The following is a 110,929-nucleotide window of genomic DNA, read 5'->3' on the forward strand; positions in this document are numbered from 1 at the left end:
CCCGAGGTGCCGTGGTACTGGCGCGGTTGTATGCCCAGGGTGACCCAGGCACTGACCTGCGCTTCGGCGTCAGCCAGCATGCCCTCAATGGCGACCCGGCCTGCGGCGATACCTGGCACCTGGCCTTCGATGGGCAGCACGTGAGCGCCCTGGTGATCGACGGGCTGGGGCATGGCAGCGAAGCCGAAGCGGCAGCCCAGGCGGGTGCGGCCGTGTTTGCACAGGCACCGTTCGCCAAGGCGCAGCAGCAACTTTTGGCCATGCACCAGGCGATGACGGGTACGCGCGGTGGCGCGGTGGCCCTGGCGCACTACGATGGCTGCAATGCACGGCTGAGCTTCACCGGCATTGGCAACATCGGCGCGAGCCTGGTCAATGGCAGCCAATCGCGAGGCCTGGCGTCGATGCCCGGCATCGTCGGCGGGCAATTCAGAAAAACCCAAGTGTTCGACTACGCTGATCTGAACGGAAATGTGTTGATCATGTACAGCGATGGCCTGCAGTCCCGGTGGAACCTCAAGGATTACCCTGGCCTGGTGCACCGCCATCCGGCCGTGATCGCTGCCGTGCTGCATCGCGACTTTTGCCGAGGCCGGGACGATGTCACCGTACTTGTCATCGACCTGGAGCTGCCCAATGTCTGATGCCGCCATGATTGCCCGTCTGCAAGCCGAGAACGACGCCTTGCGCGCCGAGCTGGATGAAACCAACCAGGGCGTGCTGGCGCTGTATGCCGAGCTCGATACCCAGGCCGAACACCTGCGCCAGGCCTCGGACCTCAAGAGCCGCTTCCTGTCGTACATGAGCCATGAATTTCGCACGCCGCTGGGCTCGATCTTGAGCATCACCGGCCTGCTGACCGACGAGCTCGACGGGCCGTTGTCGGCCGAACAGCACCGTCAGGTCACGTTCATCAGCACCGCTACCCGCGAGCTGTCCGACATGGTCGACGACCTGCTGGACCTTGCCAAGATCGAAGCCGGCCGCATCACCATTTCGCCGGCCTGGTTCGACATGTTCGACCTGTTCGCCGCCCTGCGGGGCATGTTCAGGCCCATCGTCGATGCCTCGGCCGTGGACCTCATCTTCGAAGAGCATGCGAACCTGCCGCGGCTGTACACCGATGACAAGAAGCTGGCGCAGATCCTGCGCAACTTCATTTCCAATGCCCTGAAGTTCACCTCCCAGGGCGAAGTGCGTATTTCCGCCTGCCTGGAAGGCGATGACAGTATCCGTTTTGCCGTGAGCGATACGGGTATCGGCATCGCACCGGAGCTGCTTGGCACCCTGTTCGAAGACTTTGCCCAGGTGGACTCGCCGCTGCAAAAGCGCCTGCGCGGTACGGGCCTGGGCCTGTCGCTGTGCAAACGCTTTGCCGAGCTGCTGGGTGGTCATGTGGGCGTTGAGAGCGAACCGGGCGTCGGCTCCTGCTTCTTCGTGGTGATCCCGCTTGCCCTCGCTCCGGAGAGCGCTGAATGAATGCCGATGTGCGCTTGCTGATCGTCGATGACAACGTTGCCACCCGCTATGCCATGCGCAGGCGGTTGGCGGTGCACGGGTACCAGGTACTGGAGGCCGGCACGGGCGGCGAGGGCCTGGCGCTGATCCGCGACAACCAGATCGACGCCTTGATCCTGGACGTGAACCTGCCGGACATGAGCGGCTTCGACATTGTCCGGCTGCTGCGTCAGGACCCACGCACGGCCCTGCTGCCGGTGATTCATGTGTCGGCCGCGTCGATCCAGAGTGGCGACATCATCACCGGGCTGAACGCCGGTGCCGACGCCTACCTGATTCACCCCGTCGACCCGGACGTGCTGCTGGCTACCCTGCGCACCTTGCTGCGCGTGCGCGACACCGAGCGCGCATTGCGCCAGAGCGAGGCGCGCTTTCGCGAAATCTTCACCAGCGTGTCGGCGCCGATTGCCGTGATGGACGCCCAGCTGAAGGTGCATGAATGCAACCAGGCCTTCAGCTATCTGATTCAGGACAACCGCCACCCTGAGCAGCTGCACGAATGCTTTGCCGACGGGCAGGAAGCGGCGCTGGCCAGCCTGCGCGAGCACCTGATGGCCGGGGAGCGCTGGCAGGGCACCTTGAGCATGCAGGTGCATGGCCATGTACGCGAGACCGACTGGCAGCTTTCGCCGTATCAGGCGCCGGGTTTGTGCCTGGTGTTCGTCGAGGACATCACCGAGCACCGTCACCGCGAACGCTCGCACCTAGCCCGGCTGGACGACGCCACCAGCCAGCTGGCCCACGAAGTGGCTGTGCGCGAACGCACCGAGGCGCAGCTGGTGCAACTGCAAAAAATGGAGGCACTGGGCAGCTTGACCGGCGGCATCGCCCACGACTTCAACAACCTGCTGACTGGCATCATCACCAGCCTCGAACTGATCTGCAAACGGGTGGCCGAGCACCGCATCGACAAAGTGCCGCGCTATGCCGAAGCTGCGCTCAGCTCGGCCAATAGCGCGGCATCGCTGACCCATCGGTTGCTGGCCTTCGCTCGCCAGCAACCCCTGGATACCCGGCCGGTGGATGTCAACCGCCACGTGCGCTCGCTCGAAGAACTGCTGACCCGCACCATTGGCGAGCGCATCACGCTGACCCTGAACCTCTCCACGCAACCGGTCATTGCCCTGGTCGACCCGGTGCAACTGGAAAGCGCGGTGCTCAACCTGGTGATCAACGCCCGCGACGCACTGCCCAAGGGCGGGCGGATCTGGCTGGACACGGCCGCCATCTGGTCCCAGGAAAACCCCAACCTGGCCGACGGCCCCTATGTGATGGTCAGCGTGCGCGACAACGGCACCGGCATCGAACCTGAGTTGCTGGACAAGGTGTTCGACCCGTTCTTCACCACCAAACCCGTCGGCCAGGGCACCGGCCTTGGGCTGTCGACCATCTACGGCTTCGCCCGCCAGTCCAGCGGCCACGTGATGCTCAGCAGCGTAATGGGGCAGGGCACTGAAGTGGCGCTGATGCTGCCGGCCAGCGCACAGGCAGCCGTGCCCGTGGTGCGCGAGCGTGGGCTCGACCTGCAAGGAAACGGCGAGCATGTGCTGATCGTCGAGGACATGGCGTCGGTGCGGCTGTCGGTGGCCGAAGCGCTGGCCGATGCCGGCTACCACTGCACACTGGCCTCGACCACCGACCAGGCGCTGGAATACCTGCGCGACGACCCGAGCCTGGACCTGATGCTGACCGACGTTGGCCTACCCACGCTCAGCGGCCGGGAGCTGGCTGACCTTGCCCGTGGTTACAGGCCCGACCTGCCCGTGCTGTTCATGACCGGGTATGCCGATGCCGCGCTGGACCGGCAGGCGTTTCTCGGCGATGGCATGGACATGCTGATCAAGCCCTTCCGCATGGGTGAGCTGCTGCGCAAAGTGAAGCAGGCTATCCGTAAGGCGTAGGAAGCAACCTACAATCGAAGTTAATTAATCTGAAAATAAATGAGGTGTTTTCTCATTCTCGTTCGGCAGGTAGGGAAGGCCGGAATACAGGCCGCCCGCCGACACGCTACGGAGCGAGAGAATGAGTTCTACCCCGGTTTCACCGCGCCACCCCCTGAACCGAGCCCTGCGTGGCGCCCTGCTCGGGCTGGTGGTAGGCAGTCATGTTCTGCCAGCCCTGGCCCAGCCTGCGGCCACTGACAGCAGCAGCCCGCTCAAGCAGTGGAACATTCCGGCAGGCCCGCTGGCGCCAGCGCTCGATCGTTTTGCCCGGGAAGCCGGCATCAGCCTGTCGTACGACGCGCAAAGCGTGGCCAACCAGACGACGCCGGGCGTGCAGGGCTCGCTGGGTACCGCGGCGGCCTTGTCTTCGCTGTTGCAGGGCAGTGACCTGCAATCGGAACAGCAAGGCCCCAACGCCTACCTGCTGCTGCCCCAGCCCAAGCCCACCGGCCCCCTGGAGCTGGGTGCCACCGAGGACTATCGCCTGGCCCCGGTGATCGTCAATGCCAAGGTCAAGGCCAGCGCCGACGACGACATCAACTCGGTCGTGGCCAAGGAGCTGTGGGTAGGGGGCAAGGTCGCCACCAGCATCCTCAATACCCCAGCTTCGGTGTCGGTGGTGACCCGCAAGGAGATGGAACAGCGCAGCGTCAGCACCACCGAAGAGGCGCTGCAGTACACCCCTGGGGTGATCAGCGACTTCTATGGGTCGGACGACCGTAACGACTACTTCCAGATCCGCGGCTTCCAGGCCACCACCTACCGCGACGGCCTGACGCTCAGCTCCATGCGTGGCGTGCGCGAAGACCCTTACGCCTACGAGCGTATCGAGATCATTCGCGGCGCCAACTCCACCCTGTTCGGCCCTGCCGACCCGGGCGGCTCGGTCAACTTCGTGACCAAGCAGCCGCGGTTCGAACGCTTCGGCCAGGGCTATGTGACCTACGGTTCGTACGACCATGCCGAGACCGGCATTGACGTGGGCGATGTGCTCAACGAAGGCGGTACAGTGGCAGGGCGCTTCACGGCCAAGCTGCAGGACAGCGACCGTGAGTACGACCACTCCCGCGACGACAGCCGCCTGGTGATGGGCGGGCTGACCTGGGCACCAAGCGACTTCACCTCGGCCACCGTGGTGCTGGACTACCTGAAGACCAACAGCTCGCCCAACAGTGGTGGCTACCCGCTGGACAAGGAGTACGACCGCAGCAAGTTCTTCGGCGAGCCTGGCTACAACTTCCACGATGTGGAGCGCACCAGCTTGTCCGGCAACATCACCCACGACTTCGACAACGGCTTCGTATTGCGCGGCAACCTGCGCTACAGCGAACTGACCGACGATTTCGGCTACGCCTACTTGAGCGACAGCCCTTCGCGCGTTGGCACGACCATCCCGCGCTATGTGTTCGGCACCGACAGCGACGCCGACCAGCTCAACGGCAACCTGATGCTGCAATACGATGCGCAGTTCGAGCACATCGACAGCAGCACCCTGGTGGGGGTGGAGTACCTCGACTCCTCGACCAAGCAGCGCTCGGTCTACAGCCTGGCCACCCCGATCGACATCGCCAACCCGGTGTTCACCGGCGTGCCGCGTGGCATCGAGCCCTACAGCCGCAAGAAGCAGGACGTGACCACCAAGGCCGTGTTCATGCAGCAGAACCTGTCGTTCTACGACCGCGTCATCGCCACCGCTGGCGTGCGCAATGACTCCATGGACTTGTCCAGCACCGAGTACGTGGGCGGGGCGGCCAAGCAGAGCGACGACTTGTCGGAGACTTCATATCGCGCTGCGCTCACCTACATCGTCAATGACGAAGTGTCGACGTACGTGAGCATGGTGGAGTCGGTGTCCCCACCCCAGGTGGGCGTGACCCCGCAAACCGGCAAGCAGTACGAAGTGGGGGTGAAGTACTCGCCCATCGGCATGGACGCGATGTTCTCCGCTGCGGTGTATGACCTGACCCAGGAAAACGTCACCATTGCTGTGGTGCTGCCCAGCGGGATCATCGAACAGCAAACCGTCGGTGAGTCTCACGCACGCGGCCTGGACCTGGAAGCCAAAGCCCAGGTGACGGCTGATATCAGCGTGATTGGCGCGTATTCGTACATGGACACCGACGTGAAGCGCGGGTCGCTGTATGACGGCTCTTCGCTCAAGGGCAACGCCTTCGCCACCGCGCCCAGGCATTCGGCTTCGCTGTGGACGTACTACGATATTCCGGCGACCGACGTGAGTGTCGGGCTGGGTGCCCGGTACGTGGGGGCTTACTACATGGATGCGGCCAACACCAAGAAGACCGATGGCACCACGTTGTTCGACGCGGCCTTCAAGTACCAGATCGCCAAGGGCACTGACCTTGCGGTGAACGTGAGCAACCTGTTCGATGAACAGCACGTGGTGGGCTCGGGGACGGCCGATTATTACAACCCTGGGCGTGAGGTGACGGCGCGGGTGAGTTATAGCTGGTAAGCGATTATTGGGGGAATTGCGGTGGCTTTGGGGGCTGCAATGGATAGCCTGTGCGCGTTAGCCGTTATGGGCAGCGCGGTAGGCCTTGGGATCTGATACTGGGCTGCAATCATGGGGCCGCTGCGCGGCCCATCGCGGCACGAGGCCGCTCCCACACTGCGCTATTTTTAGCTGCGCGCCGAACCTGCAGAGCAACCAGCTTGTGCTGGCTCTGGGGGCTTGCCTCAATCCCCTGTGGGAGCGGCCTTGTGCCGCGATGGGCCGCGCAGCGGCCCCATGATTGCAAATGGGCGAGCCTATTTTGTTGCCCATCGCGTCCGGTCCGGCGCCCCGGCAAGGCCGCTCCCCTTAAAGGCTCGCTTGAACCTGAGCCACTGCTTCCTGCAAGCGTTCGGTGAACCCGGAGTGGGTCTGATGGGTCATCACCAGCCTGTCCACGGCGCGGGTCATGGCTACATACAGCAAGCGCATCTCATCGGCCTCGTCCTCGCCTTGCACCGGCATCTCGTGCAAGCGCGGAATCACCACGAAGCCGAATTCCAGCCCCTTGCTCGAATGCATGCTCACGATCTTCACCGTGTTCTCGCCATACAGCGCGCTGCGTTTGGAAACGGTCTTGGCGCTGGTGTACGGAATGTCCGCGGCCTTGAGTGTGTCCTCGATCCAGGTGGCCTGGGAACCTTCTCGGTAGATCACGGCCATGTCTTGCCAGGCCCGGCCGTTTGCCTGCTCATGCTCAAGCCGGGCGACAAGGCATTGGGCTTCCTGCGCAAGCCCGGGGTGGCTGAGCAGTTGCGGCAAGTCGCCACGGCGGCCTGCGCTTTGCGGGGCCAGTACAGGGATGTGGTCGTCCTCGGCATCGCGTGCGCTGAGCAAGTCCTTGGAAAACGCATGCGCGACCGACAACACTTCCAGCGTATTGCGGTAGTTGACGCGCAAGATGGTGGTCCGGCCTGACGCCTTGATCCCTACACTGGCGAAGCTGAAGGTCATCTTCGAGGCAAGGGTGGCCTTGCCGCGGTAGATGGCCTGGGCATCGTCGTAGAGCACCAGCAGGTTTTCCTGATCCTGGTCGAGTTGGTGAACGACAAGGCGGAACCACTCCGGTTTGAAGTCGTGGCCCTCATCGATCAGGATCGCGGCATAACGATCAGCGGCCAGCTTGCCGTCAGCCATGTGCTTGAGCACGTCGTCTTCGAGCGCCTGAAAGAACTTCTGCCCCTTGAGTTGGGGGATGGGCAGTTGCGCATCCGTCAGCAGCTTGTGACACCAGGCATGAAAGCTCATGGCTACTACCTGGACGTCTTGCTGGTGCGCCTTGAGCACCTGATTCAAGCGCGCTGCGAGGGTTTTGTTGTAGCACAACACCAGCACTGGCTTGCTGGAGGTGCGCGCCAGGTAGAGGCTGCGGTACACCAGGACCATGGTCTTGCCGCTGCCCGCCACGCCGTGAATCACCCGGTGCCCACTGCCCATGGAACGCGCCAGTTGCTCCTGCTGAAGGTCCATGACCTTGATCAGGCTGGGCATGGGTGCCTCCTGCTCACCGAACAGCCCGAACTGGGCACGTGCCGGGTTCAGGCGGATTTCCGGGAACAGGTGGTAACGCACGCGGTCAAGTTGCTCGTCTGACAGCGCCACTGGAAAGTGCTGCACGAACATGGCCTTGAAGCGCTGTTCGAACAGGCTTGCATCCACTGTCTCGAACATCTCGTCCTTGCAGATGACACGTACGCTCTCCAAGGCCGACCCGGCTTGCAGCGAGGTGAATTCTTTACGCGTCATCTCGGGCAGCACGATGCCCCAGGTGTAGGGCATCAACAGGTTGCCCGCTCGGACAGAGCCTGGTTTCTGGGTCAGCGCCGGGTCCTTTTCCAGCGCGTTCTTGGTTTCGAAAGCGTACTTGCGGGCCTGTGCCATGGGGTTGATAACGGTGACTTCGCGGCCGTCCTCGAGCTTGGTGACCTCGTTGACCTTCACCGCCTTCAGCGAGCCCAGCCTCCAGTCCTTGACCTCGAGAATGAGCAAGCCCACATCAGGGGGCAGAAGAACGAAGTCCGGCTGTAGCCCCTTTGGGCCAACCGGCACGTTGAACCAGCACAACCAGTCATCGGGGAGTTTCTTTTCGAGCCGCTCAGCCAGGCGTTTTTCCCCGGGCGTGTCGAAACGGCAAGCGCCGAGCGTTGGGATGATTTGGGCCATATCCTTATTGTCCATATCCAAAACGACGCGCCACAGTAGGATTTATCCGTCTGCAGTGCAAATCCGAGGAACTGTCCTGCACCCGATCTGACGGCCAAGTCACCCGTGCGGGATGGCTTGCCTACTTCCCAGGCATCAACGTCTTGATCAATGCGCGCACCGTTCCCGGCAGGGCCTCCAGTTCCCGGACCAGGATGCTGCGTTCGCGCTCGGCCCAGGGTTCGTCCAGGGCGATGGTCACCAGGTTCATGGTGTGGCTGTGACGCGATGCGGATGACTCGGGAATGATGCCGATGCCCACGCCGGCCTCGACCATGCGGCAAATGGCCTCGAAGCCCGATAGCTGGATACGCAGGGCCAGGGTTTCCCCCATGCGCTCGACCTGGTCGCGCAGAAAGGTCAGCAGGGTGCTGCCGTCGTGCAGCCCGATGTGCTGGTAGGCCAGGGTCTGTTTCAACGTCACCTGGCGGCGGCTGGCCAGCTCGTGGCCGGTGGGCACGATCAGCACCAGCCGGTCGGTGCTGAAGTGCATCACCTGCAGGCCGCTGGCCTCCACAGGGCCGGCGATGATGCCCATGTCGGTGCTGCCATCGAGCACGCCTCGCACGATGTCGCGGGACAGGCGTTCCTGCAGGTCGACCGTGACCCCCGGCCGTTGCGCCAGAAAGCCTGCCAGTACCTCGGGCAGGAACTCGGTCACCGCCGTGGTGTTGGCAAAGATGCGGATATGCCCCGCCGAATCGCCGCCGAACTGGGTGAACTCCGCCTTCAGGTAATCGACCTGGCGCATCACCAAGCGTGCGTGGGTCAACAGCGTGTGCCCGGCCGGGGTCAGTTCGACGCCGCGGCTGTCGCGGTACAGCAGGCGGGTGTCGAGCTGCGCTTCGAGTGCCTTGATGCGCGCACTGGCGGCGGCCGGGGACAGGTGCGCGCGGCGGGCGCCCTGGGTCAGGCTGGGGGATTCGCCGATGTGGATGAACAGGCGCAAATCAGCCAGATCGAAGTGCATGGGCAAGTCCTGGGGTAGGGAGGCGTTCGGTATTTATGAACGCCGGGTTATGGAAATGCAAATTCACAGAATGCATGACAGGGTCGCATGATCGTCCCTGTCGCCTGCGCAGCGTCGATGACGCGCCCGCAAGTGGCCTGCCATAACAACAATTCCAGAGGCCCACCCATGCCCACTCCGCCCTTTGATTACAGCCCGTGGCTTGGCCGCACCGAGCAAGCCTGGGATGTGCTCAGCCGCAACCTGGTGCAGCGCATCGCGGCGACGTTCGGCGAGACCGCCCCGGCCCACGGCGAGGCATTGCCGCCGCTGTGGACCTGGTGCTTCTTTCAAGACCCTGTGCCCGAAGCGCAACTGGGCACCGACGGGCACCCGGCACGCGGGGGCTTTTTGCCGCCGGCCGATGGGCGCAACCGCATGTGGGCCGGTGGCCGGGTCGAGTTCATCGCCCCGCTGGTGGTCGGCGGCGAGGCGCAGCGTACCTCGACCATCCTGCACATCGAGGAGAAACAAGGCCGCAGCGGCGCCTTGCTGTTCGTGACCGTGCGCCATGACTACACCCAGTACGACCAGCTGTGCATCCGTGAAGAGCAGGACATCGTCTACCGCGAGCCGACCCCGCCCAAGGCGAGCACGGGCGAGCCTTGTGAAACCGGCAGCTGGGGCGAAACCGTCACGCCCACCGCGACCTTGCTGTTTCGCTACTCGGCGGTCACCTTCAACGGCCACCGCATCCATTACGACTACCCCTATGTCACCGCCACCGAAGGCTACCCGGACCTGGTGGTGCACGGCCCGCTGATCGCCACGCTCAACCTGCGGGCTTTTCTGCGCGCCAACCCCGGTGCCCGCCTGCGCCGCTACAGCTACCGCAGCCTGCGCCCGCTGACCCTGCCCACGCCCTTCGAACTCAGCGGCTGCCTCGACGGCCCAGGCCAGGCGCGCCTGTGGGCTGGCAATGCCGCCGGCGTGGCGCAAAGCGCCGACGTCACCTTCGACTGACCTCTTTTCAGCACCGTAGAGAAGCCTGCCATGCACAGCTACGACAGCGATGACCTCAACGCCATCCGCGAAGGCGTGCGCGCCTTGTGCGCCGAATTTCCGGCCGAATACTGGCGCACCCTGGACGAGCAGAAGGCCTTCCCGGAAGCCTTCGTCAAAGCCATGACCGACGCCGGCTGGCTGTCGGCCATGATTCCCGAGGCCTACGGCGGTTCAGGGCTGGGCCTGGCCGAGGCGTCGGTGATACTCGAGGAAGTGAACCACTGCGGTGGCAACTCCGGCACCATCCACGGGCAGATGTACAACATGTTCACCTTGCTGCGCCACGGCAGTGAGGAACAGAAAAGTCATTACCTGCCCAAGCTGGCCAGCGGCGAGCTGCGCCTGCAATCGATGGGCGTGACCGAGCCGACCACCGGCACCGACACTACGCAGCTCAAGACCACGGCCGTGCGCGAGGGCGACGATTACGTGATCAACGGTCAGAAAGTGTGGATCTCGCGCATCCAGCATTCGGACCTGATGATCCTGCTGGCACGTACCACGCCGCTGGCGCAGGTCACGCGCAAGTCCGAAGGCATGTCCATCTTCCTGGTGGACCTGCGCACGGCCATTGGCAACGGCCTGACCGTGCAGCCGATCGCCAACATGGTCAACCACGAAACCAACGAGCTGTTCTTCGACAACCTGCGCATTCCGGCCAGCAGCCTGATCGGCGAGGAGGGCAAGGGGTTTCGCTACATCCTCGACGGCTTGAACGCCGAGCGTACGCTGATCGCTGCCGAGTGCATCGGTGACGGGCGCTGGTTCGTCGAAAAGGCCAGCCAGTACGCCCGTGACCGCGTGGTGTTCGGCCGCCCGATCGGCCAGAACCAGGGTGTGCAATTTCCCATCGCCGAAGCCCACATCGAGCTGGAGGCGGCCGACCTGATGCGCTGGCGGGCCTGCGCCGAGTACGACAGCGGCGCCAACGCCGGTGCGGCCGCGAACATGGCCAAGTACCTGGCGGCCAAGGCCTCGTGGGAGGCGGCCAACGCCTGCCTGCAAACCCACGGCGGCTTCGGCTTCGCCAACGAGTACGACGTGGAGCGCAAATTCCGCGAGACCCGCCTGTACCAGGTGGCGCCGATTTCCACCAACCTGATCCTGTCGTACGTGGCCGAGCACCTGCTCGAGCTGCCGCGCAGCTTCTGAAGGAGGCCATGCCCATGCGTGATACCCAAGCACTGGCCACCTTCCTGGCCGACCTGCGCTACCAGGACATCCCGCCCGCCGTGCTGGCGCGTACCGAAGACCTGTTCCTCGACTGGCTCGGCTCGGCCTTGGCCAGCCAGGGCGCGCACCCGGTGCCGCTGTTCGAGCGCTACGCCGAGCGCATGGGGCCCCCTGCTGGTAAAGCCCGGTTGATGAGCACCGGCCGTGGCACCTCGCCGTATTTCGCCGCGTTGGTCAATGGCGCAGCGTCCCACCTGGTGGAGCAGGACGATTTGCACAACAGCTCGGTGCTGCACCCGGCCACGGTGGTGTTCTCCGCTGCCCTGGCCGCCGCGCAGGACCTGGACAAGTCAGGGCCGGACCTGCTGCTGGCCGCCGTGGCCGGCTACGAGGCCGGCATTCGCATCGGCGAATTCATGGGCCGCTCGCACTACCGCATCTTCCACACCACCGCCACCGTCGGCACCCTGGCGGCCGCCGTCGCGGTGGGCAAACTGATGGACTTCGACCAGGCCCAGTTCATCCATGTGCTGGGCAGTGCCGGCACGCAGGCGGCCGGTTTGTGGGAGTTCTTGCGCGATGCGGCCGATTCGAAACAGCTGCACACCGCCAAGGCCGCTGCCGACGGGCTGCTGGCGGCCTACCTGACCGCCGATGGCCTGAGCGGGGCGCGCAATATTCTGGAAGGCGACCAGGGCCTGGCGGCCGGCATGTCCAGCGACGCCGACCCGGCGCGCCTGTCGGACCGCCTGGGCAGCCGCTGGGCGCTGGCTGAAACCTCGTTCAAGTTCCACGCCTCGTGCCGCCACACCCACCCGGCGGCTGATGCCTTGCTCGAACTGATGCAGCGCGAAGGGCTGCGCCACGGCGACATCGCCGACGTGATCGCCCACGTGCACCAGGGCGCCATCGATGTGCTGGGCCGGGTGAAAGTGCCCACCAGCGTGCACCAGGCCAAATTCTCCATGGGCACCGTGCTCGGCCTGATTGCCGTGCACGGCAGCGCGCAGTTGCTGACGTTCCGGGACTTGGCCCTGAGCGACCCGGACGTGGCCGCGTTCCGCGACAAGGTGCGCATGCAGCTGGACCCGGAAGTGGATGCGGCCTACCCGGCGCGCTGGCTGGGCCGGGTGGAGGTGCGCTGCACGGACGGGCGCCACTTTACCGCCGCCATCGACGAACCCAAGGGCGACCCCGGCAACACCTTGTCCCGTGCGGAACTGGAGGACAAGTTCCAGCGCCTGCTGGCCTACGCCGGGCAGCGCAGTGCGGCCGACGGCCGTGCCTTGATTCAACGTGTCTGGCAGCTGCGCGATACCCGCTCGCTGGCCGACCTGCCATAACTTGCGCACAGGACCTTGCCATGAGTGCATCTGCCCCCCGCCCCCTGGACGGCATCACTGTCGTCAGCCTGGAACACGCCATTGCCGCGCCGTTCTGCACCCGCCAACTGGCCGACCTGGGCGCCCGCGTGATCAAGGTCGAACGCCCCGGCAGCGGTGATTTCGCCCGTGGCTACGACCAGCGCGTCGATGGCCTGGCGTCCCATTTCGTGTGGACCAACCGCTCGAAGGAAAGCCTGACCCTGGACCTGAAACAACCCCAGGCCGACGCCATTCTCGAAGCACTGTTGGCCAAGGCCGACGTGCTGGTACAGAACCTCGCACCCGGCGCCGCCGCGCGCATGGGCCTGGGGTTCGACGCACTGCACGCGCGCTTTCCACGGCTGATCGTGTGCGACATTTCCGGCTACGGCGAAGGTGGCCCGTACGAGAAGAAGAAAGCCTACGACCTGCTGATTCAGAGCGAGGGCGGCTTCTTGTCGGTCACTGGCAGCCCAGGGGAGGAGGGGATGGCCAAGGCCGGGTGTTCGGTGGCCGACATCGCCGCTGGCATGTACGCCTACACCGGCGTGCTCTCGGCCCTGTTGCTGCGCGACCGCACGGGGGTGGGCAGTCGCATCGACGTGTCCATGCTCGAAAGCCTGGTGGAATGGATGGGCTACCCCATGTACTACGCCTACAACGGCGCACCGCCGCCACCGCGGGCCGGTGCCTCCCACTCGACCATCTACCCCTACGGCCCCTTCCCCACGGGCGACGGCGGCACGGTCATGCTGGGCCTGCAGAACGAGCGTGAATGGCAGGTGTTCTGCGAGAAGGTTTTGCTCGACCCGGCGTTGGCTGCAGACGAGCGCTTCTGCGCCAACTACCGGCGCTCGGAAAACCGCGATGCGCTGCGCCAGATCATCGTCGAGGGCTTTGCCGCGCTGAGCCTGGAAGACGTGGTGTCACGCCTGGAAAGCGCGCAGATCGCCAACGCCCGGGTCAACGACATGCAAGGGGTGTGGCAGCACCCTCAGTTGCAGGCCCGTGACCGTTGGCGCGAGGTGGACAGCCCGGCGGGCAAGCTGCCGTCGCTGCTGCCGCCGGGGCGCAACGCGGCCTTCAGCCCGCGCATGGACCCGGTGCCTGCACTGGGCCAACACACTGCCGCGATCCTGGCCGAGCTGGGGTATGGCGACGATCAGCAGGCGCAATTGAACAGCGCAGGCGTGGTTTAGCAGAGGAGCAAAAGCATGCCGTACCCCATCGTTCGCTCCGCCCTGTTCGTACCCGGTAGCCGCCCGGAGCGTTTCGCCAAGGCCTTGGCTGCTGGCGCCGATGCCGTGATCGTGGACTTCGAAGACGCGGTCGAAGAGCCGCTCAAGGCTCAAGCCCGCGAGCACCTGGCGCGCTTTCTGGCCGAACACTTGGATGCCCGGGTGTGGGTGAGGGTCAATGCCCCCAGCCACGCAAACCACGCCAAGGACCTGCAGTTTTGCGCGCAGCACCTGGGCGTGACCACGGTGCTGCTGCCCAAGGTCGAGAGCGCCGCTCAAGTGGCGGTCGCCGCCCGCACGGGCAAGGCCGTGGTGCCGATCATCGAGTCTGCCAAGGGGCTGTTGGCCCTTGAGCGCATCGCGGGCGCCGAGGGCGTCGAACGCCTGTCGTTTGGCAGCCTGGACCTGGCGCTGGACCTTTGCCTGAACACCGACAGCCCGGCAGGCCAACGCTTCATCGACCAGGCCCGCATGGCCGTGCAGCTGCATTCCCGAGGGGCGGACCTGGCGCCACCGTTGGACGGCGTGTTTCCAGCGATCCGCGACCCGCAGGGGCAGCGCGAGGCCATGCGCCATGCCTACGACATGGGCTACGGCGGGGCGTTGTGCATTCACCCAAGCCAGGTGCCGGTGATTCATGAGGCCTTGCAACCCAGTGAGCACGAACTGGCCTGGGCGCACCGCGTGATCGAGGGCAGCGCAGCGGCGGGCGGGGCAGGGGCCTTCCAGCTGGATGGGCAAATGGTCGATGCGCCGGTGGTGTTGCGTGCGCAGCGTCTGTTGGCACTGGCCCATACGGGCTAGGTTATGGCTGGAGTCATGAAGTGATGGGTTGCGTTCACTTTTGCCGAACGCAGCCTTACACAAAAGCAGATTCCCCAAACACCTATACTGGGCCACCGTACCCTTGGCTACGCTTCCCTGCTGACCTTACCAACAACAATAACAGGTGAAACCCATGTTGAAGCTGACCCAGGCGCTGTTCTGCGCCGCCGCCGTCTCCCTGACCTCGTTCGCCTACGCCGCGGACCCGGTCATCATCAAGTTCGCCCACGTGGTGGCCGACAGCACGCCCAAAGGCCAGGGCGCGCTCATGTTCCAGAAGCTCGTGGAGGCCGATGACAAGCTCAAGGGCAAGGTCAAGGTCGAGGTCTACCCCAACTCGTCGCTGTTCGGCGACGGCAAGGAAATGGAAGCGCTGCTGCTGGGCGACGTGCAGATGCTGGCGCCTTCGCTGGCCAAGTTCGAGCATTACAACAAGCAGGTGCAAATCTTCGACCTGCCGTTTCTGTTCGACAACCTGGCGGCGGTCGACCGCTTCCAGCAAGGCCCCAAGGGCAAGGCGCTGCTCACCTCCATGGAGGACAAGGGCATTCGCGGCCTGGCCTACTGGCACAACGGCCTGAAGCAACTGTCGGCCAACAAGAAGATCTTGCTGCCCAAGGACGCCCGCGGCCTGAAGTTCCGGGTGCAAGCCTCCAGCGTGCTGGAAGAGCAGTTCAAGGCCGTGCGCGCCAACCCGCGCAAGATGAGCTTTGCCGAGGTGTACCAAGGCTTGCAGACCGGTACCGTCAACGGCACCGAGAACACCTGGTCGAACTACGAAAGCCAGAAGGTCAACGAAGTACAGCCGTTCTTCACCGAGACCGACCACGGCCTGATCGACTACATGGTGATCACCAACGCCAAGTTCTGGAACGGCCTGCCTGAAGACGTGCGCACCGAACTGCAGGGCATCATGGACAAGGTCACCGTCGAGGTGAACAAGCAGGCCGAGGCGCTGAACCAGGCCTCGCGGCAGAAGATCATCGACGCCAAGACCAGCGAGGTCGATGCGCTCACCCCCGAGCAGCGTGACGAATGGCGCAAAGCCATGCGCCCGGTCTGGGACAAGTTCGAAGGCCAGATTGGCGCTGACCTGATCAAGGCCGCCCAGGACGCCAACACCGCTTCCTGATCCGTTCTGCTTGCAGCCGCCCCTGCGTGGGCGGCTCAGCCTCATTTTGCGCGGAGAATGCCCATGCAAACGTTACGGCGCGTCTGGGAGCGCTTCGAGGAAGGCATGATCGCCTTTCTCCTGGCGGCCATGACCCTCATCACCTTCATCTACGTGGCGCTGAACAACCTCTACACGATGTTCTACAGCTTGAGCGACCGCTGGACCTTTGCCAGCGAGCCGCTGCTGAACATCGGCGATCACCTGATGGGCTACGCCCAGGAAATGACCTGGAGCATCGCCCTGACCAAGGCCCTGTTCGGCTGGCTGATCTTCTTCGGCATCGCCTATGGCGTGCGCACCGCCGGGCACCTTGGGGTCGATGTGCTGGTCAGGCGCACCCGCAAGCCGGTGCAGCGCGTGCTGGCCATGCTCGCCTGCGCCTGCTGCCTGGCCTATGCCGGGCTGTTCCTGGTCGCCAGCATCAAGTGGGTCAGCGCCGTGCTGGCCGCCGGCATCGGCGCCGAAGACCTGGACCGCTACGGCATCAAGATCGGCCACATCGCGATGATCGTGCCCTTTGGCTTTGCACTGATCATCGTGCGCTACCTGGAAATCCTCTACCGCATCTACACCCACCGCCAGACCAACCTGGGCCTGGCCGACGAAGCGGCCGAGGCGAGCAAGCTGGCCAACCCCGGTGAGGAGTCGCCGCGATGACCGTTATCTGCCTGTTCCTGCTGCTGTTCATCTTCATGTTCCTGGGCGTGCCCATCGCCATTTCCCTGGGCCTGTCGGGGGCGGTGTCGATCCTGCTGTTCAGCCAGGATTCGCTCAGTTCGCTGGCGATCAAGCTGTTCGAGACCTCCGACAGCTACACCTTTTTGGCCATTCCGTTCTTCCTGCTGTCCGGCGCCTTCATGACCACCGGCGGCGTGGCGCAGCGGCTGATCGACTTCGCCAACGCCTGCGTGGGGCACATTCGCGGTGGCCTGGCCATTGCCGCCGTGCTGGCGTGCATGCTGTTCGCTGCGCTGTCCGGGTCCTCGCCGGCCACGGTGGCGGCGGTGGGCTCGATTGCCGTGGCGGGTATGGTGCGCTCGGGCTACCCGAAGGAGTTCGGCGCCGGGATCATCTGCAACGCCGGTACCCTGGGCATCCTGATCCCGCCGTCGATCGTGATGGTGGTGTATTCGGCCGCAACCGAGACCTCCGTGGGCAAGCTGTTCATGGCCGGTGTGATCCCGGGGATTTTGCTGGGCGTGTTCCTGATGATCGCCATCTACATCGTGGCGCGAGTCAAGAAACTGCCTGCCCAGCCACGTGCCAGCTTTCGCGAGTGGCTGACGGCAGCGCGGCGGGCCTTCTGGGGCCTGTTGCTGCTGGTGATCATTCTGGGCGGCATCTACAGCGGCATGTTCACCCCCACCGAAGCGGCAGCCGTGGCGGCGGTGTACTCGGCGTTCATCGCCCTGTTCGTGTACAAGGACATGACCTGGCGCGAGTGCCCCAAGGTGCTGCTGGAGTCTGGGCGGCTGACCATCATGCTGCTGTTCATCATCGCCAACGCCATGCTGTTCGCCCATGTGCTGACCACCGAGCAGATCCCGCAGCAGATCACCCAGTGGGTGCTCTCCGAAGGCCTGACGCCCCTCGGCTTCCTGATCATGGTCAACGTGGTGCTGCTGATTGCTGGCAGCTTCATGGAGCCGTCGGCGATCATCCTGATTCTGGCGCCGATCTTCTTCCCCATCGCCATGGAGCTGGGCATCGACCCGATCCACCTGGGCATCGTGATGGTGGTGAACATGGAGATCGGACTGGTTCACCCGCCGGTGGGGCTGAACCTGTTCGTGACCAGTGCCGTGACAGGCCTGACATTGGGCCAGACCATTCGCGCAGCGCTGCCGTGGCTGTCGATTCTGTTGCTGTTCCTGATTCTGGTCACCTATGTGCCGTACATCTCCCTGGCGCTGCCGGAGTTTCTCGGCATGCCCTGACCGGCGGCTCGATCAACCCGCCAGTGCACCGACGCCACCGCCTACCCGGCGGTGGTTTCACTTTCGGCCAGCGGGGCAGGGGTGTAGGTTGACCCTCCAAGGGTGCCACCAGCCCGCCAGCCCTCCACAAGCCCCGAGCGGACCCACCATGACAACAACAAGATCTCTGCTTTGCCTTGCCATCGCTTGCGCCTGGCTCACGAGCCCCGCAGCCCACGCCGCCAACACCGCCGACAACCCATGCAAGACCACCGCCGAGTGCGCCGAGCAGGCCCGCAAGATCGGCGCCTTCGTGGAAAAGACCCCCGATGGCCAGCGCCACGGCGAAACCCAGTTCGACTACCTCAACCGCATCAACAAAGCCTCCCTGGTGATGCTCAAGGAAGCCGGCATCGTCACCGCTGAACAGGCCGCGACCATTGCAGGCGGCGTACGCCACGCCATCGACCAGGCCACCCAGCCAGACGGCAAGCGCCCCAGCGATGTGCTGCAACTGGAGCAGATCATCACCGACAAGGTTGGCCCCGAGGCCTCGCTGATTCACTCGGGCCGCAGCCGCCAGGACATGTACGCCACCTACCGCCTGGCCTCGCTGCGCAACCACGTGCTGGCCTATGGCGACGCCCTGGACGCCACCCGCCAGCGCTTGCTCACGCTGGCCGCCCAGCACGTCGACACCCTGGTGCCGGCCTACACCAACGGCGTGCAAGCCATGCCCATCAGCTACGCCCATTACTTGCTGGCCTACGAGGCCTCGTTCGAGCGCGACGCCCAGCGCCTGCACGAGCTGTACGCCCGCCTGAACCTCAGTCCCATGGGCACCGCCGTGCTGGCCAACTCCGGCTACCCCATCAACCGCGAGCGCCTGGCCCAGCTGCTGGGCTTTGACGGCGTGCGCGAGAACTCGCTGGACGCCAGCCAGGTCTCGACCTACGACATCCCGCTGGAGGCCGCCGGCCTGGTCTCGTCCTCGGCCATCCGCATTGGCGCCTTCATCGGCGACATCCACACCCAGTACCACCAGACCCGCCCCTGGCTGCTGCTCGACGAAGGCGCCACCTACACCAGCAGCGCCATGCCGCAAAAGCGCAACCCCGGCCTCTTGATGCGCACCCGCGAAGCCGCCTCCGACGTGGTCGGCCTGGCCAACGCCACCACCTTGCGCGCCCACAACGTCACCACCGGCATGACCGACTACAAGGCCGCCTTCGACGACCTGGGCCTGTTCCGCTCCACCGGCGACATGTTCAAGCGCCTGGACCAGGTGCTCGACGCCCTGAAGATCAACGCCGCCCGCGCCGAAGAAGAACTGGACGCCGACTGGACCACCTCCATGGAACTGGCCGACACCCTGGAGCGCAAGCATCACGTACCTTTCCGCATCGGCCACAGCTTCGCCTCGCTGATCGTCGAAAAAGCCCGCGCCGACGGCACCTTGCCCAAGGACTTCGCCTACGCCGATGCGCAGGCGTTGTTCGCCCAGGCAGCGGACAAATACAAATGGAAGGGCAACACCCTGCCCCTGAGCGAAGCAGATTTCCGCGCCAGCCTATCCCCCCGCGCCATGGTGCAAAGCCGCAAGGGCACTGGCGGGCCACAGCCTGAAGAAGTGCGGCGCATGTTGGCTGAGGCGCAGGCGCGGTTGAAGGAGGATCAGGCGTGGATGCAGCAGCGGCGGCAGAAGCTGGGGGATGCGGATGTGGGGTTGGATAAGGCGTTTGATGGGTTGATGGGGCGGTGATCTGGCGGGAGCACGCGATTGAGCTGCGCCCCAAATGTTGGACAGTTGGTTAGCCTATCTCAGCCTGAGTCCTGTAAGCCACAGGGCTCAGGCCGTTGAGCTTCATTTTGATTCGATCATGGTTGTAATAATGGATGTATTCAGCCAACCCCGCCTTAAGCTCAGCCACGCTTGCGAAGCGCTCACGGTGGAAGTACTCCGATTTGAGCGTCCCAAAAAAGCTTTCCATCGCCGCGTTGTCCAGGCAGTTGCCCTTGCGTGACATGCTCTGTTCAAGCCCTGCTTCTTTCAACCGCTTGCAGTAGTCAGGGTATCGATAATGCCAGCCTTGATCTGAGTGCAAGAGCGGCCGGCTGTTAGCTGGTAGCCTATTGATTGCTGTCTCCAACATTTCGCCTACCAAGGTAAATCGGGGTCGGGAGTCGGTACGATAGGCAACGATCTCGCCGTTATAAAGATCCATGATCGGAGAAAGGTATAGCTTCTCACCTGCCACTTTGAACTCGGTAACATCCGTTACCCACTTTTGATTTGGCTGGTCTGCGCGGAAGTCGCGCTTAAGGATGTTGGGGGCGGCTTCGCCCATTAGCCCCCGATAAGATTTGTACTTCTTGGGGCGCACTGTACATTTCAGGTCCAGTTCGGCCATCAGACGGCGTACCTTCTTACTGTTAACCGATTGCCCTTCGCTACGCAGCGTAGAGGTGACTCGCCGATACCCGTAGCGGCCGCGGTGCCGGTGGCTGATGTCTTGTATCAACGTTTTGAGCGAGGCACACCGATCCCCAGCCTCGAGCACGCCGAGCTGGTGATAATAAGTGCTGCGCGACAAATGAGCTGCTTTGAGCAGCCAGGCAAGCGGGTAAAGCTTACGTAGCGCCGCGACTAGCCGGGTTTTTTCCTGGCTATCTTCTTCTTCGCCTTCTCCTCGTCTAGCTCCTCGAGCTTTTTTAGATAGGCGTTCTCCGCTTCGAGCTGGGCTAGCCTTGTCAGCAACTGCTCGCGAGTGAGTTGCTCAGTAGGCGTGGATGAAACGTCTTCAGACTTGCGGGGTGCTTTAGGCATCGCGGTAATCACTGGCTTCTTACGGGGCGGTCGGGGTTGATGTCCGCCACTGTAATACTGTTCCTCCCAACTGCGAACCAGTGTGGAATTGCCGAGGTTGTAAAGCGCTGACGTGGCACGCAACGAAAGGTCTTCGCGCCATTTATGATGAAGAACGGCGAGCTTGAACTCGGCGCTGTAATGGCGGCCTGTTTTCTCCAGACTGGCCTGACCGTGCGTACGGTAGGCCACGACCCAGCGACGAAGGAGCGTCGGATCCATTTGGAACTGTGCGGCAACATGGCGAAAGCCATACCCGCGATCAAGAAAGGCCTGAATGGCTGACAGCTTGAACTGCTTTGAATACCTGCGCATAAAAACCCCAAAAGTGGACGGATGTCCAACATTTGGGGCGCAGCTCACCTCCGTGTGGGAGCGGCCTTGCGCCGCGATGGGCCGCATGGCGGCCCCCGGCGATTTGAGGTGCGGGCTGAAATCCTGGGGCCGCTTCGCAGCCCATCGCGGCCGGTCCGGCGCCCCGGCGAGGCCGCTCCTACAGTGGATCGCGTGACCTGGGAAGAATCGCACCAAGCCCCGAAACATTTTGAACCAAAAATCTCACCCCGCTCTCCATCCGTAAACGAAGCGGCAAAAAAACCGCGGCGAACCCCGGCACCCCCTTGTATGCACCCCGGGCCTTTTACTGCTGGTAGCGGAGCCTCAAATGATCCAAACCCCCTTACTGATCGGTTTCATCGTCATGGCCCTGGCATCCCTGGCCATCTACATCAAAGGCGCACACTACGGCCCGCTGCTCGGCCACACCCTCATTCACGCCGCCGTCCCTTTCATCGCCGCCACCGCCTACCTGTGCATGTACCTGGGCGTCGGCAACCTGATCAAAGTCGACGGCAGCGTCACCTACCTGGCCCGCTACGTAGACTGGGCCTTCACCACCCCACTGCTATTGGCAGGCGTCGTCAGCTCCGCCTACTACGGCACCCGCGACCTGTACGGCAAAAGCGGTTACATCACCGCCATCGTCACCCTCGATGTGATCATGATCGTCACCGGCCTGATCGCTTCCCTGGCCCCTTATGGCGTGATCAAGTGGGTGTTCTTCGCCTGGTCCTGCGCCGCGTTTGCTGGCGTGCTGTACCTGCTGTGGAAACCCGTCGCCAGCATCGCCAGCCAACAACCCGGCGTCAGCCCCGCCTACCGCCGCAACGTAGGCTTTCTCACCGTGCTGTGGCTGATCTACCCCGTGGTCTTCGCCGTCGGCCCCGAAGGCTTCTGGGCCGTGAGCGATGCCACCACCGTGTGGGTATTCCTGGTGCTCGACGTGCTGGCCAAGGTCGTCTACGCCTTTACCTCGGAACGTAACCTGCGCGCCGTGCCGGTAGGCCGAGGCTACTGAGCATGACCTGTACAGGGCGCAGCTGGCGCGCCCTTGTGGGGCTGGCAATAGCGGCCAGCCTTGCAGGCGGGCTGGCCCCGCTGGCCTACGTGCTGCTGGTCGGGCTCGGACTTGGCCTGCTGCATGGGGCCAGCGACCTGTACCTGGTCGAGCACGGTCAGCGCAGGCGCTTTGTGCTCAGCTACCTGGGCGTGGCCATGGTGTGCGCCCTGATCTGGCAAGTGGCGGGGGCGTTGGCGCTTACCGCCTTTTTATTGCTGTCGGTTTGGCACTTCGCCCATGAGGATGAGGTGTTTCAGCGGCGGCATGAGCAGATTGCGCTGGGGCTGTTCATCCTGGGCGGGCCTGCAGTGTTGCACCCTGATGCGGTAGCCCAGTTGCTCAACCTGGCGATGGCGGCAGGTGCCTCTTCTGCCTTGGGCGGATGGCTGGCGGTGACGCTTGCGTGTGCCGGGCTGATTGCGTTCGGTGTGCTGCTGATGAGTGCCTGGCAACGGCGTGACCTGCGGCTGGCGGTGACCTTGGTGCTGGTGGTGGTGACACCGCCGCTGATTGGGTTTGCGCTCGGGTTCTACCTGCTGCATGCCGAACCCCAGACCCGTGTGCGCGAGCGAATGGTGGGTGCCTTGTCGATGGGCGACTACGTGCATCGCACCTGGCCAGTGCTCGCTGGGGCAGCGGTGTTTGCCCTGGTGGGTGGGGCTGTGTTCTGGCAGCAGGAACAGACCGGCATTCGCGCCCTGTTCGTAGTGCTGGCGGCGTTCGCATTGCCGCATATGTTGGTGTTGCCGCGTTTTCTTTCGGGGCGAACATTGCCTCAGGTACCGGGCCCGGTTTGACCTGATCGACAGCCCCGGCGCGCAGGTGCGCCGGGGGACCGGGGTCAGCGCATCATGCCCAGTTCAGCGTCGTCCAGCAGGGCTTTGCCAAGTGCGCAGAGGTAGTGGGCGGCCCAGATCAGTTTGGGTTTGTCTTCCATCAAGCCTTCTAGGGTGAGGTCACGGGCGTAACCCATCAATTCCGAAGCTTGTTCGCGCGCGAGTTGGCAGGGAATGCCGGGCTCGATACGGAACAGTGCGTGGGTGTGGTTTTCGCCTTGGTAGAAGACGGTTTGGCCGAGGGTGCAGGGGGTGTCTGGGTTGGACATGGGTGTGGCTCCCTGAAGTTTTTTGGGCTGGCTGTTTGGCGGGGCGGCTGGGTTGCTGCCGAGTTGCTTGAGCCAGGGGCTTGAGGGTTAGTGCGTGGGGTGTCGCGAGGGAGGGTGGTGGATTTGCAGGAGGGCGGATTCCAGCAGGCGGCGCAGGGATTCCAGCTCGTGCATGGAGGCCATGATCAGGGGAGCTGCCGGGGAGCGGGGCTGCATGAGGAGGGCTTGTTGGGCCACGGCTTCGGCGCAGAGGGCGTAGTCGGCGGCTAGGGTTAGGGTGTCTTCCAGGGTGGCGGGTGTGGGTGGTGGGTCGGGGACGATCTTCAGCATGTTCTGGTCCTCAGTGGAGCGACCAACGCTTGCTGTCAAACAAGTGGTGGCAGCTGTGCATGGGTTGACAGACCGGTGAAGACCAAACCGGCGCACACGAGGTGCCCCACACACAGCCGCCATAGGCAATCCGCGTGTTTGGTCGTCATCAGCCTGTCAAAGCTAGTCGTTGATGTGCAACGACGTGCTGAGACTAAGGCGGTGGAAAAACGACCGCAATGGGAAAGGTGGGTTGGGAGTATCTTTGGGAAATGGACTACAGGGAAGGGGAGGATTCTGAGATTTTGGGTCGGAAGAGCTACTCGTGAACGTGTTTTCAGAGACGTCCGGCCGTTGGCGGTGCTTCACGGAACACGACATCGGGGCTCGTTTCAAGCGATATTGACCTAGCGGTTTCCAGATCCCAGGCACCAACATGCGCATAAAAGTGATCTGAAACTTCGGTGTGCCGGGGTGATCTGAATTAAGTCAGTAACATATTGATTAGTAGAGCGAATTTCGGTTTGTAATTTAGGCTGGAATACCGATTGGAATACTGCGAAAAGTATTTCTGGCCTGCCGATAACCGGCTCGGGCGCCCAGCGTAGGGCGACCCAGGTCCAAGCGTGGCCACTGAGCTAAACGACCACGGGATAACATGCATCTCCCCACAATGTATCCGGGTTATCTAACATCAGCAGAATGATGACCGGAACCAGCTTGCCGAGCAGGTTGGCACAGTCGCGCAGTTGATCTCGATTGACGCTGCTGTTCCAAGTGGCACCCCCATGCATGATCTGGTTGCGCAGGGTGTAGATCCGGTTGAACAGCACCCCTAGCACGGCCGCGGTGTTGCGATTGGCCAGTGCTTGCTGCGCGGTTTTACGACCGTTGGCAAAATCAGTCTGCTCGGCTCGGTTCAGCCAGCTCAGTGCTCGATGAACACGCAAGGTGAGTTGGGGTGATGGCCCTCACGTTCTTGGCGGTGTCGGGTCTTGAGTGCTTGATAGTCCATGAGGTGATGATCCTTGAGGGGGCGCGCGGTCCGTAAAGAGCTGATGTGTGTCTGAAAACTTTACAGTTAAATGAGCGACTCGCCGCTGCCGCTGGAAACTATATGGCCAGGGCACTCGAACCTACTCCAATTGTTTACCTGTATGAACAGACAACGTGGACGCAGCCTGTCATTTTGCTTAGGGTATGGCCATTCGACACTACCTGCAAGGCGGCTGGCATGAAGCGTGATGACTTCCTGGCACAACCCGAAGTTGAGGCTTTCATTGAATGGCTGGCAGCCAACTTGCCGGTACTCACCTTCAAGCTGCGATTCAAGTCCAGCAAGTTTGTGCCCGGCGGTTTGACGGTCGATGTACAGGGGATAGAGCAGGTCCTTGAGCATTACCGCTGGAAGGCAAGCTGGCGCGACAGCCACCAGAGCGCGGTCGACTCTGAAACCTGGATGCAGACCCAGGGCTCGCTTAGGCAATTGCGTGAGTGGCTGTCGGCTGGTGTCCGCGCCGGTGATGAGCAACAAGCGCTTCAGGCCTGTTTGCAGATTCTGCGCTGGGGCGGGGTGCGGGGCGCCATTCCATTCTTGCATCGGCTGGCGGCCAGCGGCGAGTTGTCGAGCTACCTGAAGAAGATGGCTGGGCTCATGGCGCTCGATGCCGACAATGACCTGGATGACCTCAGCAGTGTCGAGCGTTTCGATTCGGGCCTGACCAAGATTCACGCCTTGCTCGACTTGTCCGGTTCGCCGATCTATGACAGCCGTGTGGGCGCCGCGATTGCCATGTTGTATGCGCTGTTCCGCCAGCAGTGGGCAGGGCGTGGCAAACCTCTGCTGAGGTTTCCGTCCGGCGGCGCGCGTGGCGACCAAATCCGCAACCCCGGGGCGTTTGCCAATTGTTTGGCAGCGCCGCAGTTCTCGGCGATCGAATACGCTGAGTGGGCGCGCTGGCAGGTCCGCTTGGGCTGGATTGTCCGCGCGTTGCTCGGGCGCACAGGCTGGTTTGCCGACCAAGGGGCAATGCCCGCGCGATGCCATGCATTCGAGGCGAGCCTTTTCATGCTCGGCTATGACCTTCGCTGCTTTGGCCTGACACCAGTACCTGAGGCCCAAGCTGTTGGCAAGCAGGGCGAAGTATCGCTGCGCGAGTCTGGCAATAGCGGCTGGGTGCCCACGGGTCATCCTTTTGGCCAGGTGCTTAGTGACTACTTGGCCTTCCGTCATAGCGGTGCGCCAGACAATAAAGACGCGTTCGTTGACTGGCTGGTGGCTGAGCCGCGCAATGGAAAAACGCTCTCACGCGCTACTGCACAGGGCTATTGCTTCCCGTTTTCCATTGACGAGTTTGACTTGTTCGGCCGCTCGCTTGCTGCCCTTGAACGCATAGTTGAAGGTGGTGAGGACGGACTGCGGGCAGCCTTGTCTGGTGTCACGCTCGAGCCGTTCACGGTGGGGGACGAGCGCGTCAGTGTCTGCCTGGTTGATGTATTTATCACTGGCAATGCCTATGCCCGCGTAGAGAGCGACAAGGAACGTGTCGACTATGTCGTAAACGCTGGCTATGCCGGTACCGAGAACTCCGCGAGAACACTCATGGCCGTAGGGCGCAGCGTAGGCAAGCACTTCGGCCTGCTCGATGTGCAGCACTTGCCAACGCCCTTGTTCGAGCAGTTCTACCAAGGTTGCTCGCTCGACGCCTGAGCCACGCCGGAGGCAATACAACCATGCAAACTCGAAATGGGACTCGGCTGTATTCCGCCTCGGACATCTGCGGCTTCCTGGAATGCCAGCATCTGACAGCGCTGGACCTGCAACACCTGGTCGCGCCGATGGAGAAAGCCCCGGCAAGCGAGCAGAACCGCTTAATCCAGGACAAAGGGCTGGCCCACGAAGCAGCATTTCTTGAACGGCTCAAGAGCAACCATGCCCACGTAGTCGACATCGCTGAGGGTAATCCGAGCTTCCCTCGGCGGGTGGAGCTGACCATCGAAGCCATGCAGGCTGGTGCGGACATCATCTTTCAGGCCTCGCTTCAGGAGGGCGCCTTTATCGGGCATGCCGACTTCCTGCGCAAAGTGCCTCGGCCGTCGGCGTTGGGTGGCCATAGCTATGAAGTGATCGACACCAAGTTGGCCAAGAGTGCAAAGGCCAAGTTTCTGGTGCAGGTTGCGCTTTATTCGCGGATGCTGATTGCGATTCAGGGCGTACAGCCGCAGTTCATGTACATCGTGCTGGGTGATGTTGCGCGTACCGAGCAGGCCTATCGGGTTGCTGACTACGCGGATTACCTAGAGCAGGTGCTGCAGCGTTTCACTGCGTTCGTGAACATTGACGGACCTCGGGTCACCTACCCGGACCCGTGTGGGCATTGTGGTTTTTGTGGGTGGCGTGATCGTTGCACTGAACAACGTCTGCAGGATGATCATCTGTCGGCAGTCGCTGGTATCAGCCGCTCGCAAATCAAGAAATTACAGGTTGGCGGTGTGACCACCTTGCAACAGTTGGCGGCCAGTGGCGATGACTTGCGTATCCCCAAGCTGCAAGTGGAGTCACTGAACAAGTTACGCCATCAGGCGCGCCTGCAGTTTCAGGGGCGCTCCAGCGATACCCCGTTGTACGAGCTGTTGCCGGTCATGGGGCCGCGGCGTGGCTTTGGCCGTATGCCTTCTGCAGTCGAGGGTGATCTGTTCTTCGATATGGAAGGTAATCCTCTGGAGGAGGGTGGCCTGGAGTACCTCTTCGGCCTGTATATAGACGAAGGCGGTGAACAAACCTTCAAAGCTTTTTGGGCGCACAGCCGGGACGAAGAAAAGATCGCGTTCGAGCAGTTCATCGACTGGGTCATCGCGCACCTTGAGCGTTACCCGAATGCGCATGTGCACCACTATGCCAGCTATGAAGAAACGGCCATCAAGCGCCTGATGAGCCAGCACGGTACGCGAGAGGCGCAAGTGGACTGGCTGCTGCGCAATGGCAAATTGATTGATCTTTACAAGGTGGTGCGTGAAGCGATCCGGGTGTCGGAACCCAGCTACTCGATCAAGAACATCGAACACTTCTACATGGCAAAGCGCGACGGTGATGTTACCAATGCCGGTGCGAGCATCGTGTTCTATGAGCGCTGGAAAGAGACTGGTGAGCCAGCATTGCTCGAGCAGATCGAGCGGTACAACGAAGACGATGTGCTTTCTACGTATTTGTTACGCAACTGGCTTGCAACCATAAGTCCGTTGGGCGTCGAGGCTCTTGCCGTACCGCATGCTGAGGGCGAGAAAGCCGTAGCAGAGCAGAAGGAGATCGAGGTTCTGCTGGCAAATTATCGTGATCGACTGCTTGCTGGCTTGCCGTCCGAAGAATGCGCACTGAGCGAAGAGGATCAGGTCAGGGTACTGACCTTCCAACTGCTCGACTTCTACCGTAGGGCAGAAAAGCCGGTGTGGTGGCAGCTGTTCAGCCGCCAGGACATGACGACCGAAGAGTTGCTGGAGGATATTGAGAGCCTCGCCGGTTTGCAGCGTACAAAAACACCGCCGGAACCGATCAATAAATCGTTCCTGTTCGAATACAGTTTCGAGCCGCAGGAAAGCAAAATGCGTTCGGGGTCCCAAGGTGTCATCCCAGAATCGTTGGCCAGTGTGCAACTGGTCAGTCTGGACCATGACGCGTGCATGGCCAGATTCAAGACCACCGCAAAAAAGGCGCCACCGGAAGCCTTTGACATGATTCCCGGCAGGCCAATACCGTCCACGCCGCTGCGCAAGGCACTGTTTCGTTATGCCGATAGCGTCTTAGCTGATGAGCAACGCTTCCAGGCGGTGGCGGATTTCCTCCATCGACGCGCACCACGGGTTAAAGGCATCGAGCCAGGTACGCCTCTGCTTAATCCGGACCTGGTAACGACCGATGCCATCAAGCAGGTGGTACGCAACCTCGAGGACAGTGTGCTGTTCATTCAGGGGCCGCCAGGTGCCGGCAAGACCTACACCGGCTCGCATGTGATCGTTGACCTGCTCAAAGCCGGCAAGCGCATCGGGGTAACCTCCAATTCGCACTATGCCATCAACAATCTCTTAGCGGCTGTTGAAGCGCGTGCACAAGTAGAGGGCGTCACATTCAAGGGACTGAAAAAGTCATCGGAAGGCGAGGGCACGGATTTCACTGGCCGTTGCATCCGCTCCATCGAGGACAAAACGGAGTTCCTCGACAACTGGGGCCCGGCTATCGACCTGAGCGCCGGGACTGCTTGGTTGTTTGCCGATGCGAGCTTTACCGAACAGTTGGATTACCTATTCATTGATGAAGCAGGGCAGGTGAGCGTGGCGAATTTAGTCACCATGGGCATGGCGGCACGTAACATCGTGCTGATGGGTGACCAGATGCAGCTATCGCAACCTGTGCAAGGCGTGCATCCGGGCCGTTCCGGTGACTCTACACTCGACTACCTGCTGGACGGCACGCCTGCCATCGCGCCCGACCGAGGGGTGTTCCTGGCGCAGACTTGGCGGATGCATCCTCAGGTTTGCTCCTTCATTTCCTTGGCAGTATACGAAGGCCAGCTCACATCGGCGCCGGGTACCGAGCGGCAGTTGTTGCTGCTCGACGGAGAGCGACCAGTAATACCGGACAGCGGGCTGATGTTCTGCGCTGTGGAACATGATGGCAATGGCCAGAGTTCCGAGGAAGAGGCTGCCTATGTCAAAGCGCTGTACGAGTACTTCTTGCGTCAGCGATATGTGGACAAAAACGGTGATGAATACGTGGTTAGCAGTGAAAACATTCTGGTCGTGGCGCCTTACAACCTGCAGGTTCAGCTGTTGAGGCAGGTTCTGCCTGCCGGCGCGCGTGTTGGAACCGTGGACAAATTTCAGGGGCAAGAGGCGGAAATTGTAATCGTATCTATGGCGACGTCGAATGAAGACTACCTGCCAAGGGACATTGGCTTCCTGTACTCGAAAAACCGTTTGAATGTAGCGGTCAGTCGCGCCAAAACGCTGGCTTGCATCGTTGCCAGCCCGGACCTGACGGCCATTCGCTGTCAGACGCCGCAAGACATGAATCTGGTCAACGGCTTGTGTATGGCGATCCGCTATGGACGGGAGGAAAAGCAGTCGTCCCGGTGTGAATAGCGGCCTTGGTGTTTCTATCTATTCGGGAAAACGTGTCATGACTTATCCGCCCGCATTGCTTGCCGTGATGGAAAAGACTCTCAAGACGACGCGCTTCGGCATCTACGACCTGTTGGCGCTAGAAATAGGAGTCTGGCATGCCGCCGTGCTTTTCGACGACACCGAGCATTTGCGGCTATTTGCTCCTGCAGCGATGAACGAGCGCGACCGCGCCGAAAACACGCCACTGGACATCGCCTACCGGCTTAACCGCTCGATATGGATCGACAGGTTGGAGGCGTTCGGGGCCGAGGGAGACAAGGCGCTTCTGGACTGGAAAGGCCTCGGCAGCTTTCTGGCCCCTGTCAACCATGTTCGTTTGCCCAGCAAACGCGGCATCATCAAGGTGCTCGCCAATCGATACCGGCAGGGCCGCAGTCTGAATGACCGTGATGCGGCAGGTAATACTCCACTCCATTGGCTGGCCGTGCACGGCCACAGCAAGGCTGCGAACTACTTCGCCAACCACTACCGGACGTTCTGCCTGGACCTGAGCGCGAGGAACAACGTGGGCCACACCGCCCGAGACGTTGCCAAGCTGGCGGGCCATCACGACATAGCGGCGCAGCTGTTAATCCGGGAAATCGACAACTACCTGGGCGCGGCATATATCTGGCAGCAGATGTGTGCCGACCGCAGCAGTTACAGCCGTAGCTGAACCTCTGTGAGCGGGACATCGAAGGGCATTGAGCCCCTCGTCTGAGAGACTCGCGATTTCAATCATGCAACAACCACGGCTTCAGCTCTTTGAGGTTGCTCACGACAATCTGCTGGGCCTCGGGGCTCATGGCCAGGCTGCGCCGGTCAATCTGATAGCGCTGCAGCACATACTTCACCAGCGCCCTGCGGCTGGGCACAATCAACTGCCCCTGGGTCATACCGAAGTCTGTCTCGATGATTGCCTTCTGCGCCTCGTTCAAGCGTCCATCGGGCTCGATGATCACCGGAATCTCGGTATTCCAGTCTTCATCCAGCTCGCGCGTGTTCGGTGAGGCGTCGAGCAAATCCGGCTGCCCGCGCAAGCGGCTCAGCACGAAGTCGCGGTATTGACCATTCTTTTCACAGTAAGCCCGAACATGCCAGCGCATGCCGGTGTAGACCAGCGTGTGAGGGGCGATCAGGCGAACCTCGACGTTTGGGGTGTTGAACGACACGTACTCGGTTTCCAGGCGCAGGCCCTCACGGCAAGCCTTGAGCAAAGGGCGCAGGACCTCCGGGCGGATGGGCCGATCCGGCACCTCCAGCACCTTGGTGTGCGCATAGGCCAGTGCGAGGCCGTCGATGTGCGGGGCCCGCTCATTGTTCTGGTAGAGCAGGTGAAGATAGGCGCTGGCGCTGTCGTCGATGAACAGCGGCTTGAACTGCTTGCTCGGTACATAACCCTTGAGCTGCTTGTCATATGTCAAGTTTTTGGGCGCATGCTCGGTGATGTAGGTGTTGATGTCCTTGGACGCCTGTTGGCGACTGATTCCAAAGCTCTGCATCAGGTGCCCCGTGGTCAGCCGGCCTTCCCACCAGGCAACGGTCTCAATCAAACGATAGCGAAGTGCCAGGTCCCAGCGTACCTGCTCGACGGATTGCTTGCGTTTCATACCCTCTCCTAGTGCGCGATTACTTTACCTGTATAAGTCTACATTCTAGACGTGTAGCTTTGCATTACATATCTTCGATTTGTCTTCGGAATACATCGGGGGCAGCAAAGGATATGAGCATGACTATGCCGGAAGTGGTTGCGACAGGGGCCTTGGTGGCGATGGGGATCATCCTGCTGGTGCTGATTCAGCAGGCTTTGAAGCTCGGTGAGCTTGGGAAAAAGGTCGAGCACTGCCAGAGGGACCTGCGCTGGCTACAGATTTGGGAAATGGAAAACCGCGAGCTGCGGTCGGCGTTGCGCGCAGAGCAGGAGCATGTTGCACAGTTGCAGTGCAAGCTGGTGATTTTGCAGGACCTAGCTTAGTTGCCCATCCTGCATGCCGAAGTCGGCTTCGATGATGGCTTTTTGCGCCTCGTTCAGCCGCCCGTCTGGCTCGAAGATGACTGGCACGTCGGCACTCCATTCCTCGTCAAGCTCGCGCGTGGTGGGCGGCTCGTAAAGCAGGTCCGGCTGTCCGCACAGGCGGCAGAGGACAAAGTCGCGGTACTGGCCGTTCTTTTCGCAGTAGGCGCGCACATGGCAGCGCATACCTATATAGATCAGTGTATGCGGGGCGATTCGGCGAATTTCCACGTTCGGCGTGTTCAGCGAGACGTACTCGGTTTCCAGGCGCAGGCTTGCGCGGCAGGCCTTAAGCAAGGGGCGCAGCACCTCCGGGCGAATCGGTCGGTCAGCTACCTCTAGCACCTTGGTGTGCGCATAGGCCAGTGCTAGCCCGTCGATGTGCAGGGCGCGCTCATTGTTCTGATACAGCAAGTGTAAGTAGGCGCTGGCGCTGTCGTCGATGAACAGTGGCTTGAACTGCTCGCTCGGCACGTAGCCCTTGAGTTGCTTGTCATATGTCAATTTTTTGGGCGCATGTTCGGTGATGTAGGTATTGATTTCCTTCGATGCCTGCTGGCGGCTGATACCAAAGCTCTGCATCAGGTGCCCTGTGGTTAGCCTGCCCTCCCACTAGGCAACGGTTTCGATCAGGCGGTAATGAAGTGCTGAGCTCCAGCGAGCCTGCTCGATGGATTACTTGCGTTTCATACCTTCTCCATGTGCGCGATTACTTTACCTGTATAAGTCTACATTCTAGACGTGTAATTTCGAATTACATACCTTGTGCTGGTCTTCGGAATACATCGGGGGCAGCTAAGGACATGAGCATGACGATGCCGGAAATGGTTGCGACGGGTGCTTTGGTGGCGATGGGGATCATCCTGCTGGTGCTGATGCCGCAGGGTTGAGGTTGGGAGTGCTGGGCAAAGGGGTTGAGCAATGCCAGAGGGTTATGCGCGGGTTACAGATCTGGGAGATGGAGAATCGCGAGTTGAGGTCGGCGTTGCGGGCGGAGCGGGAGCACGTGGCGCAGTTGCGGCGCTAGTTGGACTTGCTGCAGGCGTTGGTGCCGGTTACGGACTGATGCTGGCCAGTGTTCTACAGGAGTAGGCATTCATGCCGATAAAATCAAAGCCCTTTGTGCTGCAGTGCAAGGATTGCATCAGGAAAACGACCATCGCGCTGCGCAGCGATGCATTGAGGCCGGGTGAATGGTTTGTTTTGTGCCCAAGGTGCGGGAGTACGGAGTTGAAACTGCGAGCGGCCGGGGGGGCTTAAGTTTGCAGCCGCGAGACTCATGGCGAGGAGGAGTGGGACGGCTTCGGCTGGTCATGGCAATATGGCACCATCTCTCTGCTCGTTGGCCATCTCAGTTACACGCCATGATGTCGTTGGGCAAGGTGTATGACATGACCTGTAAACCGGTACTACGAATTAACTTTTCAACGGACGATGACTTGGAATGCGTTCGTGGAGGTAAGCGCAGGGGCATACAAGCAGCTGCAGGCAATGTGACGTATTGACCTAATAAGTTGTAAGGAGGCTGTAATGGTACAAGTAGTTAATTGGCAGCAGGACGCGATCGATGACGTCATTCGTGACGCTGTACGTGGTTCCGGAAAAGTCAATATCATTGTCGCGGGTAAGACGGGAGTCGGTAAAAGCACCTTGATCAACACCGTATTCCGCGGGAGGTTGGCGAAAACGGGTTCAGGCACTCCAGTGACACAGCAGATTGAAGAGATCTCGAAGGAAGGTCACCCGATCACCATCATCGACAGCAAAGGTCTTGAGCTGAAAGACTACGAGGTCATTCTCAGTCAACTCACGGATTTCGTAGTAGAGCGCGATGAGCATCATGACGAAAACAAGCATATCCATGCAGCCTGGATTTGTATTCAGGAAAGCGGCGATCGCATAGAACAAGCGGAAATCGACCTCTGTCGCATGTTGAACGATCACAAAATACCCGTGGTTGCGGTAGTCACAAAGAGCATGTTCTCGAAAGATAGTGATTTCCACCACAAGGTCAAAGAAATGCTACCGGGTTCTTGCGCGGTAGTGCGGGTGCGCGCTGAGGCTCAGAACATCGAAATTGAGGAGGGAAGCTTCTACACCCTCCCGATCAAAGGCATCGACGAGCTGATCTCTGAATCCGCGAGGTTGATCCCCGAAGCAAAAAAGCGTGCATTCGCCAATGCATTGAGCTCGCGGCATCAATCTTCCATGAAAATCAAAATCGAACAAGCTGAAAAGGAAGTATTGATAGCAAGTGGCCTGGCGGCGGCAGCAGGCGCTACACCAATTCCTTTTTCTGACTCATTCGTACTGGTGCCTATTCAAGTCGGTATGCTGGCGAAGATTGGCGTGACCTTTGGCATGGAGGTTAGTACCAGTGCATTGACCACCCTTGTCGCGTCGGCATTAGGTTCGAGCGCTGCGAGCCTGTTGGGTCGTGCGGTAGTTACGGGGATGCTCAAGATGATTCCGGGTGTAGGGAGCGCAGTAGGTGGCACCATTGCCGCAACAACAGCGGCTACGCTGACTAAAGGGTTGGGTGCGGCTTACATCTCGATATTGACGGATTTCTGCAATAACAATCCCGGTAAGGATCTCGATATCAGCCTGATCGGCGAGGAGTTGAAGCGCAGGCTCTCGTTCAAATAGTGAATGACTACTCATTTGGCCTATCGAAGCCCGGTAGGTCGATGAGTGGTTGGGTAGCTTGAGGAGAGTGGGTGGCGCTTGGACTACTCCCTCACTGGGCTTGGCGCTGCTCATGCTTCCCTCTTGGGCCGGCTTTGGAATGAATGGACACACACCGAATCTGGGCGTTTGCTTTACACGTTCCTGGCGCCTGTGGGAACGCATCCCTCGTGGTCAGGGCTGCTACCACAACTGCAACCGCGAGAAAGAAAAGCACCAGGACAGACGGGGGATTGGGATGATCCAGCGGCGTGATCCAATCGCACGGGGGAATGTGCATTTCCCCATGCGCTGGCGTCACAATGCCGCGCGAGTAGCTTGAGTGGACTACTGGTGTTACCTCTGTGCAAAAAAGCCGCGTTTTGATTGGGCGCGATCTTTACCCATTCTTGCTGGATAGATATTGTGACGTGGTTCGCACACAGTTAGGTCAAAGAGCCATCAGGGACGTAATCAAGGGTTCTAGCGTACACTTTTACGCCGTCCCAATAATCGCCTCGCCAACCAGATATGCGAGTTCAAGGCAGTTCAACGGGACGGATACATGGACAAGAATTCACTGACTGAGCGTGACATCTGCAGCAAATACATCACACCGGCCATCACCGCGGCGGGCTGGGATTTGCACAAGCAGGTTCGTGAGGAAGTCAGCTTTACCAAGGGGCGCATCATCGTCCGTGGCAAGCTGCACAGCCGAGGCGAGTCGCGCCGCGCCGACTACATCCTGTATCACCAGGCCAACCTGCCGCTGGCGGTTATCGAGGCCAAGGACAACAAGCACGCGCTCGGCGCCGGTATGCAGCAGGCGCTCGGTTATGCCGAGGCGCTGGACGTGCCGTTCGTATTCTCCAGCAACGGCGACGGCTTCCTCTTCCATGATCGCAGTGGCACTGGCGCGCAAAAGGAAACCGAGCTGAGCCTGGAGCAGTTTCCCAGCCCCGATGAGCTCTGGCAGCGCTACTGCCAGTGGAAGGGCCTGAGTGGCGAAAGCCAGCAGAAAGCCGAAGCCCCGTATTACGACGACGGTTCCGGGCGCATGCCGCGCTACTACCAGATGAACGCCATCAACCGCACCGTCGAGGCCGTGGCGCGCGGGCAGGATCGTATCCTGCTGGTCATGGCCACCGGCACCGGCAAGACCTACACCGCCTTCCAAATCATCTGGCGCTTGTGGAAGTCCGGGCAGAAGAAACGTATCCTCTTCCTCGCCGACCGCAACATCCTCGTCGACCAGACCAAGAACAACGACTTCAAGCCCTTCGGCCAGGCGATGACCAAGATTGCCAAACGGCAGATCGAGAAGTCCTACGAAATCTACCTGTCGCTTTATCAGGCGGTGACCGGCAACGAAGAAGAGAAGAATGTCTACAAGCAGTTTTCCCGCGACTTCTTCGACCTCGTGGTGATCGACGAATGCCACCGAGGCAGCGCCTCCGAAGACTCGGCCTGGCGCGAGATTCTCGACTACTTCTCCGGTGCCACCCACATCGGCCTGACCGCTACGCCGAAGGAGACCAAAGAGGTTTCCAGCATCACCTACTTCGGTGAGCCGGTGTACAGCTACACCCTCAAGCAAGGCATCGAAGATGGCTTCCTCGCCCCGTACAAAGTGGTGCGCATCGACTTCGACAAAGACCTGCAAGGCTGGCGCCCGCCCAAGGGCACGCGTGACAAGAACGGTGAGCTGATCGAAGACCGCGTCTATGACCTCAAGGACATGGACCGCGACCTGGTAATCGAAGCGCGCACCCAGCTGGTCGCCCGAAAGGTCACCGAATACCTGACCGCCACCGACCCCTTCCAGAAAACCATCATCTTCTGCGACGACATTGACCACGCCGAGCGCATGCGCCAGGCCCTGGTCAACTTCAACCCCAAGCGCGTTGAGGAAAACCGCAAATACGTGATGCGCATTACCGGCGACGACAAGGAAGGCAAGGCCGAGCTGGACAACTTCATCAACCCAGAGTCGCGCTACCCGGTGATCGCCACCACCAGCAAACTCATGACCACCGGCGTTGATGCCCAGACCTGCAAACTGGTGGTGCTCGACCAGCACATCAAATCCATGACAGAGTTCAAGCAGATCATCGGTCGTGGCACCCGTATCAACGAGGATTACGGCAAGTACTGGTTCACCATCATGGACTTCAAGAAAGCCACCGAACTGTTTGCCGACCCGGCCTTCGACGGGGAGCCGGTGGTAATCTACAACCCCGAGGGCGACTCCTCACCGGTGCCGCCGGAAGAAACCGAGGGCGAAGAGGGTGACGTGATCGACGGTGGCGCTGGGCCAACCGAAGGTGACGAAGCCACCGGCGGCGCCGACGACGATGGCGGCAAGAAGCGCGTCAAGTACGTGATCAACAACGTCGCCGTGCACGTCATTGCCGAGCGCGTGCAGTACTACGGCCCGGACGGCAAGCTGATCACCGAATCGCTACGCGACTACACCCGCAGCTGCGTTAAGAAACAGTTTGCCTCGCTGGATGACTTCCTGCGCCGCTGGAGCGATGCCGAACAGAAGAAAGTCATCATCGATGAACTGGCCGCTCAAGGCGTGATGTGGGAAGCCCTGGACGACGAAGTCTCAGCCAAGCGGGGCCAGCCGCTCGATCCGTTCGACCTGATCTGCCATATCGCCTTCGACCAGCCGCCGCTCACCCGCAAAGAGCGCGCCGAGCAGGTGAAAAAACGCAACTACTTCGCCAAATACTCCGGCGCCGCCCGCCAGGTACTGGAAGCCCTGCTCGACAAATACGCCGACACCGGCGTCGAGCACATCGAAGACATCAAGATTCTTCAGCTGGCGCCGTTCAGCCAGATCGGTGCGCCGATTGAGCTGGTCAAGGCCTTTGGCGGCAAACCGGGTTATCAGCAGGCCATTCAGGAGCTTGAGCGACAGCTCTACGGATAACCGATGCCCAACCTTAATTCATTTGAAATCGCAGCTGCGCTCATCCGTAAGGGATTTGTTCTGATCGTCAAAAATCAACATGCTAACGGGTATGAGCAACCTGATTTTAACGGTCGTGTATTCGTCAAAATGAGCAAAACGGGTGCTCCTGTTGCCAAGCAGCCCTTCCTTATTCATCCAGAACATGCCACCGCAGGTAAATGGGACTCCATCAAGGTACTTTCCCCTTCGTTGCCAAATACCGGGTATCGAAACACCAACATGACGGGTTATCCCACCGTAGCTGGCTCTGACAGTAAATTAGCAATTGCATTGGATATCGCTACAGAGGCCGACCTTCATCAACTGCTTGATCTACTCGGTTATAAATCCTCTGTTTCTGTCCTCCAGTCCGCGACTCTTAAATCTTCGGTCTCAACAGAGGAATTTCTAAACGATCCCAACCTCACCCACACCGAACGCGATGCCCTGATCAAAGCGCGCATCGGCCAGAGCAGCTACCGCGACGACCTGCTGGCCTACTGGGGCGGCTGTGCGATTACCGACTGCTGCGTACCGGAGTTGTTGAGGGCCTCGCATATCAAACCCTGGCGTGCTGCCAGCCCGGCCGAGCGACTTGATCCGTTCAACGGGCTGTTGCTCACCCCCAATCTTGATCTGGCCTTCGACCGTGGCCTAATCAGCTTTGACGATCAGGGGCAGGTTCTACTCGGTGAAGATCTCGACCCCGACAGCGCCCGTGCGCTCAATATCACCCCCTCTCTGCGCTTGCGCCAGATCGAACCGCAGCATCGCGGCTATCTGGCCTGGCACCGTGAACACCTTTTCAGGAAGTAAGCATGTCCATCAGCTCCACCATCAAATCCATCCAGGACATCATGCGCAAAGACGTCGGCGTCGACGGTGATGCGCAGCGTATTGGCCAGCTTGTGTGGATGCTGTTCCTGAAAATCTTCGACGACCGCGAGCAGGAGTGGGAGCTGCTCGATGACAACTACCGTTCGCCGATTCCGGAGAGCTGCCGCTGGCGCACTTGGGCGGCCAACCCGGAGGGCATCACCGGCGATGCCCTGAAGGATTTCATCGACAACAACCTGTTCCCACAGTTGCAGAACCTCCACGAATACAGCACTACGCCGGCTACCTACGTGGTGCGCGGCGTGTTCGAGGATGCCTACAACTACATGAAGTCCGGCCAGTTGATCCGCCAGGTGATCAACAAGATTCAGGAAGGGGTGGACTTCAACAAGGCGCAGGAGCGCCACGCCTTTGGCGACATGTACGAGCAACTGCTGCGCGACCTGCAGAACGCCGGCAATGCCGGTGAGTTCTACACGCCGCGCCCGGTCACCGAATTCATGGTGCGCATGGTCGACCCCAAGCTGGACGAAAAGGTCATGGACCCGGCCTGCGGCACTGGCGGCTTCCTCACCTGCAGCATTGAGCACAAGCGCAAGCGCTATGTGCAAACCGCCGAGGACGAGCGTACCCTGCAGTCGAGCATCTTCGGCGTGGAGAAAAAGCCGCTGCCGCACCTGCTGGCCACCACCAACATGATCCTGCACGGCATCGAGGTGCCCAACCAGATCAAGCACGACAACACCCTGGGACGTCCGCTGATCAGCTGGGGGCCGGCTGAGCGGGTCGATTGCATTGTCGCCAACCCGCCGTTCGGCGGCATGGAAGAAGACGGCATCGAAACCAACTTCCCCACTGCCTACCGTACCCGCGAAACCGCCGACCTGTTCCTGGTGCTGATCATGCACCTGCTCAAGGACGGCGGCCGCGCCGCCGTGGTACTACCCGACGGCTTCCTCTTTGGTGAAGGCATCAAGAGCCGGATCAAGGAAAAGCTGCTGACCGAATGCAACCTGCACACCATCGTTCGCCTGCCCAACGGCGTGTTCAACCCCTACACCGGCATCAAGACTAACCTGCTGTTCTTCACCAAGGGCACGCCCACCAAGGATGTATGGTTCTACGAGCACCAGTACCCGGCCGGTTACAAAAGCTACTCCAAGACCAGACCCATGCGCGTCGAGGAGTTCGCCGTTGAAGAAGCCTGGTGGGGCAGCGAGGCCGATGGCTTTGCCGCACGGCAGGAGAACGAATTCGCCTGGAAGGTCAGCTTTGACGAGCTGCAAAACCGTAACTGGAACCTCGACTGCAAGAACCCTCACGTCGGCGAGCAGATCAGCCACGACGCGGACGAGCTGCTGCGCGACTACGCCGTGCTGCAAGACGAGATTGGCGAACTGCGCGACCAGCTCAAGGCCGTACTGGCCGACGCCTTTGCCGATCAGGTTGCGGAGCGTCAAGCATGAGCGCAGTGTTGACCGACAATCTGCCGCTGCTGGCCGGCGCGCCCATTGGCATTAAGAAGCTGCGCGAACTGATTCTGGAGTTGGCGGTGCGCGGCAAGCTGGTGCCGCAGGATGCGAATGATGAGCCGGCCAGTGACTTGCTTAAGCGGATTGCCGAGGAAAAGGCGCGGTTGGTGGCGGAGGGCAAGATCAAGAAGCAGAAGCCGCTGGCTGAAATTAGTGAAAAAGAGAAGCCGTTTGACGTACCTACCAACTGGGAGTGGGTTCGCGTAGCCGCAGTTGGTCACGATTGGGGGCAGAAAACCCCGGACAAAAAATTCACGTATATCGACGTTGGGGCTGTTGATAATTCTGCAGGAAAGATTAGTTCCCCCCAGGTTCTTAGGGCTGAGGACGCGCCATCGCGAGCCCGGAAAGTGGTTAGGCCGGGAACGGTGATTTACTCAACTATTCGACCGTACCTTCTTAATGTTGCTGTTATTGAAGAGGTATATGAGCAGGAACCAATTGCTAGTACTGCTTTCGCGATCATTCACCCCTACTTAGAAATGCCTGCGAGGTATTTTCTCTGTTTTTTGAGAAGTCCCGTTTTTGTCAGATACGTTGAGTCTGTACAGATGGGAATTGCTTATCCAGCCATCAATGACGGTCAATTTTTCAGTGGGTTAATTCCGCTACCCCCTCTCCCCGAACAACACCGCATCGTCGCCAAAGTCGATGAGCTGATGGCCCTGTGCGACCGGCTGGAAGCCCGGCAGGCCGATGCCGATAGCGCCCATGTCCAGCTGTTGCAGGTGCTGCTGGGCAGCCTGACGCAGGGCAGCGATGCCGAAGACTTTGCACAAAGCTGGCAGTGCCTGGCCGAACACTTCCACACCGTGTTCACCACCGAATCCAGCATCGACGCCCTCAAGCAAACCCTGCTGCAACTGGCCGTGATGGGCAAACTGGTGTCGCAAGACCCTACTGATGAGCCGGCTAGCAAGCTCTTGAGAACGATAGCGGCCGAGAAGGATCGGTTGGTAAAAGCAAAGCGATTTAAGGCGATCAAAAAAATTGATGATATTGAGCAGGGGAGCACGAACTTCCAGTTACCTGCGGGGTGGGAGTGGTCTCGCCTTGCTGATGTAGCACTCCAGATAACTGATGGAGCTCATCACACCCCTGTATATGTCGAGGCAGGGGTTCCATTTCTTTCTGTTAAAGACATGAGTAGCGGGCGTTTAGATTTTGGAACTACTCGATTTATTTCTGAGGAAACCCATGAGCAGCTTGTTAAGCGTTGCCGCCCTGAACTCGGGGATCTACTTCTTACAAAAATTGGAACAACAGGTGTTCCGGTAGTTGTTGATACTGACCAATCATTTAGCATTTTCGTAAGTGTCGCGTTAATTAAAGCACCTTGGTCGCTTTTGAATGTTAATTACATTCGACTACTCATGGACTCTCCGCTTGTGAAAAGACAGTCACTGGAGGGTACAGAGGGAGTCGGAAACAAAAATCTTGTACTTGGGAAAATCGCTAATTTTCTGATAGCGATTCCTCCGCTCGCCGAGCAACACCGCATCGTCGCCAAAGTCGATCAACTGATGGCCCTCTGCGACGAACTTAAAGCCCGCCTTAACCAGGCCCGGCAGGTGCACGAGCATCTGGCCAGTGCGCTGGTCGAGCAGGCCGTGGCCTAGGTAACAGGAGCGCACGGATGCCCATTCGCACTCAGATCTGGACCGTCGGCGCACAGCCCGCGCTGCTGAAAAATGCCGTGCTGGCCAGCGAGCAGTTCCTCGAAGACATGATCGTCAGCTCCCCGGCGCTGCTCTCCGAGGACTGGCTGCTGATTGGCCGCCAGGAAAGCACAGGCCAGGGCGGGCGTATCGACCTGCTGGCGCTGGCGCCAGATGCTTCGCTGGTGCTGATCGAGCTCAAGCGCGAGCGTACCCCGCGTGAGGTGGTGACGCAGGCGCTGGACTATGCGGTGTGGGTGGAGCGCTTGCAGGCCAACGAGATCGAGGCCATTTACCAACGCTTCAAACCTGGCGCCGACCTGGCGGTGGACTTTCAGGCGCGCTTCGGCGCGCCGTTGGAGGCTGAGGCACTGAACCAGAGCCATCAGATTGTCATTGTCGCCGCCGAGCTGGATGCCAGCAGCGAGCGCATCATCGGCTACCTGAGCGAGCGCGATATCGCTATAAACGTGCTGTGCTTCCAGGTGTTCCAACTGGGTGAGCAGCAACTGATCAGCCGCGCCTGGCTGCTCGACCCCAGCGAAGCGCCGCAGGCCAGCAGCGTCAGCAAGCCCTGCATGCCGGCCGAACCCTGGAATGGCGAGTTCTACGCCTCGTTCGGCCATAGCAGCACGCGCGACTGGGCCGAGGCTCGGCGTTACGGTTTTGTCTGCGGTGGCGGCGGCAGTTGGTACAGCAACAGCCTGAAACTGGTCGGCCCGGGCGACCGCCTGTGGGTCAACGTGCCCGGCGCGGGCTATGTCGGCGTCGCCCGCGTAACCGGCCACGCCACGGCGGCCAAGGACTTCTGCCTCAGCGAGGGTGGCGTCGAGCGCCCGGCGCTGGAGCTGCTGCAAGCCGACTACCACCGCGCCTATGTCGATGACCCGCAGCGCTGCGAATACTTCGTGCCCGTCGAGTGGCTGTACAGCCTGCCGCTCAATGAGGCCGTGCGGGAAGTCGGCCTGTTCGGCAACCAGAACACCATCTGCCGGCCGACCACGCCGAAATGGCGCTGGACGGTGGAGCGGCTCAAGGAGCGCTTCGCCCAGTAGCGCGGGACCCTGCCAGGCATTTTTCTTAACCTTTGGTCTCTCTGGATACACCACCATGCTGGATCTGCTGCAACACCTGATCCCCGAAAGCGGTCGCCATATGTGCGGAAGACATGACGCGCAAGCGGATGTTTGCCGAATTTGAAGCCCACAGCGTTTTCAATGTGCTGATCATGCCGCCAGTCGCTGCGGGGGGGCGCTCTGACCGTGATCGGGGCCAATCATGTTGTGCATCTGGAGCGCCACTGGAACCCGGCCAAGGAGGTGCAGACATACCGAATCGGCAGACCAAACCGGTGTTCATTCACCTGCCTGCTGTCACTCATCCCAGTTTGATTCATTCGATGTGCACCTTAACCGCTTGATGCGCGGAAAACTGATGCTCAAGATTGCCGTCTTGACGCCGGAGTCGGTCAGTGAAGGTGAGATGATTCAGTCGATGGGTCTTTAAAGAATCTGTTCGGGCAAGGTGAAAGGGGGACAGATTTTTTGATCAGCAGCCCCAACCAGAAAAGTAAATCAATCTCCAGATAAGTTAAAGTTCCAAAGTTTAGGGCCATTGCTTCTGACTCGCATTTGAAGGGCGTCACCGTCACTTAGGAAATAGTCCTTCTCTTGAGGCTTGGCTGCTTTGACTTTGAGGTCCGAGGGGGGTGGCTTAAGCGCACAAGCGGTATTCCAAGAGCGGTTTTGGTATTCAAAAGATTACCAGTAGATGACTGGAATACCGGATTTCGTAGACCTTGCTGGACGCTATCGGATCGTGATGACGCTGAAAGCCCCTTATTTAATGGAAGTCAGGTACAAGAATAAGACGTCCGAGAACGTCTTTAGATGGTTATTTGAGGCCGGGGGTGTTTGAATGTTAGGGCAATGCCGATGAAAAATACAAGAATTATCAAGTTGAGTAGATTTTGGGGATGCCAATGGGAGTGCCATTGATTTATCATGTGGCAAGATTGCGGTGAGTCGCCCACCCTATTGGTATTCAATAGTTTCCGCAGAATAGGCCCAACAGGTTCCATTGCGAGCTAAAGATGCACGGTTTATTCGCAGTCTATATAAAGTTCTCAAAGCTCATTCAGACTGACTGAGCGGTTCGGTTAGCTGACCTCTGGCGTGGTCACCGCTGAACCAGTCGCCGATCCGGTACGTCCTTTCAGCCTAGAGGGAAGGCTCACGCGGACACGCTTTGATCAGGCGGGCAATGTGTGCCCTGGCGGTGGATTGCTCAGGCCATCATCTGATGGAAAGCCGCTTTATACACAGCGCGTTGGATGGAGCGAGCATCTGTTTGCATGGGGCCCGGCGGACATTGCAGAGCCCGATTCTGAGCTACTGATCGATGGTTTTTGCTACATTTGTTGAGAAATTTCGTTTTTTTCGACATCCTACCATTTCTGTAGCGAAATTCCATTCTTGACGGTATCCCCTCATGGCGTGAGATCGTAAAGGACTAACCATAGTATCCGATTCTGGAAATTGAATTTTATCGGACGAGATTGAGGAGCTTGTATGAGCAATCCAGCTCAAGCGGCCAGTACGAGAATCAGTGGGACCAGTCAAAATGAACTTAGGCGCACCTTCATTGCAATGCTGTTTGCCCTGGTGGCAGCCACGGTTGCGCAACAAATAGCGGAAATGCTTTTTGTGGTAACTGGTGGGTGGGACCTTGCCTCTAGCCCAACAAAAATTTGGGAAAATCTAACATTCGGCAATGGACTGCTGTTCGCTTCGTTGTCACATGCTTTTTTGGCATTGCTTATGGTCGCAATGAGTTGGGTGATGTGGTCCAAGTCACAAGCAGCCGGGCATAATACTGAAATTTCCCAGATATTTTCTAAAGAGTTTGTATTGCTCTTGATTGAAGTTTTTTTGGTTGTTTTGTACTTTGCTATTGCAAAGACTATGGAACAAAATTTTTCAGAATACTCGAAGAGCAAATCTATATCGGCATATGTTGGTGTGGCATCAGCACGCCCAGAAGCGATTCAGATGATGTGGGTATTCATGGTGTTCTTTGTTTGGGATGTTATCGTGGACGTGTTTTATAGTCCGCGCGATCCGCATCCTACTCAGATCCATTCTAGGGTAGGCTCATTTGTACAGGGGGTTCTTACATACTGCTCTGTTTCTCTTGTGTGCGTCATGGCTGCTTGGACAGTAAGTAGGGTGGCTCCTTCAAGTGGCACACCATATGAGGCTTTGTGGGGTGATATTGCTCTAATTGCCCTACTTTTGTTTTTTGCACTCGGTAAGCAGTTAGAGTTTTACGCTATCAAGATTTTCCCAGGAGAGGAAACCAGGAAAAATACAAAGCGCGATATTCCTCCGTCGACAAAAGCATCGGTAATGATGGCGATCCTTACTGCCGTATATTTTTACTCTATTATGGTGCTCATATGGCCGCCAAGCTTCCTGAAATAATCGGAATGGTTGGGCCCATCAGGGCTGGAAAAACAACAGTTACAAAATATCTAGTCGAAAAGTATGGCTACGTCTCGGCATCAAACTCTGATGTGCTAAGACGAATACTAGATGGCATGGGAATTCTGCCGACTAGAGATAATTTGTCTGCATTGGGTGATTCTATATTTAAGGTTTTGGGTAACGATATAATTGCTCAGTATCGAATCGATAATCTTCATAAAGGGAGGATTATTGTTGACGGAGTTCGTTACCCTGAGGAGCTGATGCGCTACTCTCAAGTTAAAAGCTTTAAACTGTTGGCAGTGATGGCTGACCCTGACTTAAGGTTTGAGAGGACCCGTAGAAGTTCGGAGGAGTTTAAGGATGTGGATATATCGCGTAGCAGATTCGATAATCTGGCATCCGCCAGAAGCGAGCTCGATGTTCCTATCTTGATGTCTAAAGCAGACGTCATGATTAATAACTCTGGAGATATTGACTCGTTAAAAGCGAGGGTGGACGAAATTGTTCGGCAGTGGACCCTTTAGAGTTACTAGGAGATAAGCTCCAAGAGGCGAGATGCGCAAAATTCTATCTGTGCATCTTGCTTTCCTAAGATCCAATACTCGTGTTCAGCGCACAGTTTCTTGGGGTCTGAAACTCTCTTTATCTTAAAGCCGGCGCACCTCATCTCATTGATTAGTAATTCTCTGGAAGTGGAGCTGCGCCGGTAGACATTGGCAATTACAATGCCTGTGTTTTTTAGTCGTTTATATATCTCGACTAATTGAGATTTGTGGAAGGGGAAATGTAAGACGAATACTGCAATTACCATTTCGAAGTTATTATCTTCAAGAGGCACTTGGCAGTGTTTTTCAGAAAAAAGATAGCAATCGGTTTTCAAGTTTACATGATGTTTAACTACTTCGCTGTCAGCGTCCGACAGCACGTAGCGCATTGCCTCCGGGGCGGCTTTTGAAAATACGGGGTGTATCCCAGCACCTATTTCCAGCAAGCTAGTAGGGCAAATTTTATGAGCTAAGCGCTCAAAAATTTCCCGGACCTCTTTGTTTACTGGACTAATTAGGGAGGGGTATTTAGCTCGAGCTCTGCACAGGTTACTTACCTCGACTGGCAGTAATTCATCAAGGTTCTCTTTTTGAATGTAAAAATAGTCCATGAATCGGAAATACTTGGTGCCATCGAACTCAATTTCGAAAGGCCCTTTCACTTCTGGAACGATTTTAAGTACGCCAGGTGTCACTATCTCAAAAGCTACTTCGTTCATGATCCAATCCTTCGGTATTATTTCTTCGCAAAAATCAAAATATCTTCACACTTGACTTTTGCCATCAGGCGTCTGCGGCTGATTTTAATATTTCTTTCTTTTCGAAGCTCTAGCGTGAAACCCTTATCTAAAGCTACGAGTATCAGTTCATCAGTAGTCGAAGCGCGCGCCTGCGATTCTCCCACAACCAGAGCCATGAATGAACCAGTTTTAAGCACACGGAAACTCTGTTCAAAGAAGTCGGAAATAAATGTCATATAAAGGTCATGGCTGTTTTTGCGTGACCTGTTAGAGCGTGCCCCAGATTCAATTGCGCGGAGTTTTTCGAAGTCTCTGAAACCAAGGCGCTCATGCGCTAATTCATCTCGGTCAAACCACAAATAGCTCAGTCTCTGAGACTTTACATAGTCAGCAACGCCATAATATGGCGGAGATGTCATGATAAAGTCCACGTGCTCACTCGGGATGCTTTTCATGTTATTGACACAGTCGCCGGCAAGCAGTTTGTATCTAGATCTGGTTTGCTTTCTTGTTTCTTTTTCTATATGGATTTGAACTGCTTTGTGCGAAAGTGTAGTGAGTTTTGAATATTCGTTTGCTGCATTGATGAAGCTAGACAGTGCATCTTTATAAACTATTTCGGATGCCTTTGGTCTGACGTTATCGCAAACCCATCCCCAGTGTCGGCCTTGAGATGATGTATTCTTTAATATGCCAGAGAAAATTGCAAGAAAACACTTTCTCAGTTGGGTATTCTGAATCTCAAGAATAGAGGCTAGCAGGCGGTTTAGGGTGTAGAGGGTATCTGGGTGATACCAAGCTCTAAGCTCATCTTGGTGTGGATGAGCAGAGACTTCTTTTGTGCCAAACAAGTTTTGACACTCATTGAAAATTTTATCGATCTGCTTTCGAAGCCTTTTAGGTTCTGGGAAGTGAAGCTTCGCTTCACTCATCAGAAGTGCAATGGGATTAGTATCAATTCCTATGAATCTACGGCCTAGGCGAATGGCCTCTACCCCAGTAGTTCCGGAGCCATTGAAGGGATCTAAAACTAAGTCATTTTTCTTTGTAAAAACAGGTATGAGAGTTCCTGGTATTGCTGCGATATATGTCGCTGGATACCAGTGTAAAGAGTGAATTCCCGAGTTGCTTAGAGTTGGGAATGACCAGTCTATATTGTGCAGGTGTTCAGTTGAGTTCAAGTTTCAGTTCTTCCGTAACTGGGTAGAAGCTTCCTTTGTATGTTTCGGGGAAGTCAGCCTCGAAAGTGTCGACACCTAGAAATCCACAGAATAGTGAAGTAACCTCTTTTCTCCATGCGGAAATTTCGGTTTTAGTTGGCTTGACTTTTCCGGTTGTTTTCTTAACCAAGGCAATCATGCAGCTAGTGGAATCTTGGCCTAATTTCACTTTTTGGCTGCTATTGATCGTGACCTCAATCTCCCGGCTTACGAGGCCTTTTTCGTTCCAGACGAAATATCCCGCATCGTTAAAAGGTGCCTTTATTTTCTCGTTCATCAACTCGGAGATTTCCGAGTTTTTTCTCTTGTGTGAAGCTTTAAAGTTTTTGAACCATATGTAATCTACGAACTGATAGTCACAGCCAGCTATGAGTTGCTTTGCCAGCTTTTCAGTGTTAGGGTGTTTTCGTAAATCTTCTTCGAACTCTGGTTCTGTTTTGAACCAAAGCTGAGGTGTAATGATTTCGTTCGCGACGGCTAAGCGCACAAGGTCGGTCTGGAGTGCGTTATAAGGTATACATTCAGGGTGAGCAATAATCATTGTATAAATTCGCTGCCTGAAATCTAGCCATTGATTTAGAGGTTCAATAGCTTCAATGCTGAATGTTAGTCCGTTCTTTTCATCGAGTTTCATGTGGCTTCGAATTTTAAGAATGTTCTCTTTAGCGTGTTCCCATCCTAACATGGCTGCCATTCGATGAACGTTGTCGATGTTATCAATATCAATATCTGCAGATACTGCGCTGCGTTGACCTTTATTAGGACAAACCAGATTTATTACTGAATCTTGATCGACATTATGCTTCTGTAATATTTTTGAAAGCTGCAATTGCTTTCCGAAAACTATTTCTTGATAGTCATTGTCGTCGCTTATCACCCCTTTTATCATGCGGGAAAGGGTTTCCTCATGATTAAAGCTTTGATCTATGCGTTTTAACTCTGACTCTACCAGATGGCCGTAAGGTGGTATTGCAGCATCATGTAGAATTGCCGCAGCCAGAAGTTCTTTTGTTTTGGTCGTATTTAAATTGCTCTTGTGAGCTAGCTCAACAGCTAAATAAGTTACGCCTATGGAGTGGGGAAGTCTTCTGGATCTACCCAATTCCTGGATCAACGGCACATCAAAATTCATCTGACGCATGTTACGCAGCCTATGGATCTCTGGACTATCTAGGAGATCGGCGAGCAGCGAAGTAAGGTTCTCATCAGAGAACTTTATGAGCCCATGCAAAATGTCGTGGAATTCCATATGGCCCTTCAATTCTAGTATTACGAGTAGTTCATACTGAGCTTTCTATGCGAGATTGTACACGCTTAGGGTGTCCAGATCATGCCCTATCCTTAAGGCTCAGAGCGGCTAAGATCGGAAAACGTCGGCCTTTTGCACGTCCGATCGACGCTTTTGCTTCTATTCACACACACTGATGCGGCAGCATGGCTAGTCAAGGGGGAAGGCCCAGAGCGCGCGCCCAATTTTTTCCATTCGTTTCAGAATCAGTTTTGTGGTCAGTACGTAGCGATAGTGAGTGATGGGAGCGCGATTGATCAAGAAAACGTTCAGGAACCATTGAACGTGCTTCAGCTTCCACTCCCACGGGGTGGCATTTTGCCATCTTTTTGCGATGGCAGTCTGCATGACTTTCGCCTGACTGATGTGCCGCCGTCTTGACGCTGGCGAACCACTCAATACACCACTCAGAAAAAGTGACATATCGGACTGACGAATCATCGGCAGCCTCCGATATACGCTGATGCTACGTCAATCCTGGAGTGTCCTAGCTCGTAGCTGACCTGCAGCCGGGCATTCGATCAAGCTTACGGTCGGTGTGATAGCAGTGCCCACCATTGACTGGGGGGGAGTGCCCGGTAAAGCTGCTATATCTCTCACATGCATAAGAAGCTCGGAGCTCATGAAATCCTTTCAGCCCCTGTTCCTGCATCATGCGTCTCGCATGGCGAATGGGATTATTTAGAAAGCTCACATAGCTTTCTCGCCTAGTCAGAAGGTTATGGCTTCCTGCTGGTGAGACGAGCGAAGCAAAGTCCAGTGCTGCTTTCGCTCTGGGGGGCATCTCTACCCACCTGGGTGCTAAAGCACCAGATCGCCCCCCCTTTGTCCCCTCTTGTATATTGACGCAGCCAAAGCGCTCAGCCTCGCGCAACAGACGAGGTAGGTCAGCGAGAACAGCTTCCCTTAAGCGCATACCCAATGACCTTGCCAGTAAAACGATCGCTCCTACCCGTTCATAGCGCTGTTCAACAAGTACTGTCACGATGCGGCTGATAGAAGCGTAATCTTGGCCGTCCGGTATACGAACGCGCACATTCGAGCGTTCTTGGCCGATTGCCATGCTGGGGTTAGCGAGTCTCATAACCTTGTCGCCGCGCAGTGCAGCGAGGGTGCGGTTAACGCTGCTCAGGCGGTTTTGCGCAGTGGCGATGCAGATTTCTCCTCGGAGAATTTGATTGCGTAGGTACGCGGCGTACTCATGAAGAGTCTCTTGACTGATCTGGCGAGCATCGTTGTAGCCAGGACCGTCCACTGACCGGCACCAGCGCACGAAGGCGTGCCAGCGATCACTGTGCGCTTTGACGGTGGCGTAATGGCCTCCGGCAAACAGATCTTCCAATGCCTGCCGACCGGCGTAGCTCAGTTGGCGACCGTAGCCAAAGTTGCGACCGTCACGCCGTCCGACCAGCGCCATTGTCTTCACCTTCATAGTTGGTTTGTAGGAGCAGCAGCAGTGATTTCCAGTGGAGGCCGATGGTGTCCAACTGTCCCCAGTGTGCTGGGCGGATGAGGAGGGCATTTTCGCTGCGTTGCAACAAAGCCTCTTCTTCTTGCAACTGCTCGATAAGTCGAGCGAGGTCTGTTGACTCAGATGTTGGAGCGGCGACAGCGGCGACACTGGCGACAATCCCCGCCGCATCTGGATTGGCACGTGGCGACAACGTGGTGGCAGTGGCGGCGACACACCGTAGCTCGGTCGGCGAGCGATGTTGCGCTCGATAGCGGCGCACGGCGTCATTGAGTCGGAACATGGCGCACCTCGAATATGTCCCCGTCATTGTCCAGCCAGTTATGAGCAACCAGTTGCAGCAATAACTCGAAGGTGTGCCGCGTGCTTTTACGAGCAAAGGGGGGGCCGTTGCGCGTAAGGTCGCGCAGGCGAAACGGTGGCCAGTTCTTCTTTATCAACCAGCGCAGCAGGCAATCAGCCTCTGCGCGAAGCTTATTCAGTGGTTCCTGTTCAGTCAGGCATTGGTACTCGGCCAGGTAGTAATCCATCAGCGTGGAGGCGCGCTGAATGTGCATGTCTTCCAATACAGTCGATTCCTCAACCACCGCCATCACACCAGCCATGCGTAGTACGTTCGCGGCGGCTTTGCTCGCAGCAGCTTGGACGTTGACCAGCTCGCCGAACTCCCCTGACTCGCATTCAATGGTGTCGTGAATGGCAATCCATGCTTCACGGGCGCGTAAGCTCAACTCTATGACCGCAGGTGTGAGGCCACCATCTGTATGCCGTGACCAAGGCTTCTGCATCAGCGCGGCAATACGCTGCTGGTACAGGTGCACCTTTGGATCTCGGGTCAGATCGATGGCTTTGTATAGCCGTTGTCCAACCAGACGCTCCGGCCAACTGATCAGGCAGCGTCCCAGGATGCCCTGGTCTTTGATATCTGCGTCCTGAAGCAAGCGGTCGGCCAGGCGGGGTTGCAGCATCAAGTGCATGCTGAGACGGCGGTCATAGGCACGCAGACTTTCCCCTGCCATCGCGCGCGACCGATCAATCGGGCTGCCGTCCCACAGCGTCGACAAGTGAGTGATGGCCTTGATCATGTTGTCCTTGCTCATGGTGCTGCCGCCCAAAAACTGGCCGCCTTCATCGCTGAACAGACCCATGCTGGGCAAACCCATGCTGGGCAAACCGTGGCACAGGCTTTTGACCAGGCCCTCTATGGTCGGCTCAGCAGTGAGCAGTCTCGGTTGGACGGGTTCGGGTTGGGCGTCCAGCGCTAGCTGTGCTGACTTTTTCGAGGTCGGTGACTTCGCGGTGAGACTCATTGCAGCTCGGTGCGCCTTGAGCTGTTCGCCATAGGCGATCCACTGCTGTCTTTCCCAGTCCCGTACGGCCTGCAGCGCAACATGGTCCACCGCGCTTTTGCGATCACCCGAGCAAGCCACCGTCAGCAAGTACAGCGACAACGGGAAGATTCGGCCGTCGAGGTGAACATTGGCGTGCGCCTGGCTCGCCAAAGCTGCCGTGGCCAGAACGGATTGCGCGGCCATGGCGCAGGGCACGCCGATCACATCGGCCATGATTTCCTCGGCAGGCCCCAATAGATCGCCCAGCGCCGCGACCGGGTAGGGTAGGGGCGCTATCTGCTGTTCCAACAAGGGGCGTGGCGGCCCTTGTACTTGGCGCAGTTGCATAGCCTTCCTCCATCAATTACCGATCTCTCCCTCACGTCATCCCGCCAAGAATGCTGAGTGTTATCAGGGATCAAGGCCCCTGCGACCTGTGAGGGTGTCTACTGGCGCGGGACTGGCGGCTCCTTGCGTCCGGGAGCAAGGGCATCTCATGATCTGGCCTCCTGAGCACCGTTGCCGGTGGGCGGGTGGAGGCTGCATTGGCTGACAAGACCAGTGCCGCGAGATCCTGAGCCAATTGCAAGCAGCAATGCGATGACCGGGGCATGCCTGACTGTCAGTCAGGTGCAGTCCATTCCTTGGTCTGCGGCACCATCATCTACATGGCTGTAGCTGGTGGCATCGGCGTTTGTCACGAGGGGAATTGCGCTACGCAATGTGCTATGAGGGCAGGAACAGCGGAAGGCGCGCTCCTCTCATTGCTGGATAAAGGAGTCGGAACGGTTGAGTGGCCGAGTGCGGCGAACTGAAACTCCATTACAACGAACGGTTGAAACTTTATTGAATCGCAGACACAAAAAAAGACGCCCATAGGCGCCTTCCTTCGTCAATTTGGTGGAGCCGGGGGGATTTGAACCCCCGTCTAATCAAAGTTTCATGCCGCCTTGAGCGTCAAGGCTGGCATAACGCTGTCATTACCGTTTCTTTTTCAGTTGCCTTATCCCATTCTGCTTGACTACCTCAACGAACAGCATGTAGTCGGCGAATCTCCCCGGGATATGAATGTCATTTTGCTCCATCAAATCCTTGACCTCTCCGACTACATCATCCTGGAGAGGTTCTGATGAACAATTTCGGTAGGTGATTCTCGGTGGAAGATTGCCACCATAGCGGTAGCAAAGAAAGCCGTCTTGTCCGACTTCCCAAGATTTATGGCTGCAAGGATTTGAACTGTCTGAATCTATTTTTCCAACCTCATGTTTTATGTGTTTGGCCAGCATGCAATAGCGCTTGAAAGAGTTCGCATTAAAAATCTTTCTGTACCTTTTGTTATAGCTATTGACATACTCTTCGTTTTCTCCGCCTTCCACTGGATATCTGGCATCATTAAGAACAAAATTTTTGAGCGAATCTAAATCCCTTATCTGCTGATGGCTAATATTGGTCAGCAAGTCCGAGGCGATGGCTCGGAAGTTATGGGAGTAGCTTCTTAGCTGACTACGAAATGAATCGTCTGGATAGCCTATAAATAGTTTTGTTAGCCCAGCTTTGAGGTACATTTCAACGCAGTATCCGATTAGCAGGATTGAGGCCTTTGGAAACCCGTTGCTGACATTTACGTGATTTATAAACTCCCGTCTCATGTTTTTGAAGTCACGTAAATTTTCAAATTTACGTGACTTTACTACCCACGACGCCCACAAGTGGCGTGCGCTAACGTACAGGCCGTCTCCCTCTTTGATCCAGTCTTTAGGCCCCAGATCTCCCTGCGAGTTGCGAGCTAGTTTTATCGGCTTTTGTGGCGTATCCATCATCTGCGCTTCCCTCCTTTGGCTGCCATAGAGATTCCGCTTTGGCTCCTGCGCACGTGTCTGCAGCAGGCATCCATCTTCCGTATACCCGCGCAATCATAGTCCAGTCACTGTGTCCCATCTGTCTGGCCACCCACATAGGGTGCTCCCCAGCCGACAGCATCATCGACGCATAGGTGTGCCGTGTCTGATATGGGCGCCGGTATCGAACGCCGGCCCTCTTCATTGCCGGGTGCCACATTGTCTTGCGGATTGGCTGGTCCCCGGCCCAGCGTTCAAGCGTCCGGGGGTTCTGGAATACTTCAGCATCAGCCAAGAACGTATGCGCCTTCTGCGCTGTGAGCGCTTCAAGGGCGGGGCGCAGCAGCTTCACAGAGCGCCGTCCTGCTGCTGTCTTGGTGACCTCGGCCTCCCCACCCGCTGCCTGGGTCATAGCACGGCTGATCATCACTTCTCCCCGTACCCAGTCTACGTCTCCCCAATCCAATGCCACCAGTTCGCTGGTTCGCAGGCCGGTCCACAGCGCGAACTGCACCATGTTGCGCGCCTGGCCGGTCAATGCCGCCAGAATTGCCTGCTGTTCCTCGGGCGAGAATGGGTCCACATCATCATCTCGAGGCGGTGCCTCTTTCCTGGCATATGTCCAACCGGCCAACGGATTAGTGTCGAGGAGCTCTTCGTCGACCGCGTCGTTCAGCGCCGAGCGCAGGCAACTCTGGATGTTGCTCAGCGTTTTGTTGCTGACCTTCAGACCGTCTAGCCAATCCCGAACCATCTTGCGTTTGAAGTCCACCACCAAGTGGTGACCCAGGGCCGGCACAAGCCTTAGCTCGACAATCTTCCGGTAGCCCTCGAACGTGCTGCTGGAGACGTGTTTCTTCTTCGCTTCAAGCCAACGCGTGAGGAAGCCGCCAACAGTCTCCCGACTCGACTCCGGCGCGAACTTGGCTGCTCGCGCTGATCCTGGAAACGTGACGGCGTAGTCGAATGTCCCCTGAGCAATTGCGTGCTCGATAGCCGCCTTGTGCTGCTGGGCCTTTTTCAGATTAGTGGCGGTGGGCTTGAGCGCGACGCGCTCGCGGCACCGAACACCCCGGTACATGAACGTGATCTCGATGCTCGAGTCTGAGACTGCCCTGACCCCGCTCCCGCCTCTACCCATGATTCATATCCTTCCATGTCAATCAGCGTCCGGCCATCCGGAGCTTTCAGCCAAATCTCACCAAGCCGCCAGATCCCGTCGCGGATCTTTGAGCGGATCGCGTCCTCGGTGTAGCCAGACTCGCTGGCGAACTTTCTGACGGTCATGTAGCGCATTGATCTACTCCACCTGGTGCGCCAGGTTTGGGTTATCACGGCGATCTGTCACATCATCCCAATCCCAGCTCAACTTGGGGTCACTCTGCGGGTGGGCCTGCAGGGTGTGCAGGTCCAGCAGCGTGAAGTGCCCATCCATCCAGCCGCCTGTGTCGATGTGATAAACGTTGCCCAGCACCGCCGGGCGCCTAACCGGTGTGTGGCCTACCACCACCGCCCGCACGCCGCTGACACGGTGGTGCTGCTCATGGGTGATCCGGCTGCGCGACCATTGCACCGCCTCCTCGATATTGCGGAGGCCCGGCATGCCGCCTTCGGCCCAGGACTGGAGCATCTGCCAGGTAGGTAAAGGACAGTCAGCGTGCACGATCCCGACAAAGCCTTGGGGCGTCATCACCTCAGTGATCAGCGGCAGGTCGGCCAGCAGCTCGACATAGCACGCCTGCTCCACGGATGATCTGGCATAGAGCCAGGCCCCGCCGTTGGATAGGTGCACGTCACTGATGCGGCCGGACGGATCGAACCGGTAAGCCTCGATCGCCATCTGCTCGTGGTTACCGCGCACAGCGTGGAACCATGGCTTAGCCAGCCAGGTATCCACCTGATCCGACTCGGGCCCGCGGTCCACCAGGTCGCCTACGGAGAACAGCCGATCAGCAGCTGGATCGAAGCTGACCGCGTCCAAGGCGCGCTGCAGGCGAGTGAAGTGTCCATGAATGTCACCGACGGCAAAGTCGCGGCCGGCGGTGTTGATGGGGAAACGCTGTAAAATGCTCACGACATTACCCCCGTGGCCTTCGCTGCCGCTGTAACGATGAATAGCGACACCAGGAAAGAAGACGCTGCAAGCATGGGGTGGCCGCTGTATATCAACGCGTACAGCTGGAAGGAGCTGCTGATCAGGCTCATCCAGAAGTAATGCATGATGCGCTCGGCTGCATCCCCGGTAACCACGCCACTCAGCACGCCGGCCCAGGCCATGACGTTGAATACCACGGTCACATAGAAGGCGAACCGGTGAAGCTGTGTACCGCCGAATAGCAGCGATAGGCTAATGATCGCGCTGATGCCTGTGGAGATCAGGGTCTGCATCATGGTCGACCTCCTGCCAGCGCCGCCAGCTCAGCCACCAACGCTTCGGTCCGCCCGTAGAACTTCCCCGTGTCCTCGTTCACGAACCGCTCGAGCACGGTGGCCACTGCCTGCTGGTTGGCCAGGCCGCGCAGATCCGCCTCTGTGATAGGTGCGTCGGTCGCCGGGGCGTGCACGTAAGCCTCCTGGCTGATCAGCAGGGTGCGCACTGGGCGGATGCCCTTCCTCTTGCTCACCCAGTTCGTATCAGGCGTGCACCAGGGCAGCATGGCCATGCACCATGCTGTGGCCGCGTTCGACTTCTGGCTGCTGCTCCAATAATCGTGAGCGCAAGCGAAAGCGTTCGGGGAGTTGTCGCGCTGTGACATGCTGCTGTTCCAGTCGGGCAGCTGCAGGAGGTTGCAACGCAGCACCTGCAGTTCCTCGATAGACGGGATATGCCAGCCCCAGGTGCCCCTGATGTTCATGCCCAGAACTTTGCGGGCGATGGCGCTGCCCTCGGCAGCCATGGCTTGAGTGTTGGCCATGCCGTCGAACCGGCAGGTAGCACCGTTGATGCGTGGGCGCGGGCCTTCCTCCTGCCACCAGTGGGCGGCGACCTCGAACTCCCTGCCTGCATCTATCACTGCGTGCTCGGCGCCGTCGAAGAAGATCCGGCCGGCGTAGAATCCGCCACCCAGGGGCTGGCCTACGGCAGGGAGGGCGGCGGGGTTGATTGCTCGACGCTTGTTCATGAGAGCCTCCGGAAGTGGTCGGCCAGCACGCGGCGCCCATCGAGGCCGCAAGCGGAAGACAGGTCGAGGACCTGGCCAAAGGTGGTTTCACGGTGCTGCAGGGCATCCCACAGCAGTAGAAGCAGACCGGCCTGGCTCATGGCTGCTGCTCCTGCTGCTCCTGCTGCTCCGGGACCTGGTTCGCCAGCACAAGCGCGCCGAGCAGTGCCTGCTGGCGCTGCTGCAGGCACAGGTACTCCCGTATCGCCTTCACGATCAGCGAGTTCATGGAGCGATCGTCTGCGTCGGCGGCCTTGGCCACCTGGTCGCGCATTCCATCAGGGAGACGCACGACGAATTTGTCAGCCGTGCGCGAGCCGTATTCAAAGGACATGGCACACCTCCAAAGGGTTGGCTGCCATGCTCTGCATCACTGGCTGCTCCAAGGCTTCCAGGCGCAGCTCCTCATCCAGCGCGCGATCAAGGTCGGCGCCGCCAATGACCGTGTCTCCCTGAGTGACTAGCACGACGTTGGTTGGATCCTCGATGCAAACTCGGTCACGGAGGCGTCGGTACCGGCGTGCATCGGCAACCAGTTTGACGTGCTCGTCGATGCTGAACGCTGGGGCCTCCTGGAAGTTACCTTCGGCAACTCGACGCTGGTGGATTTCTTCGCGGTCGATGACCACGCCTTGCGGCGCCACAATGCCTAGGCGAACCTGGTTACCTTGCAACCCGGCAATGGTGACGCGGATGCTTCCACCGATGATGATGGCTTTGCCGACGTTACGAGTAAGTATGAGCATGTGAATCTCCTTATTTCAGGCAAGCCAAAGGCCTGCCGCGGTTGTTGGCTTTCGCAAAAACTGGTTTGGTCAAATCAGGTGGTAGGCGTCACGCCACCGCCAGGGCGCAGTCGACGCGCCGGGTTGCTGCACGGGTTTCCACCCGGCGCTCGCCACCGTTACCGCTGCGCCGTACGCGAAGCATAAGGTCGTCGCCAAGCACGGCGTGAGTCGTCATAAGCGCGACCAAGGCCATTACGGCGGGGCTGATGATCTGGCGCTTGAACGCTTCGAGCACCAAGCCACGCATGGTTTTGGCACCGAGCTTAAACCGGGCGTCCTCGATACGCTTTTCAACGGTCTTGGGGCTGATCCCCATCAACCGCGCGATCTCTTTCTGGGTCAGATCGTTGGCTGCATGCAGCGTTGCCTCAAGTTCACGCGGAGCAAGCCCCATGCCGAGAAAACCGGTCCAGCCGCTGGCGGTGATGGTCTGATTGGTCATGCGGGTTGCTCCATGCGATGAGTCGATGGAGATAAAATTACCAAAGGCAATTTATTGTGTAAATGCCTTTGGTAATATTTATTTGGCGGTTTACAAAAAAACCGCTCGAAAGCGGTTTCAGTATTGCTCTACTGACCTAGTCATCTGGAGCTTCCTCCGCGCCAGGCTACCTGTCCTACGACAGGAAGCCTATCTGCAGCCTCACTGCTAAGCATCTCATCTGGATACCTTTGCTTATCCAGGTTGTCACACCTCAGTGCCCAGCCGCCGGAAATCATTTGGAAGACCCTGCGGATGGTGGTCTTCCCATCAGGACGACTGATTAAAAAAATCTTTCCATCCTCAAGTATCTTCTTGAATGTGTCGATCATGACTACATCCTCGCGAGCGATATGTGGGGCCATGCTGTCGTCTGTAACGTACAAGATCTTGAGGTGTGGGTAATGAAGGCCCATGTCTCTAAGCCAGCCGCGGCGGAACAACATTCCTTCAGTAAGCCCTACATGCTCATCGTTTACCCCAGGGACAAATGAGTTATCGTCCAACAGCTGAGGAATGAGCACGTACTGCTCGTGAGGAACGGCATCCAAAACCTTGGCGCTGCGAGACCAGGTTTGCTTGAAGTCATCCGCAAAGGACTCAATCACGTCCGCCAAGCGGGGGCTGAAATCCCTGACGGGTACTCCAAGACTCTTGGCGAAGGCTGCGGCGACTGCGGCGTTCAGTGGGTTCACGCCGTTCAGATAATGGCTAACAGAGCTCTGGTTGATACCCAAGCGGTGCGCAAGCTTCTCTTGAGTGAGCTTGAGCTCTTTTTTTTTGCCGTCGAAGATCGCCTTGAGTCTCTGGCATTCTTCCGCGCGATCAGCAGGTAATGGCTTTTTCATGGTCGCATAATATTCCCGTTAGTAATGCCCATCAAATGCCAAAGGTATTGCAAGAAATAAATGCCAAAGGTACTATCCCTGCAAAGCACTAGCTGGAGGTAGGCCATGACCATGGTCCCCCTGAAAGATTTCGCAAAGGGTCACGGGCAGCCGCACGCAGCATCCCTACTGGGCATGACACAGGGTGCCCTGAGTAAGGCTATCCGCATTGGACGTACGGTCTACGTCACGCAGCAAGACGACGGTTCTTTTGCTGCCGTCGAATTTCGTTTGTTCCCCACCCGGAATGATCGGGAGGCTGAATCAGGCCCGACCTTGGATGAAACGATACGCCATCTGGCCTTGACGGTTCAGACGGGCAAACCCTCTGTGAATCCATCCAGTGCCGGAGGTGCGTCATGACCATGGGAGCTGCACTCCACTCAATTCTTTCTCCGGACGGAAACGACGTCACATTGGCCGATTTCGTCAGATCACATGGGCGCAGCGCTGCAGCGAGGGCTCTAGGGTGCACGCCGCCTGCGCTCTCGAAAGCGGTTGGTGCATCAAGAGAAATCTACGTGGTGGTTCAAGAATGCGGTACCGCTCAAGCTTTTGAGATAAGCCGTTTTCCTGGCCGAGGAACATAGAGCTATAGCATTTTTTGCAATGGCCCCGTTCATCATCTACGGCGAAACCAGAAGTATTCTCTCGCCGCTGGCGCCATCTAGGAATCAACACATGCATCCAACAGCTGCGCCACCAAAAAGACTTACCAATCCACCCTAACCGGGGGCGGACCCACCAATTTCTGCATTTGGCTTAGCCCACAAAGCAGAAAACCCGGCTTCGCAGGCCGGGCTTCTCAAGCCACTCGTTCGCAGCGAGTGGGTGTTTCACATCACCTTGCTATAGGGAGATGCGCTATGTCGCACCCGAAAAATACCACCGCGCCATCATCGGCGCAACCGATCCTCACCACGCAAATAGATTTTCTCAGTACGCCGATCGATAACCGAGGCATGCAGTTGCTCTCGGTTGCGGCAGGTACCAATGCTGAAGACGCACTGCGTGCAGCCCGCACTCTGTCTTCTGGCCTAAGCCAACTCTGCCAACACATGCACGACAGCCTGAATATGGGCGAGATGGCGTACTGCGACGGTATGGCAGCGCTGAGCTTACTGGGCGAGACGGTCAGCGCGCTGGTCTGGTCAGTTGAGGTTGCTGTCGCTGACAGCCAGGGAGGTCGGCAATGACCGTTCAACTCCAAACCGTTGCCCACCCTTTTGCCTTAAGCGGGAACCACGATGTGCTCGAGGCGGCGGCAGGCGTTCCAATTCACGAAGCACTTGATGCCGCCACCGGTCGCCTGGAGGCGGTAGTTGCCGGCCTGCGCGAGTTGATGACTGAGCCGGCCGTATCCAACGCGGCCACCCTGATCTATTTCGCCGCCGACGCAGCGCTTGCGCTTTGCTACGCAGCCCATGCCGGTGTCACTCCGGACCTGGGAGGTGCCGCATGAGCATGGATGAACTCGAGACCGTCGCGCAGGACGCCACCTTTCAGATTCAGTGCGCCATGACCCATATCGACTGGCTGCGCGGGGTGTTGCATGTCCTTGAGGATCGTCTCAAGGCTGCCGGCGATTCGCGCGGCGCCACCGTCGCCAACCTTTCCCACTACAACTGCGATGTCTGGCACAACGACCTGGACAGTGAGCGGGAGAGCCTGGAGAAGCGGATAGAGCAGGCAGCCGGCGCGCCACAAAAACCTACACCTGCAAAGCGTGGCGCGGGAGGTGCGGCATGAGCCTAGTCCCGTTCTGCTTCAAGGGCGCCCCAGTCCGTGTCGTGACTGACGAGAGCGGTGAGCCGTGGTTCGTCGCCAAGGACGTTTGCGACTTGCTGGGGTACGCGAATCCACATGACGCAGTAGGCCGCCATTGCAAGGGGGTCGCGAAACGCTACCCCCTTCAAACAGCTGGCGGGCAACAGGAAGTTCGGGTGCTGTCCGAAGGAGACATGCTGCGCCTTATCGTCAACAGCACCATGCCGGCGGCGCAAGAGTTCGAAGCGTGGGTGTTCGATGAGGTGTTGCCGACCATACGCCGCACTGGCTCCTACCAGCGTCAGATGACTCCTGCTGAGCAGGCGCTTGCTCACGCTCAGGTGATGGTTGACCTAGAGCGCCGTCAGTCTCAGCAGCAAGTGGCGCTGGAGCGAGTCGAGGATCGCACCACCAAGCTGGAACAGGTGCGCTACCTCGATTCAGTGCCCAGCGGCTTTGAGACCATCACCACAATCCGCGACCGCATAAATCGCCGTCACGGCCTACCGGCCTGGGTGGTGAATGCCGTGATGCGCGAGGTGTCCTGCGCGCCGCTGCCGTACGCCTTTGTCCGCAGTCGTCATGCAGACGAGGGCGGGCAGCCCTTCGCTATCTGGCCTAAACCAGCTGTCACCCAGCGGTTCGACCGGTTCGTAACCGAATGCGCCTACGAGACGGCTGAGCGCGCTACCCACCCCGAAATTCCCCAAGGACGGTTCAAAATCAATCGGAGGTCCGAATGACCAATGTACTGAATTTCCCTTCGCCGACTGAGGTGGAAGTGATCAGCGAAGAGGCCTTTCGGAAGTACACCGACGCGGCCCTGCTCTTGAAGTGCTTCGAGGTCGTCAAAGACACGCTCGACGTGATCAACGAGCCTGAGTACCAAATCGAGAAAGAGGACGACACTCACATCGACCTCATACGGGCTTTCTACGCGCTCAAGGTGTTGTTCGATCGCAAGACAGGTAATGACGCCGCGGCTGTGTCCCAGGAGCACTGGGACGCTATGCGCCAGCACCTTCTCCAAGGCACACCGTATCCCGACCAACTGATCCCTGTCGCCAGCGCACTTATCAGTCCGATCCCGCCTGATGGTTATAGCCATCTGAGCAACCTGGAGTTGGCCTGCGCGGCTTACAACGCCGGCGATAAGGTTCGGCTGGGGACCATCGCGACCCTGTCAGCCGACAACGCGCAGATCAAGGCGACCGTCGCGGTGGAGGCGATCAACGCCACCACTGCCCTCGGCATCCTTGTGCGCCGTCTCGCCGGCGGTTCTCTGAATCATCTCGGGCAGCACGCCCTCATGGTCAAAGGCGCCGGATCGGAGACACTCCAATGACCCCGATCACAAAACCCGCCCAGGCGCCCCAGCAGCGCGCTGGTGCTGCGATCGTGGCCGGCCCCTGGCCCGACTATACCGCCTTCCGGCATCTGCTGGAGGCTGATCGCTGGCGTGCGTATGAGTGCGCCAAGCGTCACCGTGCAGACCTTGTCGCCCAGGGCTTTGAGACGGCCGAGCCCTACGACGCCTTCGTGCGCCGCGTTTGCGAGGAGTTGCAGCTGTGAGCAAGCCAGTGAATGTGGAGAAAGCCACGCCGACGACGTTCTATGCCAAGCAGGCGCCGTACAGCTCATTGAGCAACGACGTTGTGGCCATGATCATCAACCCGGATGCTCTGGCCATCTGGACCTACCTGCAAACGCGCTCCAGCGACTGGAAGGTCATTGGCTCACACCTGCAGGACAGGTTCGCAATCGGTCGCGAGCGCTATTCGAAGGCCATGGCCTGCCTCAAGGATTTGGGGCTGGTAAGCCATGAGGTCGTGCGCGAGGAAGGCACTGGGAAGGTGCTCGGCCGCCGGGTGATCGTCCACTACGAACCGAACCTACAGGTTTCCGAATATTCGGTTAACCGAAGTGTGGGTTTACCGAACTGTGGGCAAACCGACAACTACTTAATAAAGGATTCTATTACTCAATCAATAGAGAAAACACCAACGGTCGCTGACGCTCCCTCTGTGGTCGAGTTTGATCGATTCTGGAAGCTGTACCCGCGCAAGGTGGGCAAAGCAAAAGCCGAGAAGGCCTGGGCCAAGCTTAAGGTCACCTCCGACCTGTTCGACCTGATGGCCGCCTCCCTGGCCGCATGGGCCGTATCCACCGACTGGACCAAAGACGGTGGGCAGTTCATCCCGCACGCATCCACCTGGTTGAACGGCAAGCGCTGGGAAGACGAATTGCCTGCAGTCGCTGGTGCAAATGCAAAGCCCCAGACCAGCGCAGTCCTCCAAGTACCTGCCCACCACCAGGAGATGTACCCTGATGACTACATCTAAATTCAGCCCAGCGCCTGCCGAGCGCGCTACCGGTGTTGCCAAATGCGAAGCACCAGGTCACGGCCAGTACGAAACGAAGCAGGTCGAGCAGTTCGATGGCGGATGGAGGGCAACTGATTGCCCTCGCTGCCGCTGGGAGGCGCTAAATCTCCAATGTGAAGTCGACGTAAGAGACGCTGCGTACGCCAGAAAGGAAGCCGGCGAACTCAATCGCGACCTGTTCGCCACCGGCATCACGCCGCGCTTTCGTGGGTGCACGTTCGACAGCTTCATCACCAATGCCCAGTCGGCCAAGGTCCGCGCCCAGTCTATTTGCCGGCGTTACGCTGAGGAGTTCGAAGACCACTACCGGGCCGGGCGCGCACTGATGCTCCTGGGCGAGGTCGGGAACGGTAAGACTCACTTGGCCTGCGCCATCCTGCAGCACGTGGTAAGGGAGCACGGGGCCACAGGGCTGATCGTCACCGCTGAGGCAATCATGCAGGCGGTGACGGACAGCTTCCGTAGCAACGCCGGGCCGTCGAAGTCCGATCTGCTGGCCGAGTTGGCCGCTGTCGACTTGCTGGTGATCGATGAGGTGGGGATGCACACGCCCCGCCCGGGTAAAGACTTCATGCCCAGCCTGCTGCATGAGGTGATCGACCGCCGCTATCAGCTTGTGCGCCCTACGATCCTGATCAGCAACCAGGACCGCGAGCAACTGCCAGCCTTCATCGGGCCGCGTGCCATGGACCGTCTGCGCGAGAACGGCGGCTTGTTGGCGCCGTTCACTTGGTCGTCGGCTCGTATCGGGGGTGCGGCATGATCAACCAAGACTACGCGGCTGGCACACAGGATGTGTCACGGTTGCACAGCCCTGAGTCAGAGCATGCCCTGATCGGCGCCATGATTCACCAGCCAGCGCTCATTGAAGACGTGAAGCTGGAGGTCGGTGATTTCTATCAGCCCGACTGTGCCGAGCTGTTCGAGCTGCTGCTGGCGCTCAAGGCGAAGGGGCGGCAGATCGACGTGGTAACACTGTCAGATGCCAGGCCGGCCCTGGCAGACGGTCGTGGAACCCTGGCAGTGGCTGCTCACATCGCTCACAACACGCCGAGCGCGGCGAACTTCGCCGAGTACGCCCGGATCGTGAAGCAGCGATCGGTGGCTCGCCGGGTTATCGCTGCTGCGCACATCATGTCGGAGCGCCTGAAAGATGGCGACTCGCTGGACGAAGTGCTGGCGCAGGGGCAGCAGGCCTGGATTGCGCTCGAAGCTGAAGGTCTGGATTCACGCAAGCGGTACCGCTTCGTGGGCGAGATTCTGCCCGAGGCAATCGACGGAATTGATCGCCGGTTCAATCGTGAGGTGGTGTTGGGCTTCGACACCGGCCTGCCATCTCTCGACAAGTTCATCCCCGGTGTCTGCCCCGGTCATATGGTCGTCATCGCTGGCGCCCCGGGTAGCGGCAAGACCACCCTGGGCCTGGGTATCGCTGACCGAGTGGCATTGGTGGCCAAGTCAACGTCACTGGTGTTCAGCCTCGAGATGACCGACGTGGAGCTGACAAACCGCTCTCTTGCCTCGGTCGGCAGTGTGCAGCTCAAGCACATCACTGAAGGGCATTCGATGGCTGATGGTGATTGGCCAGGCCTTACCGCTGCGGTCAATCAGCTCAACGGTGCGCCCTTGATCTTCTGCGACGACGCTTCATTGACCATGCGGGATATCCGCCAGATTTGCCGGACAGTAAAGCGCGAGCACGGACTGGGCTCGGTCACCCTGGACTACATCGGCCTGGTAAACGGCGAGAGCAAGTCGGCCAGCAGGTACGAGCAGGTCACCGACATCAGCAAATCGATTAAGCGACTGGCCAAGGAGTTGGGCGTGCCCGTGATGGTGCTGGCGCAGTTGAACCGAGGCCCGAGTAACCGCGCCAATAAGCGTCCCACGAAGAGTGACCTGCGCGATTCTGGGCAGATCGAGGCAGACGCCGATGTGGTGGTGCTGGTCCACCGGGACAGCGAATCTGAGGAAGGGCAGTCCGGCGTCACCGAGCTGATCGTAGACAAGAACCGCCATGGCGAAACCGGAATCTGCCGCGTGCAGCACCAGGGCGCCTACCACAGATTTGCCGAGCTGGTCGGGTACCAACCGAGCAACGAAGAAGTCGAGATGGGCAGGACATTTGCCGGCCGTCACCGCACCAAAGGAACCCAGTATGAAGCTATCTGATCTGTGGCCACGCGCTGGCGCTGGCAAATCTGCAACCCCGGTCGTCTCGGTAACCGTCACCAAGCGTGCTGGCGCTGAGCAACCTGTAGCCGGCGACAACGCCCCAGCGCCAAGCACTGGCCTGCGCGGGCCTATGCCACTACCAGCCACCCTGGTCGAGTGCGAGGCGCTGGAAGAAACCCTGGCCCGTGACGCCATCCGCCTTGAGTGCCAGATCGGGCAGGCCAAGGGTAGGGCCGTATCCGAAGGCAAGTACGCCAACCCCGACTGGTACCACCGGGCCAAGGCCGCGCTCAAGCACATCAACCGCGACCGCCAGCGGCTGGTGCAGCACATGCGCGCACTGAGGGTAGAGGCGCGGCGCAATTGCCCTGCCTGGCAGGCCCGGGACAAGGCAATCCTGCGTGAGCTCAATGCCAGGGTATCCAAGGAGCTGTACGACGAGTGCGTGCGGGTGGTGGACGAAGACCTGGAGGTGCTGCGATGAATCCGTTCAAGTTGATTGCCCGGATGCTGGCACCCGTGCACGAGCCTGCCGGCTACCAGCCAGTAGCCGCCGAAGGACTGGTCATGCTTCCACCAGGCATGCAAGCGGTCGAGGTCAAGCGTTATCCCGAGGCCGAACGCATCGCGTCCTCGCTGCGCGACTATCCGGGCGACTGGGCTTGGGAGCTCAAAGGGCACACGCTCAAACACACGCCGACCGGCTTCGTGCTGTGGGTTGCCAACGACGATTACGGTCTGGGTGAGCGCTCGCACGGACGCACTTCGAAATTCTCCGCGCCGGAGCAGGCGATTATCTGGCCGGCGGTAGAGGCTTGGCTGGCATCACACAAGGTTGGATTCACCGGCCGTCTGCCCAAGGTGAAGATCTGGCGCTGCATGTCCCAGCAGCACCCGTGGGCTGGCGCTGGTGATACCCCGGAAGCGGCTTATCGGTCCTGGGCGAGGGCTGTATCGGTGGAGGCGCGCACCGACCAGCGCTCTGGTGAAATTCTGCACGTATGGAGTGCCACACGATGAGCAACGTTACTGCGGCCCTGCCGCGCAAGAGCCTAACCGCCGTTGAGTGCAAATTCCTAAAGGTGGGTAACCGCATGCTCCTGGAGCAGAACAACGGACGCATCGCCTCGGCAGCCCTGATGGATATCGTGGCTGATTGGCACGCCGCGCGCGCCAACGTGGGATTCGAGCAGTTCGCCAAGGGATGGATCACCGAAGGCAACGCCAAGAACAAACATGCTGACAAGCTGCTGCGCGACCTGTTCGGCCTCAACACTGACCCTACGCCCCGGAGGGCTGCATGAAGAAACGAACCTACGTGGACAAGGCCCTCGGTGACACCGAATACATGCTCGAGCAGTGGGGTTGGTGGCGGATGTGCGAGATGGGGGCACCTCGCTACGTGTCACCGCTATACGCGCTCATGCGCGACAACGTACCCAGCGAGGGCGGTGCTCGGCAGCATGTCATCACAGACGACTTGGCGCTGATCATCGACGGTGCCGTGGCCAGGCTCACGAAACGCAATCAGCAGATGGGTGATTTCGTATGGGCCTACTACGGCTCGAAGCATCCAGCCATGCGGGTCGGCCGGGAGGCGGGTATGTCAGAGCGCAAGGCGCGGGAAATCATCAAGGCGGGCGTTGCCTGGATCGATTGCGCCCTCGAAGAAATTCGAGAAGCTGCGTAAAAAGATCTATGCGGGCGGATAAACACCTGTTTTCATAGCAGCGTGTCCAGCTTGCAAGCAACGCGACACAGGCTAGCCCCGGACATCTTGCCGGGGCTTTCTCGCGGCGTTATCTACGGGAGAGAGATTTGGGTTTGATCCCCATTAGGTCTAAACCCTTGGAGGTCAATACGAGGCCGTAGAAGCCAGCGATTTTTGATTTCGACCCCCGAATGTATCCCTCTTCAAGAAGCCAATTGACGACATGATCGAAGTTGATCTCGTCATCGGTTTCAGCATCACCCCCTTGCATCGTCTCGGTTACAGGATCCCAAGTGCCCTTGTTCGATTCTTCTAAGCCCAGCTCTGAAAGAGTCAGACTGCTTGGTACAGGAAACACTTCGACCAAATGTGCTAACAGTCTCTCGGATAGTCTTTCGAATGCAGCAAGATTTGTCATTTCAGCTCCTTGGCTATTTACGCCTTCAGTATTATCAAAGTGATATACGCTGGTGAAGATAGCAGATGGCACCTAGCGTGCGGTCATGCTTTCACTCAATTCTGATCTTCATCCGAATCCGGCTCATCGCCGGATTTTTTGTTTGTGGAGCACCTTATGGCCGAACCAAGTACCGGCGCCCTCGCAGTGACCGGCCTACTTGCCAGCGTCAGCCTGGGTGCTGCCTTCCCGCAATTGGACCTGGCCACATTGGTCGGCTCCTTCGGCGGGGCTTTCTTCTACGTCGTATTCGCCAAGGACATGAGCACCTGGCGCCGGATTGGCTACCTGCTGACCGGCTGGATCGGTGGGTACTTCGGTGCCGCCGAATTGATGGGCTGGGCTTGGACCAAGACAGCCGGGTTCAGCGCCTTCGTGTGTGGCGCTCTATGCGTGATCACGTTCTCTGGCCTGATCGAGTGGATGCAGACCGGTCAGCCACCTCGGTGGTGGGCCTGGGTCTTCCGTCTCCGGGCCAGGAAGGAGGGTTGAATGGCTGCTCTTATTCAGGCCGCGCTGTGCGCCGTCATCTTCGTGATGATTGGGCTGCGCTATCGGCCTTACCCCGATGCCCGCTACAAGCTGGGTGTATCCCTGATCGCCTGGGCAGCGTGCGCAGTGACCGGCATGCAGTGCGTAAGCCTCATTGGCCGCATGGTACTGCACGACGAGTTCGCTGACGTGTCCTGGTTCAACACTGCGTTCTACCTGCTGGCCGCCATGCTCGTCTGCCGGGCCAAAGGGAACGTAGCCAAGATCGTGCGGGTTGAATGATCCGCGCCACGAAATCGAGATGCGCCGTTTCGTGGCGCGAGGAACCCGCATGGAAAAGAAATCCCTGATTCTTGGCCAAGAGCTTGGCCAGGCCGTCTGCCAAGTGCTTGGCCTGGACGCATCGAAGATCACTTCCATCACCATTCGCATGGAGCCCAACACCGCTGCTTGCGTCGAGGTGGTCAACACCATCAACCAGGTGGAAGGCGAGAAGATCGCAAGCGCCTTGGAGGTCTACGGCTTGACCCGCCGTGGCATGTGATGTCCTGCAGTGGATGCGCCGCCCGGCGCGAGTGGATCAACAAATGGACCAAGGTGGCATATGAGCGAGCAAGAAATCTTTTCACGCCAGATCGAGAGCCTGAGCCCGAAGAAGGGCGATCTCCTGGTGATCAGCGTTCCATTCCCAATCAAGACGGAAGTACGCGAGCGGCTGACTCAGCACCTGGCGGGGACGGCTGATCGACTCCAGTGTGAGCTGGTCGTGCTTGAGGCGGGCATCACTGCCCAGTTGCAACCAAGCGTGAGCGACCTGCTGGCTGAGCAGCAGAAGCAGACCGCGCTTCTCGAGCAGATTGCTACCCAGAACCTAGCGCTGATCGAGGCGCTGGCTGATGGCGACGGCCCCGACCCCGACGCGGCACCTCAGACCTACCTGAGCGGTCAGCCAGTTCTGGGAGCTCGCTGATGGCCAAGCTCCCCACCCTGAAGTCGAGGCTCAGCCCGGTTGAGGGGCGCAAGCTGTCGACTACCAATACGTCGGAGCGCCGGATGACGGGCAGCAGGTTGCAGGCCCGACGCCTGCGACTCTGGACAGCCTCACCAACGTGCGCCGTATGCGGCCGAGTCGTCGAATACCCTGGCGGGTTTGAGCTCGATCACCGCGTCCCGCTCCATCAAGGCGGCGCCGACACAGACGACAACTGCCAGATCCTTTGCTGCGGGCCTGATGGTTGCCACCACCGGAAGACAGTGGCCGAGGGTGGCGACATGGGTGTGCACTGGCCCAATGCAAGACGGGGCCAATGACGTGCCACAGAAACGGGGAATTGACGTGCTTCAAAGGGCTTTTGACGTGCCACAAGGCGGGGGGTGGGTCAAAAGTTCAGACCTTTCACGCTTGGAAACCGCGCCCCCTCCCATTCGCAGATTTTTTCCCCTTTCACGGAAAAGTTAACCATGGCTTTAACCGACAAGAAGCGACGGTTTGCTGACGCTTTACTGTCGGGGGCGTCAAACCGAGACGCGGCTATCGCTGCCGGGTATTCGGAGAAAACCGCGTCGCAAGCGGGCTCCAAGCTCGCGAAGGATCCTGACGTGATCGCCGCAATCGGTCGCCATCTGCGTGATCGGCAGGCCGAGGCCGCCCAAGTTAAGCCAGGTCGAAAAGTTAAAGGCCCTCCACCTGAGGACGCCGCCGTTGGCGAGCTCGACCTGGGCGACTTCGACGACCCGATGGACTTCCTGAAGGCCGTCATGAACGAGCAGACCGCTGAGCCAAAGTTGCGCGTCGATGCCGCCAAGGCCTTGCTGCCCTATAAGCACGGCAAGGTCGCCGACCAGGGCAAAAAAGAGCAGAAGGCAGCCGCGGCCGACCAGGCCAGCAAGGGGCGTTTCGGCGCCCGTCCTCCACCGAAGCTGGTGGTCAATAACAAGGGGTGATGCATGGAGTGGACGACCGCCTGCCCGGATTGGGAGGCCCGGATCGTCGCCGGCCAATCGCTGATACCCTTCAAGCCGCTGTTTCCCGATGAAGCTGAGGCCGCGCTTGAGGTGTTCAAGGCGCTCAAGGTCGTCGACCTGCCAGGCCAGCCGACCTTCGGTGAATGCTGCGATCAATGGGTGTTCGACTTCGTTGCTGCGATCTTCGGGGCCTACGACGCCGAGCACGGCAAACAGCTGATCCGGGAGTTCTTCCTGCTGATCAGCAAGAAGAACACGAAATCGACGATCGCCGCCGGCATCATGCTGACGGCGTTGATCTTGAACTGGCGGCATGACGAGGAGTTGCTGATCATCGCGCCGACAATCGAGGTCGCGGCGAACAGTTACAAGCCGGCTGCCGGCATGGTGCGCGCCGATCCGGAGCTCAGCGAGCTTCTGCACGTCCAGGATCACATTCGGACCATTACCCACCGGGTAAACAACGCGGCGCTGAAGGTAGTGGCTGCCGACACCGACACGGTCTCAGGTAAGAAGTCCGGCAAGATCCTCATCGACGAAGTCTGGGTGTTCGGCAAGCGTGCGAACGCTGACGCCATGCTTATGGAAGCCACCGGTGGGCAGATCTCCCGGGACGAAGGATTTGTGATCCTGCTGTCGACGCAGAGCGACGAGCCGCCGGCTGGCGTCTTCGAGGAGAAGCTGAGCTACTACCGCGATGTACGCGACGGCGTGGTCAACGACCGTAAGTCGCTGGGCGTTCTGTACGAATTCCCCGAGGCCATGGTGAAGAGCAAGGCATACTTGCAGCCGGACAATTTCTACGTCACCAACCCCAACATGGGCCGCTCGGTCAGCCGGGAGTGGCTAGAAGACGAGCTGGCGAAGAACCTGCGCAAGGATGAAGGCAGCCAGCGGAAATTCCTGGCCAAGCACCTGAACATCCAGATCGGCATGAACCTGCGGGCGAATCGCTGGGCCGGCGCTGATCACTGGGAGGGGCGAGGCGACACAAGCTTGACCCTCGACGAACTGCTACTTCGAAGTGAGGTGGTAGTCGCTGGAATCGACGGCGGCGGCCTGGATGACCTGTTGGGCTTGAGCCTGATCGGCCGTGAACGCGGTAGCCGACGGTGGCTGCATTGGGCTCATGCATGGGCGCACAAGATCGTACTGGAGCGGCGCAAGGACATCGTCAGCGTGCTGCAGGACTTCGCTGCGGATGGCGACCTGACCATCGTCGATCTGCCAGGAGATGATGTGAGCGATGTTGCCGACATCATCTGCCAGGTGCGTGACGCAGGTCTGTTGCCTGAAAAGCAGGCAATTGGTGTAGATGCCGCAGGCATTGGCGACATCATCGACGAGCTCACCACCGAGGAGCGAGGGATCACCATGGAGCGCATCGCTTCGGTGTCCCAGGGATGGCGTCTAAACGGTGCGATCAAGACCACCGAGCGCAAGGTTGCCGGTGGCGAGTTCATTCACGGTGGCTCCCGGCTGATGGCCTGGTGTGTGGGTAACGCGAAGACCGTTCAGGTCGGCAACGCCCTTGCCATCAACAAGCAAATCAGCGGTACCGCCAAGATTGACCCGCTGATGGCGACATTCGACGCAGCGACCCTTATGGCGCTGAATCCCGAGGGCTCTGGCGATCTACAGGGCTTCTTTGATAACCCGATCATGGTAGGAATCTGATGGCCGACAAGAAACCGGGCCGGGTGAAGGCTGCGCTGCAAAACTGGCTCGGGGTGCCCATCGGCCTGAAGGACGGCGCATTTTGGCAAGAATGGTTCGGCAGCTCTACATCTGGAAAACACGTATCGGTCGACAAGGCCATGCAGCTGTCCACGGTATGGGCGTGCGTAAGGCTGCTGTCAGAGTCCGTCTCTACCCTGCCGCTCAAGCTTTACCGGCGCCTTCCCGATGGATCACGCGAGGTCGCCAAAGACCATCCGCTGTTCCGTGTACTTTGTCGCATCCCGAACGCCGAGATGACCCCGCAGCGCTTCATGCTGCTGGTGGTGGCGAGCATCTGCCTTCGAGGCAATGCGTTCGTCGAGAAGAAGATGATCGGCAGCCGGATCATCGCCCTGGTGCCGCTTCTGCCCCAGTCCATGAGGGTGAAGCGGCAGGATAACGGGCGCCTCAAGTACACGTACAACGAGAAAGGCGTGGACCGCGACATTCCCGAGAAGAACCTGATGCACATCCGTGGCTTTGGCCTGGACGGGGTGTGCGGGATGCTTCCGGTCACCACCGGGCGCGAGATCTTCGGCTCGGCGATGGCGATCGAGGAAGCCGCGGCGAAGGTGTTCGCACAGGGCATGCAGGCGTCCGGCATCCTGAGCAGCGACGCAAAGATCACGCCGCAGCAGCGCGAGCAGCTTCGGGCAAGCATGCAGGCGTTCATGGGTTCGAAGAACGCCGGCAAGATAATGGTGGCGGAGGCGGGCTTCAAGTACCAGGGCATCACGATGAACCCTGAGGCCGCGCAGATGCTGGAATCCAGGTCTTTCGGGATCGAGGAAATGTGCCGTTGGTTCCGCGTGCCGCCCTTCATGGTCGGCCACATGGACAAGCAGTCCAGCTGGGCTGCGTCGGTTGAGGCGCAAAACCTGCACTTCCTCACCAACAGCCTGCGGCCGCTACTGGTCAACATCGAGCAGGAGATCACTCGCTGCCTGATTGGCGAGGCCGATGCCGACGACTACTTCGCTGAGTTCGCGGTGGAAGGTCTGCTGCGAGCGGATAGCGCCGGCCGCGGGGCCTGGTACAACACGGCTCTGCAAAACGGTTGGATGTCCCGCAACGAGGTGCGCCGGCTGGAGAACCTGCCACCGATCCCGGGCGGCGACACGTACACGGTCCAATCCGCACTGGTGCCATTGGACCAGCTCGGGAAGCCGAGCGCAGGCGTCTCGCCGGCTGCCTCGGCATTCATGCTTCGGCTGGTCTCGGCACGCAACAACGACGACCAAGAGGCCATCAACAAGGCCGTCGAACTGGCTTCCCAAGCCCTGGAGTCCGGAAACCCGGACGGCCCCATGATGGCCCACGCGCTGATATCGATGCCGCTGCTCAAAGCGGCCTGACCTGGAGTAACCCATGACTCTCAAGACACTACCGGCAGCGCCGGCGGTGCGGCCGCACGCGCGCGTCGAATCCGATCTCCTGCCAAAGGCGATGGAGCGCTGGAATCCAGCGATCAAGGCTGCAGCAGGTGACGACTCCACCACTATCACCATGTACGACCCGATCGGCATGGACTGGTGGACGGGCGAGGGCGTTACAGCCAAGCGCGTCAGTGCCGCACTTCGCAGCATCGGCGACAAAGACATCACGGTGAAGATCAACAGCCCAGGCGGCGATGTCTTCGAGGGCCTGGCGATCTACAACCTGCTGCGCGAGCACAAGGGCAAGGTAACCGTCCAGGTGCTTGGCCTGGCTGCCTCGGCTGCGTCGTTCATTGCCATGGCCGGCGATGAAATCCAGATCGCCCGAGCCGGTTTCATGATGATCCACAACGCTTGGACCATCGCCGCTGGCGACCGAAACGACTTCACCGAAGTCGCTGACTTCCTCGACCAGATCGACGCCACCCTGGCCGACATCTACGCGGTCAGGACGGGCGATAAAGCCGCAGCAATGCGCGCCCTGATGGACGTAGAGACGTGGATGGGCGGCAGCTCGGCTGTCGATTCTGGCTTCGCCGACAGCCTTCTGCCCTCCGATGCAGCACAGGAAGACCCGCAGGCCTCTGCGCCGCAGCAGGTCGCGGCCCGACGCCTCGACACGATCCTGGCCAAGCAGGGCATGCCGCGCTCGGAGCGCCGCTCGCTGATTCAAGAACTCAAAGGGGGTACGCCTGGCGCTGCCCCCTCCGGTACGCGCAACGCTGCCGACAACCAGGCCGATCTGGCCGACCACCTCGCCGACCTACAAGCCGCCATTTCGCGGTTCTCGGCAGCAGCCACCAACTGACCGGAGAAAATCCCCATGGCAGACAACACCGCCGACCTGCTGAAGCAGGTTTCCGCCGAGCTTAAGCAGGCAACCAGCGATTTCAGCAAGCAGGCCGAAAATGCCCTGGCTGAGGCCAAGAAGGCCGGCAGCCTGTCCGAAGAAACCAAGGCAGCCGTTGATGAGATGGCCACCAAGTTCAACAGCCTGACCGAGGCCGAGAAGCAGCTGAAGGCCCAGCTCGGTGAGCTGGAGCAGGAGTTCGCTCGCCTGCCTACGGCTGGCAATCCGCAGCCCCAGGACAGCCTCGGCGGCGTTGTGATCAAGAGCGAAGCGCTCAAGCAGTTCGCTGCCAGCATCGAAGGGGGCAAGCGCGTCAACATTCCTGTCAGCGCCGCTCTGCTTTCCACCGACATTCCCGCGGGCATCGTCGAGCCCCAGCGCCTGCCTGGCATCGACACCGCGCCTAAGCAGCGTCTGTTCATCCGGGACCTGATCGCACCGGGCCGTACTACCGCTCCCGCGATCTTCTGGGTGCAGCAGACCGGTTTCACCAATGCCGCCAAGGTGGTGGCCGAAGGTACAGCAAAGCCGTACTCGAACATCGAGTTCGCGTCGAAGCTGACGGCGGTGTCGACTATCGCCCACATGTTCAAGGCCTCCAAGCAGATCCTGGACGACTTCGCGCAGCTGGGTTCGACCATCGATGTCGAAATGCGCTACGGCCTGAAGTACGTAGAGGAGCAGGAGATTCTCTTCGGCGACGGTACTGGCGTGCACCTGCATGGCATCGTGCCGCAGGCATCGAAGTATGTACCGGCATTCGAAGTCGAGAAACGGTCGGGCATTGATGATCTGCGCCTGGCAATGCTGCAGGCCCAGCTGGCGCGTCTGCCGGCTTCCGGCCACGTCCTGCACTTCATGGACTGGGCCAAGATCGAGCTGACCAAGGACACACTGGGTCGCTACATCCTCGCCAACCCGCTGGGCTTGGCTGGCCCTGTCCTGTGGGGCTTGCCGGTCGTGGCCACCGAGGTCGCCGCCTTCCTCGGCAAGTTCCTGACCGGTGCCTTCCAGACTGGAGCTCAATTGTTCGACCGCGAAGACGCCAACGTGGTGATCTCGACCGAGAACGCTGACGACTTCGAGAAGAACCTGATTTCGGTCCGCTGTGAAGAGCGTGCTGCGCTGGCGGTCAAGCGTCCGGAAGCGTTCATCTTCGGTGAGTTCGCCGCTCCGGTCACTCCGTAACCCAATGCGAGGGCCGCACCAGATGCGGCCCTTGGAGGCTTTCATGAAACTGAAAACCCTGAAACCTTTGTACCTGGGTGGCCAAACGCTGGTGGAGGGCACGCCCTTCGAGACCATAGAGCAGCACGGGCGCCAGTTGATCCAGAAGGGCTATGCCGAATTGGACGACTCGGAAAGCGAGGTGGTTTTGACCATCTCGCAGGACGACGCAGTTGGCTCGGGCGTGCTTACTTCCGCAAGCCTGGTTGCTCCGACCCTTCCTCTTTCCGCGCCTGATAGCACCAGGACTTTCAGTCTCAAGCAGGAGGGGCATGGCAAATGGATCGTAGTTGGCGAGGACGGGGCCCAAGTTGGCGACTTCGTGGGCAATAAGGCTGACGCCCAGAAGGAACTGGATCGGCTGGTTGCCGAGGCCAAGCCAGCGTAGGAGTAAGTTATGTCCGTGATTACTATCGATCTGGCCATGCACCACCTGCTGGCCGAACCTGACGACCAGGTGTTGGTCCAGGCGCAGCTCGATGCGTCGGAAGAGGCAGCCATGCAGTTCCTCAACCGCCGTTTCTACCTCGACCAGGTGGCGCTCGACTCGGCCCGCGCTGGCGTACCAGCGGCAATGCAGCAAGCAAAGGAAGCGAACGCAGCCGCCGTAGCTGCCGCTGAAGTTGTACAGGATCACACCCTGCGTTGCCGTCAGCTTGAATACGCACGGAAGGCACTGGCGGACGCCTACGACCTGGCGGATTCCATCGCCTACGGCATGGTGCTGAACCCTGCCATCCAGGCGGCTTGCCTGCTCAAGTTGGGCCACCTGTTCGCCAACCGTGAGGAGGTGGCCACCGGAACGACCGCTGTCGAGCTGCCGCTGGCGTCCCAGCACCTGCTGATGCCTTACCGCATCCGGATGGGTGTGTGATGCAGGCCGGCAGGCTGCGGCACCGCATCGACATTCAGGAATTGAGGCCGGTGCGGGATCCGGTGACTTTGGAGTTCGGTGAACCTGAGTGGGTCACCCGCTGGGAGAAATGCCCAGCCAGTGTCGAAGATCTGTCGGCCAGGGACTTCATCGCGGCTCAGGCCGGCCAGGCCCAGGCGACCGGCCGGATGGTTATCCGGTACCGAACTGGCGTACTTCCAACCATGCGCATCCTTTACCGGGGTGAGGTGTACAGCATCGTCGGCCCTCCACTGGCTGATGCCAAGTCCGGCCTGGATTACCTGACGATATTGGTCGAGAAGGGGGTGAAGGATGGCTGACGGCGTCGAGTTCAGCATTCTCGGCCTGGACTGCCTGCTGGGTAAGCTGGGCGAGGTCAGCATGGACGTTCGCCGCAAAGGTGGCCGGGCCGCACTGCGCAAGGCCGCCCAGGTGGTGGTGCAAAAGGCAAAGGCAGGTGCTGAGCGAATTGACGACAAGGCCACTGGCCGCTCGATCTCGGACAACATCGCGTTGCGCTGGAACGGGCGATTGTTCAAGCGCACCGGCGATCTGGGCTTTCGGATCGGCGTGCTGCACGGCGCTGTGCTCAAGGATGGCGGTGACCTCAGCACAAACGCCCCGACGCCCCACTGGCGCCTGTTCGAGTTCGGCACCGAGAAGATGCCGGCCGCGCCGTTCATGCGCCCAGCCCTGGCCGACAGCATCAGTGAGGTAACCAATACCTTCGTCACCGAGTACGAGAAGGCAATCGACCGCGCCATACGGCGCGCAGCGAAGAAGGCGGCACGCTCATGACACCACCAATTGTACAGGCCTGCCTGCAGAGCCCTGCCGTGACAGCGCTGCTCGGCACCGGCACCGATATGCGCCTCTACTCGTTCGGGGAAGCGGAACAGCGCGTGGCCAAGCCATATGCGGTGTGGCAGATCGTCAACGGCATTCCAGAGAATTACCTGGCTGGGCGCCCTGACTTGGATGGCTTCACCCTGCAGGTTGACGTGTATGCCGCCACCGGCGATTCCGCCCGAAAGGTCCGTGACGCCATCCGTGACGCGATCGAGCTGGACGCCTACGTCACCCGATGGGGTGCCGAGGGTCGCGACCCCGAAACAAAGAATTATCGAGCCAGCTTCGACGTGGACTGGATGGTCCACCGGTAGAGCTGCAACAAACCCCAATAGCCCGCCCAGTGCGGGTTTTCTTTTGCCCGCAATTGGAGAAACCCATGGCGATTCTCGCTCAGGGTACCCAGGTCTATGCTCTGGTGCCCAAAGCTACAAACCCCACTGTATTTGAAGTCATGGAGGTTGAGTGCGCCACCGCCTTCAGCCCTGGTGGCAACCCGGCCGATCAGGTTGAAGTGACCTGCCTGAGTGACACCGTCCGCAAATACCTGCGCGGCCTGCGCACCCCTGGCCAGGCGTCGCTGACCCTCAACGTCGATCCACGCAACGCCTCGCACGTACGCCTTCATCAAATCTCGGAAGACGACACGATCGAGAGTATCCGCTGGGTGGTCGGCTGGTCTGACGGCAAGGACATCAAACCCACGGTCGGCGTCGCCGGCGCGCTGGCGGCCATTGAACTGGCCAATGGTGGTACCGGCTACACCTCCGCACCTACCGTTGCGTTCTCTGGAGGTGGCGGCAGTGGTGCTGCTGCAACTGCGATCATCGCGGACGGCAAGGTGGTTGGGTTCAATATCACCAATGCCGGTACCGGGTATACCAGCAAGCCCACCATCAGTCTCACCGGTGGGGCTGGCACTGGCGCTGCTGCTACTGCGGTCCTGGGTGAGGCGGATGATTTCGTGCTGCCGCCTACGCGCACCTGGTTCTTGTTTGACGGCTATGTGGCTGACTTCCCGTTCGACCACGCCGCCAACGCAGCGGTAACCACTGCGGCCACCATCCAGCGCTCCGGCGGCTCCGCCTGGATCCCCAAGACTGCCAACGCCTGAGGTAACCCATGAAGCTGACACTCGACGCGCTCAAGGGCGCAGGCTCTTTCACCGGCCGCCCAGTGGAGAAGGAAATCAAGTGGCGCCAGAACGGCACCGATTACACCGCTACCATCTACGTTCGCCCATTGGGGTACCAGACCGCAGTTGGCGACATGATCTCGGTGGCCAGCAAGCAAGACACCATCGCCAGCCGCATCGCCGCATCTATCTGCGACGAGCACGGCTACCCGGTGTTCAGTAGCCCGTTGGACATCACCCACGGTCCGCTTGACCCGGTTGAACTAGAGAAAGACCCCGAGAGCACCAAACGTCTCGGCTCCCTTGATGGCGACCTCTCTGTTGCCCTGCTGCTAGCTATTCGGGAGGTCAACGACCTGGGAAAGACGAAGAGCTCACCGAGCTCGACGAGCTCTGGCACGAGCTCGTCCTCTCTGGCGTCGGGGGCTCGACGATCGCGCAAGCCAAGGAAAACCTGAGCCTGCGTGAGTTCAGGGCCTGGGAGAAGTACAGGCAGCGCCGCGGCTCGCTGCACCTCGGGATGCGGGTGGAGCGCGCCACTGGCCTGCTGGCCATGATCCTGGCAAACCAGGCGCGCGATCCAAAGAAGCGGCCAGTGCCATACACCATTGCAGATTTCACTCCGCACGATAAGGACGACAAGCCGATCTCCCTAGAGGATGCCAAGGCTACATGGGCATAAGTTTTTCCGTTGTCTAGCGCTGAGGTGGTAGATTGGCAGGTTTCGACCAAAGGGATTGGCCATGGAATTAATCACAGGCACCTCTTATCTGATCTTGGCTGTATCGTTTGTTTTGTACTTTCTCCCAATGATGATTGCTTTCAAGCGCCATCATGAGAACTACACCGCGATTTTTATGTTGAATCTGCTTTTAGGCTGGACTGGTGTTGTGTGGATTGTTTGTCTGATATGGGCATTCATCAGCAAGCCAGCTCCAGTTGGTCAGGTTGAGAGAGTCGGCAGTTCGTCTAGGTATGAAGAGCTTGAGAAAATTTCGGCCCTCCGAAGCAGCGGAGCTTTAACTGCCGAGGAGTTCGATCGGGAGAAGTCTCGAATACTAAAGTGAAATGAAACCCGCCAAGTGCGGGTTTTTTTATGTCCGGAGAACACAATGGCGTCAAGATCTCTCGGCACTCTGACCCTTGATGTCATAGCCCAGGTAGGCGGTTTCGTTGCCGGCATGGATAAGGCCGAGCGCAGCTCAGAAAAGTGGCGAAAGCAGGTCGAAAAAAATGCCAAGGCAGTAGGTACAGCTGTAGGTGCGGGCCTAGCGACTGGCATCACTGCGATTACCGCAATGACAGTTTCCGCCATCAATTCTGCCTCGGAAATAACCAATCTAGCGTCGGTTGCAAACGTCAGCACTACAGACTTTCAGAAGCTAGCAGTTGGGGCCAAGACAGTAGGCGTAGAGCAAGACAAGCTTGCTGACATCCTCAAGGATGTGAACGACAAGGTAGGTGATTTCCTAAACACCGGTGGCGGCGGGATGGCTGACTTCTTCGAGCAGGTCGCGCCTAAGGTCGGCGTCACGGCTGATCAGTTCCGTAACCTAAGTGGAAGCCAGGCCCTAGGGCTCTACGTGTCCACGCTCGAGAAAGCTAAGGTCAGCCAGTCGGACATGACCTTCTATCTTGAAGCTATCGCAAGTGACGCGACAGCGCTGTTACCGCTTCTGAGGAACAACTCCGAAGGATTCAAGCGGTTTGGTGATGCAGCAGCCGCAGCTGGTTCAATCATGGATGAGAAGACCATTCGTGCGGCCCAGGAGCTTAAGGCTGCTAATTGGCTGGTCGAACAGTCTATCAGCGGCCTTGGTAATCAAATCACAAGCGCTATGCTTCCGACGCTTGCAAATTTTGCAACTCGGCTGAGTGATACCACCATAAATGGAGTGCTTGCCAAGCGAGTTTCTGATGATCTTGCTGCAAGTTTCAGGGCGCTTGGAAAGTTTGCCGTGGGTACCGTTGCTGGCATCCATTTGCTGGGTGTCGGCCTGAAGACACTGTCTGATGTCGACAACGCAATGGTCGGTGGCGATGACGCCAAGTGGTACGACCGATACCTACCACCTGTCAGGATCTACAACGCCTTCAAAAACGTCGATGCCATTGGCAAGACGATCAGTGGCGCCAAAGCCCAGATGGACGGCCTGGCCACTGGCTACGCGAGTCTCATAGCCTCTTTCGACGAGAAGCCAGGGCAGGGAAGCACTAATCAGATCAAAGAACTGGCCGATCTGCTCGCAAGGCTGCGGGAGGGTCAGGCCGGCAGTTTTACTGCGCTGACTACAGACCAGCAAGCCGCTGCAAAAGCCGCCGAGGCTGCCGCGAATAAGCTCCAAGGCCAGTTCGACACTGCCGAGGAAGGCTACAAGCGCCAGATCGCCCTGATCAACACCGAAACTGACAAGCGCAAAGAGGCCACTGAAGTGGCCAAGCTCCAGTTCGAACTGGAGTCGGGTAACATGACGGGCCTGAGCGCCAAGCAGCAGGAGCGCCTGAAAGGGCTGGCAGCCGAGCTGGACCAGCTGAAAAAGCTCAAGCAGGCCAAGGAGGACGACAAAGCAGTATCAGAATTCGGGGCCAGCGTTAAACGTCAGCTCGACATTGACCAGCGTGCTTTGGATGCCCCGTTGCTCAATGCATACAGCACAGACGAAATGAAGCAGCGGGCCTTGGATCTGCTGGCCATTGAGCAGGATTACCGGGATCAGCTGGAGGACCTGCGGCAGCGCCACGAGGGTGGCGACGTTTCCGATTCGGCCTATGAACGCGAAACCAAAATCCTGACCGATGCGCTTGAAGAGCGATTGGCCAAACAGCAGGACTACTACGACAAAGTTGACCAGCTTCAGCAGAACGGCACCGCTGGCTTCATCAGCGGCTTCGCCAGCCAGGCTGAGGCGGCCATGGACCTCTACAGCAGCATGCGCGACGTTGGCTCTGCAGCGTTCAGCTCGCTGACGGACATGCTCACCGAGTGGGCGGAAACCGGCAAGCTCAACGCCCAGGACTTCGCCGCGACCTTCATTCAGTCCATTGGGCATTCGTTGCTGGCGTACGCCGCCGCTCAGGTCGCTATGGCGGGCCTCAGCGCCTTCACGGCGATGATCGGCGTGCCCTATGTCGGTCCGGCCATTGCGCCTGGTGCTGCCATCGCTGCAACGGCTGCGGCCGGCGTGCTGATGACTGGTGTTGGATCCGCCCTGTCCGGTCAGGCCCACGCTGGTATCGACAACATCCCGCGGGAGGGTACCTGGCTTCTGGACGGCGGCGAGCGTGTGCTGAGCCCGGCGCAGAACAAGGATCTGACTGGGTACCTGCAGCGGGCCAACAGTATTGATTCCACTTCCAAGCCCGGCGGCGTAACGATGAATGTCGATATCCACCAAAATATCCCTGCCCAGGTTGGCTTGGAACAGGATGGCAATCAGCTGAAGGTGTTCATCCGCGAAGCGAAGAAACAGATCGCGGGCGACCTGGCCAGGGGAAATGGCGATGTGTCCAGGGCTTTGGCAACTGGCTGGGGCGTCAAGAGGGCTGCGCGATGAGCATCCTCAAGCGGCTGTACGCCAGCTCTGGCCCGGAGATCATTCATGAAGTGCTCGAGATCACCGATGGGATCACCACCTACTGGATGACCAAGGGCTGGGACGAACTGACCATCACATTGGAGACAGGTCAGGTAGTGGTGTGCACGCCATGCGGCATGGACCTGGCCCTGCCGGCGCGAAATGACGACGGCACCCAGGACCTGACCTTCGCACTGAGCAACATCGACGGCATCGCGTCGGGCTTCATCCGCGCAGCTCTACGGGATGGCCGGAGCATGTCCCTGATCTATCGGGTTTACACCTCCGATGACCTGGGCGCGCCGGCGCATGCCCCGCACCGGTTCAAGATCAAGGGCGGTTCGGTCACCGCCACCCAGGTATCAATTACCGCCGGCTACTTCGACCTGCTCGACACACGCTGGCCACGTAACACCTACAACCTCAGAAAATTCCCAGGGCTGCGCTACCTATGAACCTCGATAAATACACCCTCGGCGTCTACGTCGAGGGCGGTCGACTGTGGCCGCACGTCGACTGTTATGGGCTGGTGCTTGAGGTTCGACGCGACGTTGGCCTGCCGGCCTGGCCAGAGTGGGCGGAGATGCGCAAGGCCGATGGCGGCTTCGTGCGGGCCTGCAACGAGATGATCCAGGCTGAGGTGACCCCTTGCGCTGCTGGCCACCTGGCGGTGGCGGCGGCCTACCGGGGTCAGGTCCAAGACCATGTGGCCATCGTAGTGGAGGTGGCAGGGGCTTTGGAGGTGCTGGAGATCAACCCCAAACGCAACGTCAGCTTGACCCCGCTGCGCCGATTTGAGCGCCGGTTTTCCCGGGTGGAGTACTACCGATGATCAGGCTTTACCCCAGTGCCCTTGAGGGCGAGCCGTTAGAGTCGCACACCATCCGGGAGCCAGTTCTGCTGATTGATTGGCTGCGCCGCCAGGCGCCCGAGTTCTCGCTCGAGCGGGAGCAGCCGATCTTCATCCAGGTCGACGGTGTGACCCTACCTGTCGCGGACTGGGCCGAGTTCGTGGTGTTGCCTGACACCGATGTCTGCATCTATCCCGAGGCCCGGGCCACGGGTGCAGCCATTGCCGCATGGGCCGCCGTGGCCATCGCGGCCGTGGCGGTCATCATGGTCATGACCATGAAGACCCCCGGCGTGTCGCAGCCAGGGCAGGGCGACTCCATCGACTTGAACCCTGCCAAAGCCAACCGGGCCAAGGTCAACGAACCGGTGCGCGAGATCCTGGGCCGTTACAAGGTGTACCCGGACTATGTGGTGCAGCCGGTGTCGCGTTTTGTGAACCAGCGCGAGCTGCACACCAGCCTCTGCCTGTGCGTGGGCGCGGGATCGCACTCAATACTGCCGAGCAGCATCAAGATCGGCGACACACCGCTGGCTGCCTTTGGCACCGATGTGTCCTACGCCATGTATGGGCCTGGCGAAAGCCTGGACGGCGACGCCCGGGCCGAGAACTGGTACTCGGTAGGGGAGGTGGGTGGTACGGATGCTGGCACCTCCGGGCTGGATACGGCCTCAACAGCTACCGGCGGCACATCCGTCATCGCCGATGCTTTGGTGCTGGGCGGCCTGAGTGTCAGCCTTGCCGGCGAGAACCCCGAATTCCCTGAGGAATGGGCGCCTGGGCTGACCATCACGATGCGTACGCCCAACAGCTACACGGTGACGAGTGTTGGCGAGTACGACCGCATATCTGGGGCCCTGGCTGACTTGGCGCCATTTGTGGGAATGAAGGTGACGTTGTCCACTGATGTGGACTACGACCTGGTGGTAGCCAATTACTCGGCCTACGTGCCGCCAGTACCGGGTAGCGGCGGCAGCCCTTCGTCGGTCCAGGCGAGTGCTGCTCCGACCACCTATGATTTTGCAGCCTCGCCGGCTGTGTGGACCATCACCTACCGGGGCAGTACTCGCAGCATCTCGTTGGCTTCCAACTACCTGAACATGAGCGGCCTGGTGTCTGCGGTCACCTCCCAATTGGAAGGCATGGGGCTGACGGCTCAAGACAACTCTGGCCGGCTGCTGATTGCTGAGCCGAGTAGCCCCTACCGCGGCGGTACGCTGTCCCAGTCAAATGCACCGGTCGCAGTGTTTGGGGTGGCTCCGGTCTATACGGTTGGCTCGGCCTCGGCAGGGGGTGTCCCTGAGCAGCAAGCGTTCATCGAACTTAACTACGAGAACGGCACACCGTTTGCCGGGCTTGAGGATGGTTCGCAGCGCCTGGCGCTGGGTTACCGTGGCCATCGCTACACGATCGACAGTATCGACGGCCTGACGATGACGGTCCGCCGCCTAAAGGACACCGGCGCGGTTGATACCGGCTGGAACGGCTTCTCTGTGCGGACGCTGCTGGACTTCTCCCTGGGGGCGGACGGGGCCGCCAGCGTGAACTGGCTGGGCCCATTCATGGCGGTACCCGAGCAGGAGCTCACCGACACCGTGGAGTATGACTTTCACCTACCTGGTGGCCTGGCCTGGTACAAGAGCAACGGTCACCGCCGGGGCAGCTCGGTCAGCATCGTGGTGGAGTGGCGTGACGCCGCTGTCGGCGGGCCCTGGAACCGAGAAACTCACGCATTGCAGGCCAACACCGAGGACGCCATCGGCTTCACCTTCCGGCGCACGCTGCCCTACAAGATGCGGCCCCAGTTCCGCCTGAGGCGCGAGCTACCCGAAAGCGGTGGCAACACCCGGGACACCGTGTACTGGTACGGGCTCCGCTCTCGACTGGAGGCCCCTGCAAGCTACCCTGGGGTTACGATCTTCACCGCCACCATTCGAACCGGGGATCGCCTGGGCGCTCAATCTGATCGTCGCGTGAGCCTGGTGGCTGAGCGGCTGTACGAAGATGCCCCAGGCAGGTCGATCAGCGGGGCCGCCCAGCACGTGCTCAACAGCCTTGGCATCCCTGCCGATGAGGTGGACACGCCGAAGCTGAACGAACTGGAGTCGTCCCACTGGACGCCCCGGGGTGAAACCTTCGACCTGGAGTACACCGAGTCGTCCTCGGTGAGGGAGGTGCTGCAGACGATCTTCGCCGCCGGCATGAGTCACCTGACGCTGACCGAGGGATTGATCAGCGCTATCCGCGAAGGCGTTCAGCCGGTGCGCGGCACCATCACCAACCACGAACTGGAAGAAGAACTGACCGCCACCTTTGTGGCCCCAGGTCAAGATGACTTTGATGGGGTCGATGTGAAGTACGTCGATTCCCACACTTGGTCTGAGGAAACTGTGCCCTGCCGGCTGGGGGACAGCCTGGGGCTGAAGGTGGACGCCATCACCGTGGATGGGGTGGTGGATAGAGACCGGGCCTGGCGAATCGGTATGCGGGTGCTGCGCAAGCATCAATCGCAGCGCTGGTCCTACTCCGGCACCACTGACCTTGAGGTGCTTTGCTACGAGCGATTCGACCGGGTGGCACTTGCTGATGACATCCCCGGTACCAGCCAGTCGGCGCTGATCGTGGGCGCCCGGGCCGTGGATGATCGGGTTGTGCTTGAGGTAACCGAGCCTCTGGACTGGAATCTGGCCAACCCACGCATCCTGATCCGCCGGCACGATGGATCGGCCACCCCACTGCTCGTGCCTGTACGGGTGGGCGAATACGAGCTGAGCATCTATGCCGGCGATCTGGACTTCGACTTGATCATTGACGACCCGGCCATTGAGCCAGCAAGGCTGCTGTTCGCTGATTCAACCCAGGTGGGCTACAGCGCAATGATGAGCGAGATTAACCCGGGCAGCGACGGCAGTTGCGACTTCACGGCTCTCGAATATCGAGATGACTATTACGCCGACGATGACGGCTTCGCACCGACATAAGGACCGATCATGGTGGTCTACCCAAAATCGTTGCCCATGCCGCTGCGCGAGGGCTACGGCTTCACCCCCGTCAGCCCGATTCGCAGATCCAACAAGGTCAGCGGGCGATCTGTGCAGCGGCGGCTTTACAAGAGCGTTCCAACAGTCGCCGCGGTGCGCTGGATATTCAGCGATGCGCAGGCGCTGGCGTTCGAGGCCTGGTTCGATGAGCAGCTCGTGTCTGGTAGCCAATGGTTTGAGTGTCCGCTGAAGGTCCCGGGCGGCATTGGCGTTTACAAGGCCCGGTTTGTGGACATCTACGAAGGCCCCACCTTGGTGGGTCAGAGCAACTGGTCATTCTCGGCCAGCCTTGAGCTGTGGGAGCGCCCGATTATCAAAGGTCCTTGGGCCAACTACCCAGACATTATCGCCGGCTCTCCGATCGTGGACCTGGCTATCAACCGGGAGTGGCCTGAGGCCCAGTAGTACCCATCCTTTCAGCTATCCGGCAAAGCCGGAGCCCACGAGCATGCCCGCCCAGTGCGGGCTTTTTTGTGCCCGGAGTAAACATGGCTTACAACACCAACAACCCACTGGGTTCCAGCGATCCGCGCGACCTGTTCGATAACTCGACGAACCTTGATCAGGGGATGAACAGCACCGAGGAAACCTTCCTCGACAGGTTCGGGCGCCCGCGCAACACCTATCAGGCCTTCCACAACCTGGTCATCAATGCCAAGAACGAGGTTGGCCCAACCGTAGCTGCGGCGAAATCTGCGGTGAATGCTGCACGCGACGAAGGCATCCAGGACATTGGTGAGTCAGTTGATGCAGTAGACGCGGCGGAGGCCGAAGCAAAGGCCGATATGCTCGCAACGGCAGCAGCGCTGGGCGACGACCTCAACAACAAGCGGTACGCGACAGATGAGGCCATGCGAGCCGACCCACAGACGCGGGACGGCGTTGTTGCTGTGGTCGATGCCGATCCCATCCCTGCATTGAATGGCTGGTCTTCCTGGAACAACACGACCAAGACCTGGGTTCGATTCGCTAATCAGCCAGCCATGAGCGCAGTGGTAGAGGATCTCAGGAAGCAAGTCAGTATTAAAAAGCGGCCGCGCGGGCAGGTAAGCGGCAATACCCCATTGATTGCTGGCGCAGCAGGAGCGCAAATGCTTTTTGGTGCTCACAAAAAGGTTCCGCGCGGTCCTTCGAAGACCAAGGGAACCGTCCCAGTACTTGGCAGAACCCCCATTCCAACACTGCGCTCATTGGTGCGCCCACGCAGTCGGGCCTATCCCGACCCAGTTGTCCTGGTGTCTGGCGATTCTGTAATGCTCAAAACTGGCGGTGTCGATGCACCAGATGACCCGCTCATCACGTATGACGGCAAACAGATCGAGTTGCAGGGCCAAAAGCCTGCGCCAAAGCGATATGCCGCGATCAGCGGTGGGCAGGTATGGTCGTATGGGCCAGATGGTGCGAAGCAGGTAACCAACACTGGTGAGTGGTTCTCTGCGCAATGTACCGATTTCGACATCATCCGGGCCCTGAAGGTAACGGCTGGGGGCTTAGTTCCGTACACCATTACCCAGGACGGCAGGGTGGTTCGCGACGGCAAGGTGATGATTCACAAGCTCTCCACTGGGCAGAGCCTCGCCCTGGGATCTCGCGGCATCATCCCTGACCCAAACGGCGAGTACGTGATCAACGGCATCCGCGGGAACCTGTTCTCCCCTTGGACGCCGCCTGGCTACACCGACAAGCTATGGACGCTCGCTGGCGGTCCCAGGCCAACAGCATGGGAAGGAACAACGGCGTTCGAGCCTGTTCGCGAATACGTTTCCGGTGTTCTGGGCGAAACCCCGGCAACGTCCTTCATGCTGGCTACGCGTAAGTGGCATGAGCGCACGACCTCTGTTGCGCCGCAAATGCTGTACAGCGTCTCCGCGCTGGGTGGCACGGCCTACGCCGGCATCAAAAAGGGTACCGCCACGTACACCAATGCCATATCGCAGGTGACCACCGCCAAAGCAATTGCCGAGAGCATGGGGCTGGACTACGTGGTGCCAAGCATCTCGATCGTTCACGGGGAAAGCCAAAGCAACACCACACAGGCCCAGTACGTGGCCATGATGGCAGAGTGGGTCAGTGACTACCGGGGCGACATCGTTGCGATCACCGGCCAAGCTGTGCCTCCAGTGGCTTTCATTTCGCAGATGCTGACGGGCGACCCTGGCACCATCCCGCAGATCCCGTTGGCCCAGCTGCAGTCGCACAACGAGAACCCGAACATCATTATGGTCGGGCCGAAATATGCCTATCCGTACTGGGACACCTACCACATGCAAGCCCCAGGCTACATCAAGATGGGCGAACTTGAGGCCAGGGCCGAGCGCCTGACCCAGGTCAGTGGCAAATGGCAGCCGCTCAAGGTCATGTCGGCCGCTGTATCGGGTTCGAAGATCACGCTGCGCCTGAACAATCTGCCGGATGGCAATGCTGGTACGAGCGGGCCAATCGGGAAGCTGGCCATCGACACCGCTATTGTCAGCGATCCTGGCAACTACGGTTTCCAGCTGTCCGCTGGAACCATCAGCACCGTAGCAGTCGGGGCAGACGGCGTTTCTATCGTGATCACCACAACTGCGGCCATTGCCGCTGGCACAACTCTGACTTACGCCCTTCAGTCCACGCTGAACTCCCCGCAGAACGGTAACGGACGCCGCGGGTGTATCCGTGATACCGACCTGCGCGATTTCTCTCGCTACGACATGACGCCTCTCTACAACTGGCTCTGCGCTTTCTCGATCAATTTGGAGATCTGAATCTATGCCTCGCTCTATCCTGACTTTCCCCGGCTCGGCTTCGGTGCCGGGACTGCCAAAACTCGACGTGTCCGAGGCAGAGATCAACGTCGCCAACATTGCAGGGCTGAGGCACTGGCCTGGGCTCTTTGAATGGGATGTGACCACCGGTGCAGTGCTTGATCGGGTAACTGACGGCGTGATCCCTAGCTACGGCGTTTCGCAGCCGGGAGCGAATTTCGTGACGATGGCGAACGGCAAGAAGGGTTACAAAGTCAGCGCCTTGGCCAACGCACTCAACATGCCGCTGGAGACAGCGGGCTCGTTCACGGTTGGTTGCGTCTGCGGGATTGACCTCAGTTTTGGCAGTGTTTCCGAATCGGAATTGAATACATCCGTCCCAGCTCCTTGGGGCGTCTACTCAGACTTGACGCCTACAGGGCAAACGAGCTGGGTGTTTGGCTCGATCAGTATCGCATCCTCGGTCTCAGGAGCCTGGCCGATCAAACTGGCCGCAGACAAACTTACCGCAGTGGTTGTCATCTTCGACCGAGGGGCTGGCAAGCTGAGCATTCGGTACAACGGCGTTGAAATGTACTCCAGCACCGTCGCAGCCATCAAAACCGTCAGCCTCCATAAAGAGCTGATGCTAGGTGGCATGCGCACCGCCGGCACGGGCAGGGCTATCTCGACTCGTCCAATGTCCACCAATGCTTTCGCAGCATTCGAGGCGGCACTAAAAGGCGAAGACCTCATCGCCTTTGAAGCGATGCTCTTGGAAGCCGCTGCTGCGGCCTAAAGCCCAAACAACGATACGGCCCGCCTAGTGCGGGCTTTTTTTCGCCTGGAGAAAAGTATGTCCACACCTCGCGGCATCCGCAATCGCAACCCCGGCAATATTGACTACAACCCCCGCAACGACTGGCAAGGCCAGATCGGCAAGGAGCCGGGCGGCCGCTTCGCCATCTTCGACACGCCAGAAAACGGCATCCGCGCCCTGGGCAAGCTGTTGATCAACTACCGGGGCAAGGACGGTATGCCCGGCGTGGGCGGGAAGGGCATCGACACCGTGCTCGAGACCATCAACCGCTGGGCGCCCAGCAATGAGAACGATACCCAGGCGTACGCCTCTGCGGTGGCCAAGCGAATCGGCGTGCGGACCACGGACGTGATCAACATTAAAGACCCCGCTGTTCTGCGCGGGATGGTGGTCAGCATCATCATCCATGAGAACGGCAGCAACCCGTACACGCCGGCGATCATCGACGAAGGTGTGCGGCGGGCCCTGGCATGAACGCCGTGCTTGCGGTATTGAAGGCCATACCGCTCTGGCTGTTGCTGGCCTTGGCCGCCGCCGGCGTTATCTGGTGGCAACACGGCCAGATCCAAGATGCCCGCGCCAACGCTGCTGACTTGGCGCAGCAGGTAGGACAGTGCCAGCAGGCCCGAGATAACCTGGTCGCCCTGGCCAACGAGCAGGGCAAGGCACTGGGTGACCTGCAGCTGGCCGCCCAGCAGCGCAAGGTCGCCGCCGAGAAGGCGGTAGCCGACGCCCGCGCCAGTGCCGAGCCCGACTACCAAGCAGCCAATCGACTTCAGCAGGAACGGACCGGTGGGGACCAGTGTGTGGCTGCCACCTTGATAATCGACAAGGAGCTTGGCTTATGACCATTGCAAGCCAATCCCTGCGAGGGGTGGGTGTGCTCGCAGGCTTTCTTCTGCTTGTGGGCTGTGCAGGCCAGGCCGAGCCGGAGATTCGAACCGTGCGCGTCGAGGTGCCAGTGCAGGTGCCGTGCCGCGCGCCGGAGGTGGCCGTGCCGACCTGGGCCGCTGCCAGCCTGCGCAGGACCGATAGCCTTGAGGTGAAGGTGAGAGCTCTGCTGGCGGAGCGCCGCCAGAGAATCGGATTTGAAAAAGAATTGGTGGCTGCAGCCGGCGTATGCCGCTGACCGCATGGCCGATCGCGCTGCAATTCTCCCCGATACCTACGATGCTGGGTCTACCAACAGCATTGGCAAGTTATAAGCTATGAGAGGCGCATGAGCCAGGTTGCGGCTCAGATCTGCTAGCGAGATATGATAGATGAGCTAGAATCGATCTATCTGTTTGGCCATAGTTAACACAATTCGGGGGCAGGGATGATTATCTTTCATTTTGAGGTTCCGGGTAGTTGGCTGAATTTCCATGATATCGAAACCTCCAGAGAGCTGAGGGCGGTGTTTGATCATCTGGTTTCAAGTTTTATCTCGGCAAACGCAGCGTTAAACTTATTCAACGAGTCTTGCGATAAGCATGAGGATGAAAGCGATGACCCTATGGCTTTATGGTCCCAGGGTCATTCACGTAAATTAGAATTGCGGGGCTCTTTGTTCGAAAGTCTAGGTGAAGAGACTCCCCTGAACTCTTCAGAGTATAGCTTTCAGGTGGATAAAGCCTACAAGTTGGAAATGTGGAAGGAAGGTCGCGGTTCCAAAAGTTTGGAAAAAAGCGCCTTGATTATTTTTGCTAGAGCTTTTGTATACGCTCTCGACGAGTTTGATAGAGGGCTTGAGGCTTTTACTAAAATTCCCAATGCTCCATCGGCGGCAAGTGAGTTATCAGGAAAGATGAAAGGGCTTTTCCCAGATTTACGGGAAGTTAGGAATTCTGCTCATCACATGGAAGATAGAGTGCGGGGGAAAAGGAACGGTGGGCGTGAATTGGTACCTCAAGCTATTGACAACAATATTGCCAGATCCAGTTCAGGTTTGATTATAGGGGTTTCCATTAACGGAACAAAATACGGGACCACTATGGCTAATGGGCATTACGGTGAGGTCGATATATCAGCTGCTTCTATGAGCAAGCTTTTACAAATGATGCAGGATGTGATTGCTTGCTTCAATTGGACGGGTCGTAAGCAACATTTTCCAAAGGATTGACAGGGGGCATGCGACCCAAATTCTCTCCGCCCCCCGCTCGCACAAGCTGAGGATAGAGCTGTAGATTTGACGAAAGCCTATGTCCGGTTCCGAATAGCGGGTCAGGCCTGCGAGGAGCCCTATAATGCCTGACCAACTAAGGGTATCCCCTATGGACAAGGATGAATTTGCCGCTGCCGTTGAGGCAGGCGAACCGCTGATTGAGCAGTCGATGGAGGCTCTCAAACGGTACTGGGAAGCTAGGGATTATGGCGCGCCCCCCGAGGAGTTAGAGCGCCTGCGACTCCATTCCGAGTCATTGGCCCAGGCGGTTTCTGACTACCAACTTCGTGTCGTTGCGAAGGCCAGGGGCAAAATCCTTCCACCCCTGCACTAGATGGACTTTCCAGCAAGACCCGCTGTATAGCGGCGCCTATTTTTTAAGTTTAAGTGTGATTCGATGAGAACTGAGTTTTTGCTTCTGGCTCAATACGATGGCTTGGTAGTGATACCGCTAGCTAGGGTGTGCGCTGACTATTTTCCTCATCTGAGCCCGGAAAAGCTGAAACAGAAGATCGCCCGCGGCGAGATCCGCTTGCCGCTAATCGCCATGGAGAACAGCCAGAAGTCGTTTCGAGGCGTGCATCTGTCTGACCTCGCAGCATACATTGATGCTCGCCGTAAAGAAGCTCAGAAAGGAATGTGAAGCGAAGCTCGGTAGCTATGATGTAGAGAAGAATCCGAGGTAGCTATCTTCTGTCACAGTCGGTCTTTCTGCTAGTGTGCGTTCTCTACAAGAGATGACATCCACGCTGAAATACTGGACTCTAGCCATGCAACGGAGTTAGGGCCCAGCCGAATTTGCTTCGGAAACGTGCCCTCACGCATTCGCCGGTAGATGGTGTTCCTTCCCAATCCCGTCACGGCGATCACCTCGTTAATTCGCATGAATCGGTCAGTCGTGGCTGAAATCATACGTGTCTCCAGATCCTGATTTCCTACCTAACTTTGACAAGCGTTGGAGGTGTTTTCCGCTTCCGCCCAGGCCTCGATTGCTCGCCACCACTTTTTTCCCAATCTGTGAGAAATGCTCGGACAGACTCAAGGCGCCAGCAGATTCGTTGGCCTTGCTTGAAATGTGGAGGTAGCCACGGCGCTTTAATTTGCATGGCGCTTCGTATTGCGGATTCGGAGCGGCCGAATAGCCTGGCCAGTTCCGGGATGTGGAGAATTTCAGGCTCCATAGTCGGGAATCTCGCTGAGGTCTGCTGAGTAGCACGAGCTACGCCCAGTTTGCTGCGAGAGCCAGCAGCCTGCAAGGTCTCTTGCAATTGCCATCAGGCATCGACAGTCCGCTACCGGGGTGGCGGCCGCCATCCTGCGCAGGACCGACAGCCTAGAAATGAAGGTGGGAGTTGCTTACTGAGCGCCGGCAGCGGATTGGCTACGAGAAGGAGCTGGAGGCGGCGGTTTTCGCTTGCCGATAACCTCACCTCAAAAAGAACAAAATTGAGGTTAGAATCCGCTTTAGGAAGAATGACGTGATCCGCCTACATTCGAGGGCGGAAAAATTAGCATGCCCCTGGATCGGCAAAAGCGCTTGAGCGAAGTCGAATAGCCGGCTCGGCCTGTGAGGCGACCTATAATGGTCTGACCAAGTAGCTGGGGCGGTCGCAGTGAGCCAGAACGATCCAGTCATGCCGGACCATCCAATATACCTGCAGGCCGCTGAAGCGTTTCGGGAGTACCTCGAGGCCAAGGAGTGTGGCGACCCTCCAGAAAAGGTAGAGCGCTTGCGCCTGATCTGCGAGGCTCAGTTCCAGGCTGCGACCGACTATCGATTTCATGTGGATGGCGTGCATGTCATCAAAAGGCATTAATCATTTGACTGGCAGACATTGTCGATCCGAATTGTAGCGGTGCAGAGACGCTATGCACCGCATAGTTGATCAAATTTCATCTCTGGGCTGTTCCTGATAAACCTCAGTGTTGGATTTTGCTGGGAGGGGTCGGTGAAGTTTATCTGTTAGATAGTACATGCCGAGTAAGCTGGTGATGAGAATGTTAAAGGTGCAGAATAAATAGACAGTAAGAACCGACCAGCGCAAAGCCAAGATAGCATTCTGCGATAAATGTCCAAGCAGAGCAGGCGCAGATAACGTTATGATCGTACCGGCTATGTACAGGGCAATGGAGCCAAATGCTAGGTACCCAAACAAGAAACATAAGAAGCGACGGCGAGATAATCTTTCTGGCACTCCGCGTTCAAGCGTAGGTGGATCGCCGAGCATTTCATCGTCCATACCTTCACGATTGAATGTCGCAATGGCAGCAAGAGCGGTTATGAAGAATCCACTCAATAACTGTAGATAGCTGGTGATAGAAGCGATTAGGCCTGGCGTTCCATATACTGAAAATTTGTCGCCAGCCAACAGGACTGCTGCCAATGTGAGCAGTGTCATAAGGAGAGGGAGCCCACACTCCTCGAATAGCTTGCCTTGACGCCGCACCCATAGATATGAAAGCGGTACAAAAATTCGCTTAAATGTGTGAATCATCTTCAAACCTCATAGAAGTTTTTTGATTTCTTTCAAAAGAGTAGCATCAATTGAGCTGGTGCACTGACTCAAATCGTGCTTGACCTGTACTTGCTCTACCTTCCCAAAACACAGATCGCCTGCGTCCTCGCGAAGACTGGAAAAGTTTACTGTTTTCTGCTTTCCGTTAGCTCTTTTGAAAACTACTTTCACATCATCAAATCGATGAATTTTACCATAGTTTTTTACTTTGTTGATAAAGCTTACAGCCTGTTCCCCGTGAGGTTTGTCTTTGGTTTTTACCTTTACGGTGTTTACGATCTTGCCAGTTTCTGTTAGTTCGTCGAGAACTTTGATCGGGACTTCCCTTGTCAGCTCTATGTGGTTAAGGGTTCCAGATTCAAGATCATCTCTCAGGCTTTTGCTCGCAAATGCCTCGAGCGACACGGTGGGGTATGTACTTATAACTTTGCTGGTTCCAGCTTCTTTGTATGTTCCTGATAGAAGCGCTCTGAGGAAGTGCTTCAAGAATCTCTCGATTTTCGTTTTACCGATTCCAGGCACGTCCTCTAGCAAAAGCTTGAACTCGCTACCGCCTGGTTTAGTAGGTTCTAGCGATAGCAGTGAGTGAGCGGAAATCGCTATGCCTTCCCCGTTTAGCTTGGTCTCTTGACGGAGCTTTCCTGAGGACAAATCGCTGAAAACCGGATCCGCGACGTTCTTGTCTGCATACTGGAACAAAATAGCGGCGAGTTTTTTTTCAGTGTTCACCCGCATGTCGGCCACACGGATGCATGCTGTGTCACCGTCAAGCATCAAGTAGAGCTCACCCTTTTGGAATTTTCGCCTTAACGCCAGAACGCATTGCTCAATGTCCGGTTTAGGCCCGGTCAGCGGGACGGGAGCCAGAGACAAACCATAGAAAATGACGTACCGGCTGTTCAGTTCAAGCATTGCGCAACCCACCACTCCATTTGCGTTTCATTCGGCGCTGCTGGGTAGGCTTTCCGTGAACGTAGTGGCGCTTCCATGCATCGCCCCTCTAAGGGCTCAAGGCTGTCATTAAGCTGGCATATCCCAGCCAAAACAGCCCTTTCAGGCACAAAAAAGGCACCAACGCGATGCGTTAAGTGCCTGATTTGTAAGGATTATTTGGTGGAGCCGGGGGGATTTGAACCCCCGTCCGCCAGTACTCCGCTGTCGGTACTACATGCTTAGCCGTGTCTACTGAGTTAATCCGCAGCCGCCCGACGGGCAGGGTGCTTTGGACGAGTTGGGTAAGTTTTAGTCGCTTTGCCCCCAACGTGCTACACGACGATCCTGTTCTGTATGACAATCACTTCGGGTTTACAGGCATCCCCTGGTGATTGCTGGAGCCGAAGCTACCAGGAGAGCGGGCTCAGCTGCTTACGCAGCGAGAGCGTAGCCCTCGTAGGTTTCGTCATTGGCAACTATAGAAAGTTGCAACAGTGGATTTACGAGTTCTGTTACCAACTCGGCATGCACCTAGAGTTTCGCTACCGGCGTCGAATCCTAATCGGCCCCACACTAGCTCTAAGCTAACGCACCTTACGGCACGTGAACCGGAGTATACGGCATTGCGCGGGCGGCGTCGACAGCTGAGCGCTCACCCGCGCGATGCATCAGGCGCCGCCGCTGCTCGAGCCGCTGCCTTTGTTGGTTTTGTCCAAACGTTCAACGACTTTGCTGGTGATTTCGATGCATTTCTTGGTATCGCCGGAAGCCTGGGCTTGCTTGGCTTCGTCCACTTTGTTCTGGACGGCGGTGTCCAGGCCTTCGGAGGTGGCACCGGCGGTGGCCATGCTGTCGTTGATTTTCTGAAGGTTCAGGGCGCACAGGTCGTCGGCAGCGAAGGCCGGCGAAGCGAGCAGGGTAGCGGCCGCGAACAGGGCCGAAAGCGCGGTACCTTTCATGGGAGTCTCCTCTGTGGCCTCTGGTAGGTGGGCCTGTAAAGGTGGACTGTGCCGTTTGGCCGACAGTTCCGTTGTGATGGTGGCGGGATGGCATGAGGGTTTGTGGCGGGATGTTGCTGGGGTGTGGGGAGGGGGCGTGGGGAGGGGTATGACTTATTGGCGGGAGAAGGGGGCCGCTTTGCGGCCCATCGCGGCGCGAGGCCGCTCCCACAGGGAGAGGGGCCTCGTCGGGGGTTAGGCTACTGGGCAGGCGGTTGGGCGGGTGCCGTCTACGACTTCGTTGTAGGGGGCTTGGTCGCGGTCGCGCAGGCCGTAGTCGCGGATCACCGAGGTGACGCGCACGCGGTAGTCGTCGAAGATTTTGTCGCGGCCGGCGCGTTGGGCGGAGAGGTGGGCGGTGACGTTGCGCCACTGCACCACGGCTTCTTCGTCGCGCCAGGTGGTCACCGACATCACTTTCTTGGGGTTGAGGGTGCTCTGGAAGCATTCCACCGAGATGAACCCTTCCATGGGCTTGAGCAGGGGGGTGAGCTTGTTGACTAGGTCTACGTAGGTCTCGCCCTGGCCGGGCAGTGCTTGCAACTCGAACAATACGACGATCATGGGTAGTGCCTCATCCTTGATGACTTTGTTGTTTTCATGCGGTGCTGGTGCAGCGGGTTACTTCAGGTTGGCAAGCCAGGCGCGCATCACGCGGGCGGCGGCCTGGGTCAGGCGCTGGCCGAGTTCGGCGGCGGCCGAGCGCAGGGCGATGGGGTCCAGGCCGGTCTGGCCGACTTCGTTGGCGTGGCCTACCAGCCACTGCTCGATGCGGGCGGGGTCGGCTTCCAGGTGGCATTGCAGGCCCAGGATGCGGTTGTCCACGGCAAACGCCTGGTGCGCGCAGATGTCGGTCTTGGCCAGCAGCACAGCGCCCTCTGGGATGTCGAACTGGTCGCCGTGCCAGTGCAGCACGGGCACGTCGCCCAGTTCGGCGAGCGGCGATTGCTGGCCTTCGGCGGTGAGGGTAAGGGGCGAGAAGCCGATTTCCTTGACGCCCATGGGGTAGACCTTGGCGTTCATGGCGCGGGCGATCAGTTGTGCGCCCAGGCAGATGCCCAGCATGGGCTTGCCCGACTCGACGCGTTGGCGCACCAGCTCAAGTTCGGCCTTGAGGAAGGGGTAGGGCTTTTCGTCGTAGGCGCCGATGGGGCCGCCCAGCACGATCAGCAGGTCGGCCTGCATCACCTGTTCGGGGTGAAGGGTTTCGACGGTGGGGTCGATGTAGGTCAGGGTATAGCCGGCTTCGTTCAGGACGGGGGCCAGGGTGCCGACGTCTTCGAAGTGGATATGGCGCAGTGCGATGGCTGTCTTCATGTGCAAACCCGATGATGAAAGAAGTAAGGGCGCGGTTTACGCCGTGGGGTTGAGGTCGACCTTGATCGTACCGGCCTTGGGGAAGGTGCAGCAGGCCAGGGCGTGGCCGTCGCGCTTGTCCTGGTCGGTCAGGCAGAAGTCGGGTTCGACGCTGTACTCGCCTTCCGACACTTTCAGTCGGCAGTGGCCGCAGATGCCGGCGCGGCACAGGCTGCGCACTTCGATGCCGCTGGTTTCCAGCATCTCCAGCAGGCTCTTGCCCGCGGCGGGCTCCAGCACCTGATCGTTGTGCTGAAGGTGCAGGCGCAGGGGGCTTTCGGCCTGGGCATCGTCTGGCGTGACCGGGGCAGAGGCGGCTGGCGGGGTGAAGGATTCGATCAGCAGGGGGCAGGCGGGGAACAGCGCCAGCAGGTGCTCGCGCATGCCTTGGGCGAAGCCGTGGCTGCCACAAATCACCACGCTGTCCGGGTTGCCCAGCGCTTGCAGGTCCTGGGCTTGCGGGCGGCCGGCCTTGAAGTGGCCTTTGCCGTGCACCGTTTCGCGGGTGACGAACACCTGCAGGTCGAACCAGGGGCAGCTCAGTTCCAGTTGCAGCAGTTCGTGCAGGAACGGGATGTCGGCAATGGACGGCACGCACAGCAGCAGGCTGACCTGCGGCACGCTCAGGCCGCGCTGGGCGCGCTCGTGCAGCCCGCGCAGCAGGGCGATGGGCAGGGTGATGCCGATGCCGCCGGCCAGCAGGCCGACGTGGCGGCAGGCCTGGACCGAGGCCAGGGTGATGTCACCTGCGGCGAACTGCACGTCGAAACGCGAGCCGGGTTGGCAGGTGGCGTGCAGCTGGTCCGAGACCCCGCCGCGGCCTTCGCGCTTGATCGCCAGCTCGAACTGGTCGTTGCCGAGCCTGCGGGTGATGGAGTACAGCCGCTGCTGGCGGGCGCCGGACAGGTCCGTTGCCTGCAACGCCACGTGCCGGCCGGGCACCAGGTCTGCCAGAAAGGCGCTGGAGGCGTTGAGCATGCGCAGGCCCAATACCTTGATCTGCGCGGTCTCGCTGCTGACGTGCTCGCACACGGCTTCGAAGCTTGTCGGGGTACTCATGCGCTAGCCCTCTCGTGCAGTTGTTCGACGGCCTGTTCGGCGCTCTCCAGGCCATTGCCGGCCAGGCCGATGCGGTTGACCAGGGCTTCGAGGGAGTCGGTGTAGACGCTGATCTCGTTGTTGTCGCCCACGTCGTGCAGGATCTCGTTGCCGTTGGGCAAGCCCAGCATGTCGAACACCCGCGCCCAGGCGCCCATTTCGTTGTTGGCGAACATCTGCACGGTGCGCAGGATGATCGAGCGCAGGTACAGGCGTTCCTTGCGGGTCAGGCCGTTGACGATGTCGGTGGCGACGAAGCTGAACACGCTGGAGTGGCTCCACTCGTCCATGGCGTGGGTGCGGGTGACTTCGTGGCAGACCGACTGGATGGTGCTGTCTTCGGCCATGGTCTTGAGATAGTCGGTGATCAGTGTTTCGCTGGCGCAGGCGATGCCGAAGCGGGTCAGGCGGCGTTCCCATTCGGCGGTGCAGTTGGCCAGCAGCGCTTCGCGCCAGGTCACCAGGTTGAAGGCGCTGAAGTCCAGGGGGGTAAGTTGGCGCATGTCATAGATGTAATTGCAGGCCATGATCGACATACGGGTATGCAGGGCTTCATCAAGCAGGGCTTGTGACATCACATCTTGCAGCAGTGCGCGGTTATGGCTTTGCGGCGGAGTCTTGATAATGTCTTCACACGCCGGCACTACCACATTGCATTCAATATAAATGGTCTTGAGGTTATAGATGCCCCAGGCGTAGGACATGCACTTGGACTGCACGTCCTTGGGGGCTTCAAGCCAGGCCTGGTGGTTGCGAAACGGCAGCAGCGAATGGCTGAAGTCGTTCTTGTTGGCATCGAACGCCAGGCCCCAGTAATCGGGCTGTGGCTGGTTTACAGCAGCGCGGGTTTTCCACAGGGTTGAAAGTTTGGCCAGCATGCCTTTAACTGCATCATCGGTACCGCTATGGTTAACATCCATGTTAAAACTCCAGGCTATCGGTTGTAGTTGTTTAGTTTGATTACGCCGGCTTGGTTGCACGCACAGGTGCGGGCGGCGCCCTTCAAGTTTGCGGTACAAATGTTTCGTTATTATTGCTTCAGGTCATTTAAATGAAAGTTGCAGGGAAGTGACTTTGCGCTGCCGCGCCATTACCCATTCCTGCAACAGTGTCAGGGCCACGGTCAGGCCCATGAAAGCGGCGCTGGCCCAGAAAATCGCGTTGGGGTGGCCCTGGTCCAGCAACCAGCCGAACCCGACCGGCCCGATGGCACCGCCGATGTTGAACCCCGTGGACACGATGCCGAAGGTCTTGCCTTCGGCCCCTTTGGTAGCGGCGGCCCGTACCAGCATGTCCCGTGACGGGGCGATCACGCCGGTCAAAAAGCCTGCCACGCCCAGCACGGCGAGCAAGAGCGGCTCGCTCAGGCCTGCCGTGGCCACCAGCAGCATCAGCACGCACGCCACCGCAAAAGCACTGGCCGCCACCACTCCGTGACGCTGGGTGCGGTCGGCCAGTGCACCGCCTGCCAGCACACCGAATGCGCTGGCGAACAGGAAGGCAGTCAACGCCGAGTTGGCCCAGTACAGCGCCACGCCCTGGCCTTGCATCAGGGCCGCGACAGAAAACTTTTCGATGGCCCCGGTGCTCAGGTTCAGCAGCACGAACAGCAGGGTCAGGCTGATGATCATGGGCGAGAGCAGCGCCACGCGTTGTGCCTGCACGGGCTTGGGTGCCGGGGCGGGCGGCGTGTCACTGACCTGGGCCAGTGCCGAGCCGGGTATCAGGAGCAGGGCCAGTGCTGCAAAGCCCACCAGCGCTGCGGTCGCAAAGGCCATGGCCGGGCCGCTGGCCACCGCTACCCCCAGCAGCAACACTGGGGCCACCGCTGCGCCCAGAAAACCTGCAAAGGTGTGCACCGAAAACGCCTTGCCGATGTGCGCAGGGTTGATGTGCCGCGACAGCAGGGCGTAGTCGGCAGGGTGGTAGACGGCATTGGCCACCCCCGCCAGTGCCATGCCCACCAGCAGGCAGGTGTAGCCGGGCAGCAGGGCAATCAACAGGAAACTGCAACTGCCCAAGGCCAGGGCCATCAGCAGCAGGCGCCTGGCGCCATGGCGATCGACGGCAAACCCCATGGGGGCCTGCACCAGCGCGGTGACGATGTTGAACACGCTGAGGGCCAGGCCCAGCGCTACATAATCCACGTTCAAAAAAGCAGGCAGCAGCGGAAAGAGCGCCGCCAGCACCATGATGTGCAGGTGGCTGACAAAATGTGCTGCGGCGACTTGCGGCAACAGGCCGATACGTATCGTCATGGTGAAACCTGTAGGGGCATGAGCTGAGTCGGCGCAGAGCTTAATGAGGCTATGGTCTTGTCGGGTAGTCCAGTTAATGGCATTAGGCCAGACCACTTTGACCCAGCTTTCGCGCGTTCTGGCATGCCCAGGGCAGACGCCTGCTTGCCGGGCCAGGACAGGTGGTCTGCAACAGCGCGGTCAACCGGTACGGTCGCAGGCGCCGCAGGCCGCTAGGGTAGTGCGGTTATTGCCGGCGTTCAGACAAGGAGTACACATGCCGCATTTCGCTTATAAAGAGGGCCACGCGCTGCCGGGCATCAGTGCCGCTGCGCTGCCGCAGGTGGACAGCGAGGTGTGGACCGCCATCGATGCCGAGCGGCTGCGACAGGTGCAGTCCATCGAGCTGATCGCCGCCGAGAACGTGGTCAGCCGCGCCGTGCTCGAAGCGCAAGGGTCGGTGCTGACCAACAAGTATGCCGAGGGGTATCCGGGACGGCGCTATTACGCCAGCTGCGCCAATGTGGATGTGGTCGAGGACTTGGCCACCGAGCGGGCCCGGCTGCTGTTCGACTGCAGCTACGCCAACGTGCAACCCCACTCTGGCAACCAGGCCAACCAGGCGGTGTTCCTGGCGCTGCTGGAGCCGGAGGACAAGATTCTCGGCCTGGACCTGAAGTCGGGCGGGCACCTGTCCCACGGCGCGGCGTTCAACGTGTCCGGGCGCTGGTTCCAGGCGGTCAGCTACGGTGTGCACCCGCTGACGCACCTGGTCGACATGGACCAGGTGGCGCACATCGCCCGCCGTGAGCGGCCACGGCTGATCATCGCTGGGGCGTCGGCGTACTCACGCGCGCTGGATTTCGCCCGCTTCCGCGCCATTGCCGACGAGGTGGGGGCGTACCTGATGGCCGACATCGCCCACGTCGCCGGGCTGGTTGCAGGCGGCGCCTATCCCTCGCCAGTGCCCCATGCCCACGTCACCACGCTGAGCACCCACGCGACCCTGCGCGGCCCGCGCGGAGGGATGATCCTGTGCAACGACCAGACCCTGGCGCGCAGGATCAACGCGGCGGTGTTCCCCGGCCTGCAAGGCGCTGCGCTGATGCACACCGTCGCGGCCAAGGCCGTGGCCCTGGGCGAGGCGCTGCAACCGGGCTTTGGCCCCTACGCCCATGCGGTAGTGGCCAATGCCCGAGCCTTGTGCGGGCGGTTGGCCGAAGGCGGCTTGCTGGTGGTCTCGGGCGGCACGGACTGCCACCTGGGGGTGATCGACCTGCGGCCCTGGGGCCTGGCCGGTAACGCTGCCGAGGGCGCGCTGGAGGCGGTCGGCATCACCGTAAACCGTAACGTCGTGCCCGGTGACGAGGTCAAGTCCAGCGTCACCTCGGGCATTCGCCTGGGCAGCGCGGCCTGCACCTCCCGGGGCATGGGCGAGGATGAGTTCCGCGAGATAGGGGACATGATCCTGGCCATGCTCGGGGGTGTGCGCAGCGGTGCCATGGACAGCCGCACCGAGCGCTCGATCCGCGAGGGCATCTTCGACCTGACCCGGCGTTTCAAGCTGCCTTACTGAACCCGGCGCTCAAAGCTTGAGGGCGTTGGCCAGGCGCAGCATGGCCGCTTCGATCTCGTAGGCCGTGAGCGAGGAATACCCCAGCAGCCAGCCATGGCTCTGTGGCTCGCCCAGGTACAGGCTGCTCAGGCCCGACAGCTGCACGCCGGCTGTGGCCGCCTGGCGGATGGTCTTTTCTTCGGACCAGCCTGGCTTGAGCAGGCAGGGGATCTGCAAGCCACCTGGCGGCAGATGGGCGGTGACCACTGAGCTCAGGTACTTGGCGATGGCATCGTGCATCACCGCCCGGCGCCCGGCGTACAACTTGCGCATGGCGCGCACGTGGGCGTTGTAGTGTCCGTCCTCCATGAAGCGCGCCAGGGTCAACTGCAAGACCTGCGGGGTGTGGCCATCCATCATGCTGCGGGCATAGGCGAAGGGCTTGACCAGTTCGGGCGGCAGCACGATGTAGCCCATGCGCAGGCCAGGGTAGAGGGTCTTGCTGAATGTGCCGATGTACAGGGTGCGCTGGTACCGGTCCAGGCCCTGCACGCAGGCGGTGGGCTGGCCGTCGTAGTGAAACTCGCTGTCGTAGTCGTCCTCGATGATCCACTTGGCTTTTTGTGCGGCCCAGTTGATCAGCTCCAGCCGGCGCTCCAGGGGCAGGGTCGCGCCCGTGGGGTACTGGTGCGAGGGGGTGACGTACACGCAGTTGGCGCCGCTGCGGTCGGCGAACAGCAGGTCGGTGCGGATGCCCCGTTCGTCCACGTCGATGGGCAACACCTTGGTTTCGGCGATGGCGAACGCCTTGCGGGCGCCGTAGTAGCCGGGGTTTTCCAGCAGGATGGGTTTGCCGGCATCTACCAGCAATTGCGCGCACAGGTACAACGCCTGGCGCGTACTGCTGAGCACCAGCACCTGGTCGGGTGTGCACGTGGCCCCGCGTTCGAGGTTCAGGTAGGTGGCGATGGCCTTGCGCAGGGGTTCGGCGCCTTGTGGGTCACCGTGCAGCAGGACGCTGGCGCGGTAGTCCTTGACCACCTGGCGTTGCAGCCGCTCCCAGACGTCGGTGGGGAAGCTACGGGTTTCCGGCAGGCCGGTGGCGAAGGCCTTGATCACTTGCTGGTCACGCACGCCACCGGTCTCGAAGATCATGCGCCCGCGTTGGCTGAGCTCGGCGCCGGGGGCGACCACGCTGCGCCGCACCTCTTGCGTGCGTTGTCGGCGTGGCCCGGCCCCGCGCAATTCGGCGCCCACCGTGTCGCACACGTAGCTGCCCGCGCCGCCGCGGCGCACGATGAAACCGTCCCGGTGCAGCTGCACGTAGGCGTTTTCGACGGTATCGCGGGCACAACCCAGGGACTTGGACAGCACACGGGTGGAGGGCAGTTTCAGGCTCGGGCCCAAGGCGCCATCCAGGATCAACGCACGCAAGGCGCGCTGAATGCGCTGGTGCAGGTCCAGCAGCTGAAATTCGGCGTCGTTGAGCCGAATCTTCAGGGTGTCCAGCGCGAAGGTCTTCGCCATGTGGTCTGCTCTCCATCCATGAACTGGCTGGTAAGGGCAGGCCAGTTTATCCGTAGACTCCGGCCTTCGCCAGCCAGGCCAGGCCTGGTATTCACCGCGTCGGCGCGTTCACGCACAGGAGCCCACCCCCCATGGCACGGTCACACAATTTCAGCGCAGGCCCCACCGCAGTCCCCCTGGAAGTGCTCAACCAGGCGTACGACGAGTTCCACGATTTTGCCGGCACGGGTATGTCCATCATGGAGATGAGCCACCGCTCGCCCATCTTCCGCGCCATTGCCGAGCAGACCGAGGCCGACCTGCGCGAGCTGCTGGAGGTGCCGGCGCACTACCGGGTGCTGTTCGTGCAGGGCGGCGCTTCGTTGCAGTTCGCCCAGGTGCCCATGAACCTGGCCGGTGACAACGGCAGCGTGGACTACCTGCACACCGGGTTGTGGTCGGGCAAGGCGATCGAGGCGGCGCGCCAGTATTGCGAGGTACGTGTGGTCGCCAGTGCCCAGGGCACCGGTTTTGACCGGGTGCCGGCGGTCGAGGGCTGGCAACTGAACCCGACGGCTGCCTATCTGCACTACACCGAGAACGAGACCGTGCACGGCGTGCAGTTCGCCGAACCGCCCGCCAGCGAGGCGCCGCTGGTGTGCGATGCCTGTTCGAGTCTGCTGTCCAAGCCCATCGACATCGCCCGCCATGGCCTGGTGTATGCCGCCGCCCAGAAGAACATGGGCGTGGCCGGGCTGACGGTGGTCATCATGGACCCGGCGCTGCTGGACCGCTGCCACGGGTTCACCCCGGACATCCTCAACTACGCGTGTATCAGCGATGCCCAGTCGATGCTCAACACGCCCGCCACCTTCCCCTGGTACCTGACCGGCCTGACGTTGCAATGGATCAAGCGCAGTGGGGGCTTGCAGGTGCTGCACCAGCGCAACCAGACCAAGGCCAGCCTGTTGTACGAAACCCTCGACGGCAGCGACGGCTTCTACCGCAACCCGGTGCAGCCGGCCTACCGCTCGATCAACAACGTGCCGTTCCGACTGGCCGATCAAGCCCTTGAAGCGGCTTTCCTGCGCGAGGCCGAGGCGGCCGGGCTGCATGGCCTGAAGGGCCACGCCAGCGTCGGCGGTATCCGCGCCAGCCTGTACAACGCCATCTCCGTCGAAGCGGTGGCCGCCCTTTGCGAATTCATGGGGGCGTTCGCCCGCAGGTACGGTTGAGTGCACTGAAAGTGGTCTGGTCTGCCTAGGCGAAGCGTCGGGGTAAAACCAGCCAATCTGCGGCTATAAATGACTGCCTACCGCAGCCGGATACAGCGTCTAGCAAGGAGCCAAGACCTATGTCATCTACTCGTACCCCCTCGCCCCTGCGCTTGCAGGACCTGCTGCACCCGGTGGTGGCCGGGCTCATTTCGGTGATCGTCAACTATGGCGGCACCTTCATCCTGGTGTTCCAGGCTGCCAAGGTCGCAGGGCTCAGCCCCGAGCTGACCGCCTCCTGGGTGTGGTCGGTGTCCATCGGCGTGGGCGTGACCGGGCTGCTGCTCAGCTGGGTCAGCCGCGAGCCGATCATCACCGCCTGGTCCACGCCGGCGGCGGCGTTCCTGATCGTGGCCCTGGCCACCACGCCCTACGCCGAGGCGGTGGGGGCGTACATGGTGTCAGCGGTGGCCTTCGTGCTGCTGGGCGTGTCGGGCTACTTCGAAAAAGCCGTGCGCCTGATTCCGCCCGGGGTGGCCGCAGGCCTGCTGGGCGGCATCCTGTTGCAGTTCGGTATCGGCGCCTTCGCCAGCATGAGCGTCGACCCGCTGCTGGTCGGGCTGCTGATCGGGGCGTACATCGTGTTCAAGCGCCTGAGCGCCCGCTATGCGGTGGTCGGCATCCTGGTACTGGGGCTGGTCTACCTGGTGATGCAGGGGCGGGTCGATTTCGCTGGGCTGTCCCTGGAATTCGCCACGCCAGTGTTCACCCGCCCCGAGTTCTCGCTCAACGCACTGCTGAGCGTGGCGCTGCCGCTGTTCCTGATCACCCTGACCGGCCAGTACATGCCCGGCATGCTGGTGTTGCGCAACGACGGGTTCCGCACCAGTGCCAACCCGATCCTCGGCATCACCGGGCTGGGCTCGCTGCTGATGGCGCCGTTCGGCTCCCACGCCTTCAACATCGCCGCCATCACTGCCGCCATCTGCACCGGCAAGGAAGCGTCCGAAGACCCATCCAAGCGCTGGGTGGCGGGTGTGGCCGCCGGCATCTTCTACATCCTGGTGGGCATCTTCGGGGTGACCCTGGCGGCGGTGTTCATGGCCTTCCCGGCCACCTTCATCACCACCCTGGCGGGGCTGGCCCTGCTGGGCACCATCGGCGGCAGCCTGGCCAATGCCATGCTCGATGCAAAAGCGCGCGAGGCGTCGTTGATCACCTTCCTGGCCTGTGCGGCCAATATCACCCTGCTGGGTATCGGCGGTGCGTTCTGGGGGCTGGTGATCGGCCTTGTGGCCTACGCCGTGCTCAACGGTCGCCTGCCTCGCCGGGCCAAGGCCGTTCAGGCAGAACCGGCAGCAGTGCCCACCAAAGGAGCGACGAATTGATGAGCGAGTACGCCGAAGACCTCACCACCCTGCATGCGCGCCACGGCCGCTACCCGCAGGCCAACACCGTCGAGGATTTTCGCCGCAACCTGGCCGCCGTGCATGAGCGCATCGCCCGGGCATGCGAGCGGGTCGGGCGAGACCCGGCCGAAGTGCGCCTGCTGCCGGTCAGCAAGACCTTCGACGAAGCGCACCTGCGCCTTGCCTATGCCGCCGGTTGCCGCCTGCTGGGCGAGAACAAAGTGCAGGAGGCCCAGCGCAAGTGGGAAGCCATGGCCGACCTGCACGACTTGCAGTGGTCGGTGATCGGCCACCTGCAGACCAACAAGGCCAAGCAGGTGGCACGCTTTGCCAGTGAGTTCCAGGCGCTGGACAGCCTGCGGGTCGCCGAGGTGCTGGACCGCCGCCTGCGCATTGAGGGGCGGCAGATGGATGTGTTCGTCCAGGTCAACACCTCGGGTGAGGCCAGCAAGTACGGGCTGGTGCCTGATGACGTGGCGGCATTTGTGCAAGCGCTGCCAGCGTTCCCGGCGCTGCGTGTGCGCGGCCTGATGACCCTGGCGCTGTTTTCGGCCGACGCCGCGCGGGTACGCCCGTGCTTCGTGTTGCTGCGCGAGTTGCGCGACCGGCTGCGCGCCAGTGTGCCTGAGGGGGTGTCGTTGCAGGAGCTGTCGATGGGCATGTCGGGTGATTTCGAAGTGGCCATCGAGGAGGGCGCCACGGTGGTGCGCGTCGGCCAGGCGATCTTCGGCGCCCGCGCCATGCCCGATGCCTACTACTGGCCCACGGCCGATGCCGCGCCGCACCAGGACGCCACCCCGTCGCTGGCTACCAGCCACTGACCCCCTCTGTACAGGAAACCTGCAATGTCTGCTGCTCCCACTTACCTCATGCACACTTCAGCCCGCCAACCGGTTGCGTTCAGCCGGGGCCAGGGCGCCCTGTTGTGGGATTCGCACGGGGTCGAGTACCTCGACGCCATCGCCGGGGTGGCCGTGACCAGCCTGGGGCACGCCAACCCCGAGATCGCCTCGGCCCTGGCCGAACAGGCCGACGTGCTGCTGCACACCACCAACATGTTTCGTATCCCGTGGCAGGAACAGCTTGGCGAGCGCCTGTGCCGGCTCTCGGGCATGGAGCGGGCGTTCTTCTGCAACTCCGGCGCCGAGGCCAACGAGGCCGCGCTAAAGCTGGCGCGCTTGCACGCCACGGCCCGGAACGTCGCCCAACCCCAGGTGCTGGTGATGGAAAACAGTTTCCATGGGCGCACCTTGGCAACCCTGGCCGCCACCGGCAACCCGGCCGTTCACCGCGGCTTCGAGCCACTGATGCCAGGCTTCATCCGCGTGCCCTACGATGACATCGAGGCCGTGCGCCAGGTCGCGGCCAACTCGCCCAACGTGGTGGCCGTGCTGGTCGAGCCCGTGCAGGGCGAGGGCGGTGTGCACCCGGCGTCGGCGGGCTATCTGCAAGCGCTGCGCCAGCTGTGCGACGCGCACCAGTGGCTGATGATGATCGACGAGGTGCAGACCGGCATGGGCCGTACCGGCACCTGGTTCGGCTTCCAGCACGCCGGCATCGAGCCCGACGTCATCACCCTGGCCAAGGCCTTGGGCAATGGCTTCCCCATCGGCGCGTGCCTGGCCCGTGGCAAGGCCGCCGAGCTGTTCTCCCCTGGCCACCATGCCTCCACCTTCGGCGGCAACCCGCTGGCATGCCGCGTGGGCTGCACGGTGGTGGACATCATGCAGCGCGATCACCTGCCGCAGCGGGCTGCGGTGCTGGGCCAGCGTTTGCTGGCGGCCCTGCAACTGGCGCTGGCCGGGCACCCTGAGGTGGTGTCGGTGCGCGGCCTGGGCCTGATGGTCGGCATCGAGCTCAACCGCCCCTGCGCCGAACTGGTGGACCGGGCCCGGGACGAGCAACACCTGCTGATCACCGTCACCCGAGGTACCACCGTGCGCCTGCTGCCGCCACTGATCTGCTCCGAGGCGCAGATCGACGACATCGCTTCACGCGTGACCCGCTTGCTGTCATCCCAAGCCTGACTCAGAACAAGGACGCTTAATACATGTACGACTCGACGCTCACCCTCAACGCCTTCGATCCAGAGCTGCACGCCTCGATTCGCAACGAAGTGAATCGCCAGGAAGACCACATCGAGCTGATCGCCTCGGAGAACTATGCCAGCCCGTTGGTGATGCAGATCCAGAGCACGGTGCTCACCAACAAGTACGCCGAAGGCTATCCCGGCAAGCGCTACTACAGTGGCTGCGAATACGTGGACGTGGCCGAAAGCCTGGCCATCGAGCGGGTCAAGGCCCTGTTCAACTGCGACTACGCCAACGTGCAGCCCCACGCCGGCGCCCAGGCCAACGCGGCGGTGTTCTTGGCGCTGATCCAGCCAGGCGATACCGTGATGGGCATGAACCTGGCCCAGGGCGGTCACCTGACCCACGGCAACCCGGCCAACTTCTCGGGCCGCCACTACAAGATCGTGCCCTACGGCCTGGACCCTGCAACGGGCTTTCTGGACTATGACGAGATGGAGCGCATCGCGCTGGAAACCCGCCCGAAGATGCTCATCGGTGGTTTCTCGGCCTACTCGCGCTACAAGGACTGGGCACGCATGCGCAGCATCGCCGACAAGGTCGGGGCCATCTTCTGGGTGGACATGGCCCACGTGGCCGGGCTGGTTGCCGCTGGCGAATACCCGGACCCGCTGCCCCACGCCCATGTGGTCACCAGCACCACCCACAAGACCCTGCGCGGCCCGCGCGGCGGCCTGATTCTGTCCAAGGGGCAGGACGAGAGTTTCTACAAGAAGCTCGATTCGGCGGTGTTCCCGGGTGTCCAGGGCGGCCCACTGATGCACCAGATCGCGGCCAAGGCCGTGGCCTTCAAGGAAGCGCTGTCGCCGGCATTTCGCAGCTACCAGACCCAGGTGGTGACCAATGCCCGGGCCATGGCCAAGGTGTTGCAGGCGCGCGGGTACAAGATCGTGTCGGACGGGACCGACAACCACATGATGCTGATCGACCTGTCGGCCAAGCCCTACACCGGCAAGGAAGCCGATGCGGCCTTGAGCAGCGCCTATATCACGGCCAACAAGAACTCGGTGCCTAACGATCCGCGTTCGCCGTTCGTGACCTCGGGGCTGCGCATCGGTACGCCGGCAGTGACCACCCGCGGGTTCGATGTCGAGGCGTGCGAGCAGGTGGCGGGCTGGTTGTGCGATGTGCTCGATGCCCTGGAAACCGGGCGCAGTGACGAGGTGGGGCACCATGTGCGTGAGCAGGTGGTTGCGCTGTGCCGTCGTTATCCGGTTTATGGCTGAGAGGGTCGGGACCTGGCACCGGAGGTGTCGGGGTTTTTGATGCAGGTTTTATAACCTGTGTGGAAGGGCTGCCTGGCAGCCCTTTCTTGTTGCTGAGTTTGCTGTGCCGTTGGGTATCGGATGAAGATCACCGGGGCCGCTGCGCGGCCCATCGCGGCGCGAGGCCGCTCCCACTGGGTTTGGAGCTGCGGCGGGAGGTGTCGGGTTTGATGCAGGTTTTATAACCTGTGTGGAAGGGCTGCTTGGCAGCCCTTTCTTGTTGCTGAGTTTGCTGTGCCGTTAGGTATCGGATGAAGATCGCCGGGGCCGCTGCGTGGCCCATCGCGGCGCGAGGCCGCTCCCACTGGGTTTTGCGTATTCGAATACTGCTCGGATCTGCTGTGGGAGATTCTATGGTTTTCAGCAAGCCAGTTTCCCCTTTCTGGTGACATATTCGTCCTGATTTCTCATCAGGGCGAACGCCACCCGCGCAAGTTTCCTAGCCAAAATCACCAGTGCTTGGGTCGTCGCTTTTCCTGCCGTGCGCTGTTTCTCATAAAGCTCTTTCCATGCCGCCGATCGGCTGGCTGCCATCGCAGCGTTATGAAGTAGACGACGGATCTCCGAGCAGCCGCGCTTGGTAAGACGGCGACGTCCATTCTTCTGCCCAGAATCGCTCACTCTCAAGTCCATCCCCAAAAAGGCGATGTATGAGTCGCTGCTCTTAAATTCACCTCTCACAAATGCCATTACCAATGCGGTGGCGGTGAGAAAACCGATTCCTTCCACTGCCTGGCAACGTGCAACTTGCTCCTGCAATCCAGCCTCGCGCAGCACTTCTTTCAGTTTCTTTTGGATCAACTGGTCCAGCCGATCAATCGATTTCACAAAGGTCTCGAAGGCGGCTCTAAGCAGATTTTCGTTGGCCCAACTTTGGGTCATCGCAGTGCGCGCAGTCACCAAAGCCGCCCGGCGCCGCAGCAGGCTCTGGAGCTTGCCGTAGACGGCTGGCGGAGGGCTCCAGGGCCGGAGTTCGTTACCTTCGTTCCTAAGGAAACGGGATAGTAGTCGAGCATCAGATGGATCAGTCTTTACACGTCCCCCGACACCTTTTCTGTAGTTGTTTAACTGGAATCCGTCGACGACATAAACCTGAAAACCCATCCCGTGGGCTAGTTCAACCAAGTCCAAGTGGTAGACATTGGTAGCCTCAACGGCGATCGCCGTGTGGGCCGCTTGCTGTTTGAGCCACTTCTTGATTTCTGGCTTAGCGTTTTTAATCTTGATAATTTCATCGCGGTCGTCGTGATGAATAACCAGCTCCGCTTTTGCGACATCTACACCCACGATTAACCGATCTACCTGCATTGCCATGGGTGGCTCCTCACGTTATGGTTCTAGGGCTTGAAGGGGGTTTCACCAAGAGGCGCTGGCTTGCTTCTATCGTCGTTCAAAAACGATGCATTCTTTATCGGCGCTTTGGTGGAAGGGGTGGGGCGATGTCTCCCACAGTCTGTACTGCTGCTGACAGTCAGAATCGGCTTTCGCGTCCCACCACCCCTTCAAGTCTAACCATACAAGCGGCCTAGTGCCGCGATGGGCCGCGCAGCGGCCCCAGGTTCCCAGCATCGAACGCGGGGCCCCAGCTACCGCGCCTGGGTCACCCGGTCCACCAGGTACACCAACCCGTGATAATCGATGCCACTGTGGGTCGACAAGCCAATCTCACAGGTGCGGCTGGTAGAAATGCCCTCACCACAGTACTGCACGGCATCTTTCAGGCTGCGCAAGGCATGGGCATTGAGCTCCGGGGTGGTGAAGCCCTTGTCGCCAGCAAACCCGCAGCAATGAATGCCTTCCGGTATCACCACCTGGGTGCTGCACCGTCGCGCCAGGTCGATCAGGGCCTGGCTTTCGCCCAGGTGCTGCGTACTGCAGGTCACATGCACGGCCACCGGTTCATCCTGCGGGGTGAA

114 protein-coding genes, 1 other RNA gene and 6 pseudogenes (2 of these 121 running past the window's edge) are annotated in these 110,929 nt (G+C 59.7%); 82 read left to right on the forward strand and 39 right to left on the reverse strand.

Going from position 1 to position 110,929, the window contains the following annotated elements; all coding sequences use genetic code 11:
• The 4 genes from CWR53_RS02990 to CWR53_RS03005 all read left to right on the forward strand — a co-directional run.
• Positions 1 to 644: the 3' portion of an ATP-binding protein gene (locus CWR53_RS02990; protein ID WP_375335473.1), read on the forward strand. The gene continues 376 nt to the left of window position 1, outside the view; only the last 644 of its 1,020 coding nucleotides appear in the window; its start codon lies off the left edge, out of view; its stop codon occupies positions 642 to 644.
• Positions 637 to 1,479, forward strand: coding sequence for a sensor histidine kinase KdpD (locus CWR53_RS02995; RefSeq protein WP_058603628.1), 843 nt, complete (start codon positions 637 to 639; stop codon positions 1,477 to 1,479). Before CWR53_RS02990 ends, CWR53_RS02995 begins: the two co-directional genes overlap by 8 nt.
• Positions 1,476 to 3,419 carry a response regulator gene (locus tag CWR53_RS03000; RefSeq protein ID WP_100850767.1) on the forward strand — a complete coding sequence of 648 codons (1,944 nt, stop codon included), beginning with the start codon at positions 1,476 to 1,478 and terminating at the stop codon, positions 3,417 to 3,419. The genes CWR53_RS02995 and CWR53_RS03000 overlap by 4 nt, the downstream gene beginning before the upstream one ends.
• A 121-nt stretch (positions 3,420 to 3,540) precedes the next feature.
• The gene (locus tag CWR53_RS03005; RefSeq protein WP_058603630.1) at positions 3,541 to 5,934 is read left to right on the forward strand and encodes a TonB-dependent siderophore receptor; all 2,394 of its coding nucleotides are present in this window, start codon (positions 3,541 to 3,543) and stop codon (positions 5,932 to 5,934) included.
• Between the two features lie 348 nt (positions 5,935 to 6,282).
• On the opposite strand, the gene CWR53_RS03010 is transcribed toward CWR53_RS03005, so the two are convergent.
• Both CWR53_RS03010 and CWR53_RS03015 read right to left on the reverse strand, forming a co-directional pair.
• A complete protein-coding gene (locus tag CWR53_RS03010) occupies positions 6,283 to 8,136 on the reverse strand; it encodes an NERD domain-containing protein/DEAD/DEAH box helicase (protein WP_100850768.1) in 1,854 nt (617 codons plus the stop codon).
• Between the two features lie 121 nt (positions 8,137 to 8,257).
• Positions 8,258 to 9,145, reverse strand: coding sequence for a LysR substrate-binding domain-containing protein (locus tag CWR53_RS03015; protein ID WP_058605883.1), 888 nt, complete (start codon positions 9,143 to 9,145; stop codon positions 8,258 to 8,260).
• Positions 9,146 to 9,313: 168 nt separating this feature from the next.
• On the opposite strand from CWR53_RS03015, the gene CWR53_RS03020 reads away from it, so the two are divergent.
• The 9 genes from CWR53_RS03020 (at position 9,314) to CWR53_RS03060 (ending at position 19,641) form a co-directional block, all read left to right on the forward strand.
• Positions 9,314 to 10,147, forward strand: coding sequence for a MaoC family dehydratase N-terminal domain-containing protein (locus CWR53_RS03020; protein WP_100850769.1), 834 nt, complete (start codon positions 9,314 to 9,316; stop codon positions 10,145 to 10,147).
• Positions 10,148 to 10,177: 30 nt separating this feature from the next.
• Complete coding sequence (locus CWR53_RS03025) at positions 10,178 to 11,341, forward strand: acyl-CoA dehydrogenase family protein (RefSeq protein WP_058605881.1); 1,164 nt, start codon at positions 10,178 to 10,180, stop codon at positions 11,339 to 11,341.
• Between the two features lie 14 nt (positions 11,342 to 11,355).
• Complete coding sequence (locus CWR53_RS03030) at positions 11,356 to 12,705, forward strand: MmgE/PrpD family protein (protein ID WP_100850770.1); 1,350 nt, start codon at positions 11,356 to 11,358, stop codon at positions 12,703 to 12,705.
• 20 nt (positions 12,706 to 12,725) lie between these two features.
• On the forward strand, positions 12,726 to 13,925 hold the full coding sequence (locus CWR53_RS03035; protein WP_100850771.1) for a CaiB/BaiF CoA-transferase family protein: 1,200 nt from the start codon (positions 12,726 to 12,728) through the stop codon (positions 13,923 to 13,925).
• A gap of 15 nt (positions 13,926 to 13,940) precedes the next feature.
• Positions 13,941 to 14,768: a CoA ester lyase gene (locus CWR53_RS03040; protein ID WP_100850772.1), complete on the forward strand. Its 828-nt coding sequence runs from the start codon at positions 13,941 to 13,943 to the stop codon at positions 14,766 to 14,768.
• Between the two features lie 154 nt (positions 14,769 to 14,922).
• On the forward strand, positions 14,923 to 15,921 hold the full coding sequence (locus CWR53_RS03045) for a TRAP transporter substrate-binding protein (protein WP_058638410.1): 999 nt from the start codon (positions 14,923 to 14,925) through the stop codon (positions 15,919 to 15,921).
• 63 nt (positions 15,922 to 15,984) lie between these two features.
• Complete coding sequence (locus CWR53_RS03050) at positions 15,985 to 16,620, forward strand: TRAP transporter small permease (RefSeq protein ID WP_078477963.1); 636 nt, start codon at positions 15,985 to 15,987, stop codon at positions 16,618 to 16,620.
• Positions 16,617 to 17,900, forward strand: coding sequence for a C4-dicarboxylate TRAP transporter large permease protein DctM (dctM, locus tag CWR53_RS03055; protein WP_058605875.1), 1,284 nt, complete (start codon positions 16,617 to 16,619; stop codon positions 17,898 to 17,900). Before CWR53_RS03050 ends, dctM begins: the two co-directional genes overlap by 4 nt.
• Positions 17,901 to 18,048: 148 nt before the next feature.
• Positions 18,049 to 19,641: an argininosuccinate lyase gene (locus tag CWR53_RS03060; protein ID WP_100850773.1), complete on the forward strand. Its 1,593-nt coding sequence runs from the start codon at positions 18,049 to 18,051 to the stop codon at positions 19,639 to 19,641.
• Between the two features lie 49 nt (positions 19,642 to 19,690).
• Here the strand turns inward: CWR53_RS03060 and CWR53_RS03065 are convergent.
• Positions 19,691 to 21,060, reverse strand: a protein-coding gene (locus CWR53_RS03065) for an IS3 family transposase (RefSeq protein WP_375335480.1) whose coding sequence is annotated in 2 segments (ribosomal slippage) — positions 19,691 to 20,578 and positions 20,581 to 21,060 — 1,368 coding nt in all. Because the reading frame shifts where the segments join, the coding sequence is not laid out codon by codon here.
• Positions 21,061 to 21,409: 349 nt separating this feature from the next.
• Between CWR53_RS03065 and CWR53_RS03070 the strand changes: the two genes are divergently transcribed.
• Complete coding sequence (locus tag CWR53_RS03070) at positions 21,410 to 22,102, forward strand: bacteriorhodopsin (RefSeq protein WP_023534529.1); 693 nt, start codon at positions 21,410 to 21,412, stop codon at positions 22,100 to 22,102.
• A 2-nt stretch (positions 22,103 to 22,104) separates the two neighbouring features.
• The gene (locus CWR53_RS03075; protein WP_100850774.1) at positions 22,105 to 22,941 is read left to right on the forward strand and encodes a beta-carotene 15,15'-dioxygenase, Brp/Blh family; all 837 of its coding nucleotides are present in this window, start codon (positions 22,105 to 22,107) and stop codon (positions 22,939 to 22,941) included.
• A gap of 44 nt (positions 22,942 to 22,985) precedes the next feature.
• Here the strand turns inward: CWR53_RS03075 and CWR53_RS03080 are convergent, their stop codons facing one another.
• The 3 genes and pseudogenes from CWR53_RS03080 to CWR53_RS03090 form a co-directional block, all read right to left on the reverse strand.
• Positions 22,986 to 23,249, reverse strand: a complete 264-nt coding sequence (locus CWR53_RS03080) for a DUF3077 domain-containing protein (protein ID WP_100850775.1) — start codon at positions 23,247 to 23,249, stop codon at positions 22,986 to 22,988.
• Between the two features lie 87 nt (positions 23,250 to 23,336).
• Positions 23,337 to 23,579 (reverse strand): hypothetical protein, encoded by a 243-nt coding sequence (locus CWR53_RS03085; protein ID WP_028687111.1) that lies wholly within the window; start codon positions 23,577 to 23,579, stop codon positions 23,337 to 23,339.
• 617 nt (positions 23,580 to 24,196) lie between these two features.
• A pseudogene (locus tag CWR53_RS03090) lies at positions 24,197 to 24,573 on the reverse strand (hypothetical protein).
• 219 nt (positions 24,574 to 24,792) lie between these two features.
• On the opposite strand from CWR53_RS03090, the gene CWR53_RS03095 reads away from it, so the two are divergent.
• Genes CWR53_RS03095 through CWR53_RS03105 form a run of 3 tightly spaced genes read left to right on the forward strand, consistent with a single transcriptional unit; the run spans position 24,793 to position 30,390 of the window.
• Positions 24,793 to 26,268: a hypothetical protein gene (locus tag CWR53_RS03095; protein WP_100850776.1), complete on the forward strand. Its 1,476-nt coding sequence runs from the start codon at positions 24,793 to 24,795 to the stop codon at positions 26,266 to 26,268.
• A 23-nt stretch (positions 26,269 to 26,291) separates the two neighbouring features.
• Positions 26,292 to 29,693 (forward strand): TM0106 family RecB-like putative nuclease, encoded by a 3,402-nt coding sequence (locus CWR53_RS03100; RefSeq protein WP_100850777.1) that lies wholly within the window; start codon positions 26,292 to 26,294, stop codon positions 29,691 to 29,693.
• A gap of 37 nt (positions 29,694 to 29,730) precedes the next feature.
• Positions 29,731 to 30,390 (forward strand): ankyrin repeat domain-containing protein, encoded by a 660-nt coding sequence (locus tag CWR53_RS03105; protein ID WP_100850778.1) that lies wholly within the window; start codon positions 29,731 to 29,733, stop codon positions 30,388 to 30,390.
• A 58-nt stretch (positions 30,391 to 30,448) separates the two neighbouring features.
• Here CWR53_RS03105 and CWR53_RS03110 read toward each other — a convergent pair whose 3' ends face one another.
• Positions 30,449 to 31,324, reverse strand: coding sequence for a WYL domain-containing protein (locus CWR53_RS03110; protein WP_100850779.1), 876 nt, complete (start codon positions 31,322 to 31,324; stop codon positions 30,449 to 30,451).
• A 119-nt stretch (positions 31,325 to 31,443) separates the two neighbouring features.
• On the opposite strand from CWR53_RS03110, the gene CWR53_RS03115 reads away from it, so the two are divergent.
• Positions 31,444 to 31,689 (forward strand): hypothetical protein, encoded by a 246-nt coding sequence (locus CWR53_RS03115; protein ID WP_100850780.1) that lies wholly within the window; start codon positions 31,444 to 31,446, stop codon positions 31,687 to 31,689.
• On the opposite strand, the pseudogene CWR53_RS03120 reads toward CWR53_RS03115, so the two are convergent.
• Positions 31,687 to 32,400 (reverse strand): annotated as a pseudogene (locus CWR53_RS03120) (WYL domain-containing protein); the annotation flags it as partial. The gene CWR53_RS03115 and the pseudogene CWR53_RS03120 overlap by 3 nt on opposite strands.
• A gap of 137 nt (positions 32,401 to 32,537) precedes the next feature.
• Here CWR53_RS03120 and CWR53_RS23105 point away from each other — a divergent pair.
• The 10 genes and pseudogenes from CWR53_RS23105 to CWR53_RS03175 all read left to right on the forward strand — a co-directional run bounded on the left by CWR53_RS23105 (position 32,538) and on the right by CWR53_RS03175 (position 45,393).
• A pseudogene (locus CWR53_RS23105) lies at positions 32,538 to 32,755 on the forward strand (hypothetical protein).
• A 503-nt stretch (positions 32,756 to 33,258) separates the two neighbouring features.
• Positions 33,259 to 34,377 (forward strand): GTPase, encoded by a 1,119-nt coding sequence (locus CWR53_RS03130; RefSeq protein WP_100850781.1) that lies wholly within the window; start codon positions 33,259 to 33,261, stop codon positions 34,375 to 34,377.
• Positions 34,378 to 34,960: 583 nt separating this feature from the next.
• Positions 34,961 to 37,333, forward strand: a complete 2,373-nt coding sequence (gene hsdR / locus CWR53_RS03140; protein ID WP_100850783.1) for an EcoAI/FtnUII family type I restriction enzme subunit R — start codon at positions 34,961 to 34,963, stop codon at positions 37,331 to 37,333.
• Positions 37,334 to 37,768: 435 nt separating this feature from the next.
• A pseudogene (locus CWR53_RS23410) lies at positions 37,769 to 38,170 on the forward strand (HNH endonuclease); the annotation flags it as partial.
• A 2-nt stretch (positions 38,171 to 38,172) separates the two neighbouring features.
• Complete coding sequence (locus CWR53_RS03150) at positions 38,173 to 39,657, forward strand: class I SAM-dependent DNA methyltransferase (protein WP_100850785.1); 1,485 nt, start codon at positions 38,173 to 38,175, stop codon at positions 39,655 to 39,657.
• The gene (locus CWR53_RS03155; RefSeq protein WP_100850786.1) at positions 39,654 to 41,342 is read left to right on the forward strand and encodes a restriction endonuclease subunit S; all 1,689 of its coding nucleotides are present in this window, start codon (positions 39,654 to 39,656) and stop codon (positions 41,340 to 41,342) included. The genes CWR53_RS03150 and CWR53_RS03155 overlap by 4 nt, the downstream gene beginning before the upstream one ends.
• A 17-nt stretch (positions 41,343 to 41,359) precedes the next feature.
• Complete coding sequence (locus CWR53_RS03160; protein ID WP_100850787.1) at positions 41,360 to 42,436, forward strand: endonuclease NucS domain-containing protein; 1,077 nt, start codon at positions 41,360 to 41,362, stop codon at positions 42,434 to 42,436.
• A gap of 86 nt (positions 42,437 to 42,522) precedes the next feature.
• A pseudogene (locus CWR53_RS23330) lies at positions 42,523 to 42,887 on the forward strand (ATP-dependent helicase); the annotation flags it as partial.
• Between the two features lie 1,064 nt (positions 42,888 to 43,951).
• Positions 43,952 to 44,863, forward strand: a complete 912-nt coding sequence (locus CWR53_RS03170; RefSeq protein ID WP_100850788.1) for a hypothetical protein — start codon at positions 43,952 to 43,954, stop codon at positions 44,861 to 44,863.
• Positions 44,839 to 45,393: an AAA family ATPase gene (locus CWR53_RS03175; protein WP_100850789.1), complete on the forward strand. Its 555-nt coding sequence runs from the start codon at positions 44,839 to 44,841 to the stop codon at positions 45,391 to 45,393. Before CWR53_RS03170 ends, CWR53_RS03175 begins: the two co-directional genes overlap by 25 nt.
• 5 nt (positions 45,394 to 45,398) lie before the next feature.
• On the opposite strand, the gene CWR53_RS03180 is transcribed toward CWR53_RS03175, so the two are convergent.
• The 17 genes and pseudogenes from CWR53_RS03180 to CWR53_RS03260 form a co-directional block, all read right to left on the reverse strand.
• Positions 45,399 to 46,133 carry a methyltransferase domain-containing protein gene (locus CWR53_RS03180; RefSeq protein ID WP_100850790.1) on the reverse strand — a complete coding sequence of 245 codons (735 nt, stop codon included), beginning with the start codon at positions 46,131 to 46,133 and terminating at the stop codon, positions 45,399 to 45,401.
• 17 nt (positions 46,134 to 46,150) lie between these two features.
• A complete protein-coding gene (locus CWR53_RS23335) occupies positions 46,151 to 47,335 on the reverse strand; it encodes a DNA methyltransferase (protein ID WP_100850791.1) in 1,185 nt (394 codons plus the stop codon).
• Positions 47,322 to 48,623 carry an HD domain-containing protein gene (locus CWR53_RS03190; RefSeq protein ID WP_100850792.1) on the reverse strand — a complete coding sequence of 434 codons (1,302 nt, stop codon included), beginning with the start codon at positions 48,621 to 48,623 and terminating at the stop codon, positions 47,322 to 47,324. Before CWR53_RS03190 ends, CWR53_RS23335 begins: the two co-directional genes overlap by 14 nt.
• A gap of 189 nt (positions 48,624 to 48,812) precedes the next feature.
• Positions 48,813 to 49,103 carry a hypothetical protein gene (locus CWR53_RS03195; RefSeq protein ID WP_100850793.1) on the reverse strand — a complete coding sequence of 97 codons (291 nt, stop codon included), beginning with the start codon at positions 49,101 to 49,103 and terminating at the stop codon, positions 48,813 to 48,815.
• Positions 49,100 to 50,079: pseudogene (locus CWR53_RS03200) on the reverse strand (integrase domain-containing protein). Before CWR53_RS03200 ends, CWR53_RS03195 begins: the two are co-directional and overlap by 4 nt.
• Positions 50,057 to 50,416, reverse strand: coding sequence for a hypothetical protein (locus CWR53_RS03205; protein ID WP_100850794.1), 360 nt, complete (start codon positions 50,414 to 50,416; stop codon positions 50,057 to 50,059). The pseudogene CWR53_RS03200 and the gene CWR53_RS03205 overlap by 23 nt, the downstream one beginning before the upstream one ends.
• On the reverse strand, positions 50,400 to 51,812 hold the full coding sequence (locus CWR53_RS03210; RefSeq protein ID WP_100850795.1) for a YfjI family protein: 1,413 nt from the start codon (positions 51,810 to 51,812) through the stop codon (positions 50,400 to 50,402). Before CWR53_RS03210 ends, CWR53_RS03205 begins: the two co-directional genes overlap by 17 nt.
• A gap of 632 nt (positions 51,813 to 52,444) precedes the next feature.
• A complete protein-coding gene (locus tag CWR53_RS03215; RefSeq protein WP_138031804.1) occupies positions 52,445 to 53,284 on the reverse strand; it encodes a hypothetical protein in 840 nt (279 codons plus the stop codon).
• Complete coding sequence (locus CWR53_RS03220) at positions 53,220 to 54,443, reverse strand: Arm DNA-binding domain-containing protein (protein ID WP_249414294.1); 1,224 nt, start codon at positions 54,441 to 54,443, stop codon at positions 53,220 to 53,222. Before CWR53_RS03220 ends, CWR53_RS03215 begins: the two co-directional genes overlap by 65 nt.
• 159 nt (positions 54,444 to 54,602) lie before the next feature.
• Entirely contained in the window at positions 54,603 to 55,376 is a 774-nt protein-coding gene (locus CWR53_RS03230; protein WP_100850796.1) for a metallophosphoesterase, read from the reverse strand.
• A complete protein-coding gene (locus CWR53_RS03235) occupies positions 55,373 to 55,693 on the reverse strand; it encodes a hypothetical protein (protein ID WP_100850797.1) in 321 nt (106 codons plus the stop codon). The genes CWR53_RS03230 and CWR53_RS03235 overlap by 4 nt, the downstream gene beginning before the upstream one ends.
• Positions 55,690 to 56,424, reverse strand: coding sequence for a hypothetical protein (locus CWR53_RS03240; RefSeq protein WP_100850798.1), 735 nt, complete (start codon positions 56,422 to 56,424; stop codon positions 55,690 to 55,692). Before CWR53_RS03240 ends, CWR53_RS03235 begins: the two co-directional genes overlap by 4 nt.
• The gene (locus tag CWR53_RS22890; protein WP_181405458.1) at positions 56,421 to 56,564 is read right to left on the reverse strand and encodes a hypothetical protein; all 144 of its coding nucleotides are present in this window, start codon (positions 56,562 to 56,564) and stop codon (positions 56,421 to 56,423) included. Before CWR53_RS22890 ends, CWR53_RS03240 begins: the two co-directional genes overlap by 4 nt.
• Entirely contained in the window at positions 56,561 to 56,797 is a 237-nt protein-coding gene (locus CWR53_RS03245; protein WP_100850799.1) for an Arc family DNA-binding protein, read from the reverse strand. Before CWR53_RS03245 ends, CWR53_RS22890 begins: the two co-directional genes overlap by 4 nt.
• Positions 56,787 to 57,209 (reverse strand): carbon storage regulator, encoded by a 423-nt coding sequence (locus CWR53_RS23415; RefSeq protein WP_100850800.1) that lies wholly within the window; start codon positions 57,207 to 57,209, stop codon positions 56,787 to 56,789. The genes CWR53_RS03245 and CWR53_RS23415 overlap by 11 nt, the downstream gene beginning before the upstream one ends.
• Positions 57,210 to 57,297: 88 nt before the next feature.
• Entirely contained in the window at positions 57,298 to 57,693 is a 396-nt protein-coding gene (locus CWR53_RS03255; RefSeq protein ID WP_100850801.1) for a response regulator transcription factor, read from the reverse strand.
• A 140-nt stretch (positions 57,694 to 57,833) separates the two neighbouring features.
• Positions 57,834 to 58,580, reverse strand: coding sequence for a LexA family transcriptional regulator (locus CWR53_RS03260; RefSeq protein ID WP_100850802.1), 747 nt, complete (start codon positions 58,578 to 58,580; stop codon positions 57,834 to 57,836).
• A gap of 105 nt (positions 58,581 to 58,685) precedes the next feature.
• Here CWR53_RS03260 and CWR53_RS03265 point away from each other — a divergent pair, with 105 nt between their 5' ends.
• The 15 genes from CWR53_RS03265 (at position 58,686) to CWR53_RS03335 (ending at position 66,635) form a co-directional block, all read left to right on the forward strand.
• A complete protein-coding gene (locus CWR53_RS03265; protein WP_100850803.1) occupies positions 58,686 to 58,982 on the forward strand; it encodes a Cro/CI family transcriptional regulator in 297 nt (98 codons plus the stop codon).
• Positions 58,983 to 58,984: 2 nt separating this feature from the next.
• Positions 58,985 to 59,209 (forward strand): Cro/CI family transcriptional regulator, encoded by a 225-nt coding sequence (locus CWR53_RS23420; protein WP_100852577.1) that lies wholly within the window; start codon positions 58,985 to 58,987, stop codon positions 59,207 to 59,209.
• A 276-nt stretch (positions 59,210 to 59,485) separates the two neighbouring features.
• On the forward strand, positions 59,486 to 59,815 hold the full coding sequence (locus tag CWR53_RS03275; protein ID WP_100850804.1) for a hypothetical protein: 330 nt from the start codon (positions 59,486 to 59,488) through the stop codon (positions 59,813 to 59,815).
• Positions 59,812 to 60,081, forward strand: a complete 270-nt coding sequence (locus tag CWR53_RS03280) for a hypothetical protein (RefSeq protein ID WP_100850805.1) — start codon at positions 59,812 to 59,814, stop codon at positions 60,079 to 60,081. Before CWR53_RS03275 ends, CWR53_RS03280 begins: the two co-directional genes overlap by 4 nt.
• Positions 60,078 to 60,368 carry a hypothetical protein gene (locus CWR53_RS03285; protein WP_138031805.1) on the forward strand — a complete coding sequence of 97 codons (291 nt, stop codon included), beginning with the start codon at positions 60,078 to 60,080 and terminating at the stop codon, positions 60,366 to 60,368. Before CWR53_RS03280 ends, CWR53_RS03285 begins: the two co-directional genes overlap by 4 nt.
• Positions 60,365 to 61,129, forward strand: coding sequence for a Bro-N domain-containing protein (locus CWR53_RS03290; protein ID WP_100850807.1), 765 nt, complete (start codon positions 60,365 to 60,367; stop codon positions 61,127 to 61,129). Before CWR53_RS03285 ends, CWR53_RS03290 begins: the two co-directional genes overlap by 4 nt.
• Positions 61,126 to 61,731 carry a hypothetical protein gene (locus tag CWR53_RS03295; protein WP_100850808.1) on the forward strand — a complete coding sequence of 202 codons (606 nt, stop codon included), beginning with the start codon at positions 61,126 to 61,128 and terminating at the stop codon, positions 61,729 to 61,731. Before CWR53_RS03290 ends, CWR53_RS03295 begins: the two co-directional genes overlap by 4 nt.
• A complete protein-coding gene (locus CWR53_RS03300; protein ID WP_100850809.1) occupies positions 61,728 to 61,958 on the forward strand; it encodes a hypothetical protein in 231 nt (76 codons plus the stop codon). The genes CWR53_RS03295 and CWR53_RS03300 overlap by 4 nt, the downstream gene beginning before the upstream one ends.
• On the forward strand, positions 61,955 to 62,728 hold the full coding sequence (locus CWR53_RS03305) for a hypothetical protein (protein WP_258313201.1): 774 nt from the start codon (positions 61,955 to 61,957) through the stop codon (positions 62,726 to 62,728). The genes CWR53_RS03300 and CWR53_RS03305 overlap by 4 nt, the downstream gene beginning before the upstream one ends.
• Positions 62,715 to 63,533: an ATP-binding protein gene (locus CWR53_RS03310; RefSeq protein WP_100850810.1), complete on the forward strand. Its 819-nt coding sequence runs from the start codon at positions 62,715 to 62,717 to the stop codon at positions 63,531 to 63,533. The genes CWR53_RS03305 and CWR53_RS03310 overlap by 14 nt, the downstream gene beginning before the upstream one ends.
• A complete protein-coding gene (locus CWR53_RS03315) occupies positions 63,530 to 64,942 on the forward strand; it encodes a DnaB-like helicase C-terminal domain-containing protein (RefSeq protein WP_100850811.1) in 1,413 nt (470 codons plus the stop codon). Before CWR53_RS03310 ends, CWR53_RS03315 begins: the two co-directional genes overlap by 4 nt.
• The gene (locus CWR53_RS03320) at positions 64,929 to 65,429 is read left to right on the forward strand and encodes a hypothetical protein (protein ID WP_100850812.1); all 501 of its coding nucleotides are present in this window, start codon (positions 64,929 to 64,931) and stop codon (positions 65,427 to 65,429) included. Before CWR53_RS03315 ends, CWR53_RS03320 begins: the two co-directional genes overlap by 14 nt.
• Positions 65,426 to 65,965: a hypothetical protein gene (locus CWR53_RS03325; protein ID WP_181405459.1), complete on the forward strand. Its 540-nt coding sequence runs from the start codon at positions 65,426 to 65,428 to the stop codon at positions 65,963 to 65,965. Before CWR53_RS03320 ends, CWR53_RS03325 begins: the two co-directional genes overlap by 4 nt.
• Positions 65,962 to 66,249 carry a hypothetical protein gene (locus CWR53_RS03330; protein ID WP_100850813.1) on the forward strand — a complete coding sequence of 96 codons (288 nt, stop codon included), beginning with the start codon at positions 65,962 to 65,964 and terminating at the stop codon, positions 66,247 to 66,249. The genes CWR53_RS03325 and CWR53_RS03330 overlap by 4 nt, the downstream gene beginning before the upstream one ends.
• Positions 66,246 to 66,635 (forward strand): antiterminator Q family protein, encoded by a 390-nt coding sequence (locus CWR53_RS03335; protein ID WP_100850814.1) that lies wholly within the window; start codon positions 66,246 to 66,248, stop codon positions 66,633 to 66,635. Before CWR53_RS03330 ends, CWR53_RS03335 begins: the two co-directional genes overlap by 4 nt.
• A 109-nt stretch (positions 66,636 to 66,744) precedes the next feature.
• Here CWR53_RS03335 and CWR53_RS03340 read toward each other — a convergent pair whose 3' ends face one another.
• Positions 66,745 to 67,074 (reverse strand): hypothetical protein, encoded by a 330-nt coding sequence (locus CWR53_RS03340; protein WP_100850815.1) that lies wholly within the window; start codon positions 67,072 to 67,074, stop codon positions 66,745 to 66,747.
• 156 nt (positions 67,075 to 67,230) lie between these two features.
• Between CWR53_RS03340 and CWR53_RS03345 the strand changes: the two genes are divergently transcribed.
• From CWR53_RS03345 to CWR53_RS03495, 31 genes are all read left to right on the forward strand, one after another.
• Positions 67,231 to 67,605: a putative holin gene (locus CWR53_RS03345; protein WP_100850816.1), complete on the forward strand. Its 375-nt coding sequence runs from the start codon at positions 67,231 to 67,233 to the stop codon at positions 67,603 to 67,605.
• A complete protein-coding gene (locus CWR53_RS03350; protein ID WP_070086236.1) occupies positions 67,606 to 67,887 on the forward strand; it encodes a phage holin family protein in 282 nt (93 codons plus the stop codon).
• 49 nt (positions 67,888 to 67,936) lie between these two features.
• The gene (locus CWR53_RS03355; protein WP_100850817.1) at positions 67,937 to 68,149 is read left to right on the forward strand and encodes a hypothetical protein; all 213 of its coding nucleotides are present in this window, start codon (positions 67,937 to 67,939) and stop codon (positions 68,147 to 68,149) included.
• Positions 68,150 to 68,209: 60 nt separating this feature from the next.
• Positions 68,210 to 68,575, forward strand: coding sequence for a hypothetical protein (locus CWR53_RS23125; RefSeq protein ID WP_100850818.1), 366 nt, complete (start codon positions 68,210 to 68,212; stop codon positions 68,573 to 68,575).
• Between the two features lie 83 nt (positions 68,576 to 68,658).
• Positions 68,659 to 68,916: an HNH endonuclease gene (locus CWR53_RS03365; protein ID WP_258313233.1), complete on the forward strand. Its 258-nt coding sequence runs from the start codon at positions 68,659 to 68,661 to the stop codon at positions 68,914 to 68,916.
• A gap of 150 nt (positions 68,917 to 69,066) precedes the next feature.
• On the forward strand, positions 69,067 to 69,549 hold the full coding sequence (locus CWR53_RS03370) for a terminase small subunit (RefSeq protein WP_100850820.1): 483 nt from the start codon (positions 69,067 to 69,069) through the stop codon (positions 69,547 to 69,549).
• 3 nt (positions 69,550 to 69,552) lie between these two features.
• Entirely contained in the window at positions 69,553 to 71,247 is a 1,695-nt protein-coding gene (locus CWR53_RS03375; RefSeq protein WP_100850821.1) for a terminase large subunit, read from the forward strand.
• On the forward strand, positions 71,247 to 72,644 hold the full coding sequence (locus CWR53_RS03380) for a phage portal protein (protein ID WP_258313202.1): 1,398 nt from the start codon (positions 71,247 to 71,249) through the stop codon (positions 72,642 to 72,644). The genes CWR53_RS03375 and CWR53_RS03380 overlap by 1 nt, the downstream gene beginning before the upstream one ends.
• Before the next feature lie 13 nt (positions 72,645 to 72,657).
• Positions 72,658 to 73,533: a head maturation protease, ClpP-related gene (locus CWR53_RS03385; protein ID WP_100850823.1), complete on the forward strand. Its 876-nt coding sequence runs from the start codon at positions 72,658 to 72,660 to the stop codon at positions 73,531 to 73,533.
• Positions 73,534 to 73,548: 15 nt separating this feature from the next.
• On the forward strand, positions 73,549 to 74,763 hold the full coding sequence (locus CWR53_RS03390) for a phage major capsid protein (protein WP_100850824.1): 1,215 nt from the start codon (positions 73,549 to 73,551) through the stop codon (positions 74,761 to 74,763).
• 43 nt (positions 74,764 to 74,806) lie between these two features.
• Positions 74,807 to 75,190: a hypothetical protein gene (locus CWR53_RS22900; protein WP_181405460.1), complete on the forward strand. Its 384-nt coding sequence runs from the start codon at positions 74,807 to 74,809 to the stop codon at positions 75,188 to 75,190.
• Positions 75,191 to 75,199: 9 nt separating this feature from the next.
• The gene (locus CWR53_RS03400; RefSeq protein WP_100850825.1) at positions 75,200 to 75,676 is read left to right on the forward strand and encodes a head-tail connector protein; all 477 of its coding nucleotides are present in this window, start codon (positions 75,200 to 75,202) and stop codon (positions 75,674 to 75,676) included.
• Positions 75,676 to 76,017 carry a phage head closure protein gene (locus tag CWR53_RS03405; RefSeq protein ID WP_010952654.1) on the forward strand — a complete coding sequence of 114 codons (342 nt, stop codon included), beginning with the start codon at positions 75,676 to 75,678 and terminating at the stop codon, positions 76,015 to 76,017. The genes CWR53_RS03400 and CWR53_RS03405 overlap by 1 nt, the downstream gene beginning before the upstream one ends.
• Positions 76,010 to 76,495, forward strand: a complete 486-nt coding sequence (locus tag CWR53_RS03410; protein ID WP_100850826.1) for an HK97-gp10 family putative phage morphogenesis protein — start codon at positions 76,010 to 76,012, stop codon at positions 76,493 to 76,495. Before CWR53_RS03405 ends, CWR53_RS03410 begins: the two co-directional genes overlap by 8 nt.
• The gene (locus tag CWR53_RS03415; protein WP_100850827.1) at positions 76,492 to 76,860 is read left to right on the forward strand and encodes a DUF3168 domain-containing protein; all 369 of its coding nucleotides are present in this window, start codon (positions 76,492 to 76,494) and stop codon (positions 76,858 to 76,860) included. The genes CWR53_RS03410 and CWR53_RS03415 overlap by 4 nt, the downstream gene beginning before the upstream one ends.
• Before the next feature lie 65 nt (positions 76,861 to 76,925).
• Entirely contained in the window at positions 76,926 to 77,660 is a 735-nt protein-coding gene (locus tag CWR53_RS23425; RefSeq protein ID WP_100850828.1) for a phage tail tube protein, read from the forward strand.
• Between the two features lie 8 nt (positions 77,661 to 77,668).
• Complete coding sequence (locus CWR53_RS03425) at positions 77,669 to 78,139, forward strand: phage tail assembly chaperone family protein, TAC (RefSeq protein ID WP_100850829.1); 471 nt, start codon at positions 77,669 to 77,671, stop codon at positions 78,137 to 78,139.
• A 285-nt stretch (positions 78,140 to 78,424) separates the two neighbouring features.
• Entirely contained in the window at positions 78,425 to 78,748 is a 324-nt protein-coding gene (locus tag CWR53_RS03430; protein ID WP_100850830.1) for a superinfection immunity protein, read from the forward strand.
• Between the two features lie 45 nt (positions 78,749 to 78,793).
• The gene (locus tag CWR53_RS03435; RefSeq protein WP_100850831.1) at positions 78,794 to 81,235 is read left to right on the forward strand and encodes a phage tail tape measure protein; all 2,442 of its coding nucleotides are present in this window, start codon (positions 78,794 to 78,796) and stop codon (positions 81,233 to 81,235) included.
• A complete protein-coding gene (locus CWR53_RS03440; protein WP_100850832.1) occupies positions 81,232 to 81,711 on the forward strand; it encodes a DUF1833 domain-containing protein in 480 nt (159 codons plus the stop codon). Before CWR53_RS03435 ends, CWR53_RS03440 begins: the two co-directional genes overlap by 4 nt.
• On the forward strand, positions 81,708 to 82,088 hold the full coding sequence (locus CWR53_RS03445) for a nitrite transporter (RefSeq protein ID WP_100850833.1): 381 nt from the start codon (positions 81,708 to 81,710) through the stop codon (positions 82,086 to 82,088). Before CWR53_RS03440 ends, CWR53_RS03445 begins: the two co-directional genes overlap by 4 nt.
• Positions 82,085 to 85,087: a host specificity factor TipJ family phage tail protein gene (locus CWR53_RS03450; RefSeq protein WP_100850834.1), complete on the forward strand. Its 3,003-nt coding sequence runs from the start codon at positions 82,085 to 82,087 to the stop codon at positions 85,085 to 85,087. The genes CWR53_RS03445 and CWR53_RS03450 overlap by 4 nt, the downstream gene beginning before the upstream one ends.
• A 9-nt stretch (positions 85,088 to 85,096) precedes the next feature.
• Positions 85,097 to 85,552: a hypothetical protein gene (locus tag CWR53_RS03455; protein ID WP_100850835.1), complete on the forward strand. Its 456-nt coding sequence runs from the start codon at positions 85,097 to 85,099 to the stop codon at positions 85,550 to 85,552.
• 83 nt (positions 85,553 to 85,635) lie between these two features.
• Entirely contained in the window at positions 85,636 to 87,894 is a 2,259-nt protein-coding gene (locus CWR53_RS03460) for a hypothetical protein (RefSeq protein WP_100850836.1), read from the forward strand.
• Positions 87,895 to 87,898: 4 nt separating this feature from the next.
• Positions 87,899 to 88,672, forward strand: coding sequence for a hypothetical protein (locus tag CWR53_RS03465; RefSeq protein WP_100850837.1), 774 nt, complete (start codon positions 87,899 to 87,901; stop codon positions 88,670 to 88,672).
• Between the two features lie 57 nt (positions 88,673 to 88,729).
• The gene (locus CWR53_RS03470) at positions 88,730 to 89,167 is read left to right on the forward strand and encodes a structural protein P5 (protein WP_100850838.1); all 438 of its coding nucleotides are present in this window, start codon (positions 88,730 to 88,732) and stop codon (positions 89,165 to 89,167) included.
• On the forward strand, positions 89,164 to 89,541 hold the full coding sequence (locus tag CWR53_RS03475) for a hypothetical protein (RefSeq protein WP_100850839.1): 378 nt from the start codon (positions 89,164 to 89,166) through the stop codon (positions 89,539 to 89,541). The genes CWR53_RS03470 and CWR53_RS03475 overlap by 4 nt, the downstream gene beginning before the upstream one ends.
• The gene (locus CWR53_RS03480; protein WP_258313203.1) at positions 89,538 to 89,822 is read left to right on the forward strand and encodes a hypothetical protein; all 285 of its coding nucleotides are present in this window, start codon (positions 89,538 to 89,540) and stop codon (positions 89,820 to 89,822) included. Before CWR53_RS03475 ends, CWR53_RS03480 begins: the two co-directional genes overlap by 4 nt.
• A gap of 189 nt (positions 89,823 to 90,011) precedes the next feature.
• The gene (locus tag CWR53_RS03485; protein WP_100850840.1) at positions 90,012 to 90,794 is read left to right on the forward strand and encodes a hypothetical protein; all 783 of its coding nucleotides are present in this window, start codon (positions 90,012 to 90,014) and stop codon (positions 90,792 to 90,794) included.
• Between the two features lie 151 nt (positions 90,795 to 90,945).
• On the forward strand, positions 90,946 to 91,170 hold the full coding sequence (locus tag CWR53_RS03490) for a hypothetical protein (protein ID WP_100852580.1): 225 nt from the start codon (positions 90,946 to 90,948) through the stop codon (positions 91,168 to 91,170).
• A 63-nt stretch (positions 91,171 to 91,233) separates the two neighbouring features.
• Positions 91,234 to 91,479, forward strand: coding sequence for a pyocin activator PrtN family protein (locus tag CWR53_RS03495; protein ID WP_100850841.1), 246 nt, complete (start codon positions 91,234 to 91,236; stop codon positions 91,477 to 91,479).
• Between the two features lie 71 nt (positions 91,480 to 91,550).
• Here the strand turns inward: CWR53_RS03495 and CWR53_RS03500 are convergent, their stop codons facing one another.
• Positions 91,551 to 91,748, reverse strand: coding sequence for an AlpA family transcriptional regulator (locus CWR53_RS03500; protein WP_100850842.1), 198 nt, complete (start codon positions 91,746 to 91,748; stop codon positions 91,551 to 91,553).
• A 722-nt stretch (positions 91,749 to 92,470) separates the two neighbouring features.
• Here CWR53_RS03500 and CWR53_RS03510 point away from each other — a divergent pair.
• Positions 92,471 to 92,653 carry a hypothetical protein gene (locus CWR53_RS03510; RefSeq protein ID WP_100850844.1) on the forward strand — a complete coding sequence of 61 codons (183 nt, stop codon included), beginning with the start codon at positions 92,471 to 92,473 and terminating at the stop codon, positions 92,651 to 92,653.
• Positions 92,654 to 92,722: 69 nt separating this feature from the next.
• Here the strand turns inward: CWR53_RS03510 and CWR53_RS03515 are convergent, their stop codons facing one another.
• From CWR53_RS03515 to CWR53_RS03555, 9 genes are all read right to left on the reverse strand, one after another.
• On the reverse strand, positions 92,723 to 93,331 hold the full coding sequence (locus CWR53_RS03515; protein ID WP_100850845.1) for a hypothetical protein: 609 nt from the start codon (positions 93,329 to 93,331) through the stop codon (positions 92,723 to 92,725).
• 9 nt (positions 93,332 to 93,340) lie between these two features.
• Positions 93,341 to 94,264, reverse strand: coding sequence for a hypothetical protein (locus CWR53_RS03520; protein ID WP_100850846.1), 924 nt, complete (start codon positions 94,262 to 94,264; stop codon positions 93,341 to 93,343).
• Positions 94,265 to 94,463: 199 nt separating this feature from the next.
• Positions 94,464 to 94,855: a transfer-messenger RNA gene (gene ssrA, locus CWR53_RS03525) on the reverse strand.
• Positions 94,856 to 94,953: 98 nt separating this feature from the next.
• Positions 94,954 to 95,244 carry a hypothetical protein gene (locus CWR53_RS03530; protein ID WP_058605955.1) on the reverse strand — a complete coding sequence of 97 codons (291 nt, stop codon included), beginning with the start codon at positions 95,242 to 95,244 and terminating at the stop codon, positions 94,954 to 94,956.
• 234 nt (positions 95,245 to 95,478) lie between these two features.
• Positions 95,479 to 95,847: an antibiotic biosynthesis monooxygenase gene (locus CWR53_RS03535; protein WP_027915438.1), complete on the reverse strand. Its 369-nt coding sequence runs from the start codon at positions 95,845 to 95,847 to the stop codon at positions 95,479 to 95,481.
• A 57-nt stretch (positions 95,848 to 95,904) separates the two neighbouring features.
• Positions 95,905 to 96,600, reverse strand: coding sequence for a glutamine amidotransferase (locus CWR53_RS03540; RefSeq protein WP_100850847.1), 696 nt, complete (start codon positions 96,598 to 96,600; stop codon positions 95,905 to 95,907).
• A 36-nt stretch (positions 96,601 to 96,636) separates the two neighbouring features.
• The gene (locus CWR53_RS03545; protein WP_100850848.1) at positions 96,637 to 97,698 is read right to left on the reverse strand and encodes an iron-sulfur cluster-binding domain-containing protein; all 1,062 of its coding nucleotides are present in this window, start codon (positions 97,696 to 97,698) and stop codon (positions 96,637 to 96,639) included.
• Positions 97,695 to 98,657 (reverse strand): diiron oxygenase, encoded by a 963-nt coding sequence (locus CWR53_RS03550; protein WP_100850849.1) that lies wholly within the window; start codon positions 98,655 to 98,657, stop codon positions 97,695 to 97,697. Before CWR53_RS03550 ends, CWR53_RS03545 begins: the two co-directional genes overlap by 4 nt.
• A gap of 123 nt (positions 98,658 to 98,780) precedes the next feature.
• On the reverse strand, positions 98,781 to 99,995 hold the full coding sequence (locus CWR53_RS03555) for an MFS transporter (RefSeq protein WP_100850850.1): 1,215 nt from the start codon (positions 99,993 to 99,995) through the stop codon (positions 98,781 to 98,783).
• Positions 99,996 to 100,251: 256 nt separating this feature from the next.
• On the opposite strand from CWR53_RS03555, the gene CWR53_RS03560 reads away from it, so the two are divergent.
• Positions 100,252 to 101,550 (forward strand): serine hydroxymethyltransferase, encoded by a 1,299-nt coding sequence (locus tag CWR53_RS03560; RefSeq protein WP_058604779.1) that lies wholly within the window; start codon positions 100,252 to 100,254, stop codon positions 101,548 to 101,550.
• Between the two features lie 9 nt (positions 101,551 to 101,559).
• On the opposite strand, the gene CWR53_RS03565 is transcribed toward CWR53_RS03560, so the two are convergent.
• Positions 101,560 to 103,056 carry a PLP-dependent aminotransferase family protein gene (locus CWR53_RS03565; RefSeq protein ID WP_058604778.1) on the reverse strand — a complete coding sequence of 499 codons (1,497 nt, stop codon included), beginning with the start codon at positions 103,054 to 103,056 and terminating at the stop codon, positions 101,560 to 101,562.
• A gap of 131 nt (positions 103,057 to 103,187) precedes the next feature.
• Between CWR53_RS03565 and serC the strand changes: the two genes are divergently transcribed.
• The 5 genes from serC (at position 103,188) to glyA (ending at position 108,974) form a co-directional block, all read left to right on the forward strand.
• Positions 103,188 to 104,270, forward strand: a complete 1,083-nt coding sequence (gene serC / locus CWR53_RS03570) for a 3-phosphoserine/phosphohydroxythreonine transaminase (protein WP_058604777.1) — start codon at positions 103,188 to 103,190, stop codon at positions 104,268 to 104,270.
• 119 nt (positions 104,271 to 104,389) lie between these two features.
• Entirely contained in the window at positions 104,390 to 105,637 is a 1,248-nt protein-coding gene (locus CWR53_RS03575; protein ID WP_058604776.1) for a benzoate/H(+) symporter BenE family transporter, read from the forward strand.
• Complete coding sequence (locus CWR53_RS03580; protein ID WP_058604775.1) at positions 105,637 to 106,479, forward strand: YggS family pyridoxal phosphate-dependent enzyme; 843 nt, start codon at positions 105,637 to 105,639, stop codon at positions 106,477 to 106,479. Before CWR53_RS03575 ends, CWR53_RS03580 begins: the two co-directional genes overlap by 1 nt.
• A 24-nt stretch (positions 106,480 to 106,503) precedes the next feature.
• Positions 106,504 to 107,685 carry an aspartate aminotransferase family protein gene (locus CWR53_RS03585; RefSeq protein WP_058604774.1) on the forward strand — a complete coding sequence of 394 codons (1,182 nt, stop codon included), beginning with the start codon at positions 106,504 to 106,506 and terminating at the stop codon, positions 107,683 to 107,685.
• Positions 107,686 to 107,708: 23 nt separating this feature from the next.
• On the forward strand, positions 107,709 to 108,974 hold the full coding sequence (gene glyA, locus CWR53_RS03590; RefSeq protein WP_058604773.1) for a serine hydroxymethyltransferase: 1,266 nt from the start codon (positions 107,709 to 107,711) through the stop codon (positions 108,972 to 108,974).
• Between the two features lie 399 nt (positions 108,975 to 109,373).
• On the opposite strand, the gene CWR53_RS03595 is transcribed toward glyA, so the two are convergent.
• Both CWR53_RS03595 and CWR53_RS03600 read right to left on the reverse strand, forming a co-directional pair.
• Positions 109,374 to 110,327, reverse strand: coding sequence for a transposase (locus tag CWR53_RS03595; RefSeq protein WP_100850623.1), 954 nt, complete (start codon positions 110,325 to 110,327; stop codon positions 109,374 to 109,376).
• A gap of 272 nt (positions 110,328 to 110,599) precedes the next feature.
• Positions 110,600 to 110,929 carry the 3' portion of an FAD-binding and (Fe-S)-binding domain-containing protein gene (locus CWR53_RS03600; protein ID WP_100850851.1) on the reverse strand. The gene runs 2,475 nt beyond the window's last position, so only the last 330 of its 2,805 coding nucleotides appear in the window; its start codon lies off the right edge, out of view; it ends in the stop codon at positions 110,600 to 110,602.

The organism is Pseudomonas sp. SGAir0191 (assembly GCF_002812565.2).
In the GTDB taxonomy this organism is placed as follows: domain Bacteria; phylum Pseudomonadota; class Gammaproteobacteria; order Pseudomonadales; family Pseudomonadaceae; genus Aquipseudomonas; species Aquipseudomonas parafulva_B.

Bases quoted from the DNA above. Each gene is read 5' to 3' on its own strand.
- CWR53_RS03245 (WP_100850799.1), bottom strand. From the start codon at position 56,797: ATGTCCTTTGAATACGGCTCGCGCACGGCTGACAAATTCGTCGTGCGT.
- CWR53_RS03255 (WP_100850801.1), bottom strand. From the start codon at position 57,693: ATGACCAATCAGACCATCACCGCCAGCGGCTGGACCGGTTTTCTCGGC.
- CWR53_RS02995 (WP_058603628.1), top strand. From the start codon at position 637: ATGTCTGATGCCGCCATGATTGCCCGTCTGCAAGCCGAGAACGACGCC.
- CWR53_RS03180 (WP_100850790.1), bottom strand. From the start codon at position 46,133: ATGAACGAAGTAGCTTTTGAGATAGTGACACCTGGCGTACTTAAAATC.
- CWR53_RS03285 (WP_138031805.1), top strand. From the start codon at position 60,078: ATGAGCATGGATGAACTCGAGACCGTCGCGCAGGACGCCACCTTTCAG.
- CWR53_RS03130 (WP_100850781.1), top strand. From the start codon at position 33,259: ATGGTACAAGTAGTTAATTGGCAGCAGGACGCGATCGATGACGTCATT.
- CWR53_RS23420 (WP_100852577.1), top strand. From the start codon at position 58,985: ATGGGAGCTGCACTCCACTCAATTCTTTCTCCGGACGGAAACGACGTC.
- hsdR (WP_100850783.1), top strand. From the start codon at position 34,961: ATGGACAAGAATTCACTGACTGAGCGTGACATCTGCAGCAAATACATC.
- CWR53_RS03315 (WP_100850811.1), top strand. From the start codon at position 63,530: ATGATCAACCAAGACTACGCGGCTGGCACACAGGATGTGTCACGGTTG.
- CWR53_RS03450 (WP_100850834.1), top strand. From the start codon at position 82,085: ATGATCAGGCTTTACCCCAGTGCCCTTGAGGGCGAGCCGTTAGAGTCG.
- CWR53_RS03000 (WP_100850767.1), top strand. From the start codon at position 1,476: ATGAATGCCGATGTGCGCTTGCTGATCGTCGATGACAACGTTGCCACC.
- CWR53_RS03005 (WP_058603630.1), top strand. From the start codon at position 3,541: ATGAGTTCTACCCCGGTTTCACCGCGCCACCCCCTGAACCGAGCCCTG.
- CWR53_RS03550 (WP_100850849.1), bottom strand. From the start codon at position 98,657: ATGGATGTTAACCATAGCGGTACCGATGATGCAGTTAAAGGCATGCTG.
- CWR53_RS23125 (WP_100850818.1), top strand. From the start codon at position 68,210: ATGAGCGAGCAAGAAATCTTTTCACGCCAGATCGAGAGCCTGAGCCCG.
- CWR53_RS03385 (WP_100850823.1), top strand. From the start codon at position 72,658: ATGACTCTCAAGACACTACCGGCAGCGCCGGCGGTGCGGCCGCACGCG.
- glyA (WP_058604773.1), top strand. From the start codon at position 107,709: ATGTACGACTCGACGCTCACCCTCAACGCCTTCGATCCAGAGCTGCAC.
- CWR53_RS03085 (WP_028687111.1), bottom strand. From the start codon at position 23,579: ATGCTGAAGATCGTCCCCGACCCACCACCCACACCCGCCACCCTGGAA.
- CWR53_RS03520 (WP_100850846.1), bottom strand. From the start codon at position 94,264: ATGCTTGAACTGAACAGCCGGTACGTCATTTTCTATGGTTTGTCTCTG.
- CWR53_RS03100 (WP_100850777.1), top strand. From the start codon at position 26,292: ATGCAAACTCGAAATGGGACTCGGCTGTATTCCGCCTCGGACATCTGC.
- CWR53_RS03390 (WP_100850824.1), top strand. From the start codon at position 73,549: ATGGCAGACAACACCGCCGACCTGCTGAAGCAGGTTTCCGCCGAGCTT.
- CWR53_RS03510 (WP_100850844.1), top strand. From the start codon at position 92,471: ATGCCGGACCATCCAATATACCTGCAGGCCGCTGAAGCGTTTCGGGAG.
- CWR53_RS03030 (WP_100850770.1), top strand. From the start codon at position 11,356: ATGCGTGATACCCAAGCACTGGCCACCTTCCTGGCCGACCTGCGCTAC.
- CWR53_RS03265 (WP_100850803.1), top strand. From the start codon at position 58,686: ATGACCATGGTCCCCCTGAAAGATTTCGCAAAGGGTCACGGGCAGCCG.
- CWR53_RS03375 (WP_100850821.1), top strand. From the start codon at position 69,553: ATGGAGTGGACGACCGCCTGCCCGGATTGGGAGGCCCGGATCGTCGCC.
- CWR53_RS03010 (WP_100850768.1), bottom strand. From the start codon at position 8,136: ATGGCCCAAATCATCCCAACGCTCGGCGCTTGCCGTTTCGACACGCCC.
- CWR53_RS03320 (WP_100850812.1), top strand. From the start codon at position 64,929: ATGAAGCTATCTGATCTGTGGCCACGCGCTGGCGCTGGCAAATCTGCA.
- CWR53_RS03260 (WP_100850802.1), bottom strand. From the start codon at position 58,580: ATGAAAAAGCCATTACCTGCTGATCGCGCGGAAGAATGCCAGAGACTC.
- CWR53_RS03105 (WP_100850778.1), top strand. From the start codon at position 29,731: ATGACTTATCCGCCCGCATTGCTTGCCGTGATGGAAAAGACTCTCAAG.
- CWR53_RS03435 (WP_100850831.1), top strand. From the start codon at position 78,794: ATGGCGTCAAGATCTCTCGGCACTCTGACCCTTGATGTCATAGCCCAG.
- CWR53_RS03110 (WP_100850779.1), bottom strand. From the start codon at position 31,324: ATGAAACGCAAGCAATCCGTCGAGCAGGTACGCTGGGACCTGGCACTT.
- CWR53_RS03455 (WP_100850835.1), top strand. From the start codon at position 85,097: ATGGTGGTCTACCCAAAATCGTTGCCCATGCCGCTGCGCGAGGGCTAC.
- CWR53_RS03535 (WP_027915438.1), bottom strand. From the start codon at position 95,847: ATGATCGTCGTATTGTTCGAGTTGCAAGCACTGCCCGGCCAGGGCGAG.
- CWR53_RS03470 (WP_100850838.1), top strand. From the start codon at position 88,730: ATGTCCACACCTCGCGGCATCCGCAATCGCAACCCCGGCAATATTGAC.
- CWR53_RS03560 (WP_058604779.1), top strand. From the start codon at position 100,252: ATGCCGCATTTCGCTTATAAAGAGGGCCACGCGCTGCCGGGCATCAGT.
- CWR53_RS03430 (WP_100850830.1), top strand. From the start codon at position 78,425: ATGGAATTAATCACAGGCACCTCTTATCTGATCTTGGCTGTATCGTTT.
- CWR53_RS03300 (WP_100850809.1), top strand. From the start codon at position 61,728: ATGACCCCGATCACAAAACCCGCCCAGGCGCCCCAGCAGCGCGCTGGT.
- CWR53_RS03580 (WP_058604775.1), top strand. From the start codon at position 105,637: ATGAGCGAGTACGCCGAAGACCTCACCACCCTGCATGCGCGCCACGGC.
- CWR53_RS03235 (WP_100850797.1), bottom strand. From the start codon at position 55,693: ATGATGCAGACCCTGATCTCCACAGGCATCAGCGCGATCATTAGCCTA.
- CWR53_RS03045 (WP_058638410.1), top strand. From the start codon at position 14,923: ATGTTGAAGCTGACCCAGGCGCTGTTCTGCGCCGCCGCCGTCTCCCTG.
- CWR53_RS03365 (WP_258313233.1), top strand. From the start codon at position 68,659: ATGACGGGCAGCAGGTTGCAGGCCCGACGCCTGCGACTCTGGACAGCC.
- CWR53_RS03410 (WP_100850826.1), top strand. From the start codon at position 76,010: ATGGCTGACGGCGTCGAGTTCAGCATTCTCGGCCTGGACTGCCTGCTG.
- CWR53_RS03195 (WP_100850793.1), bottom strand. From the start codon at position 49,103: ATGATTCGTCAGTCCGATATGTCACTTTTTCTGAGTGGTGTATTGAGT.
- CWR53_RS03595 (WP_100850623.1), bottom strand. From the start codon at position 110,327: ATGGCAATGCAGGTAGATCGGTTAATCGTGGGTGTAGATGTCGCAAAA.
- serC (WP_058604777.1), top strand. From the start codon at position 103,188: ATGGCACGGTCACACAATTTCAGCGCAGGCCCCACCGCAGTCCCCCTG.
- CWR53_RS03275 (WP_100850804.1), top strand. From the start codon at position 59,486: ATGTCGCACCCGAAAAATACCACCGCGCCATCATCGGCGCAACCGATC.
- CWR53_RS23425 (WP_100850828.1), top strand. From the start codon at position 76,926: ATGGCGATTCTCGCTCAGGGTACCCAGGTCTATGCTCTGGTGCCCAAA.
- CWR53_RS03310 (WP_100850810.1), top strand. From the start codon at position 62,715: ATGACTACATCTAAATTCAGCCCAGCGCCTGCCGAGCGCGCTACCGGT.
- CWR53_RS03405 (WP_010952654.1), top strand. From the start codon at position 75,676: ATGCAGGCCGGCAGGCTGCGGCACCGCATCGACATTCAGGAATTGAGG.
- CWR53_RS03050 (WP_078477963.1), top strand. From the start codon at position 15,985: ATGCAAACGTTACGGCGCGTCTGGGAGCGCTTCGAGGAAGGCATGATC.
- CWR53_RS03175 (WP_100850789.1), top strand. From the start codon at position 44,839: ATGGCCGCCAAGCTTCCTGAAATAATCGGAATGGTTGGGCCCATCAGG.
- CWR53_RS03415 (WP_100850827.1), top strand. From the start codon at position 76,492: ATGACACCACCAATTGTACAGGCCTGCCTGCAGAGCCCTGCCGTGACA.
- CWR53_RS03530 (WP_058605955.1), bottom strand. From the start codon at position 95,244: ATGAAAGGTACCGCGCTTTCGGCCCTGTTCGCGGCCGCTACCCTGCTC.
- CWR53_RS03480 (WP_258313203.1), top strand. From the start codon at position 89,538: ATGACCATTGCAAGCCAATCCCTGCGAGGGGTGGGTGTGCTCGCAGGC.
- CWR53_RS03035 (WP_100850771.1), top strand. From the start codon at position 12,726: ATGAGTGCATCTGCCCCCCGCCCCCTGGACGGCATCACTGTCGTCAGC.
- CWR53_RS03445 (WP_100850833.1), top strand. From the start codon at position 81,708: ATGAACCTCGATAAATACACCCTCGGCGTCTACGTCGAGGGCGGTCGA.
- CWR53_RS03210 (WP_100850795.1), bottom strand. From the start codon at position 51,812: ATGCAACTGCGCCAAGTACAAGGGCCGCCACGCCCCTTGTTGGAACAG.
- CWR53_RS03465 (WP_100850837.1), top strand. From the start codon at position 87,899: ATGCCTCGCTCTATCCTGACTTTCCCCGGCTCGGCTTCGGTGCCGGGA.
- CWR53_RS03215 (WP_138031804.1), bottom strand. From the start codon at position 53,284: ATGATGGATACGCCACAAAAGCCGATAAAACTAGCTCGCAACTCGCAG.
- CWR53_RS03485 (WP_100850840.1), top strand. From the start codon at position 90,012: ATGATTATCTTTCATTTTGAGGTTCCGGGTAGTTGGCTGAATTTCCAT.
- CWR53_RS23415 (WP_100850800.1), bottom strand. From the start codon at position 57,209: ATGCTCATACTTACTCGTAACGTCGGCAAAGCCATCATCATCGGTGGA.
- CWR53_RS03160 (WP_100850787.1), top strand. From the start codon at position 41,360: ATGCCCATTCGCACTCAGATCTGGACCGTCGGCGCACAGCCCGCGCTG.
- CWR53_RS03330 (WP_100850813.1), top strand. From the start codon at position 65,962: ATGAGCAACGTTACTGCGGCCCTGCCGCGCAAGAGCCTAACCGCCGTT.
- CWR53_RS22890 (WP_181405458.1), bottom strand. From the start codon at position 56,564: ATGAGCCAGGCCGGTCTGCTTCTACTGCTGTGGGATGCCCTGCAGCAC.
- CWR53_RS03490 (WP_100852580.1), top strand. From the start codon at position 90,946: ATGGACAAGGATGAATTTGCCGCTGCCGTTGAGGCAGGCGAACCGCTG.
- CWR53_RS03070 (WP_023534529.1), top strand. From the start codon at position 21,410: ATGATCCAAACCCCCTTACTGATCGGTTTCATCGTCATGGCCCTGGCA.
- CWR53_RS03515 (WP_100850845.1), bottom strand. From the start codon at position 93,331: ATGATTCACACATTTAAGCGAATTTTTGTACCGCTTTCATATCTATGG.
- CWR53_RS03500 (WP_100850842.1), bottom strand. From the start codon at position 91,748: ATGATTTCAGCCACGACTGACCGATTCATGCGAATTAACGAGGTGATC.
- CWR53_RS03460 (WP_100850836.1), top strand. From the start codon at position 85,636: ATGGCTTACAACACCAACAACCCACTGGGTTCCAGCGATCCGCGCGAC.
- CWR53_RS03340 (WP_100850815.1), bottom strand. From the start codon at position 67,074: ATGACAAATCTTGCTGCATTCGAAAGACTATCCGAGAGACTGTTAGCA.
- CWR53_RS03205 (WP_100850794.1), bottom strand. From the start codon at position 50,416: ATGTTCCGACTCAATGACGCCGTGCGCCGCTATCGAGCGCAACATCGC.
- CWR53_RS03400 (WP_100850825.1), top strand. From the start codon at position 75,200: ATGTCCGTGATTACTATCGATCTGGCCATGCACCACCTGCTGGCCGAA.
- CWR53_RS03080 (WP_100850775.1), bottom strand. From the start codon at position 23,249: ATGTCCAACCCAGACACCCCCTGCACCCTCGGCCAAACCGTCTTCTAC.
- CWR53_RS03545 (WP_100850848.1), bottom strand. From the start codon at position 97,698: ATGAGTACCCCGACAAGCTTCGAAGCCGTGTGCGAGCACGTCAGCAGC.
- CWR53_RS03155 (WP_100850786.1), top strand. From the start codon at position 39,654: ATGAGCGCAGTGTTGACCGACAATCTGCCGCTGCTGGCCGGCGCGCCC.
- CWR53_RS03370 (WP_100850820.1), top strand. From the start codon at position 69,067: ATGGCTTTAACCGACAAGAAGCGACGGTTTGCTGACGCTTTACTGTCG.
- CWR53_RS03325 (WP_181405459.1), top strand. From the start codon at position 65,426: ATGAATCCGTTCAAGTTGATTGCCCGGATGCTGGCACCCGTGCACGAG.
- CWR53_RS03440 (WP_100850832.1), top strand. From the start codon at position 81,232: ATGAGCATCCTCAAGCGGCTGTACGCCAGCTCTGGCCCGGAGATCATT.
- CWR53_RS03555 (WP_100850850.1), bottom strand. From the start codon at position 99,995: ATGACGATACGTATCGGCCTGTTGCCGCAAGTCGCCGCAGCACATTTT.
- CWR53_RS03335 (WP_100850814.1), top strand. From the start codon at position 66,246: ATGAAGAAACGAACCTACGTGGACAAGGCCCTCGGTGACACCGAATAC.
- CWR53_RS03540 (WP_100850847.1), bottom strand. From the start codon at position 96,600: ATGAAGACAGCCATCGCACTGCGCCATATCCACTTCGAAGACGTCGGC.
- CWR53_RS03345 (WP_100850816.1), top strand. From the start codon at position 67,231: ATGGCCGAACCAAGTACCGGCGCCCTCGCAGTGACCGGCCTACTTGCC.
- CWR53_RS03150 (WP_100850785.1), top strand. From the start codon at position 38,173: ATGTCCATCAGCTCCACCATCAAATCCATCCAGGACATCATGCGCAAA.
- CWR53_RS03020 (WP_100850769.1), top strand. From the start codon at position 9,314: ATGCCCACTCCGCCCTTTGATTACAGCCCGTGGCTTGGCCGCACCGAG.
- CWR53_RS03240 (WP_100850798.1), bottom strand. From the start codon at position 56,424: ATGAACAAGCGTCGAGCAATCAACCCCGCCGCCCTCCCTGCCGTAGGC.
- CWR53_RS03350 (WP_070086236.1), top strand. From the start codon at position 67,606: ATGGCTGCTCTTATTCAGGCCGCGCTGTGCGCCGTCATCTTCGTGATG.
- CWR53_RS03295 (WP_100850808.1), top strand. From the start codon at position 61,126: ATGACCAATGTACTGAATTTCCCTTCGCCGACTGAGGTGGAAGTGATC.
- CWR53_RS03170 (WP_100850788.1), top strand. From the start codon at position 43,952: ATGAGCAATCCAGCTCAAGCGGCCAGTACGAGAATCAGTGGGACCAGT.
- CWR53_RS03115 (WP_100850780.1), top strand. From the start codon at position 31,444: ATGACTATGCCGGAAGTGGTTGCGACAGGGGCCTTGGTGGCGATGGGG.
- CWR53_RS03280 (WP_100850805.1), top strand. From the start codon at position 59,812: ATGACCGTTCAACTCCAAACCGTTGCCCACCCTTTTGCCTTAAGCGGG.
- CWR53_RS03015 (WP_058605883.1), bottom strand. From the start codon at position 9,145: ATGCACTTCGATCTGGCTGATTTGCGCCTGTTCATCCACATCGGCGAA.
- CWR53_RS03475 (WP_100850839.1), top strand. From the start codon at position 89,164: ATGAACGCCGTGCTTGCGGTATTGAAGGCCATACCGCTCTGGCTGTTG.
- CWR53_RS03355 (WP_100850817.1), top strand. From the start codon at position 67,937: ATGGAAAAGAAATCCCTGATTCTTGGCCAAGAGCTTGGCCAGGCCGTC.
- CWR53_RS03380 (WP_258313202.1), top strand. From the start codon at position 71,247: ATGGCCGACAAGAAACCGGGCCGGGTGAAGGCTGCGCTGCAAAACTGG.
- dctM (WP_058605875.1), top strand. From the start codon at position 16,617: ATGACCGTTATCTGCCTGTTCCTGCTGCTGTTCATCTTCATGTTCCTG.
- CWR53_RS03565 (WP_058604778.1), bottom strand. From the start codon at position 103,056: ATGGCGAAGACCTTCGCGCTGGACACCCTGAAGATTCGGCTCAACGAC.
- CWR53_RS03220 (WP_249414294.1), bottom strand. From the start codon at position 54,443: ATGGGTAGAGGCGGGAGCGGGGTCAGGGCAGTCTCAGACTCGAGCATC.
- CWR53_RS03040 (WP_100850772.1), top strand. From the start codon at position 13,941: ATGCCGTACCCCATCGTTCGCTCCGCCCTGTTCGTACCCGGTAGCCGC.
- CWR53_RS03575 (WP_058604776.1), top strand. From the start codon at position 104,390: ATGTCATCTACTCGTACCCCCTCGCCCCTGCGCTTGCAGGACCTGCTG.
- CWR53_RS03290 (WP_100850807.1), top strand. From the start codon at position 60,365: ATGAGCCTAGTCCCGTTCTGCTTCAAGGGCGCCCCAGTCCGTGTCGTG.
- CWR53_RS03075 (WP_100850774.1), top strand. From the start codon at position 22,105: ATGACCTGTACAGGGCGCAGCTGGCGCGCCCTTGTGGGGCTGGCAATA.
- CWR53_RS03425 (WP_100850829.1), top strand. From the start codon at position 77,669: ATGAAGCTGACACTCGACGCGCTCAAGGGCGCAGGCTCTTTCACCGGC.
- CWR53_RS03060 (WP_100850773.1), top strand. From the start codon at position 18,049: ATGACAACAACAAGATCTCTGCTTTGCCTTGCCATCGCTTGCGCCTGG.
- CWR53_RS03495 (WP_100850841.1), top strand. From the start codon at position 91,234: ATGAGAACTGAGTTTTTGCTTCTGGCTCAATACGATGGCTTGGTAGTG.
- CWR53_RS03095 (WP_100850776.1), top strand. From the start codon at position 24,793: ATGAAGCGTGATGACTTCCTGGCACAACCCGAAGTTGAGGCTTTCATT.
- CWR53_RS03025 (WP_058605881.1), top strand. From the start codon at position 10,178: ATGCACAGCTACGACAGCGATGACCTCAACGCCATCCGCGAAGGCGTG.
- CWR53_RS03585 (WP_058604774.1), top strand. From the start codon at position 106,504: ATGTCTGCTGCTCCCACTTACCTCATGCACACTTCAGCCCGCCAACCG.
- CWR53_RS22900 (WP_181405460.1), top strand. From the start codon at position 74,807: ATGAAACTGAAAACCCTGAAACCTTTGTACCTGGGTGGCCAAACGCTG.
- CWR53_RS03190 (WP_100850792.1), bottom strand. From the start codon at position 48,623: ATGGAATTCCACGACATTTTGCATGGGCTCATAAAGTTCTCTGATGAG.